The 114,334-nt window shown below is 69.6% G+C and carries 98 protein-coding genes, 3 pseudogenes and 2 riboswitches; of the genes and pseudogenes, 50 read left to right on the top strand and 51 right to left on the bottom strand.

All coding sequences use genetic code 11. From position 1 onward, the window contains the following. Nucleotides 1-50 precede the first annotated feature (50 nt). Both ABD808_RS25380 and ABD808_RS25375 read right to left on the bottom strand, forming a co-directional pair. Nucleotides 51-1,259, bottom strand: a complete 1,209-nt coding sequence (locus ABD808_RS25380) for an amidohydrolase (RefSeq protein ID WP_344900994.1) — start codon at nucleotides 1,257-1,259, stop codon at nucleotides 51-53. A 435-nt stretch (nucleotides 1,260-1,694) separates the two neighbouring features. Beyond that, nucleotides 1,695-2,429: a TetR/AcrR family transcriptional regulator gene (locus ABD808_RS25375; protein WP_344900991.1), complete on the bottom strand. Its 735-nt coding sequence runs from the start codon at nucleotides 2,427-2,429 to the stop codon at nucleotides 1,695-1,697. Between the two features lie 101 nt (nucleotides 2,430-2,530). On the opposite strand from ABD808_RS25375, the gene ABD808_RS25370 reads away from it, so the two are divergent. The 8 genes from ABD808_RS25370 to ABD808_RS38615 all read left to right on the top strand — a co-directional run bounded on the left by ABD808_RS25370 (nucleotide 2,531) and on the right by ABD808_RS38615 (nucleotide 11,350). Beyond that, nucleotides 2,531-3,982 (top strand): carboxylesterase/lipase family protein, encoded by a 1,452-nt coding sequence (locus tag ABD808_RS25370; protein ID WP_344900988.1) that lies wholly within the window; start codon nucleotides 2,531-2,533, stop codon nucleotides 3,980-3,982. Between the two features lie 88 nt (nucleotides 3,983-4,070). Continuing rightward, nucleotides 4,071-5,756 (top strand): amidohydrolase, encoded by a 1,686-nt coding sequence (locus ABD808_RS25365; RefSeq protein ID WP_344900985.1) that lies wholly within the window; start codon nucleotides 4,071-4,073, stop codon nucleotides 5,754-5,756. Between the two features lie 19 nt (nucleotides 5,757-5,775). Next, nucleotides 5,776-6,102, top strand: coding sequence for a GYD domain-containing protein (locus tag ABD808_RS25360; RefSeq protein WP_344900982.1), 327 nt, complete (start codon nucleotides 5,776-5,778; stop codon nucleotides 6,100-6,102). Nucleotides 6,103-6,142: 40 nt separating this feature from the next. Next, nucleotides 6,143-6,958 (top strand): alpha/beta fold hydrolase, encoded by an 816-nt coding sequence (locus ABD808_RS25355; RefSeq protein WP_344900979.1) that lies wholly within the window; start codon nucleotides 6,143-6,145, stop codon nucleotides 6,956-6,958. After that, on the top strand, nucleotides 6,955-8,349 hold the full coding sequence (locus ABD808_RS25350; RefSeq protein ID WP_344900976.1) for a hypothetical protein: 1,395 nt from the start codon (nucleotides 6,955-6,957) through the stop codon (nucleotides 8,347-8,349). The genes ABD808_RS25355 and ABD808_RS25350 overlap by 4 nt, the downstream gene beginning before the upstream one ends. A gap of 58 nt (nucleotides 8,350-8,407) precedes the next feature. Then, on the top strand, nucleotides 8,408-9,934 hold the full coding sequence (locus tag ABD808_RS25345; RefSeq protein WP_344900973.1) for an MFS transporter: 1,527 nt from the start codon (nucleotides 8,408-8,410) through the stop codon (nucleotides 9,932-9,934). Then, the gene (locus ABD808_RS25340) at nucleotides 9,922-10,581 is read left to right on the top strand and encodes a cysteine hydrolase family protein (protein WP_344900970.1); all 660 of its coding nucleotides are present in this window, start codon (nucleotides 9,922-9,924) and stop codon (nucleotides 10,579-10,581) included. Before ABD808_RS25345 ends, ABD808_RS25340 begins: the two co-directional genes overlap by 13 nt. Before the next feature lie 490 nt (nucleotides 10,582-11,071). Beyond that, nucleotides 11,072-11,350 (top strand): hypothetical protein, encoded by a 279-nt coding sequence (locus tag ABD808_RS38615; RefSeq protein WP_425548983.1) that lies wholly within the window; start codon nucleotides 11,072-11,074, stop codon nucleotides 11,348-11,350. Nucleotides 11,351-11,490: 140 nt separating this feature from the next. On the opposite strand, the pseudogene ABD808_RS25330 reads toward ABD808_RS38615, so the two are convergent. Beyond that, a pseudogene (locus ABD808_RS25330) lies at nucleotides 11,491-11,679 on the bottom strand (helix-turn-helix domain-containing protein); the annotation flags it as partial. A 7-nt stretch (nucleotides 11,680-11,686) separates the two neighbouring features. On the opposite strand from ABD808_RS25330, the pseudogene ABD808_RS25325 reads away from it, so the two are divergent. Then, nucleotides 11,687-11,893, top strand: a pseudogene (locus ABD808_RS25325) (ATP-binding protein); the annotation flags it as partial. 163 nt (nucleotides 11,894-12,056) lie between these two features. After that, nucleotides 12,057-12,145, top strand: a riboswitch (SAM riboswitch). 7 nt (nucleotides 12,146-12,152) lie between these two features. Beyond that, nucleotides 12,153-12,770, top strand: coding sequence for a GNAT family N-acetyltransferase (locus tag ABD808_RS25320; protein ID WP_344900967.1), 618 nt, complete (start codon nucleotides 12,153-12,155; stop codon nucleotides 12,768-12,770). A 277-nt stretch (nucleotides 12,771-13,047) separates the two neighbouring features. Here the strand turns inward: ABD808_RS25320 and ABD808_RS25315 are convergent. Further along, nucleotides 13,048-13,716: pseudogene (locus tag ABD808_RS25315) on the bottom strand (response regulator). Nucleotides 13,717-14,325: 609 nt separating this feature from the next. Further along, nucleotides 14,326-15,243, bottom strand: a complete 918-nt coding sequence (locus ABD808_RS25310; protein ID WP_344900964.1) for an NADP-dependent oxidoreductase — start codon at nucleotides 15,241-15,243, stop codon at nucleotides 14,326-14,328. A 265-nt stretch (nucleotides 15,244-15,508) separates the two neighbouring features. Here ABD808_RS25310 and ABD808_RS25305 point away from each other — a divergent pair, with 265 nt between their 5' ends. Further along, nucleotides 15,509-15,811 carry a hypothetical protein gene (locus ABD808_RS25305; protein ID WP_344900961.1) on the top strand — a complete coding sequence of 101 codons (303 nt, stop codon included), beginning with the start codon at nucleotides 15,509-15,511 and terminating at the stop codon, nucleotides 15,809-15,811. A 118-nt stretch (nucleotides 15,812-15,929) separates the two neighbouring features. On the opposite strand, the gene ABD808_RS25300 is transcribed toward ABD808_RS25305, so the two are convergent. Further along, a complete protein-coding gene (locus ABD808_RS25300) occupies nucleotides 15,930-16,850 on the bottom strand; it encodes a phosphotransferase (protein ID WP_344900958.1) in 921 nt (306 codons plus the stop codon). 207 nt (nucleotides 16,851-17,057) lie between these two features. Between ABD808_RS25300 and ABD808_RS25295 the strand changes: the two genes are divergently transcribed. Continuing rightward, nucleotides 17,058-17,597, top strand: a complete 540-nt coding sequence (locus ABD808_RS25295) for a hypothetical protein (protein ID WP_344900955.1) — start codon at nucleotides 17,058-17,060, stop codon at nucleotides 17,595-17,597. Between the two features lie 296 nt (nucleotides 17,598-17,893). After that, a complete protein-coding gene (locus ABD808_RS25290) occupies nucleotides 17,894-18,505 on the top strand; it encodes a helix-turn-helix transcriptional regulator (protein ID WP_344900952.1) in 612 nt (203 codons plus the stop codon). Here the strand turns inward: ABD808_RS25290 and ABD808_RS25285 are convergent. Continuing rightward, nucleotides 18,502-21,795: an ATP-binding protein gene (locus ABD808_RS25285; RefSeq protein ID WP_344900949.1), complete on the bottom strand. Its 3,294-nt coding sequence runs from the start codon at nucleotides 21,793-21,795 to the stop codon at nucleotides 18,502-18,504. The two genes, ABD808_RS25290 and ABD808_RS25285, sit on opposite strands and share 4 nt — an antisense overlap. A gap of 359 nt (nucleotides 21,796-22,154) precedes the next feature. Next, nucleotides 22,155-23,054, bottom strand: a complete 900-nt coding sequence (locus tag ABD808_RS25280) for an S-4TM family putative pore-forming effector (protein ID WP_344900946.1) — start codon at nucleotides 23,052-23,054, stop codon at nucleotides 22,155-22,157. 580 nt (nucleotides 23,055-23,634) lie between these two features. Between ABD808_RS25280 and ABD808_RS25275 the strand changes: the two genes are divergently transcribed. Beyond that, nucleotides 23,635-24,090: an endonuclease/exonuclease/phosphatase family protein gene (locus ABD808_RS25275; RefSeq protein WP_344900943.1), complete on the top strand. Its 456-nt coding sequence runs from the start codon at nucleotides 23,635-23,637 to the stop codon at nucleotides 24,088-24,090. Nucleotides 24,091-25,140: 1,050 nt separating this feature from the next. Here ABD808_RS25275 and ABD808_RS25270 read toward each other — a convergent pair. Further along, complete coding sequence (locus ABD808_RS25270) at nucleotides 25,141-26,037, bottom strand: class I SAM-dependent methyltransferase (protein WP_344900940.1); 897 nt, start codon at nucleotides 26,035-26,037, stop codon at nucleotides 25,141-25,143. A 419-nt stretch (nucleotides 26,038-26,456) separates the two neighbouring features. On the opposite strand from ABD808_RS25270, the gene ABD808_RS25265 reads away from it, so the two are divergent. Further along, nucleotides 26,457-27,164, top strand: coding sequence for a sulfite exporter TauE/SafE family protein (locus ABD808_RS25265; protein WP_344900937.1), 708 nt, complete (start codon nucleotides 26,457-26,459; stop codon nucleotides 27,162-27,164). A 944-nt stretch (nucleotides 27,165-28,108) separates the two neighbouring features. Here the strand turns inward: ABD808_RS25265 and ABD808_RS25260 are convergent. Beyond that, a complete protein-coding gene (locus tag ABD808_RS25260) occupies nucleotides 28,109-28,591 on the bottom strand; it encodes a hypothetical protein (protein WP_344900934.1) in 483 nt (160 codons plus the stop codon). 579 nt (nucleotides 28,592-29,170) lie between these two features. On the opposite strand from ABD808_RS25260, the gene ABD808_RS25255 reads away from it, so the two are divergent. Beyond that, nucleotides 29,171-29,824 carry a TetR/AcrR family transcriptional regulator gene (locus tag ABD808_RS25255; protein WP_344900931.1) on the top strand — a complete coding sequence of 218 codons (654 nt, stop codon included), beginning with the start codon at nucleotides 29,171-29,173 and terminating at the stop codon, nucleotides 29,822-29,824. Between the two features lie 77 nt (nucleotides 29,825-29,901). After that, the gene (locus ABD808_RS25250; RefSeq protein WP_344900928.1) at nucleotides 29,902-31,356 is read left to right on the top strand and encodes a DHA2 family efflux MFS transporter permease subunit; all 1,455 of its coding nucleotides are present in this window, start codon (nucleotides 29,902-29,904) and stop codon (nucleotides 31,354-31,356) included. Between the two features lie 65 nt (nucleotides 31,357-31,421). Here ABD808_RS25250 and ABD808_RS25245 read toward each other — a convergent pair whose 3' ends face one another. From ABD808_RS25245 to gntA, 3 genes are read right to left on the bottom strand one after another with little or no spacing between them, the layout of a single operon-like run. Beyond that, on the bottom strand, nucleotides 31,422-32,669 hold the full coding sequence (locus tag ABD808_RS25245) for an MFS transporter (RefSeq protein ID WP_344900925.1): 1,248 nt from the start codon (nucleotides 32,667-32,669) through the stop codon (nucleotides 31,422-31,424). A 40-nt stretch (nucleotides 32,670-32,709) separates the two neighbouring features. Next, a complete protein-coding gene (locus tag ABD808_RS25240) occupies nucleotides 32,710-33,951 on the bottom strand; it encodes an ATP-grasp domain-containing protein (RefSeq protein WP_344900922.1) in 1,242 nt (413 codons plus the stop codon). Then, entirely contained in the window at nucleotides 33,948-34,640 is a 693-nt protein-coding gene (gene gntA / locus ABD808_RS25235; RefSeq protein WP_344900919.1) for a guanitoxin biosynthesis heme-dependent pre-guanitoxin N-hydroxylase GntA, read from the bottom strand. Before gntA ends, ABD808_RS25240 begins: the two co-directional genes overlap by 4 nt. 648 nt (nucleotides 34,641-35,288) lie before the next feature. On the opposite strand from gntA, the gene ABD808_RS25230 reads away from it, so the two are divergent. The 10 genes from ABD808_RS25230 to hrpA all read left to right on the top strand — a co-directional run bounded on the left by ABD808_RS25230 (nucleotide 35,289) and on the right by hrpA (nucleotide 49,894). Beyond that, on the top strand, nucleotides 35,289-35,906 hold the full coding sequence (locus ABD808_RS25230; RefSeq protein WP_344900916.1) for a serine hydrolase: 618 nt from the start codon (nucleotides 35,289-35,291) through the stop codon (nucleotides 35,904-35,906). A 170-nt stretch (nucleotides 35,907-36,076) separates the two neighbouring features. Further along, nucleotides 36,077-37,975, top strand: coding sequence for a PP2C family protein-serine/threonine phosphatase (locus ABD808_RS25225; RefSeq protein WP_344900913.1), 1,899 nt, complete (start codon nucleotides 36,077-36,079; stop codon nucleotides 37,973-37,975). Between the two features lie 414 nt (nucleotides 37,976-38,389). Then, nucleotides 38,390-38,546, top strand: a riboswitch (cyclic di-AMP (ydaO/yuaA leader). A 12-nt stretch (nucleotides 38,547-38,558) separates the two neighbouring features. After that, the gene (locus tag ABD808_RS25220) at nucleotides 38,559-39,317 is read left to right on the top strand and encodes a CHAP domain-containing protein (protein WP_344900910.1); all 759 of its coding nucleotides are present in this window, start codon (nucleotides 38,559-38,561) and stop codon (nucleotides 39,315-39,317) included. Nucleotides 39,318-39,532: 215 nt separating this feature from the next. Further along, complete coding sequence (locus ABD808_RS25215; RefSeq protein ID WP_344900907.1) at nucleotides 39,533-42,439, top strand: bifunctional glycosyltransferase/CDP-glycerol:glycerophosphate glycerophosphotransferase; 2,907 nt, start codon at nucleotides 39,533-39,535, stop codon at nucleotides 42,437-42,439. Continuing rightward, nucleotides 42,423-43,676 carry a glycosyltransferase gene (locus tag ABD808_RS25210; protein ID WP_344900904.1) on the top strand — a complete coding sequence of 418 codons (1,254 nt, stop codon included), beginning with the start codon at nucleotides 42,423-42,425 and terminating at the stop codon, nucleotides 43,674-43,676. The genes ABD808_RS25215 and ABD808_RS25210 overlap by 17 nt, the downstream gene beginning before the upstream one ends. A gap of 38 nt (nucleotides 43,677-43,714) precedes the next feature. Then, nucleotides 43,715-44,335, top strand: coding sequence for a TetR/AcrR family transcriptional regulator (locus tag ABD808_RS25205; RefSeq protein ID WP_344900901.1), 621 nt, complete (start codon nucleotides 43,715-43,717; stop codon nucleotides 44,333-44,335). A 31-nt stretch (nucleotides 44,336-44,366) separates the two neighbouring features. Continuing rightward, nucleotides 44,367-45,161, top strand: a complete 795-nt coding sequence (locus tag ABD808_RS25200) for an enoyl-CoA hydratase/isomerase family protein (protein WP_344900898.1) — start codon at nucleotides 44,367-44,369, stop codon at nucleotides 45,159-45,161. A gap of 68 nt (nucleotides 45,162-45,229) precedes the next feature. Next, nucleotides 45,230-45,598 carry an aldo/keto reductase gene (locus ABD808_RS38610; RefSeq protein ID WP_425548979.1) on the top strand — a complete coding sequence of 123 codons (369 nt, stop codon included), beginning with the start codon at nucleotides 45,230-45,232 and terminating at the stop codon, nucleotides 45,596-45,598. 43 nt (nucleotides 45,599-45,641) lie between these two features. Continuing rightward, nucleotides 45,642-45,803 carry a hypothetical protein gene (locus ABD808_RS38605; protein WP_425548982.1) on the top strand — a complete coding sequence of 54 codons (162 nt, stop codon included), beginning with the start codon at nucleotides 45,642-45,644 and terminating at the stop codon, nucleotides 45,801-45,803. 152 nt (nucleotides 45,804-45,955) lie between these two features. Further along, nucleotides 45,956-49,894 carry an ATP-dependent RNA helicase HrpA gene (hrpA, locus tag ABD808_RS25190; protein WP_344900896.1) on the top strand — a complete coding sequence of 1,313 codons (3,939 nt, stop codon included), beginning with the start codon at nucleotides 45,956-45,958 and terminating at the stop codon, nucleotides 49,892-49,894. A gap of 14 nt (nucleotides 49,895-49,908) precedes the next feature. Here hrpA and ABD808_RS25185 read toward each other — a convergent pair whose 3' ends face one another. Further along, the gene (locus ABD808_RS25185; RefSeq protein ID WP_344900893.1) at nucleotides 49,909-50,133 is read right to left on the bottom strand and encodes a hypothetical protein; all 225 of its coding nucleotides are present in this window, start codon (nucleotides 50,131-50,133) and stop codon (nucleotides 49,909-49,911) included. A 56-nt stretch (nucleotides 50,134-50,189) separates the two neighbouring features. Here ABD808_RS25185 and pip point away from each other — a divergent pair, with 56 nt between their 5' ends. Next, on the top strand, nucleotides 50,190-51,146 hold the full coding sequence (pip, locus tag ABD808_RS25180) for a prolyl aminopeptidase (protein WP_344900891.1): 957 nt from the start codon (nucleotides 50,190-50,192) through the stop codon (nucleotides 51,144-51,146). 99 nt (nucleotides 51,147-51,245) lie between these two features. Beyond that, nucleotides 51,246-52,706, top strand: coding sequence for a coiled-coil domain-containing protein (locus tag ABD808_RS25175; protein ID WP_344900889.1), 1,461 nt, complete (start codon nucleotides 51,246-51,248; stop codon nucleotides 52,704-52,706). Between the two features lie 14 nt (nucleotides 52,707-52,720). On the opposite strand, the gene ABD808_RS25170 is transcribed toward ABD808_RS25175, so the two are convergent. Both ABD808_RS25170 and ABD808_RS25165 read right to left on the bottom strand, forming a co-directional pair. Further along, a complete protein-coding gene (locus tag ABD808_RS25170; protein WP_344900887.1) occupies nucleotides 52,721-53,335 on the bottom strand; it encodes a hypothetical protein in 615 nt (204 codons plus the stop codon). Between the two features lie 369 nt (nucleotides 53,336-53,704). Continuing rightward, the gene (locus ABD808_RS25165; RefSeq protein WP_344900885.1) at nucleotides 53,705-54,220 is read right to left on the bottom strand and encodes a hypothetical protein; all 516 of its coding nucleotides are present in this window, start codon (nucleotides 54,218-54,220) and stop codon (nucleotides 53,705-53,707) included. A gap of 111 nt (nucleotides 54,221-54,331) precedes the next feature. Here ABD808_RS25165 and ABD808_RS25160 point away from each other — a divergent pair, with 111 nt between their 5' ends. Continuing rightward, complete coding sequence (locus ABD808_RS25160; protein WP_344900883.1) at nucleotides 54,332-55,120, top strand: ABC transporter ATP-binding protein; 789 nt, start codon at nucleotides 54,332-54,334, stop codon at nucleotides 55,118-55,120. On the opposite strand, the gene ABD808_RS25155 is transcribed toward ABD808_RS25160, so the two are convergent. The 9 genes from ABD808_RS25155 to ABD808_RS25115 all read right to left on the bottom strand — a co-directional run bounded on the left by ABD808_RS25155 (nucleotide 55,117) and on the right by ABD808_RS25115 (nucleotide 63,440). After that, the gene (locus tag ABD808_RS25155; protein WP_344900881.1) at nucleotides 55,117-56,442 is read right to left on the bottom strand and encodes an AAA family ATPase; all 1,326 of its coding nucleotides are present in this window, start codon (nucleotides 56,440-56,442) and stop codon (nucleotides 55,117-55,119) included. The genes ABD808_RS25160 and ABD808_RS25155 overlap by 4 nt on opposite strands. Further along, the gene (locus ABD808_RS25150; protein ID WP_344900879.1) at nucleotides 56,439-57,911 is read right to left on the bottom strand and encodes a hypothetical protein; all 1,473 of its coding nucleotides are present in this window, start codon (nucleotides 57,909-57,911) and stop codon (nucleotides 56,439-56,441) included. Before ABD808_RS25150 ends, ABD808_RS25155 begins: the two co-directional genes overlap by 4 nt. Nucleotides 57,912-57,918: 7 nt before the next feature. Continuing rightward, on the bottom strand, nucleotides 57,919-59,013 hold the full coding sequence (locus tag ABD808_RS25145) for a hypothetical protein (RefSeq protein WP_344900877.1): 1,095 nt from the start codon (nucleotides 59,011-59,013) through the stop codon (nucleotides 57,919-57,921). Continuing rightward, nucleotides 59,010-59,792, bottom strand: coding sequence for a hypothetical protein (locus ABD808_RS25140; RefSeq protein ID WP_344900875.1), 783 nt, complete (start codon nucleotides 59,790-59,792; stop codon nucleotides 59,010-59,012). The genes ABD808_RS25145 and ABD808_RS25140 overlap by 4 nt, the downstream gene beginning before the upstream one ends. A 95-nt stretch (nucleotides 59,793-59,887) precedes the next feature. Beyond that, the gene (locus tag ABD808_RS25135; RefSeq protein WP_344900873.1) at nucleotides 59,888-60,502 is read right to left on the bottom strand and encodes a class I SAM-dependent methyltransferase; all 615 of its coding nucleotides are present in this window, start codon (nucleotides 60,500-60,502) and stop codon (nucleotides 59,888-59,890) included. A gap of 13 nt (nucleotides 60,503-60,515) precedes the next feature. Beyond that, complete coding sequence (locus ABD808_RS25130; RefSeq protein ID WP_344900871.1) at nucleotides 60,516-60,905, bottom strand: VOC family protein; 390 nt, start codon at nucleotides 60,903-60,905, stop codon at nucleotides 60,516-60,518. Between the two features lie 3 nt (nucleotides 60,906-60,908). Next, complete coding sequence (locus ABD808_RS25125) at nucleotides 60,909-61,775, bottom strand: NAD(P)-dependent oxidoreductase (RefSeq protein WP_344900869.1); 867 nt, start codon at nucleotides 61,773-61,775, stop codon at nucleotides 60,909-60,911. A 79-nt stretch (nucleotides 61,776-61,854) separates the two neighbouring features. Next, nucleotides 61,855-62,940: a phosphotransferase enzyme family protein gene (locus tag ABD808_RS25120; RefSeq protein ID WP_344900867.1), complete on the bottom strand. Its 1,086-nt coding sequence runs from the start codon at nucleotides 62,938-62,940 to the stop codon at nucleotides 61,855-61,857. Nucleotides 62,941-63,038: 98 nt separating this feature from the next. After that, on the bottom strand, nucleotides 63,039-63,440 hold the full coding sequence (locus ABD808_RS25115; RefSeq protein WP_344900865.1) for a nitroreductase family deazaflavin-dependent oxidoreductase: 402 nt from the start codon (nucleotides 63,438-63,440) through the stop codon (nucleotides 63,039-63,041). Between the two features lie 172 nt (nucleotides 63,441-63,612). Between ABD808_RS25115 and paaI the strand changes: the two genes are divergently transcribed. Next, entirely contained in the window at nucleotides 63,613-64,011 is a 399-nt protein-coding gene (paaI, locus tag ABD808_RS25110) for a hydroxyphenylacetyl-CoA thioesterase PaaI (protein ID WP_344901320.1), read from the top strand. 58 nt (nucleotides 64,012-64,069) lie between these two features. On the opposite strand, the gene ABD808_RS25105 is transcribed toward paaI, so the two are convergent. The 3 genes from ABD808_RS25105 to ABD808_RS25095 all read right to left on the bottom strand — a co-directional run bounded on the left by ABD808_RS25105 (nucleotide 64,070) and on the right by ABD808_RS25095 (nucleotide 67,341). Continuing rightward, entirely contained in the window at nucleotides 64,070-64,936 is an 867-nt protein-coding gene (locus tag ABD808_RS25105) for a helix-turn-helix domain-containing protein (RefSeq protein WP_344901317.1), read from the bottom strand. Nucleotides 64,937-65,650: 714 nt separating this feature from the next. Further along, a complete protein-coding gene (locus tag ABD808_RS25100) occupies nucleotides 65,651-66,430 on the bottom strand; it encodes an ABC transporter permease (protein WP_344900863.1) in 780 nt (259 codons plus the stop codon). Further along, complete coding sequence (locus ABD808_RS25095; protein WP_344900861.1) at nucleotides 66,427-67,341, bottom strand: ABC transporter ATP-binding protein; 915 nt, start codon at nucleotides 67,339-67,341, stop codon at nucleotides 66,427-66,429. Before ABD808_RS25095 ends, ABD808_RS25100 begins: the two co-directional genes overlap by 4 nt. A gap of 143 nt (nucleotides 67,342-67,484) precedes the next feature. On the opposite strand from ABD808_RS25095, the gene ABD808_RS25090 reads away from it, so the two are divergent. Then, the gene (locus ABD808_RS25090; protein WP_344900859.1) at nucleotides 67,485-68,591 is read left to right on the top strand and encodes a sensor histidine kinase; all 1,107 of its coding nucleotides are present in this window, start codon (nucleotides 67,485-67,487) and stop codon (nucleotides 68,589-68,591) included. A gap of 7 nt (nucleotides 68,592-68,598) precedes the next feature. Further along, nucleotides 68,599-69,249 (top strand): response regulator transcription factor, encoded by a 651-nt coding sequence (locus ABD808_RS25085; protein ID WP_344900857.1) that lies wholly within the window; start codon nucleotides 68,599-68,601, stop codon nucleotides 69,247-69,249. Between the two features lie 62 nt (nucleotides 69,250-69,311). Here the strand turns inward: ABD808_RS25085 and ABD808_RS25080 are convergent, their stop codons facing one another. Then, on the bottom strand, nucleotides 69,312-70,208 hold the full coding sequence (locus tag ABD808_RS25080; protein ID WP_344900855.1) for a TIGR03620 family F420-dependent LLM class oxidoreductase: 897 nt from the start codon (nucleotides 70,206-70,208) through the stop codon (nucleotides 69,312-69,314). An 89-nt stretch (nucleotides 70,209-70,297) separates the two neighbouring features. On the opposite strand from ABD808_RS25080, the gene ABD808_RS25075 reads away from it, so the two are divergent. Together ABD808_RS25075 and ABD808_RS25070 are read left to right on the top strand one after the other, a co-directional pair. After that, on the top strand, nucleotides 70,298-70,993 hold the full coding sequence (locus tag ABD808_RS25075; protein ID WP_344900853.1) for a TetR/AcrR family transcriptional regulator: 696 nt from the start codon (nucleotides 70,298-70,300) through the stop codon (nucleotides 70,991-70,993). A 591-nt stretch (nucleotides 70,994-71,584) separates the two neighbouring features. Next, nucleotides 71,585-72,448: a DUF4291 domain-containing protein gene (locus ABD808_RS25070; protein ID WP_344900851.1), complete on the top strand. Its 864-nt coding sequence runs from the start codon at nucleotides 71,585-71,587 to the stop codon at nucleotides 72,446-72,448. 63 nt (nucleotides 72,449-72,511) lie between these two features. On the opposite strand, the gene ABD808_RS25065 is transcribed toward ABD808_RS25070, so the two are convergent. From ABD808_RS25065 to ABD808_RS25050, 4 genes are all read right to left on the bottom strand, one after another. Continuing rightward, the gene (locus ABD808_RS25065) at nucleotides 72,512-73,165 is read right to left on the bottom strand and encodes a nucleoside triphosphate pyrophosphohydrolase (RefSeq protein ID WP_344900849.1); all 654 of its coding nucleotides are present in this window, start codon (nucleotides 73,163-73,165) and stop codon (nucleotides 72,512-72,514) included. Nucleotides 73,166-73,247: 82 nt separating this feature from the next. After that, on the bottom strand, nucleotides 73,248-74,141 hold the full coding sequence (locus ABD808_RS25060; RefSeq protein WP_344900847.1) for a hypothetical protein: 894 nt from the start codon (nucleotides 74,139-74,141) through the stop codon (nucleotides 73,248-73,250). 129 nt (nucleotides 74,142-74,270) lie between these two features. Continuing rightward, the gene (locus ABD808_RS25055) at nucleotides 74,271-75,491 is read right to left on the bottom strand and encodes a cytochrome P450 (RefSeq protein ID WP_344900845.1); all 1,221 of its coding nucleotides are present in this window, start codon (nucleotides 75,489-75,491) and stop codon (nucleotides 74,271-74,273) included. 178 nt (nucleotides 75,492-75,669) lie between these two features. Further along, nucleotides 75,670-76,953 carry a citrate synthase gene (locus ABD808_RS25050; RefSeq protein WP_344900842.1) on the bottom strand — a complete coding sequence of 428 codons (1,284 nt, stop codon included), beginning with the start codon at nucleotides 76,951-76,953 and terminating at the stop codon, nucleotides 75,670-75,672. Between the two features lie 128 nt (nucleotides 76,954-77,081). Between ABD808_RS25050 and ABD808_RS25045 the strand changes: the two genes are divergently transcribed. Further along, nucleotides 77,082-77,750: a thiaminase II/PqqC family protein gene (locus ABD808_RS25045; protein ID WP_344900840.1), complete on the top strand. Its 669-nt coding sequence runs from the start codon at nucleotides 77,082-77,084 to the stop codon at nucleotides 77,748-77,750. 11 nt (nucleotides 77,751-77,761) lie between these two features. Here the strand turns inward: ABD808_RS25045 and ABD808_RS25040 are convergent, their stop codons facing one another. Together ABD808_RS25040 and ABD808_RS25035 are read right to left on the bottom strand one after the other, a co-directional pair. Then, the gene (locus tag ABD808_RS25040; protein WP_344900838.1) at nucleotides 77,762-78,664 is read right to left on the bottom strand and encodes a serine/threonine-protein kinase; all 903 of its coding nucleotides are present in this window, start codon (nucleotides 78,662-78,664) and stop codon (nucleotides 77,762-77,764) included. A 69-nt stretch (nucleotides 78,665-78,733) separates the two neighbouring features. After that, nucleotides 78,734-79,564: an aldo/keto reductase gene (locus ABD808_RS25035; protein WP_486303657.1), complete on the bottom strand. Its 831-nt coding sequence runs from the start codon at nucleotides 79,562-79,564 to the stop codon at nucleotides 78,734-78,736. A gap of 286 nt (nucleotides 79,565-79,850) precedes the next feature. Here ABD808_RS25035 and ABD808_RS25030 point away from each other — a divergent pair, with 286 nt between their 5' ends. Further along, on the top strand, nucleotides 79,851-80,624 hold the full coding sequence (locus ABD808_RS25030; RefSeq protein ID WP_344900836.1) for a hypothetical protein: 774 nt from the start codon (nucleotides 79,851-79,853) through the stop codon (nucleotides 80,622-80,624). 128 nt (nucleotides 80,625-80,752) lie between these two features. Here the strand turns inward: ABD808_RS25030 and ABD808_RS25025 are convergent, their stop codons facing one another. From ABD808_RS25025 to ABD808_RS25015, 3 genes are all read right to left on the bottom strand, one after another. Beyond that, the gene (locus ABD808_RS25025) at nucleotides 80,753-81,451 is read right to left on the bottom strand and encodes a hypothetical protein (protein ID WP_344900834.1); all 699 of its coding nucleotides are present in this window, start codon (nucleotides 81,449-81,451) and stop codon (nucleotides 80,753-80,755) included. Nucleotides 81,452-83,122: 1,671 nt separating this feature from the next. Continuing rightward, complete coding sequence (locus tag ABD808_RS25020; protein WP_344900832.1) at nucleotides 83,123-83,317, bottom strand: hypothetical protein; 195 nt, start codon at nucleotides 83,315-83,317, stop codon at nucleotides 83,123-83,125. Nucleotides 83,318-84,115: 798 nt separating this feature from the next. After that, nucleotides 84,116-85,069, bottom strand: coding sequence for a hypothetical protein (locus ABD808_RS25015; RefSeq protein WP_344900830.1), 954 nt, complete (start codon nucleotides 85,067-85,069; stop codon nucleotides 84,116-84,118). Between the two features lie 308 nt (nucleotides 85,070-85,377). On the opposite strand from ABD808_RS25015, the gene ABD808_RS25010 reads away from it, so the two are divergent. Next, nucleotides 85,378-85,590, top strand: a complete 213-nt coding sequence (locus ABD808_RS25010) for a helix-turn-helix domain-containing protein (protein ID WP_117404772.1) — start codon at nucleotides 85,378-85,380, stop codon at nucleotides 85,588-85,590. Nucleotides 85,591-85,662: 72 nt separating this feature from the next. Here ABD808_RS25010 and ABD808_RS25005 read toward each other — a convergent pair whose 3' ends face one another. From ABD808_RS25005 to ABD808_RS24995, 3 genes are all read right to left on the bottom strand, one after another. After that, nucleotides 85,663-86,958, bottom strand: coding sequence for a DUF2786 domain-containing protein (locus ABD808_RS25005; RefSeq protein WP_344900825.1), 1,296 nt, complete (start codon nucleotides 86,956-86,958; stop codon nucleotides 85,663-85,665). 139 nt (nucleotides 86,959-87,097) lie between these two features. Then, entirely contained in the window at nucleotides 87,098-87,364 is a 267-nt protein-coding gene (locus tag ABD808_RS25000; RefSeq protein WP_344900823.1) for a hypothetical protein, read from the bottom strand. A 278-nt stretch (nucleotides 87,365-87,642) separates the two neighbouring features. After that, on the bottom strand, nucleotides 87,643-88,743 hold the full coding sequence (locus ABD808_RS24995) for a winged helix DNA-binding domain-containing protein (protein WP_344900821.1): 1,101 nt from the start codon (nucleotides 88,741-88,743) through the stop codon (nucleotides 87,643-87,645). A gap of 411 nt (nucleotides 88,744-89,154) precedes the next feature. Between ABD808_RS24995 and ABD808_RS24990 the strand changes: the two genes are divergently transcribed. After that, nucleotides 89,155-89,646 carry a hypothetical protein gene (locus ABD808_RS24990; RefSeq protein ID WP_344900819.1) on the top strand — a complete coding sequence of 164 codons (492 nt, stop codon included), beginning with the start codon at nucleotides 89,155-89,157 and terminating at the stop codon, nucleotides 89,644-89,646. A 1,021-nt stretch (nucleotides 89,647-90,667) separates the two neighbouring features. Further along, entirely contained in the window at nucleotides 90,668-91,351 is a 684-nt protein-coding gene (locus tag ABD808_RS24985) for a hypothetical protein (RefSeq protein ID WP_344900817.1), read from the top strand. 98 nt (nucleotides 91,352-91,449) lie between these two features. Here the strand turns inward: ABD808_RS24985 and ABD808_RS24980 are convergent, their stop codons facing one another. From ABD808_RS24980 to ABD808_RS24970, 3 genes are all read right to left on the bottom strand, one after another. After that, nucleotides 91,450-92,307, bottom strand: a complete 858-nt coding sequence (locus ABD808_RS24980; RefSeq protein WP_344900815.1) for an IclR family transcriptional regulator — start codon at nucleotides 92,305-92,307, stop codon at nucleotides 91,450-91,452. Then, nucleotides 92,304-92,987: an SDR family NAD(P)-dependent oxidoreductase gene (locus ABD808_RS24975; RefSeq protein WP_344900814.1), complete on the bottom strand. Its 684-nt coding sequence runs from the start codon at nucleotides 92,985-92,987 to the stop codon at nucleotides 92,304-92,306. Before ABD808_RS24975 ends, ABD808_RS24980 begins: the two co-directional genes overlap by 4 nt. Nucleotides 92,988-93,081: 94 nt before the next feature. Beyond that, entirely contained in the window at nucleotides 93,082-94,020 is a 939-nt protein-coding gene (locus ABD808_RS24970) for a TIGR03621 family F420-dependent LLM class oxidoreductase (RefSeq protein ID WP_344900813.1), read from the bottom strand. A gap of 291 nt (nucleotides 94,021-94,311) precedes the next feature. Here ABD808_RS24970 and ABD808_RS24965 point away from each other — a divergent pair, with 291 nt between their 5' ends. Together ABD808_RS24965 and ABD808_RS24960 are read left to right on the top strand one after the other, a co-directional pair. Further along, nucleotides 94,312-94,674: a VOC family protein gene (locus ABD808_RS24965; RefSeq protein ID WP_344900812.1), complete on the top strand. Its 363-nt coding sequence runs from the start codon at nucleotides 94,312-94,314 to the stop codon at nucleotides 94,672-94,674. Nucleotides 94,675-94,763: 89 nt separating this feature from the next. Further along, nucleotides 94,764-95,288 (top strand): GNAT family N-acetyltransferase, encoded by a 525-nt coding sequence (locus tag ABD808_RS24960; RefSeq protein WP_344901311.1) that lies wholly within the window; start codon nucleotides 94,764-94,766, stop codon nucleotides 95,286-95,288. Between the two features lie 38 nt (nucleotides 95,289-95,326). Here the strand turns inward: ABD808_RS24960 and ABD808_RS24955 are convergent, their stop codons facing one another. Further along, the gene (locus ABD808_RS24955; protein ID WP_344900810.1) at nucleotides 95,327-96,139 is read right to left on the bottom strand and encodes a PIG-L family deacetylase; all 813 of its coding nucleotides are present in this window, start codon (nucleotides 96,137-96,139) and stop codon (nucleotides 95,327-95,329) included. Between the two features lie 77 nt (nucleotides 96,140-96,216). Here ABD808_RS24955 and ABD808_RS24950 point away from each other — a divergent pair, with 77 nt between their 5' ends. Further along, the gene (locus ABD808_RS24950; RefSeq protein WP_344901308.1) at nucleotides 96,217-96,744 is read left to right on the top strand and encodes an HAD domain-containing protein; all 528 of its coding nucleotides are present in this window, start codon (nucleotides 96,217-96,219) and stop codon (nucleotides 96,742-96,744) included. A 67-nt stretch (nucleotides 96,745-96,811) separates the two neighbouring features. Here the strand turns inward: ABD808_RS24950 and ABD808_RS24945 are convergent, their stop codons facing one another. Then, entirely contained in the window at nucleotides 96,812-97,543 is a 732-nt protein-coding gene (locus tag ABD808_RS24945) for a GmrSD restriction endonuclease domain-containing protein (RefSeq protein ID WP_344900808.1), read from the bottom strand. 217 nt (nucleotides 97,544-97,760) lie between these two features. Between ABD808_RS24945 and ABD808_RS24940 the strand changes: the two genes are divergently transcribed. Next, entirely contained in the window at nucleotides 97,761-98,768 is a 1,008-nt protein-coding gene (locus ABD808_RS24940; protein WP_344900806.1) for a methyltransferase, read from the top strand. Between the two features lie 7 nt (nucleotides 98,769-98,775). On the opposite strand, the gene ABD808_RS24935 is transcribed toward ABD808_RS24940, so the two are convergent. Then, entirely contained in the window at nucleotides 98,776-99,414 is a 639-nt protein-coding gene (locus ABD808_RS24935; RefSeq protein ID WP_344900804.1) for an NUDIX hydrolase, read from the bottom strand. 68 nt (nucleotides 99,415-99,482) lie between these two features. Here ABD808_RS24935 and gltX point away from each other — a divergent pair, with 68 nt between their 5' ends. Further along, on the top strand, nucleotides 99,483-100,880 hold the full coding sequence (gltX, locus tag ABD808_RS24930) for a glutamate--tRNA ligase (protein WP_344900802.1): 1,398 nt from the start codon (nucleotides 99,483-99,485) through the stop codon (nucleotides 100,878-100,880). Nucleotides 100,881-101,068: 188 nt separating this feature from the next. Here the strand turns inward: gltX and ABD808_RS24925 are convergent, their stop codons facing one another. Continuing rightward, nucleotides 101,069-101,698, bottom strand: a complete 630-nt coding sequence (locus tag ABD808_RS24925; protein ID WP_344900800.1) for a response regulator — start codon at nucleotides 101,696-101,698, stop codon at nucleotides 101,069-101,071. Between the two features lie 78 nt (nucleotides 101,699-101,776). Continuing rightward, nucleotides 101,777-106,015, bottom strand: a complete 4,239-nt coding sequence (locus tag ABD808_RS24920; protein ID WP_344900798.1) for a hybrid sensor histidine kinase/response regulator — start codon at nucleotides 106,013-106,015, stop codon at nucleotides 101,777-101,779. A 422-nt stretch (nucleotides 106,016-106,437) separates the two neighbouring features. On the opposite strand from ABD808_RS24920, the gene ABD808_RS24915 reads away from it, so the two are divergent. The 3 genes from ABD808_RS24915 to ABD808_RS24905 are packed head-to-tail and all read left to right on the top strand — an operon-like array spanning nucleotide 106,438 to nucleotide 109,504. Continuing rightward, entirely contained in the window at nucleotides 106,438-108,723 is a 2,286-nt protein-coding gene (locus ABD808_RS24915; RefSeq protein WP_344900796.1) for a SpoIIE family protein phosphatase, read from the top strand. A 31-nt stretch (nucleotides 108,724-108,754) separates the two neighbouring features. Beyond that, a complete protein-coding gene (locus tag ABD808_RS24910; RefSeq protein WP_344900794.1) occupies nucleotides 108,755-109,093 on the top strand; it encodes an STAS domain-containing protein in 339 nt (112 codons plus the stop codon). A gap of 42 nt (nucleotides 109,094-109,135) precedes the next feature. Next, nucleotides 109,136-109,504, top strand: a complete 369-nt coding sequence (locus ABD808_RS24905) for an ATP-binding protein (protein WP_067638735.1) — start codon at nucleotides 109,136-109,138, stop codon at nucleotides 109,502-109,504. Between the two features lie 75 nt (nucleotides 109,505-109,579). On the opposite strand, the gene ABD808_RS24900 is transcribed toward ABD808_RS24905, so the two are convergent. Next, a complete protein-coding gene (locus tag ABD808_RS24900) occupies nucleotides 109,580-110,929 on the bottom strand; it encodes a class II 3-deoxy-7-phosphoheptulonate synthase (RefSeq protein WP_344900791.1) in 1,350 nt (449 codons plus the stop codon). A gap of 193 nt (nucleotides 110,930-111,122) precedes the next feature. Next, nucleotides 111,123-112,127 carry a sigma-70 family RNA polymerase sigma factor gene (locus ABD808_RS24895; protein WP_344900789.1) on the bottom strand — a complete coding sequence of 335 codons (1,005 nt, stop codon included), beginning with the start codon at nucleotides 112,125-112,127 and terminating at the stop codon, nucleotides 111,123-111,125. 130 nt (nucleotides 112,128-112,257) lie between these two features. Here ABD808_RS24895 and trxA point away from each other — a divergent pair, with 130 nt between their 5' ends. Next, on the top strand, nucleotides 112,258-112,611 hold the full coding sequence (trxA, locus tag ABD808_RS24890) for a thioredoxin (protein WP_344900787.1): 354 nt from the start codon (nucleotides 112,258-112,260) through the stop codon (nucleotides 112,609-112,611). 117 nt (nucleotides 112,612-112,728) lie between these two features. Continuing rightward, a complete protein-coding gene (locus ABD808_RS24885) occupies nucleotides 112,729-113,580 on the top strand; it encodes a putative RNA methyltransferase (protein ID WP_344900785.1) in 852 nt (283 codons plus the stop codon). The last annotated feature ends 754 nt before the right edge of the window (nucleotides 113,581-114,334 follow it).

Genomic DNA, 114,334 nt, shown 5'->3' with positions numbered 1-114,334 from the left:
GGCGCGCACCGGGATCAGCGGGCGTCCGCATGGCTGTTGGTATGAGTCGCCTACTCGGCGGCACCGGCGGCACCGGCGGCACCGGCTGGTCCGCCGAGATCGCCGGTGGCCGCGAGGTCGACGGCGGTCAACGCCATGGCGAGGGCTCCCGTGTGCATCGCCTCGAACGCTCTCGGTCTCCCTGAGTGCTCCTGGGCCGTCCGGGTGTGGAACGGGACGTCGCTCGGCCAGGTGGCGACGGAGAACAGAACTCCGGGGATCAGTCCGCTGACGTTGCCGAAATCGGTGAACGCGAGGGCAGGCCAGTCCACCACCACTTCGCCGAGTTCGCGGAGGCTCGCCTGGACCACGTCGCCCAGCGACCGGTCATAGCGGATCGGCTCGCTTCCTATCCCCGCTACGACCTCCAGCGTGGTGCCACTCGACTCGGCGGCGCGCTGCGCGCAGTCCATGACGGTGGCGGAAAGGCTTTCCAGATCGGCCATGGTGTTCGCACGTACCGCGACATGACACGTCGACCGCTCCGGGACGGCACCGAAGGCATCGCCTCCTTGCGTGTCCAAGCGGTGGACCCGGATGCCCGCACGGATCGACGCCGGCAAAGAATTGATCCGTTGGTACGTCATGGCCGCCCCGTCGAGGGAATTGCTCCCGGCCCAGGGATCGGCAGTTGTCGCGCGACTTCCCCGAAAGGCCAGTTCCAAGGTCCGGAGACCCATGCAGCTGGTCATCACGCTGGTCGAGTGGTACGCGTGGAAAGTGAGGGCGGCGTCGACACCATCGAACGCACCGGTGTCGATCATTCGCGGCTTTCCGGTCAGCGCCTCCTCGGCGGGACAACCGAACACCTTGACACGGCCGGGAAACGCTCCCCGGAGCTGCGCCAGTGCGAGGCCCGCTCCCACCGCGGATCCCGCGATCAGATGGTGGCCGCACCCATGGCCGATGCCCGGCAACGCGTCATATTCCGCGAACAGCCCGATCGTTGGGCCTTCCGCGTCCCCGGTGAATTCGGCGACGAACGCCGTCGGCAGGTCTTCGACTTCCTTGAGGACGAACCCGGCCTTGTCCAGCGTCTCTCGGCACCAGCCCGCGGCTCGATACTCCTGATCGCTGAGTTCCGGATTCTCATAGATCCTTCTCGCCAGGACGTCCGCGGCGGCCCGGGTGGCCGCATGCGCCGCGCGAACCGTGGCCTTCCCCGAACCCGCCTGCCCCGCGCCTGATTTCCGGCCATCGGATCGAACGCTTCGATTCATGAGTTGTCCCTTCTCCAGGACACGGGACCCGGGGCATCGCGGCCCTTCGCCTCGGCGGCTGGACCGAACCTCTCCGCGGTCTCGTGGGACGGTCGATCGTCGGACATGGCGCGGGAAGCGACCCTCGAACCCCGACGAGAGGGCGTTCCGTACCGCGCCGCTGGTCTGCTGAGACGGCGGCCGAATGAACTGAACTGAACCGTTTAGTTCAGTTGTCGTCAGTGTACTGAGGCGCAAAACGATGTCAAGGGTGAAATCCCGCCTGGTGAGCGCGGACCTGGGCCCCGGCCCGGTGGCCCGTCGCCACACCCTCGACTACTCCGTCACGCCCGGCCTGACCGGTGGCTACGCGGCGTAGCGACACTCGTCGACCAAACCGTGACGACGCGCTCTCGGCGATGCGGCGTAGCTCGACCGCGGCCGCCGGGCGTGGCGCTACTGGCGCTTCTGGCGCTTCTCGCGCCCGGTCGCGGGTCGTCGGGATCCGTGCGGCGTCCGGTCGCCGGTGCCGTACGCGGCGAGGAACACCTCGACGTCGGCGGTGGCGGTAGCCGTGACCTCCTCTTCGGAGGGGAGCAGGCTCGGGTCGAGGAGGGAGTACAGGCGCTTGGCCTGGACCATCCCGACCAGTTGCAGTGCGGCGTGGTCGACGTCGTCGATGGCGAGATCGCCTCGGTCGACGAGTTCCCGGAGCGCGGAGGTGAGGTGGGCGATCGCCGGTAGCGGTCCGGCTTCGAGATAGCGCCTGCCGATGTCGGGACGGTTGTGCGATTCGGCGACGACCAGGCGCAACAACCCGATCGTCTGGGCGTCGAACAGTACCTGGGCGTAGCGGCAGGCGAGCGCGGTCAACCTGGTGCGGGGATCTTCCTCCGGGCCGGTGTGCCGGTCGATCTCCTGACCGATGCGGCCGGCCGCCGAGGCGACGATCTCGGTGAGCAGCTCGTCCTTGCCGCTGAACTTGGCGTACACGGTGGCCTTCGAGACGTCGGCCGTGGTGGCGATGAGGTCCATCGTGGCGTTGGCGAACCCTCGTTCGAGGAACACCGCCTGCGCCGCCTCGATGATCGCCGCACGCTTCTTGTCGCGAGCTCCGGCCCCACCGGCCGGAACCCGCGGACCCCGGATCTGGTGGTGCGCGTTCCCGGATGTCTCTTGACGCCGCTCCATGGCGGGCTACTATACCAGCGACTGAACTAAACGGATTAGTTCAGTCATACATGCTGGTCACAGCGCCGGATTGGGGGGTCCGGGCTGAGAAACGAGGTGCGATGCCACCGGTCGTGGTGACATCCGGCGGTGCCGTTCGCGGGACGCTCGAGGACGGCCTGACCGTCTTTCGGGGTATCCCCTACGCGGCGCCACCGGTCGATGATCTTCGTTGGCGGCGGGCGCGGTCGCACCCGGGGTGGAGCGGGGTCCGCGACGCGACACGTCACGGACCGAGCGCACCCCAGCCCTATCTCCCCGGCGGCGGGAACACCGTCCTGGGCGAGCACGGTTCTCCGCCGTTCAGCGAGGACTGCCTGACGCTGAACGTCTGGACGCCGGGGCTCGACGGGGCGAGCCGGCCCGTGCTGGTGTGGATCCACGGCGGTGGCTTTACCACGGGCTCGGGAAGCATCCCCTACTACGCCGGGGAAACGTTCGCACGCGACGGAGACCTGGTCGTCGTGACGATCAACTACCGCCTCGGGCCGTTCGGATACCTGCACGGCATGGTGCCAGGCCACTCGAACCTCTGGCTCAGCGACCAGGCGGCCGCACTGAGCTGGGTCGCCGAGAACGCCGCCGCCTTCGGTGGTGACTCGGGCGCCATCACGCTCATGGGCCAGTCGGGAGGGGCGCTCTCGATCGGTGCGCTCGCGCAGCATCCCACGGCCGCACCGCTGTTCCACCGCGCGATCGCGCAGAGCGCGCCCCTGGGGCTCGACCTGCCGTCGCACGAGGACGCGGCCGAGCGAACCGACGCGATGGCGCGCCTGCTCGGCCATGCCGATCGTCGCGGCCTCCTCGGGGAGCCCACCGCTCGCCTTGTCGAGGGGACCATCGCGGTCCTCCGCCGGTTCGCCGAATTCGGTACGTGGGACCTCGCCTTCACACCGGTCCTCGACGACCTCATGCCCGCGCACCCGCGGGACGCGCTCGCCGATCCCCGGATCGAGCTGCTGATCGGCTGGACGGAAGACGAGGGCACGTTCCGGTTCGCCTCCGATCCGCAGTACGCCACGAGCACGGTCGACGACGTCGTGGCGGTCCTGCGGAAAAGGCACCAGGATCCCGAGCGCGTCTACCGGGATTACGCCGACGCGGTCGGGGACGACCCGCGTGCCGTCTTGAGCGCGGAATGCGGTGACCACCTTTTCAGGAATCCCGGGAACGACGTGCTCGCCCGCCGCGCGGACAGCGGGATTACCTATGCCTACGAGTTCGCCCTCGATTCGCCGGCGTTCGGAGGCACCCTCGGTGCCACACACTGCCTGGAGTTGCCCTTCACGTTCGCCAACGCGGAGAAGTGGACCGGCGCGCCCTTCCTCACCGGGATCGATCCCGAGGTGGTGCGGTCGCTCGGCACGCGGATGCACCGCTCGTGGATCTCGTTCGTGCGCGACGGAACGCCCGAACCGGGGTTTCCGCGCTGGCCGGCGTCCGATGGGAAGACCCTGATGGTCTTCGACGCGGTCAGCGGGGTGGCCGGGACCCGGGCGGGGGAACCGCGGTGATCCGGACACCGCGCCCGCGCCGCGCCGGTACCTGGCCGTCGATTTCTCTCACCACAAACGCCGTTCGGGAGACAGGAGACATCAGCCGATGATCGCACCCGATCTCATTCTGACAAATGGGAAGATCGTCACGGTCGACCGGGAATTCACCATCGCCGAGGCACTGGCCGTCACCCGCGGCGTCATCGTCGCCGTCGGTACGCGGACCGAGATCGAAGCCCTGGCGGGGCCCGGGACGAAGACGGTCGACCTGCGGGGAAAGTGCGTCGTGCCCGGCCAGATCGACAGCTACCAGCATTTCATCACCGCGGGCATCGACATGGTCGGTGATCGCGGCGCGGTCGACCTCATCACCAAGACCTCGATCGACGAGATCCTCTCCGCCATCAAACGTCGGGTCGAGGTGACCCCGGAGGGGCAGTGGGTCGAGGCCGGGTGCATGTACCGCGGGGCGCTCAAGGACGGCCGGTGGCCGAACCGCTGGGACCTGGACAAGATCGCGCCGGACCATCCCGTCTACATCAGGCAGGGCGGCAGGCCGATCATCGCGAACAGCTACGCGCTGCGGCTGGCGGGGATCGGCAGGGACACGCCCGACCCCACCGGGCCCGACGGCATCATCGCGCGCGACGCGGACGGCGAACCCACCGGCCAGCTCATCGGTGGTGCGGCCGACCTCGCGCGGGAACGGTGGTCCGAGCTGGTCGGAGGGCCGGCATGGGAGTGGGACTTCCTGCATGTCGAAAGCGAAGCGCTGGTGGACGCGGCTCTGGCGCAGCAGCGGGTCAACCTCGCCTGCGGCATCACGACCGTCCGCGACGATGCCACCTACCCCGTCGAGATCCGCGCCTGGGTGGAGGCGCGCAGGCGCGGCCTGCTGCGGAACCGGCTGGGCGTGCTGGTCGCGGTGCCCGAGCGGCACCTGTGGGCCAAGGAGGACCGGGATCGGTTCTTCGGCTCCTATTTCGAGCCGTGGGAAATGGGCGGCGATCTACTGTGGGTCGCGGGCGTGTCGATCGGCTACAACCTCGAGGGTTGGATGCAGATCGACGAACCGCGGCTCCGGGAGATGGTCCTGGAATCGGTCGCACGCGGCTGGACGGTCGCCATTCCCCCGAGCATCGGGGTGAGCGAGTCGGTCGATGAAGTGCTGTCGATCCTCGAGACGGCGGCGGAAGCCGACCTCGCCGGGTTCGTGAAACAAAGGCACACGTTGACGCATCCGCACGGGCTGCGCAGCCCGAAGGACATCGAACGCGCGAAGCGGTTGGGGCTCATGGTGAATCCCAACCCGCTGCTCAGCTACTACGCGGCCGAGCGGTCCCTGCGGATGCACAGCCAGATCGAGGCCACCGGGTTCCACCGGGGAATCGCTCCAGACGCCTGGGAACAGGCGGTCGGCATGTGGGCGCCCAGCACCAGGGACTGGTTGGACGCGGGCCTCGTGGTCAGCGGCGGCTCCAACATTCCGGCCGCGACCTACGATCCCGAGCGGCCCTTCCTCGGCCAGTACTCGGCGCTGACCAGCGACACGCTCGCCGGTGTGCTGCTTCCGGACCAGGCGATCACCCGGGAGCAGATGCTCAGGATGTACACGAGCAACGCCGCCTACGCGCTCATGCGGGAGGACCGTATCGGGTCGCTGGAACCCGGGAAATACGCGGATCTGGCCGTGCTGGACCGGGACGTCCTGACTTGTCCGGACGGAGAAGTGGCCGAGTTGAAGGTCCTGGAGACCTACTTCGAGGGCGAACTGGTCCACGAACGGGCGTGACGACGCGAGGTGCCGAACAATGCCGTTCTACCTGATCCGGTCCAAAGCCACCCCGCAGACCTGGGCCGATCTCATCGAGAGGCCGGAGGATCGACGGGAGCCGTCGGAAAAGGCGGCCTCGCTCTACGGCGGCAAGATCCATGGCTATTGGTACGCCTTCGGCGAGTACGACGTGTACGGGCTCTTCGAGGCCCCCGACAACACGGCGGCGGCGATGCTCCAAGCGGCGATCAGCGCCGGAGGGGCGTACTCGAAGGTCGAGATCGTGCCATTGCTGTCGGTCGAGGAGATGCTCACCGCCCTGAACCGGGCGAAGGGCTTTCCCTACCGGCGGCCCGGGGCGTGACCGGCCGGCCCATCGGGACCCGTAGGAAGGAGTGATGTGAATGCCCTATCTGGACGCTGACGAGGTCCGGCTGTTCTACACCGACGAGGGGCGGGGTCCGCGGACCCTGCTGCTGTTGCACGGGTGGGGAGTGGACTCGAACGACTGGGTCTGGCTCATCCCGCTGCTCAACGACAAGTACCGAATCGTCGCTTGCGATCTGAGGGGACACGGGCATTCGAGCGTGCCCGACGACTACGAATGGGAACTCTTCGTGCGGGACATGGTGCGTCTCGTCCGGCACATCGGCGGAGGACCCGTGGTCCCGGTCGGGCACTCGCTCGGTGGCGCGCTGGCCGCGTCGATGGCGGTCGAGCATCCCGACCTCGTAGAAGCGATGGTCGCCGTGGACCCGGCATACGGTCACACCACGGAATTCGTGGCGGTACTGGAGGCCGGGCGGGAGAGGTGGAAGAAGGCACCGGGCGAAGGGCGGCGGCTCCTGCTCGACCAGATGACCGCCGCCGGCACGACACTGGCGACACCGGAGTTCCTGCCGACCTTCAACAGCCGGCGCATCCAGAGCATGCCGGACGAGATGGCCTGGAAGCCCTACGAAGGTCTCGCCGACGCCGCCTCCGGTGTGTTCCACCGCGACACGGCCACCGAGTACCTCAAAGGCAGGCAGGTTCCGGTGCTGGCCGTCCATTCCCTGGCGGGGAAGGCAGCGTGGGAGAGAGAGACGTTCCGGCATCCATCCTCCAAAGCGGTCGAATGGGAAGGCTCCGGCCATTCCGTGCAGATCGAGCGTCACCGGGAGCTGGCACAGGTCATGATCGGCTGGCTCGAAGGCCTGCCGGCCGGTGATCGGCGATGAAGTTCGGCGAACGGCGCGGAACGCTGCCCGACGGTACCCCGTTCCTGATGCGCGTCCCCGAAGGCTGGAACGGGGTACTGATCCGCGACATGGACTTCGCCTCCGCCGGCGACGTGCCCGCTGACGAGGTCCTGCTCGCGTCGACGGGGGCGACCGGAGGCAGCGCGGACCGCTACGTGGACATGCTGGCGCGGGGGTACGCGATCGCAGGCACCGCACGGCACCCGCTGGACTTCTTCCAGTACGACCCGGTGCACGAGATAGCGATGCTCGACGAAGTGCTGGCCCGTTTCGAGGCCGAGTTCGAGAGGCCCGTCCGCGTGATCCAGTACGGCGGTTCCGGAGGGGGCCACCTGTCACTGGCCGTCGCGGAGGAATTCTCGGACCGCGTCGACGGCGCGATCGCGTTCGACGCGCATACGCCGGTGTGGATCATGAACACGCATCTCGACATGTGGTTCGCGCTCAGGGCGCTCATTGGCCCGGAGGCCGAAGCCGCAGGCGTGGCGCGGCTCGACGAACTGCTCGTCACGGGCTTGCCGAACGCGGGCATGCGCAGAGTCGGGGACACCATCGCCTACCTCCCGGACGCCGCGATCGAACAGTCCTGGCGGGCGGCGATCGACGCGGCGCAACGTACCCCACTGGGCCGGGCACGGATCGCCCTGGCGATCACTCTGGGACAGTGGCCCGCCTGGGGTAGCGGGCTGCACCCGGCGCCGCGACTGGACGATCCGGTCGGCCTACAGCACAGCATGTACCACCTCGTGCACCAGGACGCGTTGAACGCCGGTGGAGCGGGCCGCATCATCTTCGAGAACGCGGGGCGCGGCCAGCAATTGTCCTGGAACACCGGCGTCGACTACGCCGCCTTCTTCGCGAATGGAAACGAACACTATCGGCACGCGGTCGCGCAACTCTACGAGGAGGCCGGTCTCAACGTGGACGCCGACCTAGCCCGGGTGAACGCGGCACCACGCGTGGAGGCTTCCGAATTCGCGCTCGAATTCTGGAAAGCGCCCGGGCGCACTGTCTCCGGCAAACCTCGCGTTCCGGTACTGCGCGTGCATGGGCTGGGCGACACCGCGGTCCCGTTCAGCCTGGCCGAGGGATATCGCGAGCGAACGCACGCCATGGGACGAGAAGACCTGGTCCGCTTCGCCTTCGTCGACGCCGCCGGGCATCTAGCGGCCAACACCGCCGAAAGCGCCGCACTCCTGGAGGTCATGACCCGCCGGCTGGACACCGGGAGCTGGGACGATACGGCACCGACGTCACTCAACCACATGGCCTCGGTTCTGGACCCGAACACGCCGGCGCGGTTCGCCGACGTGGACGAGCGCGGCCTCGCCGTCCGCCGGTACAACCGCACCTGGATCCCGGACGCGTGAACCGCTCGTCCTAGCCCGCTCTCTGCAAGCCGCGGCGAATTCCGCGCCGCGGCGATGGATGGTGAATCCACCCCGCTGCCGGCGATGCCGGCTGCTTCGGACTCTGTGCTCCGCCCGCGGAGGTATTGCCATGTCCCCTTCACCACGACCGTCCTCAGTGCTCCCGGTAGTCACCAGCGGAATCGTCGTCTATTTCCTTCTCGAATCGATGCTGGCATCGGCGCTGCACGATATCCAGGTCGGGGTCGGCGGTACGCCCGCATCGGTGGCCTGGGTGTTCACCGGCCTGCTCCTGTCGTCGGCAGTGACGACCCCACTCCTGGGCAGGCTCGCGGACATCGCGGACAAGAAAAAGATACTGCTCTGCGTGCTGGTCGTCGTCGCGGCCGGGACGGGGCTCGCCGGGTCGGCCACCTCCGTGCTGCCCCTGGCGATCGGCCAGGTCCTGCAGGGCGCGGGACTGAGCCTGGCGCCGCTGGCGACCGGCATCGTCCGAGACACGCTGCCGGCGCGGCTGCTGCGCCGTGGCAACGGGATCATCATCGGCAGCGTCACGCTCACCGCCGGGCTGGGGCCCGCCCTCGCCGGTCCGGTCATCGAGGCGGTGGGCTATCGGTGGCTGTACTGGGGCGCGTTCGTGCTGCTGCTGCTGATCGCCCTGGTCACCGCCGTGGCACTCCCGCCGATGCGGCCACACCGCCGGGGCACCGTCGACTGGTCCGGCGCGGCGCTACTGGCGGGCGGGCTGCTGGTCCTGCTGATCGGCGTGACCAAAGTCCCCGACTGGGGATGGCTCTCCCCGGGTCTGCTCGGCTCGGTGGCGGGCTCGCTGGTACTCCTCACGACCTTCGTCGCTGTGGAATTGCGGGTCGAGCAACCACTTGTCGACCTCCGGCTGAGGCGACGCATGCTCGGCATCACGGCGCTGCTCTCGTTCGTCGTCGGCTTCGCGACGACTCTGGCCTACGTGGGCATCCCGAACCTCGTCGCCGCACCGGAATCCAGCGGCTACGGTCTCGGCGGCATCGCCACCACCGTCGGCCTGATCCTGGTGCCTTTCGGGGTGGCCGGAGGGGTCGCCGCGGCGGTGACCGGGCCGCTGGACCGGCTGCTCGGGCCACGGCTGGTCATCATCCTCGGCAACCTCCTGATTCTCGGCAGTTGCGCCACGCTGCTCGCTGCCGCGTCCAGCGCCGCGACCGTCGCGACGGCCGCGGGGTTGCTCGGCATCGGTATCGGGCTGGTGTTCACCGAACTGATCAACGTGGTCACCGGCTCCGTGCCGGCGGAACGGGCCAGCAGCGTGGCCGGACTCCCATTCGTGCTGCGGAGTGTGGGTGGCGCGCTCGGCAGTCAGATCAGCGGCAGCGTGCTGGCGAGCGACCTGATCCCCGGTCTCGCAGTGCCGTCCTGGGACGCGTTCACCACGGTGATCTGGCTGACCCTCGTCGTCGTGGCCGCCGCGGTGGTGCTCACTGCCGCCCTTCCTGCCCGTTCGCGAAATTCGCCTTCCACGGATGCGAAGTCCACCGAACTCGGTAATAGCTCAATCGATGGAGAAGGGAACCGGAAATGGGTCAGATGACTCTGGCGGAGCTGGACCCCGGGCGATCGGCGCTCGTGGTGATGCACTACACGAACCACGCGGTGCACCCGGACGGCTTCTTCATGCGGAACTCGCCACCGTGGCCGGCCATGATCTCGAAGGCGATCCCGCAGGTCCAGACGGCGCTCTCCGCCGCGAGGCGAGCCGGCCTGCTGGTGGTGTTCGCGCAAGGCGCGTGGTCGGAGGGCTACCCGGAGCTCAACAGCAAGAGCGGAGGTCTCGGGGAGATCCGGGAGGTCGGCAGGAATCTCGTGGGCAGCTGGGACGCGGAGTTCTACGAGGCCGTGGCGCCGCAGAAGGGCGAGACCACCATCCGGATGACCGGCCTGAGCGCCTTCAGCGGCACCCCCCTCGGGCGGATCCTCGTCATGAACGGCGTGATGAACCTCTTCGTCATCGGGATCAGCAGCCGTGGATGCCCGGAGTCGACAGCCCGGGAGGCACTCGACCTCGGATACCGAACTGTCGTCCTGCCCGACTGCTGCCCAGGCGAGCCGAGCATGGGCAAGTACGAGTACGAGGCCTTCGTCGAGTGGGCGAACCACGTGGCCACCGCGGTCGTGACCGCGGACGAGTTCTCCGGCTGGCTGCTCCCGGAGTCCTCGCACGCGCAGACGCGGCCTTGAACACCGGATCCCGAACGGTCCCGTGCGGACCGTTCGGGATCCGGCCGATGCAAACACCGGTAACAGCAAGCGTCCAACCGAATGAGACACGCCATACTGCGCTGGTCTGTCAGTCCCCCGTGGCTCGACGGTGGACGGTCGGGCAGCCCGGGCCGGGTGGCGACGTCGCGAAACCGCTCGGGTCGTGCCGCGGAGGCTGCGTCGAGCACGCACTCCCCTTGGGGAGGCGGAGACGGAATTTGTCGACCTCGATGGCGACCGGATAGCCCGGCCAAAAGGCCGTTGGAACCGGGCACGTGGATGAGAACATCCCGCCGATCCCGCGAAGGGTCCGAGGACACGAAATGTCGACGCCGCCGTCATCGCCTGGCCAAGTAGCCCTCCGGCCCGCGCGCTCGCGACGCCACAGGAGGAGGCACTCGCGATCAATGACCCCTTTTCATCCGCTTAGGCCGAGCTGACCCGGCTGACCGGATATCGCGAGAGCCTGATGGCCGACTGGGGCCGCCACGTCAACCGGCTCCGGGCCTTGCTCGGGTCGATCTTCCCCGGCCTGGAGGCCGCGTTCGACTACACCACCCGCTCCGCGCTGATCCTGCTGACCGGGTTCTGCACCCCGGACGAGGTCTGCGCCGCGAGCCACGACGGCCTGACCGGGCACGGCGCCTGGCGCAAGGGCATCAACGCCATGGCCGCCCCCCCGGTGACGGCGGCCGAGGACCAGACCGTAACCGCCCAGGTGGGCGGTCTCAGGTCGAACGCGTGTTGAAGCATTGCAGCGTGATAGGAGCGCACGATCGGTGCTGATGGTAAATGGTCAGCAGTGGCGATCCTTGCCCAGCGCGCCGACGCCGCAAGCCAGCAATCTCCCCCCGATGCCGCAGCTGGCCCCGCCTGCTTCGGAACCGCTTGTGGGTGCAGCGCCAGCAAAGGGCCCAGGTGGTCGATGACGCGGTTGGCCGCGGATTTCGAGATGCCAGACAGCGGGGCGAGCTCGCGCATCGTCAGTCCCGTCCGCCAGTCGGCCCCCACCAGAAACACCCGGTCCTCCAGCGGAAGGGAGCACGGGCGACCTCCTCGGGCCGGATCGGCGCCTTTATTGCTACTGGACCGCCGCGGCGCCGAGCTGCTGTTCCAGGCTTTGACCGAGCGGGAGGAGAAGAACAGTTTGGCCATCGCCTCCAACGACAGCTTCGGCGGCTGGACCAAGACCTTCGCCGATCCCCGTCTCTGCGCCGCCATCGTCGACCGGCTCACCTTCGGCGACAACATCATCGAAACCGGCACCGACTCGTACCGCCTCGCCCAGACCCGCGCCCGAGCAGAACATAACGCCGGCTGGCCCGAACGCCTGCCACGGTCACCGAATCTGACAGAGGCAGAACCGGGCCGATCGCGTGCTCCTGCAGGAGCCTCTCGGACGCAGCCAACCGTGTTTGACGTCGTCTTCGCACTAAGGCACGATCTCTCTACCGAGATCATCCAGAGGATCCGAGGGACCTGGCCCATTGACGGTCCGGCAACCTCCCCAAGGGAAAGGTGCCAACGCCAGGAACGATGAGGAGAGCCCAATGAGCGTGCCGCTCGATGTTCCCGTGCTCCATGGATCGTCCGTTCGACTGGAGCCACTGGCGATGAGGCACGCGTCGGATCTGGCACGGGCGGCAGAGGAGGATCGTTCCTCCTACGAGTTCACCGTGGTTCCCCGTGCCGCCGAGGTCGAGCAGTACCTAGCGGCCCAGCTCACTCGTGAGGGGCTGACTCCCTTCGCGCAGGTTCGGATACGGGACGGGAGGGCGGTGGGATGCACTGCGTTCTGGAATCCCCGAACGTGGCCGGAACGGCATGACCTTCGCGCCATCGAGATCGGTTGGACATGGCTCGGGGCATCGGCACAGGGCGCCGGGATCAACGTCGAGGCGAAATTCCTCCTGTTCACCTATGCGTTCGAGACGCTGGGCGTGGCCCGCGTCGACCTCAAGACCGACGCCCGCAACGAGAGGTCACGTCGGGCGATTGAGCGCCTCGGCGCACGCTTCGAGGGCGTGTTGCGCAACTGGTCGCCCTCGTGGGCGCCCGGCGAAGCGGGGATGCTGCGAGATTCGGCCATGTTCTCCGTGGTCGCTGCTGAATGGCCGACCGTGAAGTCGACGCTGCATGCTCGCCTCACCACCGTGAGCACGGGGTAGTTCGGGACCGGCGCCATGGGACGGGCCAGCGACCCGACTGGCATGTCTCATCGAACCTGACGCAGGTGAGCGAATGCGTCAGTTCGGTGAGCCACGTGTCGGTCCGGCCGGACGCAACAAGCTCCCAACCGCGCTCCTCTCGGACCCGAAGTGGTGCCCAAACTCAACGACATTCTCCGCCCGTCGATCACCAACTGGTGCCCGAATCCATCGACAAACGGTGCCCGTTCTCGACGGCATGGTTACGTCGCGGGCCGCGGCGCCGGACCCGCGTGGATCACGTACCGTCCCCGGTCAGGTAGGTGAGCACCGCCTTGACCCGGCGGTTGTCGGACTCGGTGGGGGACAGGTCGAACTTCATGAAGATGGCGGCCGCGTGCTTCTCCACCGCCCGCTCCGTGACGACGAGGTGCCGGGCGATGGACCGGTTCGAGTGGCCCTGCGCCATGAGGTCGAGCACCTCCCGCTCCCTCGGGGCGAGCGAGCCGATCCGGCTCCGCCGGGCGCCGCCCCGCAGCAGCCCGCGACGATCTCCGGATCGGGCACCGTCCCTCCCGTGGCCACCCGGTGCAGAGCGTCGACCAGCTCGGCGGTACGGGCCACCCGCTCCTTGAGCAGGTAGCCCACTCCGGCGGCGCCGGCCGACAGCAGCCGCTCTGCCAGGATCGCCTCCACGTGGTGGGAGAAGACGAGGATGCCGACATCCGGCCAACGTTCCCGCAGCTCAAGGGCGGCACGGATGCCCTCGTCGGTGTGCGAGGGCGGCATCCGGATGTCCACGACGGGCGACGTCCGGGCCGTGCTCCGCAGCCGCCGCCAGAAGGTCCTCCGCGCAGCTGACCGCCGCGACGACCACGCAGCCCCGCGCGGACAGCAACTCCACCATGCCGTCACGCAGGACGACCGAGTCTTCGGCCAGGACCACCCGAAGAGAACGTTCCACCATGCACTTCATCATGCCGTCGTCCAACGTCCCAACGTTGCTAGCGTCCCACACCTCGTCGACGGCGACAGTGGCAATCTCGGGCCGTGAGCTCGGCTCGGTACCGCCGTGAAGCAGTGACGTAGTCGTCAAGCTTTGTCTTCGCCCGCTCCGCCTTCATGCCTGGCCGGTACCACCGCTGCGAAACATGGTCGGCGGCCTGAGGGTGCCCGAGATCGCCCGTGCTGGTTCTAACGCGGTCCAAACGCGAAGTGCTCGTCGAGCTGAAGATCAGGCCGGGGCCGCTTTGGAGGACGTCGGTCAGGATGCGTTCTTTGTTTATGGGGGCGCGGAGCCATCCGGTCGTGTCGTCCCGGGTCACCTGGATGTCCTTGTAGCCGCCCAGCCGGTTCACCAGATGCGGAGCCTCACCGGGCCGACACCTTCAAGATCTCCACCGATCCGTTGTTCGTGGAGAAGGTAGTGGACCCAGGTTGTTCAGCACCTGGCCCTCGCCGCGCTGGTCGCCGGTGCGTGCGGCGGTGTCGCGGGCCAGGGTGGACAGGGTGATCGCGCCTTGCCTGCCTGAACTTTCCCTCGTCAGATCCTGTCGCTTCGTCCGTTTCAGGAGGCTCAGGGACGCACCCGAATGACGGTCTTGCCCTTGCGCCGCTCGGTCGGGTTGAGTACGGGGACGGCGTCGTCGAGGGTCGCGACGGTTCCAATGTGTGTGCGAAGGCGCCCGTCCCGCACCCGGTCGACGATCTCCACCAGCTGACTGGGAACGGACTCGACGACGAAGTCGACCGCGAGACCGTCGACAGGGCGAATCTCAGCGGGCCCGACCACCGACACCAGCGTCCCGCCAGGCCGGATGATGCTCGCCGAGCGCCTCTGGATGTCACCACCGATGACATCGAAGACCAGGTCGACCATTCCGACGTCTTCGAGATCCCCTTCGTCGAGGGCGAGGAACTCGTGCGCGCCGAAGTCGAGCGCCGCCTGGCGGTCCGCCGCCCGCCCGGTACCGATCACGTAAGCGCCGAACGCCCGGGCGAGCTGCGTCACCACCGATCCGACCGCGCCGCCGGCGCCGTGCGCGAGGACGCTCTGCCCCGCCTGAAGACGACCATGCTGGAACAGGCCCTGCCAAGCGGTCAGGCCGGAGATCGGCAAGCTCGCACCCACCGTGAAGTCGACGGCCCCAGGCAGCGGCGCGAGGTTGCGCGCCTCCACGGCCGCGTATTCGGCCAGGGTTCCATCACGGTGCCAGTCCGTGATCCCGAACACCCGCTGGCCCAGCGAGAGCCCCGTCGTGCCGTAGCCGAGGCAGGCGACCACTCCGGCGAACTCGTGGCCAATGATCGCCGGGGCTCGGTCGTGACCGGAGCGATCCACCCACGTCGAGGGCCACTCCCACTCCGCCGGGACGAAGCCCGACGCATGGACTTCGACAACGACGTCGTTGATCGCCGGCGTCGGCTCAGGCCGCTCCGCCAGCGTGATCCCGGCCGCTTCCGCAGCCTGATCAGTCGCGACGATTGCCTTCATTGCTACCTCCGTATACCTCGTGCTCGCTGGCTCTGCTCGCAGCTCTGTGACTGTGTTCCCCACTCCGGTGGGCCTCGACGCGCACGCGACCTGTACGCGAGGCCAGACCTACCGCAGCCACGCCTCCCGGCGTACCCGCTGACGAACGACCGCACGATTCACCAAGCCGGGATACACCTTGGCGGTGGAGTGGATCAAGGCCCAGAACGGGCGGGCAGCCGCACTCGGCGTCGCTCACCACGGGCGTGGTCGCCAGCTGAGGCCAATGCGCGGCGTACCGGTCCACCGCACCGGGTTCAACCTTCAACCCGGCGGCCATCGTGCACGCCGCGTACCGGGCGGCGGTCTCTACTCGATCGCGCTGGACATCACCGACGCCACGAACGTGCTGGCTGCCGAGGGTCACCCGGTCGACCACGACGACCTGGCCACCATCACCCCGTACATCACACACACCGTCCGCCGGCTCGGCGACCTGGTGCTCGACCTCGACCCGCCCGACGCGGTCCCGACTACCCGGCTGGACCTGGAGCCCCGCGCCCTGTTCCCCGGCGGCCCCGTCGCTTGACCAGGAGATCCGGACGGCCGTATGCCCGCCGGGCGTGACCTCCGACTCAGCAGCGACGACCCCCCGGAGCTGGTGAAGCTCGGGGCCGCAGCCATTCGTTGGTGCAGGGATCGCGAGACTATTTCGCGCCCCCTGCCAATTCCTCGTACAACCCTTCCATAGCGGTGTGGTCGTCGTCGGTGCCGGTGTGCGGGGCGGCGAACCAGCGCGCGTACTCGACGATCTCGGAAAGCCGCCAGTCCAGCGCGAACAACTCGACCATCATGGGGTCGGGGAGCAAGAGGTCTGCCGCGTCGAGCAGGTCGGCGTAGTCTCGTTCGGGCGGTGCGAGAGCCAGCGACTCCCAGTCGACGAGCCTCAACCCTCGGGCGGTAATGACCTGGTTGCCGTTGTGCGGCTCGCCGTGTGTCGGCACCCATGAGTCCCGGCGGGAGAATGCTTTTTCCGCCAGTTCCAGGTAGCGGTCCGTCCACCGCTTGATCGCGTCGTCGTGTGCGGCAAGAGCAACCCGTGCCTGCTCCGCCAACGGGCCGCTGGTCCAGGGCTCGGCGGTGCGAACTCGCAACTCATCCGCGAATTCAGGGCCGACCTGCGGAGTCCAAGACCGCAGACCATCAGGCGGGGGAGCGCGATGCAGCGCGGCCAGCGCGAGAACGACCTCACGGGCATGCCGGGGCTCGCGGGCCTCCGCCTCGGCCGGGCTCCGGCCTTCCAGCCACGGCGTCACGCTGAGCGCGCCGGCCCCGACGTCGACGGTGAACCGCCCGGACCGGGCGGGCAACGGCGCACACACCACATCCAGACCAGAGACGGCCAGCGCCGCGGCCCCAGCGTAGGCGGCCTCCAGGGACGTCGCGGTGTGCCGGGGCTCCAACTGGTCCAACGTCACGAACAACGTGGTGCCCCCGCCGATCGCACGCCAATGATGCGCGCCGAAACCCCACGGCAGGTAGCTGATATCGGCGATCTCGGGCAGCCAGTGCGTAGCGACCGCATGTGCGATCGCCTCGTCACTGATGGTGGAAGGACGGGACAACACAGGACCCGATCCTAGGAAGCACGCGGGCACACACGCACGGGGTTTATCACCGCACGGCCGACCTGACGCCACGCCGCGGCGGTGAACAGAGTCGCAAGCAAATCCAGCCGCGCCCGAGCCAGGGCTTGGCGTGCGGCACGCTCGACGCACTAACGCTGCGGCAGCCTGCCCAGGGGCTGGCCCGCGTGACTGCGGGCAATGGCGAGCTTGGCGATGTTCTTCCGGTTCGCCAAAGCCCGCAGGATCGTCTTGGTGGACCGCACCCAGGGCCTGCCGGCTAGGGCGCCCAAAGGCTTTACCGGCACGACCCTCACCCTCGAACAGCAACGTCGACTGTTCCGCCGCTGGTCTACTGATCCGGCCGTCCACCCTCACGAGGCGCTTCTGGGCGTCCTTGCGTTGCTCCACGGAGCCTCCAGCCGCGAGGTCCGCCACCTGCTCGTCACCGCCATCGACCCCGCCGACCAGACCATCCGGCTGGGACATCGGGCGCACCCGGTCCCGATGGACCCAGCAAGCTGGGTGGTCCTGCAACGCTGCCTGGCCCACCGCCAGCGCCAGCACACCGACAACCCCCACGTCATGGTCACCTGGGGCACCAAGGCGGGGAAGACTCCGGCCTCGATCGCCTATGTCAATCACGTCCTGGACCGTCCGGCATCTCGCCCCGGATGCTGCGCTCCACCTGCTTGGTCGACCTGGTCAACACCATGGACCCCAAACTCGTCGCGGCCACCTTCGGAATGAACCCCGAAGGCGTCATGATCTATCTGGCTGACCGCATCGATGCAGGTCGCCTGAGGATGTACTGGATCTTCGCCTCGCTGAGGTTGGGATCAGCTTCCGGGGTGCCGCGTTGGAGGGGGCGGCGGATGCGCTGCCCAGATTTGTCGAAGTAGACCATGCGGATCTCCAAGCGCCGGGATGAACTCGACGCTAGAAATGCGGGGTATCGCGGGTCCATGACGGATTGTGCGGAGCCATGACCGTCGAATGGCGGGTTCCTGCCCGGTCTTGAGCCGGCGGCCACAAGGGAGGTGCGGGTGACCGTTCACGTCGCGGTCGCGGACCCCGTGCCGATTTTCCGGCATGGCGTCGTCACGGCGTTGTCGAGCGTGGGCCACCGCGTCGAGGAGCCTGCCGACGCGGTCGCGCGGGCGCACGCGCGGCCGGGCGGGATGGTGCTGCTGACCTTGCGCTCTGCCGAGGATCTCGACCAGGTGATCTCGCTGTGCGGTATTCGGCCACGTCCACTGGTCGTCGCGTTGCCTTCGGGCGAAGTCTCGTCGCTCGGGGTGCGGGCATTGCGGGCCGGCGCTCAGTCGGTGGTGGCGCACACGGCGACGGTTCTGGTGTTGCAGCGGGCGGTGGCCGCGACGCTCGACGGCGAGGCGGTCATGCCGGCCGACGTGGCCGGCCTCCTGGTGGCGGGCCGGGGCGGACGGCCACCGCGTCGCTCGGCTCCCTCTCCTCAGCAGACCGCCTGGTTGCGGCGGCTGTCTGAGGGGTGGACGGTAACTGGCCTGGCAGCGGACGTCGGCTACTCCGAGCGGGCTATGTACCGGCTGCTCAAGGCGCTCTACCAGCAGATCGGCGCCCGCAGCCGCCTTGAGGCGATCATTCTGGCGCGCGAGGAGGGCTGGCTCCAGAGTTAGCCGTCGCGTCCTGGACGGATGCGTGCCAGCGCGCTGAGCACGGGCTCCAGGATGGTGTCGCCGTTTGCCAATGTCTCCACCATGAACCTCAGACGGTCGTCGAGCCCCGGCGTCGGCACGGCTGCCGACCTGGGTGCCGGTTCGACGGTCGGCCCGCCTGTCGGCTCGGCCGGTTTCGGCCGTGCGTGGCTAAACGCCTCCAGCGCCGTCGCCGGTTCCGCGTCGCCGAGGAGGACGGAGTAGCACCGGGCGATGCCGGTGAAGTCCCAGGCGGCGAGATCGTTCTCGTCCGCCCCGGTACGTCTGCTCGTCTCGTGGTGGAGCTGCTGGAACAGGTCCCTCGCGGTGGCCGGGAAGTTCAGGCGATGCGCGATGATGCCGCGCAGCGCCAGCTCGACGGTGTCCCTGCCGGCCACCCGGTACCGGGCCGACTCCTCGATCGCCGTACGGGCCGCCAGAAAGTCGTCCAGGTGCACGTGGGTCAAAGCCAGGGTGGTGAGCGCCCGCCGCAGGTTGATCGGATCCCGGTACTCGCGCGCGACGTCGACGGCCCCCCGCGCCGCTGTCCGCGCATCGCTGTACAGGTCCCGGTAGAGGTGGAGGTTGGCGGTCGAGTCGAGTAAGTCGGCTCGGGCCGAGGGATCGGGGCGCTCCTGGATGAGTTCCTTGCAGTCGGCCAGCATCCTCAGCGCGTCCGGGATCTGGTCCGGCTCGGCGTACCACCGCACAAGGCGCAGCGCGGCGCCCGACGCGAGCGCGCAGTCGGTTCCGCGCGCGGCGCCGAAGGCGGCGAGAGCGTCCTCGGCGGCGCGCTGGTAGTCGCCGTGCCGCTGGCGGCAGTCAGCCAACCCGAGCAGCGCGGCGGCGCGGTCGCCGCCGTCGTCGCCTTCCTCATCATCTTCGCCGGCCAGCCCGAGCGCCCACCTGTAGTGCTCCTCGGCATTAGCCAGGTCGTCGTGTTCCCAGTACATGGAGCCCATGCCTATGTGGACGCGGCGAATCGCCTCGCGAGCCTGGTGCTCTTTGGCGATGGTGAGCGCGGCATCGTAGGCGTCCTGCGCCGAGGGGAGTTCGCTGCTGAGCGAGTAAATGTCCCCGAGAGCCGCGAGGTTGATCATCTCGCCCTCCCAGTCGTCCTGGAGTCGGCCACGCACAGCCTCCCGCTGGGTGCGCAGCTCGGCGCCGCTGCCCCAGACCTGCACTAGCTTGTCCATCGAATCAATCAGGTCGTGCGCCACCCCATACATTCCGGCCCGGAGCCAGAGGTCGACACGTGCGAAGTGCATGTCCAGGTCGGCGATGCTCCGTACATCCTCGACGTCCTTCTGCATGGCCGCCAGTGCGTCGGCCGCTCGGACCCCCAACTCGGCCAGGGCTGACAGCTCGCCCTCGCCCTGGTTGTCCTGGGCTAGGCACCCCAGGACGGCCACGATCTCGTTCTTCCGAAGGTATACGCGACCGTCGCCGCGCTTCAGGACGAGCCGGGCCGCCACGAGCGCGCGCAGAGCCGGCCCGACCCGCGCGGCGGTCATGTCCGGCTCCAGGACGCTGATGACGGTTTCGGTGTCGACCGGGACACCAAGCGCCGCGACGGCCTCCGCGACCCGCTGCTGGTCGTAGGGCAGCCAGTCGACGAACATGCGCGCTAGGCGCTGATGCATCTCGCCCGGCTCCACGGTGGACAGCCACGACGCGACCTCGCCGGCCGGTAACGCGGGCCGCTCGCTGCTGAGGCACGCGTGCAGGAGTTCGGCGAGCCGGGGGTTTCCCTCCAGGCGGCCATGGACGCTCCGTAGCACGTCCTCTTCCATTCCTGTGAGGCCGTATCTGCCGTCCGGATCGAGTTTGGCGAAGTACTCGGCCAGGGACGGCGGCTCCAGCCCTTCGAGACTGATCCGGCACGCTGAATCCGTCCATGTCACACCCGTTGTCGCCACGGGCGGGTGCTGCGTCACGAAAACGACCTTGGCGAGCGAGGGCCGGCGGCCCTGCACGGCGTCCAACGCCAGGTCCAGCTGCGGGTCACGCAGATGCCCCTCCTTGAGGAGGTCCTCGGCCGTGTCTAGCACGATCACAGGTCGGACGCCGCCTTCCCGCTTGAGACGGTCCAGGGCCATCACCAGCCGCGCCAGTGCGGGCGGGCCGGCCACCTGGCTCGACCTCTGCGGCTCGATGTCCTTGAGTAGGGTCAGCACACCAATCTCCCCGTAGTGCGCGGCGTCGTGCCACCCCACCGCCGAGGACTCGATGTCCGGATCGCCCCGGCCCAGCTCGGCGAGGATCTTACGCACCAGCGCGGTCTTGCCGATTCCAGGCGGGCCGCTGACCACGATGACGGACGTGTTGGGATCCTTCAGCGCCACACGAAGACGACCGCCCAAGTCGATCCGGTCGACGAACTCCGACGCGCTCCCCACTGGCCGGGCCGCCGTACGAATGCGCTCAACGATGTCCCCAGCGTCGAAGGGCACGGCCTCGTCCGCCCGCAAATCCAGCGGGCCGAGCAGTCGGCGGGTGAGCCGGCCCGCCAGCCGTGAGCACCATCGGCGGGCATCCTCGCTGCCAGATGTGTAGGCACTGTGCAGCATCGCCTGCGCGAGGAGGGACACCTTCAGCTGCGGGTGCCAGACCGACTCCCAGTTGTGCCGGACGACGAACCGCAGCGTTGGCTCGCGAAGCGCGTCGATGATGCCCCGCACCTCACCCAGCATGCGGTCGTCAAGGCCGTCGTCGCGGCGGTCGCGCTCCAGATAGGTGAGAAACGCCTCCTGGCTGCGTTCGGTCGACTCCCCGATCCCGGGGGAGCCGAGCGAGAGTAGCAGGGTGGCGAGGTCCCGGCTGAGCGGTCCTCGCGGGTCGTAGGTGGCCAGGTCGATCAGCCGGAAATCGTCCGCATGGACGATCTTGTCGTATTCCGGTACGAGAACGTTGTCTCCATGCAGATCGCCATGCGTCCTTCCCACCAGATAGTCGATCTCCGCTCGGGCCCCGTGCAGGTCTTCGTCGAAGAGCCTCCACGGGTTCGGTAGCGGCGCCTCGCCCGGCAGTTGCAGGAAGGCGGGTGTGAGAAGGCGGTGCTCTTCTGCCCACTCGCGTAGCCAGCCGCCTGCTCTGAAGCTGTCACCGAGTTCGCAGTGCAGCAGGTCCGCCACTGTCGAGTGCTCGACATCGAATTCCTCACCTGCCCATTTCTCAAGAATCTCCGTCCACACCACTTCGCAGACGCGCGCGATCTGGTCGGGCGCTACCGCCGCCAGCGGAATTCCGTCGACCATCGACTGACCGACCACGATGGCGTCCTCAGAACATCGAACGGCAGGGAAGGCGATCTCGGCGAGGTGCCGGTCGCGGAATCCCGGGGGAGATTGCTTCAGAGCCCGCGTGTGCAGCCGGACTTCCGGTTCACGCGCCGCTGACACCCGCGGACAGAACTTGATCACGCACAGACGAGGGCGATGCTTAGGTTCGATATCGGCCAGTGTCGCTTTGGCCAACGAGGCGCCGGAACGGCCGCGGATGATGCCCGTGACGCTTCCGGAACGGACCTCGACACCTGCATTTCTCAACGATTCGATGAGTGCTGTAGCGACCTCCGAGTCGTTGAACAGGCGGGTCAGCTCCTGATGGGCGGTCAGCTCCTGATCGGCGGTCATGACCGGGGAAACCGTCCTTCCAGTAGCTGCATCCTGACCTGGAAATCGGCCTTGTCTCGATCGTGGTGGCGCTGGAAGAACCACGTCGGCAAGCGTGGCTGGAGCCGTCGCATGTGAAAGAGCGTGTCCTGCACCTGCCGGGCAAAGAGCGTTAACGATGCGGACGTGGCGAGCACCGGTGACGACGGCTCTTCAATGGCCACACGCACCAATCCCAGCACGCGCAGCCGTTCCCGGGTGCTGGCCATCTGCGTGCGGTACATTTCCAGGCACAAGACCAGCAGGGCGAGCGAGGGCACGAACCATCCGGTGATCAGCGTGCTGACTGTCGCGCCGATGGCGAGCGTGATCAGCACGCCCGTGATGGACCACAGCACCAGAGTTCCGAGCATTACCTGGGAGAAGCGGAGCCGGATACGCGAGCCCCAGGCTAGGTTCTGCTCCAGGCAGAAGAGCAGGTCGTAGGGCGGCGCCGCGGTCTCCGCCACAAGGTAGTATCCCCGCAGCCGGTTCTCATCGCCGCGGAAACGACGGCTGAGCCGGCTGACTTCGTCCTCGCTGATGCGATCACCGACCGCGACGCGATTCCACGGCAGGCCAAGCAGGTCGGCGTCGAACATTTCCTGGAGCGTCGCGGCCGACCGCAGATACCGCTCGGCCCAGGGCGCCATCACCCCTTTGTAGACCGCGACCCAGAGCGCGCCGATGAGGACGACCGCCGGACCATATTGTGAACCCGGCCCGGTCAACAGGCCCGCGACGGCCAAGACGATCGAGATGGTGAAACTCAAGGCCTGCGTGCGCTGGTTGTAGAGGTGAGTCACGGCGACGGCCTTGAGCAGGCGGATGGCCTCGACGCTGTCCTGCCGGTTGGTGATGGGGTGGATACTCGTCACTGCCCCTCCCGCGCATACCGGTCGACGCAGTGAGTGTCACACGCCCGATGGCTCCGCGGAAACGCTGTGGCGCTACGTGGCCGCGCGGAATTCAAGCACTCCTGATGGTGGTCAGGGCTGGGCGCCTAGTACTCGAGCCGCATTTAGAGATCGATGAGTTCTCGTTGTCGGTGGTAGTGGCATCTTCGAGCACGGACTTGGTGGCGGCGTCGCCAGCGTAACCAGCGCAGATGGTGTTCGGGTGGGCTTCGCGGCGAGTGCAGGAGGGTGCGGAGGCGGCGCATCTCGTTGACCGTCAGTGGAACTGACACCGCAGGACGGAACACCCATGTCGCGAGCCCCGACCGGCGCCCCGGCCTCGTGCGCGCTGCCACCGCAGCGCGAAGACGTCGATCACGCCGACCGACCGCTCGTCGTCGATGCGTCGTCCGGCCCCGCGAATATGCCACCCCAGGAACCGTGCACATACTCGCCGGCCAAGAATGGCTCCGCCAGCGCAACGGGGAGGTGGTCCCAAGTTCGAGGGCCGCCTGATCGTCACAGCGGCTTAAGACGACCGCCTGGGGGGTGGCGGGCGGGCATGCGCGTCTTGACTCTCAACCTGTGGGGACGGCGAGGGCAGTGGCCCAAGCGACGCGAGGTGATCACTGAGGCCGTTCGTCAGTTGAATCCCGATCTCGTCGCATTTCAGGAGTCGATCAAGACGGCGCACGATGACCAGGTCGCGGAGCTACTCGAGTCGGACTACCGCCTGGTGCACCAGGCGGAACGGGAGCCAGATGGTCAGGGCATCGCGATCGGCAGCCGATGGGAGGTCACGGCGGTCTACGAGGTCGATTTGAACGTGACTCCTCGGACGGCCGGGACCGCCTGCACGAGCCTTATCGCCGAGATCGCAGCGCCGATCGGCCCAGTGCTGCTCGTCAACCACTTCCCCAGCTGGCAGCTCTCCGGTATGAGCACGAGCGAGAGCTGCAAGCGGTGGCCGCTGCCCGGACGATCGAGAAGATCCTGGGCGACAGGCCCATGCATGTGATGGTGGTCGGAGACTTCGATGCCGCGCCGGACGCGTCCAGCATGCGGTTTTGGACAGGACGGCAGTCGTCGAACGGTATGAGCGTCTGGTATCGGAGACTGCTGGGAACGGATCAGGCCGAACGAGCCAGGTCACACGTACCCACCGAACAATCTCCTCATGGAGGACGGTGACTGGCCGTTCCGCCGGATCGACCACCTCCTGGTCCGCTGTGGTTCGCACGGCTGCCCCACCCTGGACATACGCGATTGTGCGCGTGTTCTCAAAGAACCAGTTAACGGCGTACAGGCCAGCGACCCTTACGGGCTCGTCGCCGATCTGGGCCCCATCACGTAACCCGCGTTTCCAGGACCCCAACCGGCCTCCAGCCCTCAACTAGGCCAGCGCCGCCGGGGTGGACGCGCCGCGCCGCCGCAACGCGGTGACGACCGGCGCGATGCGAACATCCCGCCCCCTTTTCGGCCCGGTGGCATCCGTCATAGACAAGTCGACTGCGGGTTGGTGATCAACAATCTCGCGACCATGGGGAAATCAATAGTGTTTCTGGAGCGCGTTTCAGACAGTGGCTGTTGCGATGCCGTCGGTGTCGCCCGGTGGCCTGGAAGAGACCCTGCCACCTTCCGATGGGGTGCCGTGTTTCGCAGTTGGGCTCGTTGCAGCAGCGTCCGCAGTCCCGGCAACGATTGCGGGCGCCGTGGGCGGGGGCGAGATTGGCGGGGTGGTTAGGGCTCGCCGCCTATTGCGATCCAGCGCCTGATCGGGATCGTGTGGTCGGCGTAGGTCGCGCAGCCGTGACCGCAGATCCGGCAGATACAGCCCCCTCGGTGAGGGCCTGGGCGCGCGGACGTGGCGCGTTGGCGGCCCTTGCACCTGGGCGGTGCGGGCTGGCGTCCGATGAGGCCGTCATCGTCGTTTCCGGGGCCGGGTAGGTGTGAGGACGCAGGTTACGCACAATGGCGAGTGACTTCAGCCGTCGATGACGAGGTTGTGGCGAGGGGTCGGCTGGGGTCGTGGCGTGGGTGCTGTGCCGGGTGACCGGGCGGTCTTCTGTTACGCCTCGGGCGAGGGGTTCGTGGACGCGTTGAGGCGCACCGGCGACGCCTGCGACCGCATGCTGTCGTGAGCCGTGCGCTCGGCTCGGCGGCCCCAGGCGGAGATCATGGGAGCGAGGGAGAGGTCGACGCGGCCGGTGGCGATGTTGGCCAGGTGGTCGTCGATGTCAGTGATCGTCGCCAGCCCGGCGGCGACGAGGTTGTCGCGGACGAGGCGGATCGTCTGCGCTTCCAGGAGGTTGCAGGCCGGTGAGGTGACCGGGAAATAGGCGTCGGCGCTGACCTCGACCAGCCCCGTCTCCCGCAGTAGCCGGGGCAGCTTTCTTCCATAGGCCAGGTCGACGCCGCGGGAGGCCAGCAGTGAGCGGACACTGGTGCGCAGCCTGTTGGCCAGCTCCTGCTCGGGACCGTATTGGTCCAGGCAGGCCAGGGGCTGCAACGCGGGGTCGGCGTCCTCCACCAGGAGCAGCCCGCCAGGCCTCAACGAATCGGCCATGGAGCGCAAGGCTCGCTGCCGGTCGGTCACGTGGACCAGCACGAGCCGGGCGTGCACCAGATCGAAGCCGCCGCCCTCGGGCGGTGCGTCACGGCCCACGTCATGGCGCAACACCTTCACCGCGTCCCCCTCGGTCGCCCGAACCCAGGAAGTGTCGATGTCGGTCGCCACCACCTGGCCGGTCGACCCGACTCTGTCGGCCAGCCAGGTCACCACCGACGGGCCACCCGCACCCACCTCCCAGCAGCGCCAGCCCGCAGCGATGCCGAGCTGCTCGATATGCCGGAACGTGGACGGGTCGAACAGCTCACTCAAGGCATCGAACCGGCTGTCCGCCTCCTGTAGGGCGTTGTCAAAAAGGTAACCCTCGCCAGAGGAATCTGGCACGGCGGACGTCATGCCAGCCATCATCGCATCGGACCACGGGTCGCACTGGCCGTCGTTGTCGGGGCTGCAAAGGGGAAGACGCGGCCCACGGCGGCGCCGATATGGGTGCCTCGAGTGGTGGCCGTTTGCACGTGGGGCGAGTGGCTCGGCGCGGGCGTTCCCCTGCATGCCCTCCCATCGGGACATGACGCCCGGGACGACGCGCCGCTGGGCGAGATCGCGGCGGTGCTGTTCCCGCTCTTTCACGAAAGTGGGCGCTCAGCTCAGGGGCGCTCCTAACCCTCTCGGCTCGTTCGGGCATGCGACACACGCCCTCGCCCGTCCACGGAGAACACAACCACCGACTCGGCGATGGTGGGTTCGCCCCGCCGCCATCGCCCGCCGCCGGCGGTCGTCACGAAGGCAGTGGGCCAGAAACTCCACTCGGCGGGGTGGGCATCACGGCCGTCGGTCCCGGTGGTGTGCTGCCCACGATCGGGTTGTTCGCCTTGACGGATCTGGCGCCGGCCGAGGTCGCCGGGACAGCCATCGTCACGCACGTCGCCACCGGTGTGCTGGCCACGGCGGCCTACACCCGGTCGGGGCAGTTGCGTGAGCCCGAGACGCGGCGGACGGCGTTGCTGCTGGCGGGCAGCGCTGTGATCGGCACGCCGCTGGGGGTCGTCATCAACGGATGGGTGTCCGACCGCGGCTTCGGGGTGGTACTGGCGGTGTTCGTGGCCGGTGCCGGGGCGTTGGTGTGGTATCGCGAGAGCCGCCGCCGACCGGACGCGGTACGGGTGCATCCGCCCGCGGCGCTGGTGGTCGGGCCGGGCTTCGCCGTGGCGGTCGCGGCGGGCGTCGTCGGGATCGGCGGGCCGATGCTCACCGTCCCGTTGCTGGTCGCCTTGGGGGTGCCCGTGCTGGAGTCCCTCGCCTCCGCCCAAGTCCAGTCGATCGTCATCGCCGGCGTGGGCACGGTCGGTTACATCAGCCAGGGCGCCGTCGACTGGCCGTTGGCCGCGCTGGTCGGCGTCCCCGAACTCGTCGGGGTGCTGCTGGGCTGGAAGATCGCCCACGCGTTGCCCACCCGGGGCCTGAAGTACACCCTGATCACCACCTTGTTCGTCCTCGCCCCCTATCTCGCGCTGCACGGCTGAAGTGAGAGCGGCCACGTCGCGAGGGAGTGCCCGCTGGGCGCGGGCCCGTGGTGCGCGTCCGTATGCCTCGGGGATCGTGTCCGGCGTCGGTCGGGGCGTAGACCAAGGCCGCCATTCCTCCGACGGCCAGGGCCTGGCCGCGCAAACGGAGCCCCGGGCTCGCGGATCGGCCGACTCTCGCGGGAGATCGCCTGCCACCCGAACACCTCCTTCGGCGGCTCGCCAATGACCGGCCTCGCGACGATGGCGGAACGGCTCGCCTCCGTGCACGGGCGCCTCCCGGTCGTCGGCCTGGCGGCGGCATGGCTTTCGAGTGTCTGGTTTGGGTCGGCAGCCGCTGTATTGGAGTCGGGTGGCCAACGAAGGTGGCCAGGGCCGACATGGCGCTGAGGCGATGCCCTCAGTGCACCGATCGGCGGCAAGGTGGCCAGGATCCCGGGGTCGGGGTGAAGGGCGGCTCGCTGGACGGCGATGCCGGTCTCGCCTTCGACATTCGGTCCGGTGTCGATCTGAAGAACACCTAGGACTACGCCGACGAGCGTAAGCGCGAGCAGCCCGTGCTGGTCGGGAGGGCTCGACGTCGTGGCCAGGACGGTCGCCGTACGTTCCGCCTCGTACCGTTTTGTCGATGTTACCTAGCACAGTGCGTTCGTGATTTATGTGTTCAGGACTTCATGTTGGAGACATCCTTGCCTGCGCCGCCAAAGATCGGAGAGCGGCTTCTGGAGAGCGATCTCGCCGACGGGGGTGAGCGTGCTCTGATCCGCTTTTGTCTGTCACCGCTTGAGTGACGCGTCCTGGAATGCCGTCTGGCGGCCTGGTCGAGCGAGCCGCGTTGTCCTGCCTGATGAGGGTCAACGCCGTCCCCACGACTCCGGCCCCTGTCTCGGTCGGTCGTTGCTGATGGCAGCGTGTATTGAGGTGCCGGGCGCGGTCCTGGGTGGTCAGGTGGAGTACTGGCCGTTCCAGGGGGCGCAGAATCCGAGGCGGTCGGGGTAGAGCTCTGCCCAGTCGTCCCCGTTCTCGCCGTGTTGCTCGATGACCAGTCCGAACAGCACGTTGTCGACCGTCAGTTGGAAGGGGCGGATCCCGATGCTTCCGAACTCTCGCTGGGACAGCGCGTCCAGCAGCCCCGTCATGCGGGCCTCGGCGTGGGCGAGGACCGAGTCTGGCCGGCCGTGGTGTTGCTGCTGTTCACGCCAGGTCCCCGCGCACCAGACGTCGGAGTCGATGTGGTGACCGTCGAAGTCGAACCGGTGCAGGACGGCGTAGAGGCGTTTGGCCTCTTCCCAGCCGTCGCCATGGCGGTGCCCTTCGGGGAAGGCGTAGGTGATCGAGGCGAGGAACTGGCCGTCGGTGCATCGGCCGATCCTGTCGGTCCGGTAGTCCGGCTCGTAGGCGATGGGGATGATCTCAGGGACTGCCACGGGCCGAACCTTAGCTGGAGGCGCCGACAGGCCAGCCGCCACCGCCCGTGCCCACATCGGGTGCGATCAGCCGAAACCTGGTAATGACGCGCTGATGGGGAGCAGCTTTTGATCGTTGGGCATCTCGGCCCGGCGACGGGTCGAGAAACAAAGGGTTGTTTCGGTGAGGGAGGTGCACTGCGAGGCGGGTGTTGTCGGCACGGGCGTCGGGTCTGGGGAGAGATGGCCTGGATGGGTTTGCTCCGATGATGCTCGGGTGGACGCACTTGACCGTGATTGCGTGTGGCGTCAAGTCGTTGGGCCGAGGTGTGAACGAGCATCGCGTTCAGGGCGTGGCGCGTTCGTGAGTGGCGAGGAAATGGACGCTCGGCAGCGGCCCTAGCTCGTGGTCGGTTGCGGCGAGGCGAGATCTGCCAGGCCGCCTTGGTGGTGTCGGGCTGTTCTGGTGCGGGGCGTGGAGAGGTGGCGTCGACGTCCTTGGGAGGAACGCCATGGTGGCCGGGGCGGGCGGCATGAGTGGTGTGAAGTTTCTGGATGCGAAAACTTTCCTAGTGCGAAAGTTTGGGTTAGGGTGGGGGCGTGAGTGAGGGACGCACGGTGGAAGGTGGTCCGCGGGGCGGGCTGCGGGAGCGGAAGAAGCGGGCTACTCGGGAGGCGTTGACGCTTGCGGCCTTGCGGCTGGCGCTTGAGCGCGGGTTGGAGAACGTGCGGGTCGAGGACATCGCCGCTGAGGCGGAGGTGACGACGCGGACCTTCAACAATTACTTCTCGAGCAAGTACGAGGCTGTGGTCGCGCGCCATGTCGATCGGATGCGGCAGGCGGCGGAGGAGCTTCGGACGCGGCCGGTCGGTGAGCCGTTGTGGGAGGCGGTTACGCATGCTTTGCTGGCGCCTTTGGCCGGGGCTGACCGGGCGCATGAGAGTCCGGCTCCGGAAGTGCTTGCCGGTATCCGGTTGATCGCGGGTGAGCCCGCGCTTCAGGCCGAGGCGTTGAAGGCCGGTCTGGCGGCTGATGGGGAGTTCGCTGCGGTGGTCGCCGAGCGGACTGGCACTGATGGCGATCGTGACCTGTATCCGCGGCTGGTGGCGGGGGCGGTGGCGGTTGCTGTTCATGTCGCCACTGATCAGTGGTTGCGGGCGGATTCGCCCGTTGCGCTGGTCCCGTTGCTGCGGGAGGCGGTGGGGCAGGTCGCTGCGGGGCTTCCGGTTCCGGCGGGTGGTCTGTCCCGGTAGCGCATTCGTTTTTGTTTGGTTCGCGGCCAGGTGGTCGCGTTATTCGGCATGCCTCGTACTAGGAGAGGGCTCCCGTTATGACGTTCCGGGGACGAACGCGTCCTGCGAATGAGCTGGTCTGGTTGATGGTCGCGGTGGTGCTTGGAGCGGTCATGATGCAGCTGGACGCGACCATGACCAACATCGCCTACAACACGCTGCTGCGGGAGTTCCATTCGTCGCTGCTGACGGTGCAGTGGGTGGGCACTGGCTACTTGCTGGCGATGACGGTGGTGATGGCGCTGTCGGGATGGGCGCTGGAACGTTACGGCGGGAGGACGATGTGGACGGCGTGCATCGTCGTCTTCCTGGCCGGTTCGGTTCTGTGTGGGGTGGCGTGGTCGGCTCAGAGCCTGATCGTGTTTCGGGTGGTTCAGGGGCTCGGTGGCGGCATGATCCTGCCGCTGGGTATGGCGGTGCTGGCGCAGGCGGCCGGGCCGAGTCGGCTGGGGCCGGTGATGAGTGCGATGGGGGTTCCGGCGGCGTTGGCGCCGGTGCTCGGTCCTGTCCTTGGTGGGGTCATAGTCAGTGACCTGGGCTGGCGATGGATCTTCTTCGTCAATGTTCCGGTATGTCTGATCGCGATCGTGGTGGCGTGGCGGGTCATGCCTACGGCCACGACCGCGCGTAGGGGGCGGCTGGACGTCATTGGGGTGCTGTTGTTGTCACCGGCGTGCGCTGTTGTCGTCTATGGCCTGACGGAGGCTGGTCGGTTCGCGACTTTCGCTGACCGTCATGCTTTCGTTCCGCTTGTTGTTGGTGTCTTCTTGCTTGTCGGCTTCGCTGTTCATGCGTTGCGTAGCCGTGTTGAGCCGATTCTTGATTTGCGGCTGTTGCGGATTCGTAGCTTCGCGGCTTCCTCGCTCGTGCTGTTCATGGGCAGCATCGCCTTGTTCGGCGCCACGGGGCTGCTGCCCCTCTACTTCCAGCAGGCGCGTGGTCACAGTGTGCTGCAGACTGGGCTGTTGCTCATTCCCCAGGGCGTGGGGATGGGGGGCTCGCTGTTCCTCGCCGGTCGGTTCACGGAAAGGGTTGGTCCTCGGTTGTTGGTGCTCACTGGGCTGAGCCTGGCCAGCGTGGGCAGCCTCGTCTTCACCAGGCTCGGTCCGGATACGAGTGAGGTGCTGCTCGGCATGGCGCTGGCGGTCACCGGCGCTGGGGTGGGGGCCGTCATGGCTCCGGCCATGGCCGCGGCCATCGGGGATGTTCCGCGGGCCGCGATTCCTCGCGCGAGTGCTGCCAACAGGGTCATCATGCAGCTCGGTGCGTCCTTCGGCAGCGCGGCGATTCTCATCGTCCTACAGCGGCGGCTCAATCGGCTGCCCGACCTACAACGGCCGGATCCGGCGGCGCTGGCCGACGCCTATGCGGCCACCTTTTGGTGGATTCTCGGGTTCGCTGCCACGGCGATTGTGGTCGCGCTCGCCATGCCGGGCCGGAAACGTGACGGCATTAATTCGGTGGGCATCGTGGATGCACCGCCACGCCGTTGAACTGTGTTATGGAGTGCTGAGCTCTTGCTTTGCGTTTCGGGTGGTGGGCACTCTCTGTTGGGTTCTTAAGAGACCAGTGTGCGTGGCCTTCTCTCCTTCTCCAGGGGGTGCAGGTCCGGGTCTGTGGCTGCCAGTGGTCGTAGGCGCAGCATCAGTAAGGCGAGGGATACGAGGGTCACCAGGCCGAGGGTGGGGATGACGATGCCGAGGGGCACCCGCCCGTCGGCTGCGGCTAGGACTAGGCCGATGAGGGGGACCGGGGCGAAGTTCAGCGTGTGGACCGCCGCTACCGTCCGGCCGAACTGGTTTGGTCGGACCACCGTGATGCGGACGATCCTGATCACGACGGTGAACATGGAGTCGCCGACCATGAAGATCGCCACGAGACCGGCGAACACCCAGAACAGCGAGGCCGAGGTCAGCAGGGTGAACACCACTGCCTGGGTGAGAGACGCGGCCGCGGCCACCCTCAAGAGGCCGAATCTGCGGATCAGGCGTTTCATTGCCGGCATCGTTGCCATCGCGGCGAAACCGGCCACCGTGTACATGGTGCCGAGGACGCCCTCGGAGTGCCCGTACGTCCCGACGACCAGCTCGGGCGCGGCCGTTTGGACGGCGCCCAGCAGGAGGTTGACCAGCATCGTCGCCGCCACGAACCCGAGCAGCACGGGGATCCGGACGATCGTCCGGATCCCCGTCGCCAGCTCGCTCGCCAAGCCGGGGAGGGAGCCGCCGACGGAGCGGCTTTCGGTCTCGGACGACCGGGGCAGGCTGAGTGCGATCGCCAGGCTCATGGTGAACAGGATCGTGATGATCAGGGCGGTCCAGACCGTGTCGAGAAGGACCAGACCGCCGCCGATCGCCGGAGCGAGGAGCAGTGCCCCCTGCTCCAGCGACCCCAGCAGGCTCTGGGCGCCGGGCATGATCTCGGCGGGGATCAGACGTCCCGCCAGCTTCTCGCCCGCCACCAGGGTCTGCTCGCAGCAGACCCCGGCGACGATGGAGAAGACGATGACGGTGGCGCCCGCCGCGTCCGGATACAAGACGATCGCGGCGACGCCGACGACCCCCGCGATGCATCTGATCAGATCGTTGACCACGTAGAAGGCGGCCACATCGAAACGGTCGGCGAGCAACCCGCCGATCGGGAGGGCGATCAGTCGGGGCGCCCACTGCGCCGTCAGCGCGATGCCCGACCACGCGAGGCTCCCCGTGAGTTTGAAGGCCAGCACGGGCACCAGGAACAGCAGCAACTGATCGGCCAGCCAGCCGATCGCCCTCAGCGCGTAGTAGCGGGAGCGCGGACCGCGCATGGACGGCTCCAGAGACGGTGATGAATTCATGGACGGTTGTTCAGATGACCCGGATTGCGTCTCCGAGGTCCAGCCAGGTCTGTTCCGCCTGCTGGACGGAGTCCGCGGTGAAGATGGCGTAACCGATTCGCCCCCGGAAGTCCTCCAACGAGGGAATGTCATCGCCGGGGTGAAAGTTCAGTCCCGTCTCGATGACATCGGGGCGTGCGGTCAGGTCTGTCCAGCCTTCGAGTTTGGTGAAGCTGCGTTTCTCGCTCGCGTCGAAGAACCTGATGCCTGCGCACTTCGCCTGGGCCGTCCCGAAGGCTTCGGCCGATTCCGGTGGGAGACCGAGGTAGGCGGCCACCATGACCCGCGACAGCGAAACACCCGTGGCCAACTCGATCAGATCCGTGATCCGGTCACCTGGCAGCCGCGCCCCGATCTCGATCAGTATCGGCCCGTCGGCGGAGATCCGCAGTTCGCAGTGGAATGGACCGAACGAGATTTGCAGCGCCGCCAGTACGTGGCGCACGTACTGCTCCACCTGGTCGATTATCTCAGGGGACGCGTTCTCCGGCGAGACGATGTGCCCCAGTTCAACGAAGTAGGGCTCGGGGCCGAGGAGTTTTCGGGTGAGTGAGCAGACGGAGACGCGGCCGTCCTGGACATAGCCGTCCGCGCTGTATTCCGGGCCTTGTACGTACTCTTCGACCAGGACATGGGAACCGGCCGTGCGTCCGAGGTCCAACCGCCGATCGTCCTCCATTCGCAGATAGGCCGACCGTAGTTCCGACAGGTCGTCGGCGCGGCTGACATGGACGCTTCCCGAGGAGTCGACCGGCTTGAGGACGCAGGGGAACCCGACCTCCGAAGCGGCCTTTTCCGCCTCGTCGACCGAACGGGCCTCAACGAAGCGGGGGACTCGCACCCCCATGGAAGCGGCCCGGGAGCGCATCAGCGCCTTGTTCCGCACCCATGCCGCCGTATCCGGAGAAAGAGAGGTCAAGCCCAGCAGATGGCCGACATGAGCCGCCGACGGAACGCTGAGCTCGACCCCGGGAAGGACCGCGTCCAGGGGCAACACCCGACCGATCGCGCGTGCGAGGGCTTCGCCGTCGTTGGTCTCCACCGTCAGTACCTGGTCGGCGAGGTCACGAAGCCTGTCGGAAAGCAGCCGGTCGCCGCTGTCGGCGGAGGCCACCACGACCTGTGCGCCGAGGGCACGGCAGTCCTCGACGAGCCTGGTGCCGGACGAGACGGGTTCGACGATCAGGATCCGTGGCGAACGTTTCCCCATCATCGGTCCTTCTCCAGGCTCTCGTGTGCGAACGGGCATTTCCAGTCCTTCTCGACCGCACGGCCCGAGTACTGCCGCGCTTCGGATTGCTCGCCGAACTCGGCGAGGTTCGGATTGACGGAGCCTTGCAGCCGCACCTCACGTTGACGGATGCGACGCTGTAGCCCCGCGTAGACACCGCTCTCCTTGAGGCGTCGGAATTGATGGTGTGAGTTGAACACCATGGCCGGTTGGGAGAACCGTCGCGAGACACGCGAGGAACCGGGATGCAGCCCCACGACGAAGAAGGGATGCTCGGCGACGCTGAACGCGAAGGTGGACGAATCCGGGTCAGGGTTGACCCCTCGCGCCCACGAATACCGACCCTGGTCAAATTCGTGGAGCGCGGACAGTTCAGCCCAGAGCGCCGCCTCGAACTGATCCTCCGTCAACCCGTCGGGGCCGTCGAAGACGGCGACGAACGTAGCGAAGTTCTCGCTCTCGGTCAGGGTTTCGGTGGTGAACTTCTCTAACTCGCGATGAAGCTCCGGAACGGTCCGGTCTTCTCCCAAGGGGCCGACCTGGACCTCGGTGACCAGCCCCCTGCGTTCCGCTGCTTTCGCTGCGAGGCAGGAGAACTCCGTGCCCCTGATCCACTCCGCGATAGCGGATTCGATGGCAGCATTAGACCTACTCGTTTTCGGCTGACGCATGAAAATCCCCCGAAGATGGCACGCCGTTGACACTGTTACGCGGAAGGGACCCGTCCCCTATGCGTTGCTCCTACAAGGCCGGGACGACGGCCCCGCCCGGCGGCCCCGTCCGCTGTTCCCGCCAAGGGACGCCGCGGAGTGCTTCCCCACTGGGTGATCACGTGGACCTACCTCTCTTCTGTGACGGGTGAGCCGCTTGATTCCGAGCGGGTATTCGTCCAGAGGCCGCTCCTGGATGACCGCCCGGTCGTAATCGGCTGGGGCAATCCCGCCAGGTGGCTCGACGTGGCCAAGCCGGTTCTGAAGCTCCGGGCGCCGAGCACGAACTGTGTCTTAACGAGATATGGGGCCATGGATCTCTGGTAGGCAGGCCTGATGTTGACTTTGCGGGCAGGGCTGATCGGGGCCGTGTGCTTGGGGTTGCTGTGCGCGTGTGGGGGCGGCGGGTCTGAGCCGGTGGCGCGGAGTCCTGAGCCCAGCAAGACGGTTCCGGCGTCCTCGCCGGAGCCTTCGAGGACGCCGGAACCGTCCCGACCTGTCGTACGGGTGCCGGACGGGGTGCGGGCGTCCTACGTGGTGTTCGACCGGACGACAGGACGGGTCGTCGCGGAACGGGGAGCGCGGCGTGTGTTCCGCTCGGCTTCGGTGGTGAAGATTTTGGTTGCGCTCGACTACCTGGAGCGGAACAAGCCCTCGGCGTCCGATCGGAAGCTGTTGACCGTCATGCTGCGGTCGAGCGACGACAAGGCGGCGACGGCGTTCTGGACGCGCGGCGGGCGCAAGCAGATCATCGAGCGGATGGTGGCGCGGCTGGGGCTGACGGAAACGGCGCCGCCGCCCGATGAGAAGCCCGGGTTCTGGGGCTACACGGCGCTCAGCGCGCGGGACGTCGTGAAGACGTACCGGTATCTGCTGGAGAAGGCGCCGAAGGCGCAGCGGGAGTTCGTGCTCGCCCAGCTCAGCAAGTCGACGCCCTGCGGGACGGACGGTTTCGACCAGACGTTCGGGATCCCGAGCGCGGCGAAGCGGCCGTGGGCCGTCAAGCAGGGGTGGTCGGGGTTCGGGGACGTGCCCGCCGAGCCCTGTCGCGGACGGAGCGCGCAGCAGGTGGCGTACCGGCCGGATCTCGGGATCGGGCGGCCCGTACTTCACACCACCGGGGTGGTCGGCGACAAGATCGTGGTGGTGCTGACGCTGCAACCGGCGGGATCGTCGTTCCGGGCGGCGTCGCGGCGGGTCACGGAGCTCGCCCGGCAGCTCGTGTGACCTGCCTCACGCACCGGTCAACGATTGTCTCTGCGGACGGTCACCCTAGGGGACATCAGCGGAAAGCTCGGGCAAAGATATGGGCTTTTTGCGAACTCTGGGGCGAATAGTCCGCTGGTGTCGTATGTAGCTTTTTCTCCCAGGCACCCAGCGCCGAACGGGGGACAGGGTTGGCAGATGCGGAGAGCACCTGGGCGCAGCCCGGGGTGCACGTCGCGGACCTTGAGGACCTGCGGGACGCCGCGCACGACCGCGCGGTGCTGTCCGAGGCCCGGGTCGTGCTGGCCCGACGGCTCGGGGTGCCGCCGGGGGAGGCCCTCCAGCATCTGATCTGGCTCGCGCGCGATCTCGACATGGAGCTGATCGAGGCGGCGTCGCTGCTGGTCAAGGACGAGAACGGCGGTCCGGTGGGGGCAGTCGCGGCGGGCAGGGGAGCGCCCACGGCCGAGGAGGCAACGGCGGAGCGCCAGGCCGTCCTGTCGGAGGCGGAGGACATCCTGCGCCGGGTGACGGCCGAGGACACCGCGGGCGACGCGGAGATCCTCGCCGCCCTGCCGGACGATCCGGTGGCGCGGGCCGTGCTGGACGGGGCGCTCGACTCGTGCGCCCATCTCGTGCCGGTCAGGCAGCCCGACGGGGCCCTGGTGGACCTGCTGTTCGCCGACCTCAACGACGTCGCGCGGGACATGTTCGGGCGCGGCCGGGAGGAGCTGACCGGGTGGCGGCTGCTCCAGACGGACCCCGGCGCCGTGCTGAGCGGCCTCTTCGACGACTACGTGCGGGTCCTGGCGGACGGGACGACGTTGGAACGTTCCTCATTCCCGTACACGACGGCCCAGCGCGGCCTCTCCCGGTCGTCCAGGATGAGCGTCCGGTGCGTGCCCGTGCCGACCGGGCTGTGCGTCACCTGGCGCTACCACTATCGCGAGGACCGGGCGGCGCGGCGGCTGGAGCGGGTCGAGCGGCTCGCGCTGATCGGGTTCGGCGAGTGGGACCTCGCCACCGGCGAGACGGACTGGACGCCGCAGATGCGCGCCAACTACGGGCTCGGGCCCGACGAGGTGCCGCCGATGCCGCACGACCTGCCGAAGGTGGTGGCCGACGACGACCTTCCGCTCGTGGAGGAGGCCGTCCAGACGATGTTCTCGCGCCGCGAACCGGTGGAGGCCGAGCACCGCGTGATCGGCGAGGACGGGCGGCCCCGGCATCTGTGGGTGTTCGCGGAGCCGGTGCTCGCCGACTCGGGGCTGCCGGTCTCGATCAACATCGTGTCCCAGGACATCACCCGGCGGCGCGGCGTGGAGCGGGCGCTGGCCGAGACCCGGCGGCAGATGCTGAAACAGCGGGAGCAGACGGCGCAGGAGCGGCGGGTGGCGGTGACGCTCCGCCGCGCGATCCTGCCCGACGAGGACGAGATCGAGCAGCTCCCGGGCCTCGGCACGGCGATCCGCAGCCTGGCCGCCGAGAGCACGGCCCGCATCGGCGGCGACTGGTTCGCGACCCGTGTGCTGGGAGACGGCGCCGCGATGTTCGCCATCGGCGACGCCGCCGGACACGGCCTGCCCGCCGCCGCGGCGATGGCGCGCACCCGCAACGGGCTACTCGGCCTGATGTGCACGGGAGAGCGGTCCGGACGGCTCGTCGGCTGGCTGAACGACCTGGTGAGCAGCATGGACCCACCCGCGACGGGCACCGCCGTCGTCGCCCGCTTCGACCCGCGCGGGCGCGTCCTGGACTGGACGTGCGCGGGCCACCCGCCGCCGATCCTGATCCGGGCCGGGGAGGCGGTGCCGCTTGAGCTCGTGCGTGACCCGATGCTCGGGGCGATGCCGGGCTGGGAGTACACGACGGTCACGACGCGGCTGAGCCGCGGCGACATGCTCTTCCTGTACACCGACGGCCTGGTGGAGCGCCGGGACGCGGACCTGGACGAGCGCATCGAGCGCCTCACCGGCATCCTGCGGGACTGCGCCACCCAGCCCGAGATGCTGCTGGACGACGTCCTGGCGCGCATGGAGCACGACCGAGCGGCCGACGACACCACGCTCTTCGCCCTCCACGTCGAGTGACCGCCCGGTCATGTGACGTGCGTCTCACCGGATGTGGCCCCCGAGCGGCGCGCCACCGCACCCGTGACCTGCTCGTTCGCGGGTTCTTTACCATTTGATCGGCTTCCGGTAAGCCCCCGGGGCAAAGGGCTGCGGGGCCCTCGAAGAAAGATCGGGAAGACACCGGGGCTTGAGGGTGTTGGTAGTCCCTTGGAAGGGCTTTGAGCAGGCAAGACGGACTTTTGTGCCTGATTTGCTTTTCTTGCGAAGGTTGATACCTTCTACCTGAATCCGCAGCGCGTCCCATGCGTTGCTCCCGGCCGGGTGAGTTGCGGCCGAAGATCGCGGAGCGGATCCCGCCCGCGATGCGCCCGACGAGGGGCGCCAGCACATCAAGATCAGTCACTGAGATACATCCGCACAGCACCGCGCCCCCGCGGTGCGAGGCCGAGTCCGAACCGGTCCACCCGACCGGAACGGAGCCGGGGACCCAAGGTTCCAGGGGTGAATCGGCGCGCCCGAGAGTCGCGCCGTAGGGCTGCTTCCATGCCCGAATCCGTCAGCTAACCCGGTAGGCGTCATGGGAGACAAGGAGATTCCCTGTATGACCGGTCGTTTCGATCGTCTTTCGCTCAAGCATGTCGCCGCCGAGGACAAGGCCGTCGGTGCCGCCGTCGGCGCGGTCCTCGCCGGAGCCGTCGGGCTCGCGCTGTTCAACCCCCTCGGCGGCGGCAGCGCCGCGGCCGAGACCGCGGCCCAGGCGGCGGCCGTCGACAAGGGCGCCGTGTCCAGCGGGTCCGCGCAGGCCGCCGGGGCCGGCATGACCGCCGCTCAGGCGCGCGAGGAGGGCTTCAAGGTTCCCCCGCACGCGGTCAAGCCGTCCGAGGTGATCGACCTCGCGGAGAAGCAGGTCGGCGTCAAGGAGGGCAGGGGCGGCATGACCAAGTACCACAAGTGGTATGTGTCGACCCCGCACGCCAAGCAGACCGCCGACCGTGACGGCGGCTTCCCGGTCGCCGACTACAAGGGCGCGCAGTGGTGCAACATGTTCGTCTCGTGGCTCGGCGCCCAGACCGGCGTGGAGAACATGGGCTGGGACGCCTACACCGTCAAGCACGCCACCTGGTTCAAGGACACCGACCGCTGGGGCAAGAAGGCCAAGCCCGGCGCGGTCGTCTTCTTCGACTGGAAGAACGGCTCGAGCGGTGACATCGGCGACATCGACCATGTCGGCCTCGTCGTGAAGGACAACGGCAACGGCACGATCCGCACCGTCGAGGGCAACACCGACAACGCGGTCAAGGAGAAGACCCGCGACAAGTCCGAGGTCGTCGGCTACGGCTACCCGGACTACGCGTCCTGACCCACACCTGTAACAACAGGACCCGCACCACCGCACGCGCTGAGGGCGCCCGGCGACTCGCCGGGCGCCTTCGGGCGTTCCAGGGTGATGCGACCCATGTCTCCGCTGAAGGCGGGTAATGCCAAGCATTGACAGCCTTTGATCGGCCTTGGACCTCAGCACGGCGTTCCTGGATAGGAATCCTGCACCTGTCCGGCCGAACCGGAGGGAGGGCCATGCGGGCACGCCCGGACGTCAGCGTCGTCGTGATCGCCTACAACGACGCGCGGCGGCTGCCACGGGCCGTCGACTCGGCGCTGGCGCAGTCGCTGGGCGGCGTCGAGACGGTGATCGTCGACGACGCGAGCACCGACGGGACGGGCGAGGTCGCCGACCGGCTGGCCGCCGCGCATCCGGGACGGGTCAGGGCCGTCCGCCTCCCGGAAAACTCGGGCGGCTGCGGGCGGCCCCGCAACGCCGGGATCGAGGCGTCGACCGGCCGGTACGTGATGTTCCTCGACAGCGACGACCTCCTGGACCGGCACGCCTGCCTCAACCTGCTCGCCGCCGCCGAGGACGCGGCGGCCGACCTGGTGTCCGGGTTGTGCGAACGGATCTTCCTGGACGTGCCCGCGGGCGGGAAGGGCCGCGTCCGCCCCTGGTTTCCGTGGCTCTACCGGCGGCGGGCCGTCTACGGGCCGCTGGAGCAGAACCCCGAACTCCTCTACGACACGCTGTCGACCAACAAGGCCTACCGGCGCGACTTCCTGGACGAGCACGGCCTCCGGTTCGTCGAGGACCTGCACTACGAGGACCTGCTTTTTACCGCCGAGGCGTACCTGGCGTCCCGCCGGACCGTCCTGATCCCGCACCGCGTCTACACCTGGCTCGTCCGGGAGCGGGCGCCCGCGCCGTCTATCTCGGGCAGGCGCGCCGACCCGGCCAACTTCGCCGACCGGCTGGAGATTCACCGCCGTGTCGACCGGCTGTTCGCGCGGCGTGGCGCGCACGACCTGGCCTTGGCCAACGACGCCAAGTTCGTCAACCATGATCTTGCGCTCCACCTGCGTGAGCTGCGCGGACGCGACCCGGACCGGCGGGCCCGCTTCCTCGACCTTGTGGGCGAGTACCTGGCCGGGTTCGATCCGGCGGTGTTCGACCAGGCCAACCCGCTGCCCGCGATCGCCGCGTACCTGGTCCGCGAGGGCGACCACGCGGGGGCCCTCGCCGCCGCCGAGTACGACGGCCTCGCCGACTGGCCCGAACTGCGCGCCCCGCTGGTGGAGCGGGACGGCCGCGTCTTCTGGGGCGCGGCCCCGCCGCCCGGGACGCTGGGGGCCCGCGTCCTGGACGTCACCGGCTTCGGCTTCCACCTGCGGCCGCTGAAGGAGCTGCGTCCAGCGAACACGGTGACGCGGCTGGAGGCGCGGGGCGGCCGCGTCCGCATGGCCGGGTATGTCCTGGACCCCCTCGCCAGGATCGGGCCGGACGCCGAACTATCCGGGACGCTGGAGTTCCGTGACCGGCGGCACCGCGCCCAGAAGGGGCGGGTTCGCGCCGATCTCCGGCATGAGAGTGATCGGATCGGCTGGTGGGCCGAGTTCGACCCGCTGGCGCGCGTCCGGCCCGTCGGGTTCGTCGACCCGGTCTGGGACGTGCGGCTCCGGCTCCGCGTGAACGGCGAGGAGATCGTCACCCGGCTCGGCGAGGGCCCCGGGTCTCCGCCGCTGGACGGCGTCGCGCTGCCCGTCCGGCCCCGGCTGACGCGGCTCGGCGGAGACCGGCTCCGCTCCTACGTCACCGGCGGCGGTCATCTGGCGTTCGCCCTGGAGACGAGCACTCCGTGGGCGCGGCTGGCGGGTGCCGCCGCGCGCCGGGCCGCCCGTTCCCCGGTGGGACGGCCGTCCCTGCGCTGGGTCCGGCGGGCCCAGCGGGCGGAGGCGGCCGTGCGGCGGACGGCGACGTCCCGCAAGACCAAGGTGGGCGTGTTCAACCGGGTGCTGACCCGGCTGCCCGTCCGGCCGCGCCTGGTCGTCTTCGAGAGCCACCTGGGCAGGCGGTACTCCGGCAATCCGAAGTACATCTACCGGGAGTTGCGCCGGTCGGGGCGGCCGGTGGAGGCGGTGTGGGCGTACCGGTCGTCCGCCAAGGGCTTCCCGAAGGACGCGCGGCTGGTGCGGCGCGGCTCCTGGGCCTACTTCCTGGCGCTCGCGCGGGCCCGGTTCTGGGTGGACGATCAGGGCTTCCCGGATGGTCTCCGCAAACGTCCCGAAACCACCTACCTCCAGACGTGGCACGGGTCGGCGTTCAAACTCATGGGGCTTGACCAGCCGCGATACAAGCGGGCCTCCGCCGCCGAGCAGGCGCGGCTGCTGACCAAGACGGAGCGTTTCGACTGTTTCCTCGTCCGGTCGGGGCATGACGCCGACACGCTGTGCGCCGGGCTCGGCGTCCGCGGCGAGCTGCTCACCGCCGGATATCCGCGCAACGACCCCCTGGTCAACGGCGTGGACGGCGACCCGGAGCTGGCCGCCGAGGTCGCCGAACTCCGCGACGCCCTCGGTCTGCACGACGGCCGCCGCGCCGTCCTGTACGCGCCGACGTTCGCGACCGGGCGGGCCGGACGCCTGGTCAGGACCCTGAGACCGCCCATCGCCCCCGACGTGTTCGCGCGGGAGCTGGGCGGGGAGCTGATGCTCCTGGTCCGGCCGCACTACCTGTGCCGCGCCGACGTCCCTGCGGGCGCCGGGACGGTCATGCGCGACGTCGGCGACGTGCCCGACGTCACCCCTCTGCTGCTGCTCGCCGACGCACTGGTCACCGACCACTCCTCGATCATGTTCGACTTCGCGCTGCTGGACCGACCGATCGTCCTGCACCTCCCGGACGGAAGGGACCGCACCACCGGCTACTTCGACCTCGACCGGCACACCCCCGGCCCGATCACCCGCACCGAGGACGAGCTCGTCGCCGCCCTCGCGAGCCTGGACGCCGCGGCCGCCGTCCACGCCTCCCGGCGCCGCGCGTTCGCGGCGCGCTTCGGCGAGCATGATCGCGGGACCGCCGCCCGCACCGTGGCCAACCGGTTGTTCGGCGCCGCACCGTCGAGCCAGGGGGAGGGACGCGATGGCCGCGCCGCGTGACGTCTTCATCGTGTGCAACAACGTCGACGTGATGGGCGGCCTGCAACGCTGGGCGCACCACCTGGCGCGGCTGCTGGCCGGACGCGGCGACCGGGTCTCGCTCGTCGGGATCACGCGCGAGGGGCAGCCGTACCACCACGGCCGGGACGGCTCCTACTCCGTCGAGGTGCTGCACCGGGACTGGCGTCCGCCCGCGATGGCCTGGCGCCCGACCACGCTCGGGCAGCGCCTGGACGTCGTGGCCCGTGCCCGTGAGCTGCGCCGGTCGGCGGCCCAGCGGCGCGGCGCCGCACGGCTGTCGGAGCTGTTCGCGGCGGCCCGTCCGGGCGCGGTCGTGATCGCGGCCCAGGTGTGGGCGATGGAGTGGGTCCGGCTGGCCGACACGTCGGGGCTGCGGGTCATCGGCATGAGCCACGAGTCGTACGCCGCCACCAGCGCGTCGTCGCGGTACCGGCGGGTCAGGGAGCACTACGCCGGGGTCGACCGGATGCTCGTCCTCACCGCCGAGGACGCCGACGCCTGGGCCCGGGACGGCATGACCAACGTCGACCACATCCCGAACGCGCTGCACGTCACGCCGGACGTACACCCGACGCTCGACCTGCCCGTCGTCGCGTGCGTCGGCCGCCTGTCCCACGAGAAGGGTGTTGATCTGCTGCTGGAGGCGTGGGAGCGGGTCGCCCCACGCCACCCCGGCTGGCGGCTGCACGTCTACGGCGCCGGGCCGGAGGGGGAGCGGCTGCGGGCACGGACCGACGCCGCCGGGCTGTCGCCCTCGGTGGAGTTCAGGGGCGTGGTCGGCGACGTGGAGGAGGCGCTGGTCGAGGCGTCGGTCTTCGCGCTGCCGTCGCGGGCCGAGGGCTTCCCCATGTCGGTGCTGGAGGCCATGGCGTACGGGCTGCCGACGGTCGCGTTCGACTGCGCGCCCGGCGTCCGCGCCCTGCTCGGGGACGACCGGGGCGGCGTGCTGGTCGAACCGGGCGACGTCGCCGCCTTCGCCGGGGAGCTGGAACGCCTCATCGACGACCCGGACCTGCGCCGCTCCGTGGGGGCACGGGCCCGCGCCTCGGTGCTGCGCTTCCACCCCGACGCGGTGCTGGCCCGCTGGGACCGCCTGTTCGACCTCCTCCACCGCGACCTACCGACCGACACGACCGACACGACCGACACGGCCGAAGCAGCCGAAACAGCCGAGGCGGCCGAATCGGATCCGGTCGTGCGGAGCGATTCTTTCTAACAACTGTTTTGTAGAGTCCGCCTCGTGAGGGTCCACGCATGAGTCCACGACGGCGCGACAGCGAGGGCACCGCCGCCGCCCGCGCGAAACGGCGTGCCGAACTGCTCGCCACGGCCGCCGAGGTGTTCGCCTCCCAGGGCTACGCGGCCACCACCGTCCGGAAGGTCGCCGACGCGGCCGGGATCCTCGGTGGCAGCCTCTACTACCACTTCGAGTCCAAGGAGGCGATGGCGGACGAGATCCTGTCAACCTTCCTGGACGAGTTGTGTGCCGCCTACGAAAGCGTCCTGCACAGGGGGCTCAACGCCCGCGACACCCTCGAAGGCATCATCCGGGAGTCGTTCCGGACGCTCGACCGGCACCGGCCCGCCGTCGTGCTCTACCAGAACGAGTCCAGGCACCTGGCGGCGAACGAGCGCTTCCACTACCTGGACGAGTCACGCCGCCGCTTCGAGGAGATGTGGCTGACTCTGCTGCGCCGGGGGATGGCGGAGGGTGCCTTCCGCGCCGACCTCGACCCGGACCTGATCCACCGGTTCATCCGTGACACCGTCTGGGTCGCGGCCACCTGGTACCGGCCGGGCGGGCGGCTGTCCGCCGACGACATCGCCGGGCAGTACCTCGCCCTGGTCCTCGACGGCCTCCAGACGAAACAGTAGCTATATTGTATAGAAAATTGCGGGAGGGTGGATGGGTGACTCCACGGGGCCGGGACGCGACGTCGTCGCGGTGACGGACCACGGCGCGGCACGGGTGATCACGTTGGACCGGCCCGAGGCGCGCAACGCGATCGACATCCCGACCAGGCACCGGCTCATGGAGGAGCTGCGGCGCGCCGCGGACGACCCGGACGTCCGGGCGATCGTCCTGACCGGCGCGGGCGGCACGTTCTCGGCGGGCGGCGACGTCCGGTCCATGGACGGCGCGGGCCCGGACGCCGTCAAGGCGCGCCTGGCGCCTCTGCACGAGGCCGTCCGGATCATCGTGACCTGCGGGACGCCCGTGATCGCCGCCGTCGAGGGCGCCGCCGCCGGGCTCGGCGTCTCCCTGGCCGCCGCCTGCGACCATGTGGTCGCCGCCGAGGACGCCCGTTTCGTCGCCGGGTTCGGCAAGGTCGGGCTCGTCCCGGACGGCGGCCTGCTCTGGACGCTCCCGAAGCGCGTCGGGATGGGCCGCGCCAAGGAGATGCTCGTGTTCGGACGGACCGTCCCCGCCCCCCGCGCCCTGGAGATCGGCCTTGCCGACACGCTCGTCCCGTCCGGCGAGGCCCTGGAGAAGGCCCTGGAACTCGCCGCCGAGGGCGCCGCGCTCGCACCCCTCTCGGTCACCGCCGCCAAACGGCTGCTGGCCCGTCCAAGCGACGACCTGGACCGGCTGCTGGAAGCCGAGGGCGAGGCGCAGGCCACGCTGTTCGGCACTGCCGACTTCGCCGAGGGCCGCGCCGCGTTCGCGGCCCGCCGCCCGCCCCGCTTCGAGGGCCGCTAGGAGGAACCGGCGGAGTCCGGCGGATATCGTGGCCGCATGATCGCCCGCGCCCAACGGAAGGGGCAGCTATGAGGACACGCGATGTCGCGGGCACGCCGGTCGGCGCGGTCGGTCTCGGCTGCATGGGGATGAGCTGGGCCTACGCCGAGTCGGAGTGCGACGATGACACGTCGATCGCGCTGATCCACGAGGCGCTCGACCTTGGCGTCACCTTCCTCGACACCGCGCAGCCCTACGGCGATGGTCACAACGAGTCGCTCCTCGGCCGCGCGCTCGCGGGCCGCAGGGACGAAGCGTTCATCGCCACCAAGACCGGCCTCGTCGTCGACGACGTGTCCACGCTGGGGGTCAGCAGGCGGGACACGCCGGAGCATGTGAAGGCGTCCGCCGAGGACAGCCTGCGCCGCCTCGGCACCGACGTGATCGACCTGTACTAAGACCGTCGCGGCCCGGCACGGCGCCACCCCGGCGCAGGTCGCCATCGCATGGACGCTCGCGCAGGGCGACCACGTCGTCCCCATCCCGGGCACCAAGAAGGCCCGCTACCTGCGCGACAACGCGGCCGCCGCCGACCTCGACCTCACCGTGACCGACCTCGCCGGACTCGACGCGGTTCCCGCCGCCGTTGGCGGACGCTACTGAGCTGGAATTCCCTTCCGGCGGGCGGCGTTGTCCAAGGGGCCCGGAAAACGGATCGCTTTCCGAGGGCGTTCCGGTTACGGTGCGGAGGTTTGCAGGGTGGGCGGAGCCCGGTGTGGCGGGCGGAACCCGAACCCCTATCTTCGTTGACGGTTATGAGGACACCTGTGAGATCGCCGCTCGCCGAGCAGCGCGCGCGGCTGTCGCGGCTCATGCTGCGCGACCAGCACCGGCTGCGCCGCCGGATCGACGGCGTGGGGAAGATGCGGGACGCCGCGCGGCAGGCGACGGCCGCCGAGGAGATCACCGCCGACATCGACGCCGCCGAACGGCGCGTCGAGCGGCGGCGCCTGGCCGTGCCCGCGATCGGCTACCCCGAGCAGCTTCCGGTCGCCCAGAAGAAGGACGACATCCTCGCCGCGATCCGCGACCACCAGGTCGTGATCGTCGCGGGGGAGACGGGCTCGGGCAAGACCACCCAGATCCCGAAGATCTGCCTGGAGTTGGGACGCGGCGTGCTCGGCTCGATCGGGCACACCCAGCCGCGCCGCCTCGCCGCCCGGACCGTCGCCGACCGCATCGCCGAGGAACTCGGCACCGAACTCGGCGACACCGTCGGCTACAAGGTGCGCTTCACCGACCGGTCCAGCGACGGCACGCTCGTCAAGCTGATGACGGACGGCATCCTGCTCGCCGAGATCCAGACCGACCGGCTGCTGCGCCAGTACGACACGCTGATCATCGACGAGGCGCACGAGCGCAGCCTGAACATCGACTTCCTGCTCGGCTACCTCAAGGAGATCCTGCCCCGCCGGCGCGACCTCAAGGTGGTCATCACCTCGGCGACGATCGACCCGGAGCGGTTCTCCGAGCACTTCGACGACGCGCCGATCGTGGAGGTGTCGGGGCGGACGTATCCGGTGGAGGTCCGGTACCGGCCCGTCACCGACCCGGACGACCCGTCCGCCGATCCCGACCGCGACCAGGTCCAGGCGATCCTGGACGCCGTCGACGAACTGGGCCGCGAGGCCCCCGGCGACGTGCTGGTCTTCCTCAGCGGCGAGCGGGAGATCCGTGACACCGCCGACGCGCTGACCAAGCACTTCACGCGGCGGCGGGAGGCGACCGACGTCCTGCCGCTGTACGCGCGGCTGTCGTCGGCCGAGCAGCACCGCGTGTTCCAGACACATCGCGGGCGGCGGATCGTGCTGGCGACGAACGTGGCGGAGACGTCGCTGACCGTCCCCGGCATCAAGTACGTCGTCGATCCCGGCACCGCCCGCATCTCCCGGTACAGCCACCGGTTGAAGGTGCAGCGGCTCCCGATCGAGCCGGTGTCACAGGCGTCGGCGAACCAGCGCAAGGGACGCTGCGGCCGTGTCTCCGAGGGCGTCTGTATCCGGCTGTATTCCGAGGACGACTTCGAGTCGCGTCCCGAGTTCACCGACCCGGAGATCCTGCGCACCAACCTGGCGTCCGTCATCTTGCAGATGACGTCGCTCGGCCTGGGTGACATCGCCGCGTTCCCGTTCGTCGAGCCGCCGGACCGCCGCAACGTCAAGGCGGGCGTCGACCTGCTCCACGAGCTGGGCGCGATCGACCCGTCCCAGCAGGACCCGCGCAAGCGACTCACCCCGCTCGGCCGTAGCCTCGCCCAGCTTCCCGTCGACCCTCGGCTCGGCCGCATGGTCCTGGAGGCCGACAAGAACGGCTGCGTCCGCGAGGTGCTGATCATCGCGGCGGCGCTGTCCATCCAGGATCCGCGCGAGCGTCCCGCCGAGAACCAGCAGGCCGCCGACGACCAGCATCGCCGGTTCGCCGATCCCGCGTCCGACTTCCTGGCGTATCTGAACCTGTGGAACTACCTCCGCGAACAGCAGAGGGAACTGTCGGGCAGCGCGTTCCGGCGCATGTGCAAGAACGAGTTCCTGCATTTCCTGCGCGTCCGCGAATGGCAGGATTTGCACGGCCAGCTGAAACAGGTCGCCAAGTCGCTCGGCGTCACGCTCAACACCGCCGACGCGGCGCCCGACCACGTCCACATGTCGCTGCTCGCGGGGCTGTTGTCGCACATCGGCCTCGCCGACGCCGACAAGAAGGACCGGCAGCGGCGCGGCCAGGAGTACCTGGGGGCGCGCGGCGCGCGGTTCGCCGTGTTCCCCGGGTCGTCGCTGTTCAAGAAGCCGCCGCGCTGGGTGATGTCGGCCGAGCTGGTCGAGACGTCCCGGCTCTGGGGTCGTGTGAACGCCAAGATCGAACCCGACTGGGTCGAGCCGCTGGCCGAACACCTGGTGAAACGCAACTACAGCGAGCCGCACTGGTCGAAGAAACAGGCCGCCGTCATGGCGCACGAGAAGGTCACCCTCTACGGGGTGCCGATCGTCGCCGACCGCCGCGTCAACTACGGCCGCATCGACCCGGGGCTGTCCCGCGAGTTGTTCATCCGGCACGCCCTCGTCGAGGGCGACTGGGAGACCCACCACCGCTTCTTCCACGACAACCGGGCCCTGCTCGACGAGGTGGAGGAGCTGGAGCACCGGGCACGCCGCCGCGACATCCTCGTCGACGACGAGACCCTCTTCGACTTCTACGACGAGCGCGTCCCCGAGGACGTCGTGTCCGGACGGCACTTCGACACCTGGTGGAAGACCGCCCGGCGCGCCGACCCCGACCTGCTCGGGTTCGAGAAGTCGATGCTCATCAACGAGACCGCCGACGGCGTCCGCGAGGCCGACTACCCGGACGTGTGGAAACAGGGCCCGCTGCGGCTGCGCCTCACCTACCAGTTCGAGCCGGGCACCGACGCCGACGGCGTCACCGTCCACGTCCCGGTGCAGATCCTCAACCAGGTGCGGCCGGACGGCTTCGAATGGCAGGTCCCCGGGCTGCGCGCCGAACTGGTCACCGAGCTGATCCGGTCGCTGCCCAAGCAGTTGCGCGTCAACTTCGTCCCGGCGCCCGACTACGCCCGCAAGGTCCTCGACCGCGTCGCGCCGCGCACCGAACCGCTGTTGGACGCCCTGGAACGCGAGCTGACCGAGATGACGGGCGTACCGGTCGCGCGGGAGGCGTGGGACCCGTCCCGGTTGCCCGCACACCTGCGCATCACGTTCCGCGTCGTCGACGGCGACACGTCCACCCGGGCCCTCGGCGAGGGCACCGACCTGGACGAGCTGAAACGCCGCCTCGCGGGCAAGGTGCGCGGAACGCTGTCGAAGGTCGCGTCCACCATCGAGGTCTCCGGCCTCACCGACTGGACGATCGGCGAACTGCCCCGCACCTACGAACGCAACCAGGCGGGATACGACGTCAAAGCGTATCCCGCGCTCACCGACGACGGCGAGAGCGTCTCCGTCCGCATGTACGAGACGGAGGCCGAGCAGGCGCGCTCCATGTGGCTCGGGACCCGGCGGCTGATCCTGCTGAACGCCCCGTCGCCGCTGAAGCTCGTCCAGGCGCGCCTCACCAACAAGGGCAAGCTCGCGCTCAGCCACAACCCGCACGGATCCGTCCCCGCGCTGTTCGACGACTGTCTCACCGCCGCCGCCGACCGGCTCATCGCCGAGGGCGGCGGGCCCGCCTGGGACGGGGACGGCTACCGCGCCCTGTTCGACAAGGTCCGGGCCGACCTGCACGACGCCACCGCCGACGTCGTCGCGCTGGTCGAGCGCGTCCTCGCCGAGGCGCACGAGGTGGAACGGCGGCTGCGCGGCACCACGAGCCTCACGCTCGTTCCGGCGCTGACCGACGTCCGCGCGCGGCTCGCCGCCCTCATCCACCCCGGCTTCGTCACCGCGACCGGCTGGGCGAGGCTGCCCGACCTGGCCCGCTACCTGCGCGCCCTCCAGATCAGGCTCGACAAGCTCCCGGACAACCCGGGACGCGACCGGATGCTCTCCCACCAGGTCGACGAACTGTCCCGCGAGTACGACCAGGCGCTGCGCCGCCTGCACCCGGCCCGCCGTGAGGAACGCTCCGCGCGGCAGATCCGGTGGATGCTGGAAGAACTGCGCGTCAGCCTCTTCGCCCAGCAGCTCGGGACGCGCTACCCCGTCTCCGACAAGCGCATCCGCAAGGCAATGTCAGAGCTATAGGGCCGAGCTGTAGGTCAGACCGGGACGCGGGCGAACAGCTCCAGGTGCGAGCAGTAACGGCACCGCAACGCGTCGATCTGCCAGCGGGGCTTGCCCATCCGCCGCGCACCCCCGAACACGCCCCGTTGCAGTGGTCCGGGGATCCACCGGGCGTACCCGCGGGAGTGGTCCCCGGCGTCCTCGACGAAGCCCGGTTCCAGATCCTCGCCCCCGCACTGCGTGCACCTCGCCGTCGTCATGCGGCGAGGCTAGCGGCGGGCGAAGCATGATCGTTAGTGGGGTATTCCTGGGAGGCATGGCGAACAGAGAGCTGTACCCGCCCGTCGAGCCGTACGAGTCCGGGCTGCTGGACGTCGGCGACGGCGACCGGATCCACTGGGAGATGTGCGGAAACCCCGACGGCAAGCCCGCGGTGTTCCTCCACGGCGGGCCCGGCGGCGGGATCCTGCCCGACTTCCGGCGGTTCTTCGACCCGTCCGCCTACCGGATCGTGCTGTTCGACCAGCGCGGTTGCGGCCAGAGTCTCCCGCACGCCGGCGACATGAACGTGTCGTTGGAACGCAACACGACGAAGCACCTGGTGGACGACATCGAACGGCTGCGCGAGCACCTGTCCATCGACCGCTGGCTCGCGTTCGGCGGAAGCTGGGGGAGCACCCTCGCCCTCGCCTACGCGCAGGCACATCCCGACCGTGTGACGGAGATGGTGCTGCGCGGCGTGTGGCTGGTCCGTCCGGCCGACGAGGCGTGGGGGTTCACCCCGACGGGCGCCGCGCACCTGTTCCCGGCCGAGTGGGCGGCGTTCCGGGACGCGATCCCGGCGTCCGAGCAGGATGACCTGCTGGCCGCGTACGGCCGTCGTCTCACCGACCCGGACCCTGCCGTCCGCGTCCCGGCGGCCAAGGCGTGGATCGGCTGGGAGTTGACCGCGAACACGCTGCTGCCCGTCCCGCCGCCCGACCTGGACGAGTCCGTCATCATGGCGTTCGCCCGCATCACCCACCACTACATCGCGGCCGGATGCTTCCTCCCGGACGAGGGCCTTCTCGCGGGCGTGGACCGTATCCGGCACATCCCCGCCGTCATCGTCCAGGGCCGCTACGACATGAAGACACCGCCCGACCAGGCATGGGACCTGCACCGGGCCTGGCCCGAGGCGGAGTTCCACATCGTGGAGGACGCGGGCCACGGCGGCTCCGAGCCCGGCACCCGCCACCTGCTGATCGAGGCCACCGACCGATTCGCCCCCTAGATGTTCGCGGGGCGTGGCCGCATCGGCACGGCGGGTGCGCCCCGCAGATGTACCCCCAAGTCACTGCACCGCTGAGGATCAGTGCGTAAGGTTCATTCCATGCCTAACAGCGAAGAGCGCGACAATAGCGGCCCCGAGGGGACGGCCGCGGCTCCCCAGAGCGCGATCTCCGAAGGCGCGGGGGACGGAAGCGCCGGTTCCGAGACGTCCGGCGAATCGGGAGAGACGGCGATCGCCCGGATGGGCGACCCCGTGACGGTGTGGCCGTGCGCCAACTGCGGACGTCCCGTCCCGCAGCCCGTGGGAGCGGTGCGCACCGTCCGGTACTGCCAGGACAACGACGGCGCCTGCGCCCGCGAGGCCCGTGACCGGCGCGAACGAGGCCGGGACGCGCCCGGCCTCACCGGCCAGGTCGCCTCCGCCTGGGAGATGGTCGAACGGCTGGAGCGGGCCGCCGACGTCCTCGCGGACTCGCTGACGTCCGAGCTGAGCGTCGCCGGGGTGGAACGGCGCGTCGCCGAGGTGCGGGCCGAGGCCGCCCGCGAGCTGGCCATCGCGCAGAGCGAACGCGACGCCTCCCAGCGCAAGGCGGAGGAGGCGTGGCAGGAGGCGACGTCCGCCCGCAAACGCGCCGACACGGCGGAGCGCGAGAACGCCCGCGCCGTCGAGGAGGCCAAGGTCGCCACCGCCAAGCGCGACGCCGCGCAGCAGGCGTGGGAGGAAGCCCACCAGGTCGCGCAGCAGTCGATGACCGCCAAGCTCGCCGCCGAGAGCGAACGGGACCGGGTCGCGGCCCGTGAGACCGAGCTGCTCGCCGCGCTGGAGAGCACCCGCGCCGAACTCGTCGGCCTGCACGCCAAGCTCGCCGAGGCGGAGGGCGCCGTCGAGGCGCAGCGCGTCGAGGCCGCGGTCGCCAAGCAGGGCGCCGAGGACCTGCGCAACGCGATGCGCGACACCGAGGCGCAGCGGCAGCGCGCCATGCAGGCCACCAGCAAGGCCGAGGCCGAACGCACCACCGCGCTGCGGTCCCAGTCCGAGGCGGAGGCGGAGGTCGTGCGCGCCCACGCCCGCGCCGAGGAGGCCGTCAAGGAACGCGACGCCGCCCATGCCCACGCGCAGGCCGCCACCGCCGACCGGGACGACCTCACCGCCAAGCTCAACGACCAGGCCGTGCAGCTGCGGCAGCTGTCGCAGTCGGTCGGCGAGCAGCAGGCCGCGCTGACCGCCCTCGCCGAGGAACGCGACGCCGCCCGCGCCGAGGCCGACCGCGCCCGCCGCCAGATCGACCAGTTCACCCACAACACGCTGTCGTCGAACATCCCCCCGGGCGGCCGGATGCCCGGCGGCGTCCCCGCGCCCCCACAGGGCACGGGCCCCCTCCCCGCTGGCATGCCCCCGGGCCCGCCACCGATCGGCGGCCCCGCGCCGCTGCCGCTCCCGCCCCCGTCCCAGCGGCCGCTCGCCCCGCCCGCCGCCGCCCCCGAGGCCCCTCCGCAGGACGGCCGGGGCCGCCCGATCAACGGCGTCGACCGGGAGGACCCCCTCTTCGCCGGTCCCTGACGGACGGCGGCCGCTCAGCGGCCGAACGCCGCCGGGTCGTCGATCTCGATCCAGATCTGCTCGGCACGGCCGAGCAGCCGTCCGTCCGCGCCGTAGAGCGCCGTCGCCGCGTGCATCTTGCGCCCTTCACGGCTGCGCGCGAACCCCATGACGACGCACCGCTCACCGGCGTCCGGCACGTCCATCACCTGCCCGGTCATCGTGCCGAGGACGGCGGGACGCCCCGCCACGTCGAACGCCCAGCCGCCCGGACAGTCCAGCGCAGCCCAGAGCAACTCCCGCGCGGGCACCAGGTCAGGCACCCACGGCGCCGCGACCGTGCCGTCGGCGACGGGCCCAGGTTCGAGCCGCAGCCCGTCGCCGGGCTCCCGCTCGGGCCCGCACACGAAACAGCGCGGAAACGGATGGTTCTCCGCCGCCCGGTACTTCTCCGCCGCCACCACGGCCTCGTCGAACGGCACGGGCGCGATGGGCGGCACCACGATCGCCCCCGCGAGCGCCTCCGCGACCAGCGACTCCCCGTCCCACAGCCGCACATGGTGCCCGCGCTCGTCCTCCACGCTGACGTCCAACTCGGTGTCGAGCGGCGGCGGCCACCGCAACGTCACCGTCACCGTGTCAACCGGCACCCGCCCCGCAAGACGCCCCGCGACATACCCCCCGTTCCCAGACCCATCAGGCCCACAAAACCGAGTCTCAATGATCACCTGAATCCCCCGTGCTCACCCGAACCCAAAACGGCACCGATCATAATCACTCCCAAGGACAATCCATTGGCGCAGTCCCCGCACTTGGACAAGACCTCAACCACAGTCACGGGTTGGGCGGCCGGAGGCGCCCCAGCGCCGGAGGTCGCGCGACCCGCCGACGCAGGCGACCGCAGCGACGCACAGAAACCGCGACAGGCCCCAAAAACCGCAACGCGTCGTGAGGATCGCCTGCGTCGCTGACGGGGGTTCCAGGGGGTCGCCCCCTTGGACAAACACAGCCCCCTGGGCTTACAGAGCTCTTGACGGCTGAGGGCGGCCTGGCCTGGTGGTGAAGAACACTGAGAGGGAGCCTTGGAGGCGGGCGCGGACGGTTTCCTCGTTGACCGGGCCGTCCTCGGGGACGGGGGTGAGGTCAAGGGCGCGGTCGATGAGGACGTCGACGTTGCGGTCGGCGACCAGGACCGAGCAGGTGTCGCACGCGTACCAGGGGTAGAGCATGTTCAGGACGGCGACGGCGGTGTCGTCGTCCGAGAGGTGCGTGGTATCGAGTTCGACCTCGAACATGTCGGTGTCCTCGGGGTCGAGCGTGGGGTAGTAGAGCCAGCTCGGCCCGGTGGCCCCGCAGAAGTCGCAGGACTGGTCGCCGGGGGCGGGTTCGCCCACGGCCAGCTCCAGTTCGTGGTCCCACGGCTCCACACGCCGGTTGTGCCGGTACCCGACCCCGTCGACCGATCCTTCGCGGTTGTGCGTGACGTCGTGGACCTCGCCGCCGCAACGGGCGCACATGAAGCCGATGTCCTCCATGCCCCTCCCCCTGATCGCTGAGGCACCGAATCTCACAGTATCCGGCCGGGCCCCCGCCTCGTACCGGGTGGCGCGATCTTCGATACCGTGTGTGTCTTCCCAGGAGGTTCCGTGTCCCACGTCGTTCTGAACGCCGACAAGATCGACCTGATCCGGGAGCGGCGGTCGCTGCTCGACCGGGTCACGCTGACCGTGCTGCGCGGCGAGCACTGGGCGCTCATCGGCCCGAACGGCGCGGGAAAGAGCACGCTGCTCGGCATCCTGGGCGCCTACACGCATCCGACGCGCGGGTCGGTGGAGATCCTGGGGCGGCGGCTCGGGCGCGTCGACGTCCAGCAGCTGCGCCCGCTGATCGGGCAGGTCAACCCACGGCATCCGCTGGAGTCGGCGCGGACCGTGCGGGAGATCGTCCTGACGGGTGTGACGGGGACGATCGAGCTGGTCCCGCGCTGGACGCCGTCGGACGACGAGCTGCGCCGTGCCGGGGAGCTGGTCGAGCTGATGGGCCTGACGCACCGGATCGACGCCCGCTGGCCGAACCTGTCGCAGGGGGAGCGCGGGCGGACGCTGATCGCGCGTGCGCTGATGCCCGACCCGCCGCTGCTGCTCCTGGACGAGCCCGCGACCGGCCTGGACGTCGCGGCCCGCGAACGCCTTCTGGCGAGCCTGGACCAGCTCCGTGCGGACCGTCCTGACCTGACGACCGTCCTCGTCACGCACCATCTGGAGGAGCTGCCGACCAGCACCAGTCACGCGCTGCTGTTGCGGGGCGGGCAGGTGCTGGCGTCCGGCGCCGCAGGGGAGGTCCTGACGACGGAGCAGGTCAGCGCCTGTTTCGACCACCCGATCACGATCACTCACCACAACGGCCGCTGGGCCGCGACCGCCGGACCGGTCTAGTCGCCCCGGACGCGGTGCCGGGCCAGGTGTGCCAGGACCGACTGGTTGGCCTCCCAGCCGTCCGGGAACTTCACCGGGACGCCGAGGTGCACGGGTTCGGCGGACGGGTGCGCGTCCAGCAGTTCGGGGATGCCCGCCCGCGCCACCACGACGCAGGCGTGCCGGTGCCGTGACGTCAGCACGCACAGCCGTCCCGACTCCAGGTGGAACGCGGTGGCGTCGCGGCGCCCCGACAGCGGATGCAGCACGACCGTCGCGTCGTACTCGCGGCCCTGGAGCCGGTTCGCGGTGTCGACGGTGATCCCGGCGCCGTGCGGGCCGAGCGCCGCGCGGATCGCGGTGACCTGGTCGCGGTGGGCGGCGCCGATCGCGACGCGCGAAGCGTCCACGGGGTTCGTTCCGCGTTCGGAGTGCGCGACGGGGCCGCGTTGCAGCAGCCGGACGGCCAGCGCCGCCGTCGCGCGGACGGCCTCGGCGTCGGTGCGCAGCGTGTGCCGCGCGGGCAGCTCGTACAGGGCCCAGCCGGTGGCGGCGGCCTCGTCGAGCGCCCGGTCGTAGGTGGTGCCCATGCCGTGCGCGCCGAACTCCAGCCGCCGGTCGCCCGGGCCCGTCCCGGCGCGGAACCCGGTGAACGGGTAGAACGCCTCCGACACGACCGGCGCGGCCGACGCGGGCAGCCGCCACGACACCGGCAGCCGGTGGACGGGCAGGTCGGGGTTGTGCGCCAGCAGCACGGACACGGCGCTGCGCATCGGGTCCCACGTCAGGCCCGCCCAGCGTTCGACCTCGACCGTGGAGAACGGGTCGAGCTGCCCGGGGTCGCCGACGAACAGGGCCCGCTCGAACCGGCCCGCGATGCGCAGCAGCATGTCGGACCGCATCTGGTACGCCTCGTCCACGATCGCCCACGGCCACGACCCGTCCGTGAGCGTCGCCCACTTCGCGGCGGTCGCGATCACGACGGTGTGCTCGGCCAGGTCGGCGGCCTTCTGCGCGACCAGCACGCCGGGACGCGCCAGCACCCGCTCGGACGGCGCGTACCCCGACGCCGACAGCCGTCCGAGCGTGATCGCGGGATGCTCCTCCGCGATGCGGTCGATGAGGTCGTCGACCTGCTCGTTGGTCTGCGCCACGATCATCAGTCGCTCGCCCGCCGCCGCGAGGTGCGCGGCGGCGCGGACCACCAGCGTCGACTTGCCCGCGCCCGGCGGCGAGTCGACCACCACGCCCCGGTGCCCCCCGTCGAGATCGGCGAGGACGCCCTCCACGGCGCGCGTCGCCGCGTCCGCCGGGGACGGGTGGCGGGTTGCCGGTTCGGTCACGACCAGTCCTCTTCCGCGTCCTCTTCGGTCGGTACGTACTCGCCGGGCGGGCCGCCGTGCGTCCAGGGCGTGTCCTCGCGGTCGGGGAACTTCGCGGCGCCGAACGAGCCGTCCGTCAGCGCGGTGAAGCACACGCGGTCGCCGACCCCGGGGACGGCGCCCGGCTCGGGGGTGAGTTTGCGGCCCATCCCGCCGGTCAGCTCGACGAGCACGCCGCCGTCGCCGACCTCCACGACCTTGCCCTTGAGCGCGGGACGTGCCGCGTGGCACACGGTCGTCCCGGCGTCGAGCCGCACCGGGTCCGGTGTGTCGACCCGCAGGTGCGGGCGGAGTTTGGGGCGTTTGCCTGACTCGTCCAAGCGGGCGGGGTCGCACTCGGTGACGACGCCGCCGAACGCCTGGCCCGAGAGCCGGTGCTCGGCCATGACGAGCGGGTCGTCGAACGCGCGCTGCGCGTCGTAGGCGTCCTGCGCGCGCTCCAGGTCGTGCAGCCGCCGCGCGGCCCGGACGGGAGGGTCGCGGCGCGGTTGCGGATACGCCTCGCCGAACGTCTGGTGGTAGTGGGTGAAGGCGTCCCGGTCGCGTTCCCAGCGTTTCGGCACGCTCGCGCCCTCCGGCAGCGCGCGCAGCAGGTCGACGGCCTGCCACATCAGGTCCCAGGTTGGGGTGAGCTGCCCGGTGAGGGCGGTGCGGAGCCGTTCCTCGGCGCGGGACCCGGGGCCCGACCGGTCGTAGGCGGCGATCGCCGGGGCGAGCACCTCGTTGTCGAACGTCGGGTCGGTCGCGGGCCCGGCCGGAGGGCAGGTCACCGGGTCCTCGGCGCGGACGGCGGCGGACGGGCCGTCCAACCCGTCCGGCGGGGCGATCCAGCCCGTCAGCGCGGCGAGGTTGCCGTCCTCCAGCGTGCTCTGGCCCGTCGCCCAGTGCAGCCGCAGCAGCTCCGTCATCGCGCCCAGCAGCGCCGACCCGGGATGGTCGTGCCGGTCGGCGTACCAGGTCAGCCACCGTCCGAGCACCGGGACCGCCGGGTCGACCGCGTACGGGCCCTCCGTGTCGCGGAACCGCGTCGACCGCCCCATCATCCGCAGGAACGCGACGCCGCCCCGGTTCGGGACGAGCAGCTGAGGCGCGTCGCTGTAGCGGATTCGCGCGTCGCCGTCCTTGTTCGGCGGCAGCTCCTCCACCTCGCCACGGCTCGCCTCGATGTGGTTCAGGACGCGCCTCGCCAGCCCGGCGGCGAACGCGAACCGCAGGTCACGGTTGCGGGGCTGCGGCACGATCAGCACCGCCGGATCGCCGGGCGCGGACCCGACCATCACCGCCAGCGGCGCCGCCGCCTCCCCGGCGAGCTTCAACGGGACGAGCACCAGCGGCGCGTCCGACACATGGCAGTGCCGCACCGTCGCGAGCGGCCTGGCGACACCGGCCGCCGCCGCCTCCAGCCGGGCCAGCGAACTCAACGTGCTCATTCGCGGATCACGCGACCCCGTGCAGCGCTTCGGCGCGCAGCCGGGACGCGGCGCGCAACTGCTCGGCCGTCTCCGCCAGATCGTCGGACGGGGCGTGCGACCCGTCGGCCAGCGCCAGCGCCGCCTCGATCGTGTCGACGCCGCCGAGATCGTCGCGCACGGACCGCCCGAGCGCGCCCGTCTCGCCGCACGCCCGCGCCTCGTCCCGGCAGAACAGCGCCATCTCGCAGTCCGACATGCACTCGGGGGCGTACCGGGCGCCGACCGCGCGGACGGACGACGCGAGCGCCTCCCCGGGCTCGAAGCTCAGGTCGTCCGGCAGCTCGGCCAGTAGTTCGTCGACGCGGGCGAGGCGCGCGAGCTGCCGTTCCAGGACGGCGAGCTGCGGCCGGACGTCCAGCGGCGTCGCGGTCGGCCGGTTGGAGAAGTTCTCCGGACACACGAGGAACACGTCGTGTGACACCCGCCCCGGATCGTGCCCCAGCTCCACGAGGAGGCGGCGCAACGCCAGCACGTACACGGCCGACTGGCGGGCCGCCGCGGCGACCTGCTCCGGCTCGGCCTGCCCGTCCACCACGGCGAACGACTTGATCTCGATGACGTGCAGCCGCCCCGCGAGCTGGAACGCGATGACGTCGGGCTCCAGGTACGCGGGCTGCCCGCCGATCTCCAGCCGGAGCAGCGGATGGTCGAACAGGGTGCCCGCGCCCGTCTCCAGCGCGCGGACGAGGAGCCGCCGGGTCCGGGCGTGCCGCTGCTCGCGGCCCTCGCTCCCGTCGACGACCTCCAGATCGTCGTAGGCGACCTCGGGGACGTCGAGGCCGAGCCGGTCGCGCAGCAGCGTCAGAAGTTCCGCGCACCCGTCCGCCTTCACCTGCGCCTCGAACACGTTCCCGCGCGTGATCGCGAACTGCGACTGGCCGAACGGGGCGGGGAAGCCCAGCTCCCGCGCCACCGCGTTCTTGTCGACCCCGGCGGCGTCCATGACCCCGCGCCGCGCGCACCCGGGATTGGACGTCAACGCGGCGATCGTGCGGGCGTCGTGGTTGCGCGGGGGAGCGCCGCCGCGCAGCCGGTCGAGGTCCGGCGCGGGGTCGGTCATCGGTCAGTCCCTCCAGTGATCGCGGGGTTGGCGGCGGCGCGCCGCCGGACGCCGAACAGCCGCTCGGCGTCGTCGAGCCGGGCGCGGGCGCGCCGCGCGGCGGACTCGCGGTGCCCCCGGTCGGCGCCGCGATGCACGTCCAGCTCCGCCCTCGCGGCCTCGGCGAGCGCGGCCGGATCGACTGTACCGGCCGGACCCGTCACGACACCGGGAATGGCGGCCGCGAAACGCCGCAGCACCCGCTGCGCCCCCGGCGGCGACGGATCGTGCTCCGCGACCCGGACGGCGCAGGTGAGGAAATCGACGCGAGGACTCAGCGGCCCCACGATCCGCCGCTCCAACGGCCACGTGCTGACGGCGAGCAGCCCACGCGCGGGCGTGAGCAGGTCGGCGGTGAGAGCGGCGCACAGGTAGTACGGCCGCGAGTACGGCCCAGCCCGAAACGACCGCTCCTCGTCACGCCGCAGACTCGTCAGCCGAGCCCCGGGGATCTCACCTTGGAAGAAGGTCGCATACACCGAACTGACCATCTTCGGCGCGGCCGGAGCGCCCAGCAAGGTCAACGCCTGATGCGCCCGTTCGCGAACGGACGCCCCCTGACGCGCCCCCTCATCAAGCAGGACATCGCCGAGGACGGCGTCGTCCCAGGCCCGCTCCGCCGCCCGCAACTCGGCTCGCCGCTCCCGTGCAGTCCCCCGATCACCGGCCGCCATGGCCCGACGCACGGCGGCGCGCAACTCACCAATGCGCGCCTCCAGCTCATCGGGGGTCGGAGACATGCGCCCGACCGTACCGGAGCGTCCGGACACTTCCAGCCTTTTCCAGCTTTACGCCCAGCGGAGAGGGCCCAGGCCCAGACTCGGACGTCGATCCCTCAGCGGGGGCGGCGCCAGACGATGGAGTAGCGCCACAGCAGATGTTTTGTGAACACGGCGCCCGGGAGCAGGTGGAGTGCTTCGTCGCGTACCTCGTCCCACGTCATCCGCGGGTCGGTGATGGGCGCCCCGGGGTTGCCCGCGCGTCGCCGGTTGCGGAGGCGGTGGACATGGTGCGCGGGAACTGCCGCCGCGGCGAGAGCCCAGTCGCGCAGGTTCCCGTTGTTGGCCAGGCTGATGACGACGAGGCTTCCGCCCGGACGGACGGCGTCGCGCATGGCCGTCATGCCTTTGACGAAGTCCATGTGGTGGATCGCGGCGACGCTGCACACGAGGTCGTAGCGGGCTTCGGGCAGGTCGTGCTCCAGCAGCCCCGTCTCGACGAAGTCGACGTTGTCGATCCCGGCGCTCAGCGACCGGGCTGTGCTGATCATCTCGGCTGACCGGTCGATCCCGGTGATGTGCAGGGCGCGCGGCGCCAGGCGCCGGGCGAGCAGGCCGTCGCCGCAGCCGACGTCCAGCGCCGCGCCGCAGCCGCGCGGCACGTTGCGCAGCACAACACGGTGGTAGTGCGTGTTGTGGTTCCAGTAGTCGGTCGTCGGGGGAGGGGTCATCGGTGGCGCCTCGTCAGGTGCGGTGGTCGCGGCGTAGGGGATGGTCGTCCGGGACCTCCACGATAACGATCTTGACGCCGTCGGGGTCCTCGATCCACATCTCGACCAGCCCCCACGGCTCGACGCGCGGCTCCCGGATGACGCGCGCCCCGGCCGCCGCGAGCCGCTCGTGCTCGGCGCGGACGTCCCTGACCTGGAGCCAGATCATGGGGGACGAGCCCGTCCCGCCCCGGCCGTGCCCCGACACCTCCAGGAACCCCGGACCGAGGAAGAACACGGTGCCGGGGGAGTCGGCCGGGCCGAACTCCCGGTACACCGCGAGGCCCAGCACGTCGCGGTAGAAGCTCCGGGTGCGCGCCGGGTCGGCGGGACGCAGCAGCACGCGGCTGCTCAGCACGTCCACGGCTCAGCCCGGGAAGCTGGCGCGGTAGGTCGCGGCCATGTCCTCGTCGCCGTGCCCCTGATCGAGGACGCGCCGGAGCCGTGCGCCCGCCGCGTCGTTCACGTCGACCCGGACGCCCGCGGACTCGGCCGCCGCGTGGATCATCCGGGTGTTCTTCTCCGCGTTGTCGACGGCGAAGCTCGCGGTGAAGTCGTCGTTGACCATGGCCTTCATCTTCACCTGGAGATAGACGTTGTCGAGCGGCCCGCCGGCGAGGACCTCGCCGAGCAGGGACGGGTCGAGCCCGAGGCCCTTCGTCAGCGCGACCGACTCGGCGATGACGGCCGTCAGCGAGATCGCGTAGCTCACGGCGGCGAGCTTCAGCCGGGTCGCGGTGCCGCTCGCGCCGTCCTCGTCCAGCCAGTGCGTGGTGGAGCCGACCGCGTCGAAGACCGGGTCGACGACGGGCCGCGCGTTCTGCGGACCGGCCGCCAGGACGACCAGTGTGCCCTGCTCGGCGGGCTGTTTCGTCCCCTGGACGGGCGCGTCGACGAACGTGAGCCCGTGCTTGGCGGCGAACCCCGCGAGGTCCGGGATGGACGCGATGCCCACCGTGCCCATCTGCGCCCAGACTTGCCCCTGCCGCAGCGACGGGACTGCGTGCCCCAGCGCCGACAGGGCCGTCTCACCGCCGTCCAGCATCGTGATGATCACATCGGCGCCGTCGACGGCCTCGGCGGCGGAGCCCGCCACGGTCGCGCCGTCGGCGGCCAGGGGCTCGGCGCGGGAGCGGGTGCGGTTCCACACCGCGACCGCGTGACCGTTCTTGAGCAGGTTGCGGGTCATCGCCGCCCCCATGATCCCCGTGCCGAGCACCGCGACTGAAGCCATCATCCACCCCTTTTGGACTGTGCGTTCCAGAATTTCTATCACATCCGACCCTGCCCCTACCCAGGGGAGGGGCCTCGCCTCAGCCGTAGGCGGGGCTGTCGCCCGGCGCGTCCGCGGACTCCGCGGGCCCGGCGGCGTACGGCGCGGCGAACGAGTCGAGGGTGCGGTCCAGCTGGGCCGACCACCAGGCCACCAGGGCGGCCGAGCCGCGCTCGGCGGGACCGTCCGCGCCGAGGTACCGGTGCCGCAACGACGCCACGTCGCAGAGCCGCTCCCACCACTCGCGGTGCACCGCCGCCTGGATCTGCCCGCCGTCCAGCGGGAACGCCGAACGGTGGCCCCGGACGAACGCCTGCACACGGTCGAGATCGAGGCCCCGCTCGTCGTCGCACGCGAACAGCCGCGCCGCCGCCCGCACGACCTCCCCGGCGACCGGGCCGGTCGTCAGCCCGCCCCAGCCGAGGACGGCGGTGACGTTGCCCGACCCGCCGTACCGCAGATGCCCGGCGTGGAACGAGCCATGCAGATGGCCGACCGTGCTGACCTCGATCTCCGGCGGCTGGTGGCCCGCGAACTCGGCGAGCAGCTCGCGGCGCTCCCGCAACCGCCGCCCGGTCAGCGCGTCGAAGTCGGTGCCGTCGCCGTCGCCGGGGACGTCGCGCAGCATCTCCTCGACGGCCGCCGCCGCGTCGGCGGCGCGCGGCGTCGGCACCAGCAGGCTCTGCTGCACCGGCGGCGTCAGCCGGTCGAGCGCGGCGTGCAGGCGGCCGAGCAACTCGCCGAGCGCCTCGCACTGGCCGAACGTCAGCTCTAACCCGCCGCGCCCGCGTCCACCGACCCACGGGTGCAGGACGTACCCGCGTCCGCCCGCGACGACCAGCGTCCGGCCGCCGCGCGCCGCGACCGGAGCGAGGACCGGCAGGCCTGCCTCGTCCAGCGCCGCAGTGATTGTGTGCCGGAACCGCACGCGCCGCCGGTCGGGCTCGGCGTACTCCCTCAGGTGGAACGACCCGACGGAAGTGTCGACGCGCCAGCCCCGGCGGCCGGGCCGCCCGTCGTCGAGCGGGACCGTGCCGCCGGGAACGCCGATCTCCCAGCGCCGCAGCAGCCGCGGCGGCGGCGCACCGTCCGCGACGGGAGTCGTGTCGGCGAGGGGCGTCGTCACCTCGTCACCTCGGCAGCGTCGGGACGGACCGTCGTCGAATACATGTTCTACCCGACGCTACACGTCCCACCCGCACCGCGAAAGGGAAACGGCGCGGCTCAGGCGCGTTCGAGAATGACGACCGGAATGTCCCTGTCGGTCTTCGTCTGGTACTGGTCGTAGTCGGGCCAGACGGCCGCCATCTTCGACCACAGCGGGGGCTTCTCCTCCGGCGTCGCCGTCCGCGCCCGCGCGGTGAACCTGTCGCCCTTCACCTGCACCTTCACCTCGGGGTTCGCCTGGAGGTTCTTGTACCAGAGCGGGTCGTCGTCATCGCCGCCCTTGGACGCCACGACGAGATAGGCGTCGCCCTCCGGCTGGTAGATGAGCGGCGTCGTGTGCTGCTTCCCGGTGCGGCGACCGGTCGTGGTGAGCAGGAGCGTGACGGTGCCCTGCCAGTCGTGCCCCTCCTCGCCGTCGGTCTCCTGGTAACGCGCGACGTGCTCCTTGCCGAACAGCATGGCTTCTCCTCAACGTCGAGTTTCGTCCGCTCGGTCCCGGCCGCGAACCGGCGCGGGCATCTGCATAACCGTGGACCCCCGGATGACCTTCCCCGCCGGACGCCGCTGATTCCGGTCCTCCTACCCTGGCGTGGTGGACGAGGCTGAAGTGGCGCGGCGATGCGCGGAGACGATGTACGCACGGGACACGGTGGCGCAGAACCTCGCCATGCGGGTCACCGAGATAGCGCCCGGACAGGCGGTGGTGGAGATGACCCTCACCGACGCAATGGTGAACGGTCACGGCATCGCGCACGGCGGCTACGTCTTCCTCCTGGCCGACACCGCGTTCGCCTACGCGTGCAACACCCATGACGCCGTGACGGTCGCGGCGTCCGCCGAGGTCGTCTTCGTCGCGCCCGCCCATGCCGGGGACGTCCTGCAAGCGACCGCCGTGGAACGAACCCGTTTCGGACGCAGCGGAATCTACGACGTCACGGTGCGCCGTGTCCCGAGTGGTGAAGTCGTCGCGGAGTTCCGTGGGGGAAGCCGCAGCCGTGCCGAACGCGTCCTCGACGACACGGCCCCCTGACCGGGGGCACGCGGCGTCGTCGTTGTCGTTTGGAGGTCTAGAGGTGTCGTCTAGAGGTCTAGATGTCGTTCAGGATGGCGGTGAGATAGTCCGCCGTCCTGTCGGGACGCGCGGCTGTGATGCACAGGTTGTTCATCGCGCGCATGTAGGTGTCGACGTCCGTCGGCTTGTCGAGGTAGAGCGCGCTGGTGAGCTGCTCCAGGTAGACGACGTCGGACAGGCCGGGCTCCGCGAACCGCAGAATCGTGAACGGTCCACCAGCGGCCGCGTGACCGCCCGCGCCGAACGGCACGATCTGCATCGTCACGTTCGGCAGTTCCGACGCCTCGATCAGATGCTTGATCTGTTGGCGCATCACCGTGCGGCCCCCGAGCGGACGGCGGACGACCGCCTCGTCCACGACGGCCCACAGCGTCGGCGCGCCCGCCGACGTGAAACGTTCCTGCCGGGTCGCGCGGAGCTGCACGCGCCGTTCGACCTCGTCCTCGGCGGCGTCGGAGAAGCCGAGCCGCACGACGGCGCGGGCGTAGTCCTCGGTCTGCAACAGGCCGGGGACGAACTGGAGCTCGTAGGTGCGCAGCAGCGACGCGGCCTCTTCAAGCCCGAGGTACACCTCGAACCAGCTTGGCAGGACGTCGCCGTACCGGTGCCACCAGCCGGGGGTGTTGGCCTCCCGGGCCAGGTCCAGCAGCGGCGTGCGTTCGGCCTGGTCGGAGACGCCGTACAGGGTGAGCAGGTCGGAGACGTCGCGCTCCTTGAAGCCGACGCGGCCGAGCTCCATCCGGCTGATCTTGGAGTGCGAGCCGCGGATCTCGTAGCCCGCCTGCTCGGTGGAGATCCCGCGCGCCTCCCGGAGCCGACGCAGCTGCGCGCCGAGCAGGATGCGCAGAACGGTGGGCCCGCCGCGGCGGGGGTAGTCGATCAGCCGTCCGGCCGGGTCACCTTCGGACGGAGGTGTAGGGGCAGCTGAATCCTGGGCCAAGGGGTCACCAGCCAGTAGACGGGTCTGCTCGGGGAGGGCATGGCACCGCACTATGTTAGAGGATGCGACGACCTTTTTGTGAAGTATCAAATACCCAACTGTCGCGTAAGGCTTCCGCCCCGACGCTCGGTGCCGCGCTTCCCGTGACGGGCCCGTGACCAGTGCCGTCGGTGGCCAGATGGCTGCGGACCGTGGCCCGGCCGAGCATGCCGGGCCGCCGCCGACCGGCCCCGCGATCCTTTCCGGCGACCGGGTCGCTGGTGGCGCGCGAATTGGCGCTGTTCTCCGTGCCGCCGACGGCCAATCCGGGACGCGCCATTCCGCGGGTAACGAGATGTCGTTCGAATGACATCCGTCACTCTTTCCCGTGAATAGTCGGCGCTCGGAAGGCGCCGCGACCGGGCTCGTGCCTGGATCGGTCCAGCGGCTGGGTGACGAGACTCTCGTCCGATCGGGGAGTGGCCCGGGCCGCGCCCGTCGTTCCTCGCTGTGAGGGGCGGTCGCCTCTCACATGATCGCGTTACTGGGGGGGAACATGAACGCGACCCGTGAGCGGCCGGAGATCCGGCTCCTGACCTCGGGCGATGTCACGGCCCACCCACGCCGCTCCCTGCTCCGTGTCGCCGCGCCGCGCCGTGCCGGGTCGCGCCCGGGGTGTCAGGCGTCGCGGCGCTTGAGCACGAACGCCGCGAGCCCCAGCGGGACGAGCACGTACGCGAGCGTCAGCGCCGCCGCCACCCCCGGCGACAGCAGGTCGCCGAAGACGGAGTCGTCCGCGCTGATCCCCGCTATCTGGCGGGGGAGCGCGCCGGGCAGCACCGACCCGATCCGCTCGTTCCACGGCCCCGGCAGGTGGAACACCAGCAGCGGCACGACGTGCCACAGAAGGACCACCGAGACGATCGCCCCCGCCGTCGAACGCAGCAGCAGGCCGAGCGCGAGGCCGAGCAGCGCGAACAGCGCCACGGACGCCCCCGAGATGAGGAAGCCGGGCAGTTCGTGGGCGATGGACTCCCGCTGGTCCGGAAACGGCCGGCCGCCGATGATGAGCCGCGTCCCGAGGAAAGCGCCGAGCGTCACCACCTCGCCCGCGACCAGGGCGACCGTCCCGACGACCACCGCCTTGGCGGCGACGAGCGTGCCCCGGCGCGGCAGCACCGCGAGCGTGGTGCGGATCATGCCGGTGCGGTACTCCGACGTGATCGACAGCACGCCGAGCACGCCCAGGCAGAGCGCCGCCGCCCACGTCGCGAGCTCCTGAAGCGGACGCAGCTCGTACTCCGAGCGGCGCCGCGCGTCCAGGCCGTTCCAGACCTGCGCCATCTCGACGGCCAGCAGCGTGACCAGCACGAGGAACAGCGCCGCCGCCGCCAACGTGCAGTACGTCGAACGGACCGTGCGCAGCTTCGCCCACTCCGCCGCCATCGCGTCGATCATCGCGTCCCACCGTTCTCCGCGGCGAACTCGGTGTCGCCGGACGTCAGCTCCATGTACGCCTCCTCCAGCGACGCGCTGCGCGGCGTCACCTCGTAGAGCGGGATCCCGTGCGCGGCGGCCATGTCCCCGATCGCGTCGACCTCCAGCCCCGTGACCGTCAGCCCGCCGCCGGCCGGGACGTCCACCCCGCCACCGGCCCCGGCGATCACCGCGGTCAGGTCGGCGGGACGCGGCGTGCGGACGAGCACTCCGCGTCGGAACCGGTCCGCCAGCTCGCGCACCGACGTGTCGGCGATCAGCCTTCCCCGCCCGATGATGATCAGCCGGTCGGCGGTCAGCTCCATCTCGCCCATCAGATGGCTGGACACGAGGACCGTGCGTCCCTCGGCGGCCAGGGCCCGCACCAGCTCCCGGATCCAGCGGACGCCGTCCGGGTCCAGGCCGTTCACCGGCTCGTCGAACACCAGCACCTCCGGATCGCCGAGCAGCGCCGCCGCGATCCCGAGCCGCTGCCGCATGCCCAGCGAGAACCCGCCGACCCGTTTGCGCGCCACCCCCGCCAGACCGACCCGCTCCAGGACCTCCGCGACCCGCCGGACCGGGATGCCGCTGCCGCGCGCCATCCACCCGAGATGGTCGAACGCGCGCCGCCCGCCGTGCACGGCGCCCGCGTCCAGTAGCGCGCCGACCGTCTTCATTGGACGCCTTAGCTCCGTGTACCGGCCGCCGTTCACCAGTGCCTCGCCGGACGTGGCCGCGTCCAGTCCCAGCAACACGCGCATCATCGTGGACTTGCCCGCGCCGTTCGGGCCGAGGAAACCGGTCACCGTCCCTGGCCGCACCGTGAACGACAGCCCGTCCACGGCCGTCGTCGCGCCGTAGCGCTTGGTCAGCTCCCGTACTTCGATCATGCCCCTGACCGTCCTACGGGACGACCTGCCCGCACATCGGAACAGGGGCGGGACTCCGGCGTCCGACCGTGCTCCGATGATTGCCCCGGGCCGTCCGACCCTGGGATGACGCGCTGTTTCGGTCGTCCAGATACCGTCGTGACGTGGACTCCGAGCTGCGCACCCCGCTGCCCAAGCGCGGCCTGGACGTGGCAGTAGCCGTCCTGTACACGCTCGTGCTTCTGGTTGCGGGCGGCCCGGGGGTGTCGGCGCTCCTCGCGGTCCCGCTCGCCGCCGCGACGGGCCTTCCGCTCGCCGTTCGCGGTAGATGGCCGATCCCCGTGTTCGCGGCCGTGCTGTCGGCGTCCACCGCGATGCTGCTACTCGGCCTACCCTGGGACTTCTTCGCCGCCGCCGCGTTCGCCCTCTACCCGGTCGCGCTCGCCGCCCGCCGCCGACGCTGGATCCCGACCCCGCTCATCGGTGGGGCCAGCGCCCTCGTCATCCTCGGCGGCGCCACCGTCGGGTCCACGGACTGGCAGGCCGCGATGATCGGCCGGGTGCTGCTCGGCCTCGCCCTCCTCGGCGCGTCCTGGACCCTCGGCCGCGTCGTCCGCGAACGCCGCGCCCACACCGCCCGCTCCGCCCGTCAGCTCGCCGACCAGGCCGTGTCGGACGAACGGCTGCGCATCGCCCGGGAACTCCACGACGTCGTCGCCCACAGCATGAGCCTCATCGCCGTCAAGGCCGGGGTCGCCGTCCACGTCGCCGAGACCCGTCCCGAGGAGGCCGTCGACGCGCTCCGCGTCATCGAGACCGCCAGCCGGGGTTCCCTCGCCGAAATGCGGCACCTTCTCGGCGTCCTGCGCACCGGCGACACCGGGACCGACCTGACACCGTCCCCGGGCCTCACCGACCTGACCGCCCTCGCCGACCGCGCCGCGATGGCGGGCGTCCACGTCGACCTGCACGTGGACGCCGGGGACCTCCCCGAAGGGGTCGCCTTGTCCGCCTACCGCATCGTGCAGGAGGCGATCACCAACGTGGTCAAGCACGCCGCCCCGGCCCGCTGCCGCGTCCGCGTCGAGGCCGACGGCCGCCATCTGCGCATCGACGTCACCGACGACGGCCCCGGCGTCCGCGTCCTGCCCGGCGGGGACGGCCACGGACTCATCGGCATGCGCGAGCGCGTCACGATGTACGGCGGCCGTTTCACCGCCGGACCCCGTCCCGAGGGCGGTTTCGCCGTCTCGGCCGCCTTCCCCTACTAGGAGCTCGATGGAACTGCGCGTCCTCGTCGCCGACGACCGGGCCCTGGTGCGGGGCAGCTTCCGCGTCCTCGTCGACACCGCCCCCGGCCTGCGCACCGTCGGTGAGGCGGGCACCGGCGCCGAGGCCGTCGCGCTCGCCGAACGCGAACGTCCCGACATCGTGCTCATGGACGTCCGGATGCCCGAGATGGACGGCATCGAGGCGACCCGCCGGATCTGCTCGGACCTGTCCGACGTCCGGGTCCTGATCCTCACGACCTTCGACCTGGACTCCTACGTGTACTCGGCCCTGCGCGCCGGGGCCAGCGGCTTCCTCCTCAAGGACACCCCGCCCGCCGACCTCCTCACCGCCATCCGCGTCGTCGCCACCGGCGACTCCCTCCTCGCCCCCTCGGTGACGCGGCGCCTCATCGCCGAGTTCGTACGCCGTCCCGTCCAGCCCCCGCCCCCCGTGCTGGATGGCGTCACCGACCGCGAGCGCGAGGTCTTGACCCTCATCGCCCGCGGCCTGTCCAACACGGAACTCGCCGAACACCTCCACCTGAGCCCCGCCACCGTGAAGACCCACATCGGACGCCTCCTGGCCAAACTCCAGGCCCGAGACCGCGCCCAACTGGTGATAGCCGCCTACGAATCAGGCTTGGTCCACCCCCACTAGCGCACCATGTCGCGGCGAAACGGAGAACCAACCAGGAAGACGCATCGCCGCACCCATCTGACCTAAAGCAGACTCGGGGCGAGCCTCTCGTACACATCAGCGGACGAGGCCAGATCAGGAGCGAACGCCACAGCGCACACATGGTCGGCCCCGGCATCCAAGTGCTCCTGCAACCTCCCACCGATGGCCGCCTCGTCACCCCAAGCGAAACAGGCGTCGACAACGTCGTCCGACCCACCATCGACCAGCGCCGTGTCCTCGTAGCCCAAGACTCTCAGCGAACGCGCGTAGGGAGACTCGGGCGCGCTCAGCCCGAGCGTCGTCCGTGCGAGACCACGCGCCTTCTCCGGATCCGTCTCAAGGATCGCGCCCTGTAGGACGACGAGCAGCTTGTCCGGGCCGAGCCGCTCCCTGGCGCGCCGGGTGTGCTCGACGGGCATGGACGCGGGCAGAGCCCCATCCGCCTTCTCCTTCGCCACATCCTGCATCTTCGGCCCCAACGCGGCCAACAGCCGAGGAAACGGCACCTCGGGCGTCACCACCGCGTCGCGCCCGGCATCCATCCCGTCGAGGTACTCCCGCATCCGCTTCAGCGGACTCGTCCACTCCTGCCCGCTCCGCTCGACTATCGACCCCGCGCTAACACCGACGCCCAGGACGAACCGTCCCGGATAGGCGTCGGCAAGCACGGACGCCGCCCCCTGCATGGCCGCGGGATGGCGCGCCCACAGATTCGCGATCGACGACCCGAACACGATCCTCCGGGTCGCGGCGAGCATCACGCCGAGCTGCGTGAAGACCTCCCGCCCTCCGATCGCCTCGTTGATCCAGACAGACCCGTAGCCCGCGTCCTCGATTCGCCGCGCCGCCCGCCGCCACTCGTCGGCGGGCGCGATGGGCGTCATGAGGCCCACGCCGATCCGTCCGAGCCGCTTCCTCGCCTCGTCCACCGCTGTCATCGAACCTCCTATAATCGGAACGTCCAGCCCGCTTCAGTGGACATTACCGGAACGAGCGCCCCGCTTGTCAATCGTGGATCGGAGGCACCGTGAGCGGCCAGCCGCAGCGCGCCGACGCCCGCCGCAACCGCGACCGCATCCTCCAGGCGGCGTTCGAGGCCTTCGCCGTGGACGGCCACCTCGTCCCCCTCGACGAGATCGCCCGCCGCGCGGGCGTCGGCGCCGGGACGGTCTACCGCAACTTCGCTACTAAGGAAGCCCTCTTCAAGGCCGTCGTGGCGGACCGCATCGACCGCATCGTCGACGAGGCCCAGTCCCTCCTCCACGCCGCCGACCCGGCCGAAGCCTTCTACGGCTACCTCACCTGGGTGGTGGAGCGCGCGATGATCAACCACGCGATCTGCGACGCCCTCTCGACGGACCTCGACGACGACAAGACCCGCAAGGACACAGAGTTCACCACGGCCCTAGACGCCCTCCTCCGCAAGGCCCAAGCCGCAGGCGCCGTCCGCCAGGACGTGACCGTCCAGGAAGTCCGCACTCTCCTGGTCGGCTGCATGCTCATGGAACGCCTCCGCCCTCAACCCCCCCGAGGCCGCATGACCACCCTGGCCTGCGACGCCCTCCGCTCCGCAACGAAACGCAACGAAACAAAACCCCGTAACGAAACCCGCTGCGAAATCTGCGCAACTCCCCTCACCCCCGCCCCCACCGGCCGCCCGGCCCGCTACTGCAGCCCCTCCTGCCGCCAAAAAGCCCACCGCCGCCGCCCCAAACCCACCTAACACCTCCCACGGACCCCGCCCAGGCCCCAAACCCGCCCCCCAACACCGCGCGCCCCCACCCCCTGCGCGACATTCGACCGCTGCGGCCCGGTGCTGACGATCGAGCAACCACGACTCGGACCTGCGGTTCGGCTCCTACAGCCGCCCTTCACGACTCGGCAGCACCTTTAACCGCTGCAGCCCGATTCCCACGCCCCGGCCACTGCGGGCCTGGCCACCACGTCTGAACCTCATGCCTGCACGCCGCAGCCCGCGCGCCGCAGGCCGGCGACCTTGTCCCAAGGATGGGCTGATCAGGGCCGCCGCATCGCGATGGCCCGCCGACGATGGCCCGGCCACTGCGGTCCGGCGCCCATGCTCGACCACTGCAGCCTGGTTCCCGCGTCCCGTGCAGCACGTCCGGGCCTCGTGCCAGCGCGCCGCAGTCCGGTGACCGTGTCTCGAGGACGGCCCGACGACGAGGGCCCGACGACGGGGCTCGGCCATTGAGATCCGGCCACTGCGACCCGTGCCGATACTCGACCGCCGCAGCCTGGCGACCACGATCGGCTGACCCCCAGCCATCTCGCCCAGAGGTTTGTCTCTTGCAGGATGTCTGCGCCTCCAGCGAACCAACGCACCTCCATCCATGTGCGTCGGCGGTTGGACGTGGTCGGCTTGCGTTGTGACGAGTGGTCTTTGCTCTGGGGAGTTGAGGGTTCCGGCGTTGTCGGGACTCGGCGGCCTTGCGGCACGGCACTCGGGTTAGGGGTATGTGGCTCGGCGTGGGTTGCAGGGGTGTCGCCGCCATGCGCCCTCCGGCTTTGTTGGGGTGGCAAGAAATCCGTTGAGATCGTCTTCGGCGTGGGGGAGTGTTGCGGTGTTATGCGCACACGGGAAATACGGGCCAGCTTTAACCGGGACGCGATTACGGTTTACCAGGCGTACGCCCCCGCGATCGGACGTCCGGCCGCTGAGCGCGGTGTGTTCGTGTCTCCGTTCTCTCGACATCGCATGACCTGGATCAAGCCTTCGTTCCTCTGGATGATGGCTCGGAGTGACTGGGCTCGGAAGTCCGGTCAGGAGACCGTTCTCGCCATCCGGATCACTCGAACTGGTTGGGAGGAGGCGCTGTCGCAGGCCGTCCCGACGGACCCTGATCGCCGGGTCTTCCGCAGTTCTGATGAGTGGCGACGCCAGTTCGCCAAAGCGGTCGTTCACGTTCAATGGGATCCCGAACGCTCCCTGCGCGGCCAAAAGCTTGAAGCCCGTAGCATTCAGGTGGGCCTGACGCGGCACATCATCGACCGCTACGTCGACGACTGGATTCTCGGCATCGACGACTGCACTCCCATGGTTCGCAAGGTCCACGGTCTGCTCCGAGAAGGTCGGACATCCCAGGCACGTGAACATCTGCCGAAGGAGCGTCTGTACCCGCCTTCTTCCGGGCTGGCCCGCCGGCTTGGCGCGGACTGACTCCATTGTCTGAGGCGGTGGGGAGGCCGCTGGGGTGGACGTTGCCGCTCCCAGGGTGGGAGGTCAGGACGGTAGGCGGAGGACGATGCGTTGGGAGAATCCGCCGCGGATCGTGGCCTTGGTCGAACGTTGTTCCTCCAGTTCGGCGGGGGTGAGTTCATGCAGTGCCGCGAGGGTGTGGATCACCTCCAGAAGGTCGGCCAGCTCGGCGGGGTCTCCGGTCGCGACGTACTCTCCGGCCTCCTCGTAGAGCTTGGCGCGCAGCAGTTCGGCATGTTCGTCGGGGTGCGCGACGCGGGTCTCCGGCGCTCGGCCGTCCTCGCGGATGATCTCCGGTATGCGGTCCCGGACCAGTTTTTCGGTGTGCTCGGTGCCCTCCTTGGTGCGATGCGTCGTCGCGCCATGGCGACGATCCAGTGATTGGACCCATTTCACTGCGACAGCCGCCGTCTGGACGAGTTCGAGTCGGAGCGCTCCAGGGTCGGATTCGGCGAGCGCCTCGAAGAACTCCTCGGTCAGGATGTGGCGCCATGTCAGCTCTCCGCGCGCCCAGGCCGTCGCGCATTCTTGTTTGGCCTGCTCCGCGCTTCCAGTGAACTCCGGACCGCTGCCATCGGGGAACTCCTGGGTGCCCCACCTTCGGTCCTGGGCCTCACGTTCGGCGGCGACGTCTGTGAGCACTCTTGTCAGCGAGCCTGGTGTTCCCTCGGTCTCCATGCTGGTTGACGCTAGCGAGTTGGATGGTGGGTGGTGCGCTCTCTGACGTCATCTCGTGGGTACGACCAGATCGCCTCCAGGTTCAGGTCGGGTCGGCGTAGTCGGGATCGCAGCTGAGGAGTTCGTGCAGATCGGGCGGGAGCTCGTCCCAGAGCCACTCGTTCAACGTGCCAGGGAAGTCTGCCGGTGGGCGGATGCTCAGGCGGTTCGGGGACACCTCCGTGATCCGAATCGTGATGGGGCCGCCCTCCCACATCGAGTCGCTGAGCCCCCAGAACATCGCGAAGTCGAGGCTCGTGAGCATCAGCTCGTTGGGCAGGGTGTGTTCGCCAGGATGCCTGCCGAGGGGCAGTAACCGCTGCGCCGTGGTCCGGAGGACGTTGAGCGCGGCCAGGTCGTGCGGGCAGGCGACGCCGGTGATCTCCAGCTCGGGCAGCCCGAACCGGTGGAGGCCGCGGGTGGTGAGGTCGACGCAGGTGCAGCCGTTGATGTCGCCGTCCTCGGTCGTGCAGGCGCCGGAGTCTCGGAAGGGCGGCAGGGAAGTGCCGAGCCAGCCGTCGGCGAGGGTGAACTCGGCGATCCGTCCGAACGGGGCGACCGGCAGAACCTCGTTGGACGTGAGGTCGACGGGGACGCCGTGGAGCGACTCGGCGATCACCATCGCGGCGGCGCGGGCGAGGTGAGGTCCCGACGGGAGGTCGCCGACCGGCAGGGTGGACGTCACGCCGATGTGGTGCGTGGCGTTCTGGGCGTGCTCGTCGTCGAGGTCCGTCACACCGCTGAGGTCCCACGGGGTACTCGTGGCGCGGTGACGGGTGATCGTGAGACCGGGGCCGCCGAGACGTTCCGTCACGGCGACGGCGAGCGCGGTGGGGAGCCGCTGCTGGATCGTCGTCGAAACGTCGGCGGGAACTGTGTCGGCGGCGATGACGAAGCCTGCGGTCGCCTCTTCGGGAACCGTGATCGTGACGGGCATGACGGCCTCCTCGTGGCCTGGTACCGGCGTATGCGGTCCAGCTTCGAGGAGGCGTCTCGGCCAGAGCGGAAAAACAGCGCCCTGTGGATAACTTCGCAGGCAACAATCGGGGATGTCGGAATTAGGGGATCAGAATTCGCAGGGCAGGTAGGTGATCCCATTGATGAGGCTTGTGCGCTGCTGCACTGGCGCTTCGGTGGCGTGGAGCTTCGGAAACCGCGTGAACAACTCGCGGAGCAGAACCGTGATCTCGCGGCGGGCCAGGTGGGCGCCGAGGCAGAAATGCGGTCCCGGTGACCCGAAACCCACATGTGAGTTGGGGGAGCGCGTGATGTCGAAGGTGTTGGGATCCTTGAAAACGTTCTCGTCCCGGTTGGCCGAGTTGTAGTAGAGGATCACACGCTCACCGAGACGGTAGACATGCCCTTGCAGTTCGTAGTCCCGGGACACGGTTCGGCGCATCCAGGTCACCGGTGAGGCGTAGCGGACGATCTCTTCGACCGCGCCCGGCAGTCGCCCGTCCAGGTTCGTGATGAGGAGATCCCTCTGGGCGGGGTGCTCGGTGAGCAGCAAGAGTGCGTGTGACAGTGCGTTCCGGGTGGTTTCGTTGCCAGCGATGACGAGGAGTGAGAAGAGGCGTGCGAGGTCCAGGTCGTCGAGGGCCTCTCCGTCCACGTTCGCGTTCGTCAGCGCGGTGACCAGGTCGTCGGCGGGCTTCTCGCGGCGCAGACGGCCCAGGTCGGCCATGAGCGCGTGCAGGTAGGCGAACTTCTCGGCCGTGAGCGTCGCGCGGTCCTCATCGTGCGCGGTGTGGTCCGGGGCTCCGACGGTCAGAACGACGTTCGTGGCGGTGATGACATCGTCGTACTCCGAGTCCGGAATGCCCATCATGGAGCAGATGATCTGAAGGGGCATTGGCGTGGCGACATGTTCCACGAAGTCGCACGGGCCCCGTCCGGCCAGATCGTCCACGATGCGGCGCGCGAGGGCCGCGATGTCTCCGGTGACCCGCTCGACCAGCCGCGGAGTGAACGAGCGCGCGACGATCCTGCGAAGCCTCGCGTGCCGTGGATCGTCCATGCTGATCATGGATCCGCGGTAGGCGGCGGTCTGGGGTGGCGGGTCGACGAGGCTGACCGCGCTTGGTCGCGAACTGAAGATCTCGGGTTTGCGGCTCACCTCGGCCACCTGCTCGTACCGGGTCAGTGCGTAGAACCCGGGCGCGTCAGGGAGCGGACAGAAGACCGGACCGTCCACGGCTCGGAGCGCGGCGAACAATTCGTCCCGCTCGCGTTGAGGTTTCGCCCAGAAATCCAGGCTCGACAGCCTCGTCTCGACATGGGAGGGCACGGTGGGAGCCGCCTTCCGTGGGAAGTCGCGGTCCTCAGGCTAACCCGGCGGCACAACGAAATGAAGCTAAGAGCGGGCGGGTAAGTAAACCCGCCCGCTCTAGTCGGCCGAAGGCCGCACTACACGGCTCCAATAGCCTTACGCGCGTTGCGCGTACGGCGATGTGAAGCGGTACGCCTCAGCGGGCGGACGACTCCACAAAGTGCCGCTCGCCCGGCCCCACGTAGACCTGGCGCGGACGACCGATCTTGGTGGATGAATCGTTCATCATCTCGCGCCACTGCGCGATCCATCCGGGCAGACGTCCCAGCGCGAACATGACGGTGAACATGTTCGTTGGGAAACCCATCGCCTTGTAGATGACGCCGGTGTAGAAGTCCACGTTCGGGTAGAGCTTGCGCTCGATGAAGTAGTCGTCGCTCAGCGCGACCTCCTCCAGGCGCATGGCCAGATCCAGCAGCGGATCGGTCTTGCCCAGCGCCCCCAGGACCTTGCTCGTCGCCTTCTTCACGACCGCCGCGCGCGGGTCGTAGTTGCGGTACACGCGGTGTCCGAACCCCATCAGCTTGACGCCGGGCTCCCGCTTCTTCACCCGCTCGACGAACGAGTCGACGTCGTCGCCGTTCTGGTGAATGCGCTCCAACATTTCCAGCACGGCCTGGTTCGCGCCACCGTGCAGGGGGCCGAACAGGGCGTCCACGCCAGCGGAGACAGAGGAGAACAGGTTCGCCTGGCTGGACCCGACGAGACGCACGGTGGACGTCGAACAGTTCTGCTCATGGTCGGCGTGCAGAACGAACAGCATGTCCAGGACGCGCACGATCTCGGGATCGATCTCGTACGGCTGCGTCGGCAGGCCGAACGTCATGCGCAGGAAGTTCTCCACGTACCCGAGCGAGTTGTCCGGGTAGAGCAGCGGCTGACCGTTCGAGGTCTTGTACGCGTACGCCGCGATGGTGGGGAGCTTGGCGATGAGCCGGATGCTGGACCGGTCGACCTGCTCGGGATCGAACGGGTCGAGGCTGTCCTGGTAGAACGTCGACAGCGCGCTGACCGCGGACGACAACACCGCCATCGGATGCGCCCTACGCGGGAACGCGGAGAAGAACGCGCGGAACTTCTCGTCCAGCAACGTGTGGTTGCGGATGCTGTCGGTGAAGTCGCTCAACTCATCGGGTTTGGGGAGCTCGCCATAGATCAGCAAGTAGGCGACTTCCAGGAATGACGCTTTCTCCGCCAGTTCCTCGATCGGATAACCCCGGTAGCGCAGGATGCCCGCCTCACCATCGATGTAGGTGATGGCCGACGTCGTGGACGCGGTATTGGTGAAGCCGGGGTCAAGGGTGACATGACCGGTTTCTTTCAGGAGGCTCCCCACGACCAGACCCGAGGGGCCCTCGGTCGACTCGGTCACCTCCAGAGGCATCCGTCCGCCTGCGTGGCCGAGTTCGAAATCCGACATGCACGCTCACTCCCAACTGCGTCCGCACCTGCGTGGACGTTCTGCTCTTCATCGTATCCACGTGATCACACACGCCGATCAGCGGTACCTCGTTGACGGAGAGTGCGCGTCGGTGCTCCTGTGGACTCATGACCCGACACAGTGCAGCCGAGCTCGTCGGACGGGCCCGCAGGGAGCTCGCGGACGCGACGGTCCCGAACCGCTTCGTCGAGACGCTGGAGACAGGTGGGATGCCCAGAGAACGCCTGTTCTGGCTGGCCGGGGAGGAGTACCGGATCGTCCGGAGCGACCGGCGCAGTTTCGCGCTCCTGGCCGCACGGTTCCCCGAAGCGCCGACCGGCGAGATGTTCCTCGGTCTCGCGCAGGCCGAGGGACACGCACTGACCCTCCTCACCCAGTTCGCAACCGCGCTCGGGGAGAGTGAGAAGAATCTCAGTGCCTACGAGCCGAAACCGTTCGCGCAGGCCTACCCCGCCTACCTCGCGCAAAGGGCGGCGTTCGGAACCGCGAGCGAGGTCGCTCTCGCCATGCTGGCCAACCTGGAGGAGTGGGGCGCGTACTGCTCCCGCACCGCGCGTGCTCTCCACGCCCAGTACGGGTTCGACGAACAGGACGTCGCCTTCTTCATGTTCTTCGCCGAAACACCGCCGGGCTTCGAGAAACAAGCCCTCGACGTCATCGCGGCCGGACTGGACGCCGGCGACGATCCCGAGGACACCGTGCGAGCCGCCCGACTGTTGCACGCATACGAGACCTCCTTCTGGGAGGCGCTGTCGGAGGGCCTGCCCTTGCCCTGAGCGACAACGGCCTACTGGGGCGGCTCCCGAAGCGTCGGTAGTTCCGCCGTGATTTCGACCAGTGTTCGTTCCTGCACGCCGATCAGCTGCTCGACGTCAACGGGCGGCCACTCCTCGCCGTAGTGGGCGTCCAGCAGCGTGGACAGGGCGACGAGTACCTGTTGGGGGGAGGGACGTTCGTCGGGATCCCTGACCAGGCAGCGCGTCACCAATCCGCGCATCGGATCGGGTAGGCGGGTGAGGTCCGGCTCGTCGTGGACGATGCGGGCGCGGACCTTGTGGCCCGTCCCGAACGGCGCCGAGCCGGTCGCCGCGAACACGAGGGTCGAGCCGAGGGAGAACACGTCGCTGCCCTGCTGGACAGGGTCGCCAAGAGCCTGCTCAGGGGACATGTATGCCGGTGTCCCCAGGATTTCCGTCTGCGACAGAGGCAACGCGTCCAGCGGCCGCGCGATACCGAAATCGATGACCCTCGGCCCGTCCGAGGCGAGCAGGACGTTCGACGGTTTCAGATCCCTGTGGACGATCCCCGCCCGGTGGATCGCGATCAGAGCCTCGGCCAGCCCGGCGCCCAGCCGACACGCGGCCTGCTCACGCAATGGCCCTTTCTCCGAGACGACCTTGGAAAGACTCACGCCACGGATGTACTGCGTCGCCAACCACGGATGGTCGGCGTCCGGATCGGCGTCAACGACCGGCGCCGTGTAGAAGCCGCTCACCGATTTGGCGGATGTGACCTCTCGCCGGAACCTCGCCCTCCACTTGGGGTCGTCCAGAAGCTCCGGTCGGATGACTTTCACCGCGACGAGCCTTCTACTCGGCGACGCCCCGAGGAACACCTCGCCCATCCCACCGGAACCGAGCCGCGCGGCGATGCGATACGGGCCGATCACCTGTGGGAGGTCTGTCTGCATTGGGATCCGATCATGCCGGGGCGGGCTCAATCGTGTCATGCCCTGGCCGTTCGTCAGACCGTGCATCCGTCACGTCCAGGGAAGGGCACTCCGTTCGACCCAGTAGGTCTCCGTTGGGACGCTAAGACCCGCCAGAGCCTCCCTCTCTTCCTCCCCGAGGGACACGTCCGCCGCGGCCAGATTGGTCCACAACTGCGCGGGACTGACCGCGCCGATGAGAACGGTGTCCGCCCACGAGCGGTGCAGCACCGCCGCAAGGGCCAGCGCGTCCGGCCCGACTCCGTGTTCTGCGGCCATGGCCCGCAGTGCCATGGGTGGCTCCACGGCGAGCCGTCCATTGGCGAGCCCTTCCTTGACGAGCACGTGCAACCCCGCGTCGTGCGCTTCGCGTAGAGCGTCCCCTGCGGAGGTCTCAAGGATGTTCCACGTCGACTGGACGGTGCTGAAGAGCCGGTGCCCGGACACCTCCAACGCCATCGCCCTTCGGATCGTGTCGGCCTGCCCTGGACCGGACGTGGAGAAGCCAACACGAACACCCTCGGCCGCCGCTTCCGCAAGGGCCGCTTGGAGCCGAACGTCCCGGAACAACGGACTCGACTCCGTGAGTGAGTGCACCTGATACACCGACAAGTGCCCGTTGAGTAGCTCGCGGGTCTCTCGATACTGAGTTCGGTAACGGTCGAACCCGTGCTCCTTGACCTCGTGCACGGGCGCGTCAGTCCTCCATTCGCCGACGTAGGTGTAGCCCCACTTACTGGAGACCGTCACGTCTTCGCGATGCCGTGCGGCAAGCCACCCACTGAGGAACTCCTCAGCCCTGCCGTAGGACCGCGCCACGTCCACCCATCGGATGCCCGCACCGTAGGCCGCATCGAGCACGCTCCAGGTGGCCGCGCGCATCTGTTCCACGCTTCGGCCAGATGGGAGTTCGGTTGTCCGGCCCACATTGATGTATGCGGGCCGCCCCAGCGCCGCCAGCCCGATGCCCAACCGTTGTATCGCCCTCATCCTCACAGCCTGACACGCCACCCGAGTTCCCCAAGTCACGAAATATCCGACAATGTGTGAAGTTGGTCGCCGGAGTTATCCACAGAAGCGCTTTCCGCTGTTCTCGATGGGACCCGCCGGTGAGACTGGGCGCATCGAAAGTCCATCGCTGAGAAGGGCGGGGTCAATGCCCGCACAGATGACTCGTGACCATTACGGCGCGCGCCAGTTCGCCGTCCATCTCGGGCTCGCCCGATGGCAGATGCGCGTCGGCCGGGAGCACGGAATGCTCCCCGAACCTGATCTCGAGGGTGAACGATGGTCCGTGGCCCTCGCCGCGGAGTGCCGGGGCCAAGGCGAGCACGTCATCGCCAGGTTCGGCGACGACCCGCCCATCGGGTCCGCCAGGGCCGCCACCAGGCTGGCCGCGCGAATGGGCCTCGACGTCGACAGGCGGGACGTCGAGGTCCTGGCCGCCCGCGGAGACCTCAACGTCGTCAGCAGCTTCCGCGGATATCCCGTGTACCTCCTCCACGACCTGGACCGGCTCGACCTCGCCGCTGTGCGAGAGGTCGTCGCCGCCCGGAAAGGCCCGTTGACCGACACCGTCGACGCCGGCGGGGCCGCGATGATCCTCGCCTGCCCCCGCAAGACCTTCAGTCGGATCGCCGCCGAACGGAGCCTCGCGACCGACCGGCTCGGCCGCTACTCCCTCGCCGACGTCCACACCCTGGCCGCGGACAAGGACCTGACGAGCCAGATCACCGAGGAGAAGCGTGAGATAGGCCTGAACAGGACCCGACGCTCGGAGACCAGGACGGAGGACATCATGCGCGGCTGGATGCTCCGCTGCTCGGCGTACCTCGACCGAGAAACCGACCAGCCGCCGGACCTCGCACCCCTCAGCCGCGCGATTCGGCGCCTGCAATTCATCAGATCGGAGATCGCGAAACAGCATCGGACACCGTCCTAGAGGTCCAACGATCGAAAGGCCGTTCCACCTCCAAACTCCGTTCGATCCGACGACAGATCCAAGTTTCACCCCAATTCCAGACGGCCTCGCCGTAGAAGCCGCAGCAGCCGCGCCGAACACCCACTCATCTAAAGCTCCGAGTGACGCGGTGCGGGACGGCGCCTGGGCGCAGGTTTCTGATCTTGAATTTGTCGGGCCAGCGCTGAGAGGAGGCGGTCACGAGCCTCGATTCGGGACATCGTGGGAAGCCGGTCGGGGAGCGCGGACGCGAGCGCCGGAGGGGCGTCGACGAGACCTTCGTCATCGGTCGCGGCCTGCTCCCCCGTCCAGGGGCCGAGGAGGATCGCGCAAGCGCCGCCGGGGTGACGGTCGAAGAGGGACTGGATCCGCTGACTCTCGCTCTCACAGTCGGCGACCAGCAGGAGGCGTCGTCCATCTGTGGCACCGGTGTTCTGGCGGATGGCGAGCTCGGTCTCCAGGTAGGCCAGGGCTGCGTCGAGGTTGCCGGGAATGAAGAGGGCCGCGGTGTCATCGTCCAGGAGTTCGTCCTCGCCAAGGCCGAACAGCGCGGTGGCGTCGGGCCGGGGGATCACCACGAGAGAGCTGTCGCTGTGCTCTTCGAGAGCCGTCAACGCCAGTATGCGTGCGGTGGCCACGGCACCGGGCCCCGTCAGCCCCGTGGCAGGAGCGGCGAAGGGGTTGAGTCCAGTCTTGCAGGTGAACGGAACAGGGGGTCGTGGTTCGACGGTCGTGGTCGTGGAGTACCTGGGCAGGCCCGTCGCGGCGTAGATACGGCGCCGGAACGGGTAGCAGAGCGCCGCGAGCACGGGCAACAGGAGGCCGAGGAGAAGGACGGGTTGTAGCGAGGGAGGCTGTGATTCGAGGGAGCGTGGCTGTCCCGCGGGCTGGCTCGGCTGTGGGCATGAGATGTCCGGGGGCGGGGTCTGCGAGCGCTTCTTCGGAGTCGGGGAGGGAGCACTTGGATCTTGTGCCGCGGTAGACCGGGGAATGGGGCGTTCGGGCTCTCTCGGCGATGAAAACTCACGCTCGACCTTGAGTTTCCAGTCGAATCGGTCGCCGCGACGGGAGAATTCCCGACCACGCCCCGTTCTTCTGCGGGACTTCTCGTTCATCTCCAGCCAGGGGTTCTGGTTCTTGCATCTGTGCTCGGAGTGCCTGTCGCCGAAGGCGTGGGTGTGGCGGCAGATCAGCGGTCTGGACTTGTGCGGTTCGGGGGCGGCGGGAGCGACCGCCTCGACCGGTGCGGCGGCGCTGATTGAGATTACGCCGGCAAGGGCGGTACAACCCAGTACTCCTGTCGTGCAGCGAAGCAAGTCGCTGATCACTACGGCGGACATGGGTTGCGCCAGAAAACGGTTCATCTTCGCCCCGGGGGTCGTGTGGTCACCGTGAGAATGCCGATCGTAGTCACTTTCGCCACCGAGCGTTCAACAATACTGACAGTCAGTGGAGATCGTTTGGGTCCGCACTGGAACGCTCCGTTGATATGACTGGCATCTCCCGAATCGCCCGAATGTTTTGAAGTCTCAAACCCTTGCAAGAGCCGCCCCATTAAGGGGCAATCCCTGCAATCGGGACCGATACGCAGTTGTGTCATCTGTGGTACTTGGCCTGGTATGAAGATCCTGCCACCACGCCCAAGCTGGATGTGGCACTGAAAGTTTCACTCTAAGTTTCGACGCCGCCAATTCGTATTAATTCATTGGCCTGCCCAGAGCCGTACCGACTATGTGCCGATTGGAGAAAATTGCCGGACCGCAGCGGCCAGCGCCCCCGCCCCCCGGATCACCCAACCGAGCCTCCACCCCCGCCATGATCATCGGGGCCCAGACCTCGAGCACCCGGACGGCACGCCCGACCCGCCGACCTACCCGGACCGCGCGTACACCGCCCTACACCCCACTCCACCGGACCCTCCTAACGGCCAGGCACTCTCGGCGCCCGCCCTGCCCACTCACGCCTCCACCCACCCGCCGCTGTCCGCTCACGCAAACACTGACTCGCCCACCCGTCCTCGCCTCACCCGCCGACGGTGAGCGACACCGAGAACCTTCGCCCCCCGTCCGCCGCGAGACCTCCCGTCCATCCAAAGCCACGTGATTCACGAGCGCGACGGCCTCAGGAGCACCGCAACCGAGCACCGCCCAACGGTCGATCCCGAACCACTTCGCAGACGCCTTGATTACCTTCGCGAACGCCGCCAGCCTCAAACGAAGCAGCTGCACGCTCCTCAGCACCGGCCAGGGCCGCCCCAAGTGCTTTACAGCCCGAAGAGCGAGGCTTGCCCAGGCGCCGGCGCCCTCACGCCTTCGCGCCGTGCCACTCGCTGCGAAGCGGCTGCACGCTCGACCACGCCGACCTACTGGACCGCGCGTTCACAGCCCTGCGCCCCATCTGACCTTCCTGACGGCGAGGCGCGCTCGGCGCCCGCCCCGGCCGTGCGTCGGGCGGGCGGTGTGGTGGTGGCCAGGAGGTGGTCAGTAGTTGCGGTGCGCAAGGCGTCCGGGCCGCCGTGCCGGGTCAGCGGCTCGAGTGCGGCGGGGTTTGCGGACGGTCGCCCGATCCAGGACCGAGTGAATGGTGACGAGTTGGCCGCGGACCCGGGTGGTCAGCCGGGGCGACTTCGCTGCCAGGTCGTCGGCGAAGCCGATCAGGACCTCCGGCTTGGCCAACGCGTTGTTACTGACGTTGAGGTGCCGCGGCTTGCGGAGGAGGGGCGAGCGGCGTCAGCGATGACGTCGGCGTCGAAGGCACCGGCCGTGCGTGGGCGGCGGTGTGGTGGTGGCCAGGAGGTGGACAGTGGTTGTGGTGCGCGAGGCGTCTGGGCTGCTCGTGCTGGGTCAGTAGCTCGAGTGCGGCGGGGGATGGTGGCGAGCAGGTTTGTGGCTGGCAGCGGTCCGAGCGGGGTGGGCTGGTCAAGGATCAATCGGGTCGGCCTGGGCTTGTTCGGCTTGGCGAACTGGGCGCGTAGCCGTTGGTCGTTCGGTAGGGCCTTGTTGTGGGGCTGCTTGCCAGCAGCGTTCAACGTGCACGTGTGGTGCTCGGCGCGGCGAGGACTTGTCGAAGATCTTGCGGGGCGTGTTCAGGTCGTGTCCTCGTCCAAGTTGAGGAACGCCGTGTGTTCGGCGTTTGGGTGTCCCTCGGTTCGGGCCTCGCCTCCGGGTTGGCGGGCTGGTGGTGGTGTCTGGCATCCGCGTTGTGCCGAGATGGTGCCCTTGTCACAGATGGTGCCTTGTCCCTCTGAGCGGTTGGCGGATGGAGGTCCTTGGGGGTGGTGGCGGCGAGCGTGCGTTGTTGGCGGGCTGGTGGTGGTGTGTGGCGTTCGTGTACAGATGGTGGCTTGTCTTTGTGGGGGTCCATTGGTGCTGCTTGGGCCGGTGACCGCAACGTGGGGTTTGGCTGCGGTCGGGGGTTGGGGTGTGGAGTTGGGTGGTCTCGGTTTCAGATGGGCTGGTGGGGGCGTGGGTGAGCTAGGCGGCGGGGTGGAGGAGGGTTGGGTGGGCTTTTATGACGTCGTAGATGCCTAGGGGGAGGGTGTCGCCCCATAGCCAGTCGTTGGTTGTGCCGTTGAAGGTTGTGGGTGGGCTTACTGTCAGGAGGCGTGGTTTGGGGTGGGCGAGGGTTATCTCGAATGGGGCTGTGGGGGTTAGGTGGGTGTGGCGGGCGGAGCCCCAGAAGGCGTCGAAGTCTGTTTGGGTCAGGTGGAGTGTTGAGGGGATCGTGCGGGTGTTGGCGGTGGGGCCGGTGGCCAGCCAGGACCAGTGGTCGGTCAGGAGGCGGCGGGCTGTGGTGCGTAGGACGTTGAGTGCGGCTAAGTCGTGGGGGCAGGCGACCTCCGTCATCTGGAGTTCGGGGAGGCCGAAGCGGGAGAGGCCGCGGGTGCGGAGTCGGACGCAGGTGCAGCCGTTCACGCCCTCGGGGTCCAGTTCTGGTTCGGGGGCGGTGCAGCGGCCGTTGGCGCGGAATGGGGGCAGGGCGTCGCCGATCCAGTGGTCGGCCAGTACGAAGTGTTCTCGTTCGGGGGTGGGCGTGAGGATCTGGCCTGTTACGAGGTCTGCGGTGATCCCGTCGGTGGCCTTCGCGATGGCGTAGGCGGCGGAGCGGGCGACCTGGACGCCGCGGGGCTGGTCGGTGATCGGCGCGAAGGCGGTGATGACGGCGAACTCGGTCGCGTTGTTGAAGAAGCGGGCGGCCAGTCGGTCTTCTGGGCGGTGGGCGCGGATGCGTGTCGGGTCCCAGTGGAGGGATGTGAGGTCGTCGCGGGTGGCCTGGAGTTGGGGGGAGCCGAGCCTTCCGGCGATGTGGGGTTGGTAGGAGGTGGGACTTCTGCGGAGCAGGGCGTTCAGGTCGTGCGGGACGCTCCTGGCGGCTACGGCGAACCGGGAGGTGGTCGTGGATGGGATCGGGAACGTGATCGTGGCCATGGCGGTCAGCATGGATCGGTGTCTCGGTCCAAAGCAGTAGAACCGCGTTCTGTGGATAACTCTCTGGAGTCGGGTGTGTGCGGGGTGGCTAACCCGATTCTGGTTCGGTCGGGTTCGGGGCGTCGGAGGCCGTACGTCCTGGGGCGACACGCCGTTCACCACGAAAAAGACCAGCTTCGGCCGAATTCGCGGGTATTAGCGCGGCATCGACGATGTAATCAGGGGAATGTGTACGTTGGGGAGATCAACACTGCTGTGAGCTGCGGGGACGGCCCCGCAGTCCAGCCTTGCGAAACAGGGAGGACCCCGTGGCCCGAACACTGTCGAGAGGCACCCGCGTTACCGGTGCCGAACGCACGCGGCTCGCCGCGGAGCTCGCTCCGCGGTACGCGGCCGGTGAGAGCATCCGCGACCTGGCGGCCGAGACCGGCCGGTCGTACGGGTTCATCTACAACGTGCTGAAGGAGGCGGGCGTGCCGCTGCGGGGCCGGGGCGGCAACACCCGGCGCAGGAAGGCCTGATCCGCTCCCGAGCAGAGGAAGAACGAGCACATGACCGGAAGTCCCCCTCGCCCCCCGGGGGGACGCCGTTCGCTAGGAACGGCGGAACGCCCCGGTGACCTCGAGGCGTCCGTTCAGGCTGGCCAGATCGGCGGCCGCCCGCCCTGCCAGCCAGCCTTCGTAGTTGGACACCGAACCCGCGCGTCCTTTGGCGAGGTTCGGGAACATCGTGTCGACGGCCTCGTCGACGGCTCGGTCGCGCGCGGCCAGCACGGGAAGCAGATCCTTCCCGCCGGCGCCCGCGGCCGCCCGGTCCGCAGCCTCCCGCAGCCGCTCCCCGATACGGGCGGCGTAGGCGTTCAGGAAGGCGTGGCGGAACGACCGTGTCCGTGACCGTCCCCGCGCGTCGCGCCTGGGGCCCGCGTGGACCATGGCGGACGTCGACTGGACGAGCAGGGACGTGAACAGCATTTCCACCGCCGCCAGATCGGCGGGGAAGCCCAGCACCGTGGAGAAACCCAGTTCTCGATGCCATATCGCCCGGCAGCGGTTGGCGTCGGCGACCACTGTCAGTAGGACCGCCTTGGGCGCGTCGTAGGGATTGTCCACCGGGACGCGCCGTCCGGCGGGTCCGCCTGTGCGGCGCGTCCCGGCGGCAAGCAGCGCGTTGTCGATGCTGTGCCGCGCCATCAGTTCTTGGGCGCGCGCGCTGAGCGCCTCGGCTTCCTCCGGGAATTCGGTCGACTCGGCCTTGGCCAGGAGTGCTCGGACGCGCCCGAGCATGCGTTGGTCGACGTCTTCCGTCAGTATTCGTGGCTTCGTGCCGGTGGACGTTCCTGGGCGCGGGCCGATGCTCGGCAGCACCGGCAGGTCTTCCAGAAGGTGGACGAGTTCGATCGCGCAAGCGATGTAGTCCACGCGTCCGACATTCTCGCGTTCGCACCAGGCGTCAGGGTGTTCGTCGTCGTGTTCCCACCACACGTCGGCACCGAGAACGGCGAGTTGTTCGTGCCATCGGTCGTCCACCGTCGCGTTGGAGTAGGCCCGCATTTCGCCTGCGATCGTGTCCGTGGCGAGTCGTCCGTGCCTGGACGTACGGCGGCGGGACGTGAACCGCACCACGTCGGCCGGTTGCCATCCCCGCTCCCACGCGACCGTGACGGCCCGGCGCAGCCGCGCGGCGAGGCACCGGTCGATCGCGAGGCCCCAACCGGGCGCGTCGGCAGGGTCCGCCGTGGCGGGTCCGGCCAGCAGGGTCACGAGGTGGTCGAACGCCGCGGTGTCGCCGTGTGAGAGCGACCGCACCGCCCGCGCCGTCAGGTCGCCCGCGGCATCGGTGAACGAGGTTCGGGGCTTCGGTTCTCGCGGACGCCGCCACGCCTTCCGCACAGCCTCTCCCGTCGTCCGAGGTCACATGGGTTGGACGCATCCTGCCATCTCGGCGGTGCGGTACTCGCCAAGAGCACCGAAAGGGTTTCCCGGACGCGAACGCCCCCGACCGTTTCGGCCAGGGGCGGTGCGGGGCGGTCTACTCGTCCTCGTTGCCGCGCATCTCCTCGACAACGACGCTCTGGTAGGCGCGGGAGGTGTCGGGGACGTAGCTGAGCCGCGCGAGGGCCTTGCCCTCGCGGTTCCTGATCTCGAAGTGGTAGCCCTCTTCGGTCTCGCCGACGTGCGCCACGGCCTGGTCGTGCCGGAGGCGGCACATGGTGTCGACCTTCTCCAACGCCACCTTCAGGCTGCCCGCGTCGCTGATGAGCCGTGCCGGCTCGCTCGTCTCCCAGATCTCGAACATTCGTCGTGTCCTGTCGGCGGTCGGAAGGAACGGGCGGGGCATTCCAGACGTCGAAGACAGCTTGAACCCATCTGGTGGATCTTTCAATCAGTCCAGGTATCAGATTGGGCACTATTCGACGTTGTCCACGCTCGCAGCGTCATGTCCGCGCGTGGTGGGTAGCGGATGCTTTCGTGGGATACCCCTGGGCGGATGGGATTCGCCGCGCATGGCCGGATGCCCTCCGGAACGGCGCCGTGCCCCCGGGGTGGGGACGGACGACCGTCATGAGGCCTGCGTCAGCCTTCTTCGCTGAGGGACACTACCGTCTCCTTCGCCTCCGGTTCGAGGAAACGCAGAAGCGACTCTCCCTCGGCGGTCAGTTCCCGGACGGCCTCTTGGGGGAGGGGCTCGAAGGGACGCAACCGCAGCGTCGCGACCTTCCGCTTGTACTCCGTCTCCCACGTGCCGCACGCGAAGCCGTCCCAGAGGAAGACGGCCCGGACGCGGAGGTTCTTCGTGGTCAGGGACGGCCGGTGCGCGTCGGCGATGACGCGCCTGCGGTCGGCGTGCGCAAGGACGAGACTGTCGAACTCGGGCAGGAACCGCGCGGGTGCTGGCGCGTCCTCCCCGGGACGTGGCGCGTCGGGCAGGTCGAACAGCTCACGTCCCTTGTCGTCGGTGAAGACACGGAGGTCGGGGCGGAGGCGGTCCAGGGACTCGCCCAGCGCCGAGAGGCCGGACCACGTCTGTGCATCGGCCGCGGGCGCGGGCCCGTACGCCGCCAGGTAGCGGAGCATCAGTTCGTCAGTCGCCGGTGTCGTCGCTGGGGCCTTTCCAAGCCAAGCGTCAGCGAGGGTGAACTGTGAGTTACGCGGAAAACCCCACCGGTCTTGGGTGGGGACCATGACCAACGGCACGCAGAGCCGGACGGTGTATCCGAGAGCCCTGTCGTTGACGTCCGGGAACTCCTCCTGGAGCAACGCGCGCACCTCGTTGAAGGTGCGGGGCTGTTCCGCGATGAGCGAGCGGGCCGCCGGGATGACCTTCTCCACCTCTAGCCCTTTGCCGCGGTCGCCCAGGACGCGGAGGCCGCCGTCCAGCATGGGCTGCATCGCCGTGCGGAACGCCGTGTAGTCGTCGCCCGCCATCAGGTGCAGGGTGGCGCGCATCATCGTGGCGCGGACCACTGATCGGTCGTGCAGCGCCGTATGAAGGTCGGACGCCTGGAACCCGTCCAGCCGCGTCCAGAGCCCCAGGAACGGTGGTTTGGGCTCCTGCGCCTGCATCCCGCACAGGCGCCCCACCGCGTCCGCGACCGTGATCGGCTCACGCGCGAGCAGGAGTTGCCTTGCCAGCGTGGCCCGGTTGAGAGCCCGGACGCTGAGAATGTCTGTCACCTGACCAGGATGCCCTTCTGTCCGAGTCGACGCGGAGCGACCGCGTGGGCGGCCTCCCCGGCTGGGGTGAGCGATCGGTCGGCGAGCGCGCCGACGTGGTGGTGAACATCACAATTCAAGATCCAGATCGCCTGAGATCATCGGAGGGACGGTCGGCCGTCACCGCCGTGAGGCACGGAGCCGACCTGGCACGACTGGGGTGGCGTCGTCGCCGGAGGGCCGCGTCTCCGCTGGTCACCTCGCTCCTGACGGCGGGCCGACCGGGCCATCGGATGATCGCGAACGAGCGAGCGCCGCCGGGGTTACGGGAAGAATCCCTTTCAAATGCACGTGCATCAGCTCTTGCACATGCACGCCATCCCTAGCAGGATGAGCGCGGACCTCCCGCACGTGAACTCCACGGAGATCGCGATGAACGCACACTTGAGCGACAGTGACCGACAGGCGCTGCGACTTGCCCAGGACCTCCGCGAGGAGATCAGGGCGGCACTACCGCAGCTGCCGAGCGCACCATCGGTCTCCCCCTTCGTCGACCAGGCGGGGACGCCCAGCGTCCTGCTCCGGTTGGACGCCGACACCGCCCGCGCGCTGATGGCCCTTCTGGCCGGCAGCCGCGCGGAGCCGGACGTCGCGCCGTCCGTGGAGCCACGCCGGGCCGACGGCACCCATGTGCCACCCCCCGTCCCGCCACCGACGGCCCAGGCCGTCCCGGCGGCGCAGGGACCCGTGGTCACCGCGGTGTCACCCTTCGGGGAGCCCGGTTACGAACCCGGCTATGAGCCTGGCTACGAACGCGGTTACGGGGCCGGCTACGCCGAGTCGCCGTTCATCCCGCCGCAGACGTACGTCGGCGAGACGGGCCCGACGCCGCTCATCCCGTCGCCGGTCTACCCGACGCGCTGACGCGACGCCTGCCGTCATTCCGGCGGACGGGCTCACGCCGCTTGGACGCCTGCACAGGCGTCCTGCGTGGGCCCGATCATTGCCGATAGCAGGGTCGGACGGCAGGGTTTCGCGGCTCCCAGCTCTTCGCGCTCCCAGTTCAGCACCTGTGCGTTCCCGTCTGTTCCGTTCGGCGCCGCCGGACCGTGACTTCACCCACACGGCTGGTACTGGCGCACCTCCCGCAGTCCCACGCTTCACGGCCCGTGACCTTCCGGCCCGTGAAGCTTTTTTGTGTCACGGCCCACGCCCGCCTCGGCGTGCTGAGGCGGGCCCCTGGCATCCCGGCCATGGCCGTGGCGCCCGCCCCACACGCCTTGTGAGCCGCCGCCCCTCTCCTCCCCGTGACGCCCGCCCAGAGGGCGCGGCGTCCCGCTGACGCGCCCTTTCCGGGCCACTGAGGCCGTGCCGCGCCGTCCTGAGGAGCCTTGGACCGGACGGCGATCGACCATCGCATAAAGATCTTTTTCCTCTCGTCAGGATGGGTCGACTGGTCCGGAACGCCGTGGGGAAAGGGGTTTTCGCTTACTTCCCCAGAAAAAGATCTACCTGGCCAAAGGTAAAGAAAACCCCCGTTTGGCGAAAGCACGGTAATGCCGTATATAGTCAACCCCAGGTCAGGGTCAATGAACCGTTGACCTGACCAAACACATAGCTGTCGCATCCCGCCCGCCAGGCGGGGTCCAAGTTGCCGAACAGCGGCCGAACCATGCACCGGCCGCGCACCGTGTGGGGCCCGTGAGCCCCCGGTCGGCATTTCTCTCGCTTCTTCGAAGCCCGTGCCACACGCATGTCCAAAGAGGGCCGTGCGCTGTTGGGCGCGAGCGCGGTCCACCATGCCCATGGGCCGTTTCACGCGGGAGTTCTTCGCGGCGGCTATCTCCCGAGTCCTGAGTCTCGGAGCCGTTTCCCCCTGTCCGGATCCCGGCGCACGCCGGGTCGGCGCGGAACGGCAGCCCTGTACCCCGAACGAAGGAATTACATGCAGCAGCGAGCGATCAATGCCATCCTGACCGGCGTCACCGGCACCGCCCTCGCGGGCATGCTCGTGGCCGGTGTAGCAGCCGCCAGTGATGACTCCGCTCCCAGCGAGAAGCAGTTCCTGACCAACGAGGCCGTGGCCTCGCAGCAGCACCGCGTCCCTGAGAAGAACCCCGCCGACGGCCCGGACAAGAGCTCCGACAAGGGCTCGGCCAAGGGCTCGGAGAAGAGCGAGTCGAAGGGCGGCTCCGACTCCGGCTCGTCGGACAGCGGCCGTGAGGAGAAGGACTCCGACGCCCTTCTCAGCGGCAAGACGACCGCGTCCTACTTCTGGGACGACGGCTCCGGCGTGAACGGCGACACCGGTGACCCGGCGAGCGGCAAGCCCATGCAGAAGGGCATGTTCGCCAGCCCGAGCTGGCCCATGATGACCAAGGTCAAGGTCAGCTACAAGGGCCGCAGCATCACCGGGTTCGTCGGCGACCGCGGGCCGGGCAAGCCGTCGCACCGCGGCGTCATGCTCGACCTCGACACCTACACCTTCCGCTACCTGCTGGACGGCGAGAAGCCGAACAGCAAGTACAACGCCGGCGGCGGCGAGGGACACCTGAAGATCAAGTGGGAAGTCCTCGACTGGGGCTCCGGCGCCGGTAAGAAGGGCGCGCCCAAGCCCTTCGGCTCATGAGCTGAGGCCGCGCCCCGGGGATCCGGCGCGCGGCCTCCCCAAACCCGGCACAGGGCTGCCGGTGCATGGAGGATCGGGGATCCCCCGGGATCGAGAGGTCACCGGGGGATCCCCATCTTCAGTTCGGCCTCGCGGGCCAGCTCCCGCGACAGCGCCCGCGCGGCCGTCCGGACGGCGGGCGCCAGCCGGTCGAGGTCGAGCCGGCACACGTTCCCGGTGATGGAGATCGCGGCGATGGCGCGGCGCCGCCGGTCCAGCACCGGCGCGGCGATCGCCGACACCCCGGCCTCCGACTCCTCCCGGTTGACGGCGTAGCCGCGGGCGGCGGTGCGGGCCAGCTCCCGTTGCAGCAGCCCCGGCATGATGATCGTGTGCGGGGTGTACCGGACGAGGCCCTTCGCCAGGACGTTCTCCAGCCGCTCGGGCGGGCCGAACGCGAGGAACAGCTTCCCGGTCGCCGTGCAGTACGCGGGCAGCCGTCCGCCCACCCGGGACACGATGGGCATGGAACGGCGTCCGCTGACCTTCTCCAGGAACAGCGTGTCCATCCCGTCCATCACGGCGAGGTGGATGTTCTCGTGCGTCGCCTCGTACAGGTCTTCCATGTAGGGGAGCGCGGCCTCGCGGAGCCCGCGCGGACGGGGCGCCCGCTGCCCGAGGACGAACAGCCGCACCCCCAGCCGGTAACCCGACTCGGTGCGCTCGACCCCGCCCCACCTAACCAGCTCGCCCAGTAGCCGGTGCGCGGTCGGCTTCGGTAAACCGGTGCGGGCGGCCAGCTCCGTCAGGTTCAGCTCGTTGTCGGCGGAGCCGAAGGCGTCCAGCAGGCTGAGACCCCGTGCCAGGACCGACCTCGGCGGTTCGGCCCCCGTCGCCTCGATGCCCATGTCGATGTATTGTCCGTGCTTCGCCGGGGCGCCGCCACTGGATTGGCGGCGCCCGAGCGCGTTCGTCACCGTCCGGTCCCGGCGCGGCCGCCGTCGACGTTGATCGTCTGGCCGGTGAGGGAGCCGCTGCCCTCGTCGCACACGTACAGCAGCGTGGACACCAGGTCCCCGGGCTCGTCGGTGCGGGTGAGGCTGGGCGCGATCGCGTTCACCGTGATCCCGTACCCGCCGACCGCGCTCGACAGCGCCCTGGTGAATCCGACGAGACCGGCCTTGGACGTGGTGTACGCGACGAGGTCGGGCGGCCCGACGAACGCCGCGGACGAGGCGATGTTCACGACCCGTCCCCACCCGGCGGCCTTGAGGTGGGGGAGTGCGGCGCGGGAGACCAGGAACGGTCCATCCAGGTTCACCCGCATGATGCGGCGCCAGTCCTCCAACGTCGTGCGTTCGAAGTCCAGCGGCGGGTGGACGCCGGCGTTGTTGACCACGACGTGCAGGCCGCCGAACCGGGTGGCGGCCTCCTCCACCGCGAAGTCGACCTCCTCCGCGTCCGCCACGTCCGCGCGCACCGGGTGGAAGCCGTCGCCGATCAGCTCGGCGGTCCCGGACATGTCGGCGAGGTCGAGCCCCGCGACCCGGTAGCCGCGGCGGGCGAGGGCGGTGGCGAACTCGCGCCCCAGCCCGTCCGCCGCGCCGGTGACGAGCGCGACCCGTCGCGGCGCGTTCCTGGAGGACGTCTCGCTCATGGCAGGCAGCGTGCCCAAGCGTCCCGGAACCGACAAGACGGCTTTCTCACTCACTGAAATGCGGGCGCGGCCGCCATGACCAGCCCGGCCGCGCTCAGCCGGTGAGGAGCGGGATGACGGGGGCGAACTGCTCCACCATCGCGTCCGGCACCTGGTAGTAGGTGAAGCCGTAGCGGTCCCGGCGGGCGAGCATCTGCTCCGCGATGTGCTCCGGTGGGCCGACGAACTGGGTCGGCATGTCGAGCACGAGGTCGCCTGCCGACGCCCCCCAGCCGCGCCGCCGGGCGACCGCGTCGGCGGTGCGGCGCGGATCGGGGCCGAACGTGGGCGTCACCATCAGGCTCAGCTCGACGTCGCGTCCGTCCGCGGCCTCCCGCACCCGGTCGACCTTGCGGGCGATCGTCTCGGGAAGCCGCTCGGTGATCTCGTCGGAGATCGTCCCGTCGGGCAGGGCGCGGGGGAGGACGCCGACCGTGTCGGCGAGCCGCCCGCCGATGCCGAGCATGCGGTCGCTCCCGGCGCCGACGACGAGCGGCGGGCGCCGTCCGGGCGGCGGGAAGACCGTCAGGCCGTCGACGCGGTAGTGCTCGCCCGCGAACGTGGTCTTCTGCCCGTCGAGGAGACTCCGCAGGATCCGCAGCGACTCCTCCAGCCGCCCGACCCTGGTCCCGGCCCGGTCGAACGGCATCCCCGCGGCCTCGTACTCCTCGCGGAGCCAGCCCGCGCCGATGCCCAGCTCGAACCGTCCGCCCGACAGGTGGTCGAGCGTCGCGGCCTCCTTGGCGAGGACCACCGGATGCCGGTAGTCGTTGGCGAGGACCATCGTGCCCAGCCGCAGCGTGCTCGTCCCGGCCGCCGCCCACGCGAGCGCCGCCATCGGCGCGAGCTGGTCACCGAACGGCTCGCCGACGAAATGGTCGCGCAGGACCAGCACGTCGTAGCCCAGGTCTTCGGCGCGCCGCGCCGTGTCGGCGAGTTCGGCGCCGGAGCGGATCGACTCGCCGACGGCACCGAACCTGAATCTCCTGTCCATGCGGACGAGCATGCCCGGCTTCGCCGCCGAATCGCTGGCGGGAATCCGACACGGGGTTTCCCTGGCCGCGTGTCGACCGGCGGAACGGGGCGAGTGGCTCGATTCGCCGCCTTTGCGGCGCAAGGGCGTCACCGACTGCCCCGTTCTCACCGGTCACCTTCCAGGCTGCGTCCCGCCGCCCCGTTTTTCAACCCGGGCCCCGGACGCCCGCGGGTGCGGTCACATTCGTCCAAGACGGGCGGATCCGTTGCCCGCAGACTGGGCATGGAGACAACGACCAGGGAGGACACCATGACTCTGGAGATCCGCAGGACCTTCTACCCGATGATCAACTGCGCCGACCCGGCCGCGTCGATGGAGTGGCTGAGCAAGGCGTTCGGCTTCGAACCCATGAACGTCTACCGGGACGACGGCGGCGCGGTCGTGCACGCCGAGATGCGGTACGACACCGGCCTGTTCATGTTCGGCAGGGGCGAGCCGGGCACGTCAGCGGTCTACGTCGCCGTCGACGACCCGGACGCCCACCACGACCGCGCCAAGGCCGCCGGAGCCGAGATCTTCCGCGAACTCGCCGACCAGGACTACGGGTCCCGCGACTACGCGGCCCGCGACCTCGACGGCAACGAGTGGTACTTCGGCACCTACCGTCCCTGAGCAGCGGCCGTCCCTGAGCAGCGGCCGTCCCTGAGACATTTCGTTCTTGGGCGTGCTGCGGGCCCGGATTTGAGAGAATCTCAGCCGTGATGGCGGCCCTGCACCTGCGTGATGTCGAGTTCGGCGACGTGGACGCCTATGTCAGGATGCGCTGCGACCCCGTCATGATGGCCGAACTCGGCGGCCCGCTGCCCCGGGAGGGCATCGAGGAGAAGGTGCGCCGCGACACCCGCGAGGCGGCGGCGGACGCGGCCTGGATCAAGATGATCGTCCCCGATCCGAGCCGTCCCGACGTCGTGGCCGGGATGGTGACGCTGTGGCCCCACGACGTGGACGGCACGGTGTTCTCCGAGATCGGCTGGATGGTGCTGCCGGAGTTCCAGGGCCGGGGCGTCGGGAAACGCGCCGTCCGGATGCTCCTCCAACGGGCGCGCGACGAGAACCGCTGGGGCATCGTGCACGCGTTCCCGGCCACGACGAACGCTCCGTCCAACGGCATCTGCCGCACCCTCGGGTTCACCTTCATCGAGGAGAAGGACATCGTCTTCGCCGGACGGGTCGTCCAGGCCAACCACTGGTTCATCGACCCGAGCACGGACATCATCCCGGCCTGACCCAGACGGGGAGCCCGGTCAGGCGCGCGCGGGACGGGTCACCTGAGACCGGCGAACAGGTCGTCCTCGGTGTCGGGGGCCTGGACGCGGCACTGCTTCCGCACGAACGCCTCGAACGAGAACACCGACCGCTGCATCTCGTCCGGCAGCCGTAGCAGGAAGATGTTCTCCTCCTGGCTCGCGTGCGCGCGCAGCGCCTCGCGCTTGGCCTCCCAGTGCGGCGACACGTCCAGCGTGCTCGTGACGAGCTCGTCGGGGGTGCCGAAGTCCTCGGGCGGGTCGAAGTCGATCTCTATGCCCGCCTCCCGGATGCCATCGAACATGCGGCGGATGCCCGAGCGGGGAATGGCCGTGTAGTACAGCTTGTCGGGAACGCCGGTCTTCTCCGCGGCGGCGAGCGCGATGCGGTGCGCCTGGATGTGGTCGGGATGCCCGTAGCCGCCGTTCTCGTCGTAGGTGACGACGACCTGTGGCCGGTAGTGCTCCATGAGTTCGGCGAGCCGCCCGGCCGACTCCTCCAGAGGGACGTTCGCGAACGCCGCCGGGTCGTCGTTGGTCGACCATCCGGCCATCCCGGAGTCGCGGTAGCCGAGCAGCTCCAGGTGGCGGATCTTCAACAGGTCGGCCGACTCGCGGAGCTCGGCGAGCCGCCGCGCCGCCACCTCGGTCGCGTCGTGCCCCTCCTCGCCGGGCTTCACGCCCCCGGCGTCGTCGCCCTGCTCCCCGTTGGTGCAGGTGACCAGGACCGTGCGGACGCCCTCGGCGGCGCACCGCGCGAGCAGCCCCCCGGTCCCCAACACCTCGTCGTCGGGGTGGGCGTGGACGGCCATCAGCGTCAGTTCGTGCTTCATCCGGACTCCTCGCTCCTCGGCCGTCCACTCTAGTCGCGTGAGCCCGGTAGTTGATCACGGTGGTGACCTTCGACGGAATGGCCCCGATGACGTACGGTCCCGGTATGGGGTCGCCGGTGGTTCTCCTTGACGTGGACGGGGTTCTCAATCCATTTGAAAGGCCGCACCGCGGATACAAACGCAGGCGGTGTTCGCCGAACGGCATGACGTTCAAGCTGTGGCTCAATCCCGAGCACGGCCCGGCCCTGCTCGAACTGGCGGAGTCCACCGGCGCGGAACTGGTCTGGGCGAGTTACTGGTGCGACAACGCCAACGACTGGATCGCGCCCGTCATCGGCCTGCCGCGCCTGCCGTTCGTGCCGATCCCGCGATTCCCCGGCATCGATGAGGGCCGCACGCTCGGCGCGTGGAAGGCCCGCCATGTGGCCGCGTGGACGGACGGCAGGCCGTTCGCCTGGTTCGAGGACGAGCCGGACGCCACCGCGTGCATCGCCGACCAGCCGGACGTCGCCGAACACCTGCTCGTGGAGATCGACCCGATGGTCGGCCTCACCGACGAGCACATCGCGGCGGCCGAGACCTGGCTGCGCGCCCACACCCCGTGACAGAACCGGCGGGGCCCCGGCCGCGTAGGTCGCCGGGTGCCCCGCCGGTGCCGGACGAGGAACGGGCTCAGCAGGTGTTGAGCAGGCGGCCGAGCGCCGACTTCTCCGCCGAGTCCAGCGTCAGGTCGTAGCGGTACTTCACGTCGACCCACGACCTGGCGTACATGCAGTTGAACGAGGCGCTCGGCGGAGTCCACTTCGCCGGGTCCTTGTCGCCCTTGGACTGGTTGACGTTGTCGGTGACCGCCCACAGCTGCGAGCTGGTCAGGTCGTTGGCGAACGACTGGCGGCGGGCCCTCGTCCAGGCGGACGCGCCCGAGCGCCACGCCTCGGCGAGCGGCACCATGTGGTCGATGTCGAGGTCTTCTGGATCGGTCCAAGTCGCGCCGTCGTAGGGGCTGGTCCACGAACCGGCGGTCGCGCGGCACTCGGAGTCGGTCGTGACGCCGGTCCCGTCGCGCTTGAGGACGACTTCACGGGTGTTGCAGTTGTCGCCCTGGTTGATCCAGTGCGGGAACTTCTCGCGGCTGTAGCCGTCCAGGCTGCCCTCGGCGCGGACGGTGAGGGCGGCGAGGTGCTGCTCCGCCGTGTCCGCGCCGGGCGGTGGCGGCGGCGCGCTGGCGGTGTCGGCACTGGTGGTGTGGGCGCTGGCGGTGTCGGCACTGGTGGTGTGGGCGCTGGCGGTGTCGGCACTGGTGGTGTGGGCGCTGGCGGTGTCGGCACTGGCGGTGGTCATGGGCGCCAGCAGGGCGAGGGTCGTGATGGTGATGGCGGTCGCGATGGTCCCCGTCTTTCGCACGGGAGGCTCCATTCCGTAAGGGAGCAGGAGCCGTCAGTATCGAATGGTTCGATAAACGAGATATGTACGTTCGGTTAGCGGACGACACGATTAGGTAACGGCCTCTGTCAAGAAGTCGCCATCAGCTGGGAGATCAACTGTGTGAGCTCCCATTCGTCCAAGACCCGCGCCCGGACGCGCGCCTAGCGTCGGAATCGACGAGAAAGGGAGCCGAATCGTGTCGAGATCACCGCTACTGGACCTGGCCTTCGGATTCATGCCGGCGCAGGTCCTCCATGTCGCCGCCGAGATCGGGCTGGCCGACGCCCTGGCCGCCGGGCCGCGCACGAGCGCCGAACTGGCGGAGGAGACCGGCGCCCACGCGCCGTCCCTGTACCGGCTGCTGCGCGGGCTGACCGTCCTCGGCGCCGTCGAGCAGAAGGACCGCGACCTGTTCGCGCTGACCGCCGAGGGGCGCCGGCTCCGCAGCGACGTGCCCGACTCCATCAGCGCACTGATCAAGCTGTTCTGTGGCCCGGACGTGTGGCGCACCTGGGGCGAGCTTGCCGAGACGGTCCGCACCGGCGAGTACGCCTGGGGCCACGTGACCGGGATGACCCCGTTCGAGTACTTCCAGGCGGAGCCGGAGCTGTCGGCGACGTTCCACGCGGCGATGGCCGAGCACACCCGGGCCGTCGCCCCCGGCATCATCGCCGCCCACGACTTCGCCCAATACGGAACCGTCGCCGACATCGGGGGCGGCGACGGCACCCTCCTCGCCGAGATCCTGCGCGCCACCCCGGGCCTGCGCGGGCTGGTGTTCGACCAGCCCGCCGGGCTCGGCGGAGCGTCCCGCACCCTGGCGGACGTCGCCGACCGGGCCGAGGCCGTCGCGGGCGACTTCTTCGAGTCCGTGCCCGGGGGAGCGGACGCCTACGTCCTCAAGAGCGTCATCCACGACTGGGACGACGAGCGCGCCACCGTGATCCTGAGCCGCTGCCGGGCCGCGATGCGCCCGGACGCCCGGATTCTCCTCCTGGAACAGACCATGCCGGACATCGTCACCCCGGAGACGCGGGGCGTCGTCAACAACGACCTCAACATGCTCGTCGCGACGGGCGGACGCGAACGCACCGAGACGGAGTTCCGCACCCTGCTGGAGGGCGCGGGATTCACCGGCGTCACGCTGTCCGACCCGATCCCGCCCGGCGCCTACCGGATCATCGAGGCCGGACCGGCGGTGTAGCGGCCGCTCAGTGCCGCGTCCAGTCGGGCTGGACGAAGTCGGCGACCCTGGCGTCGCGGCCGAGCAGCACCACCTCGCGGAACTGCCACAGCATCGCGCCCGTCGGGGCGTGGACGCGCCAGTCCGGGCCGAGCCGCATCTGGAGCATGTGTCCGCCGCCCGGCTGCGGCACCCACGCGGGCGTGTCGTCGTCGGCGAGCGTCCGCAGGCTCGTGTAGTGGACGGAGTGCACCTCGTCCGGGCTCGGCACGAGCGGCCCCGGATCGTCCAGGACCACCACGACCGGGGTGATCGCGAACCCGGACATGGCGGGGAAGTCGTCGAGCCGTCCGAGGACGTCGCCCGGCGCCGCGACCAGGCCGATCTCCTCGCCCAGCTCCCGAAGCGCGGCCTGCTCGGGCGTCTCGCCGTCCTCCTGCCGCCCGCCTGGCAGGCCCCACTGACCGGCGTTCCGCCCCTGGTAAGCGCGCCTGATCAGGATCACCGACGGGACGCCGCCGTGCTCCACGGCGCACAGCACGACCCCGGCGCGGCGTGGAGCGGCGGCGTCCGGGACGGTCGTGTGCGCGAAGGAGGCGAGCCGGTCGGCGGCCACCGCGCGGAACGCCGCGAGGTCGCCGAACGGGTCGGGGGAGGCGTCCGTCATGCGTTCGATACTGCCAGGGTGCGCGGGTCCGGGCGCGAGGCGGGCCCCGCGCGCCCTACCCTTGAGGCATGTCTTCGACCTCTCCGATCCGCGTCCGTTTCGCCCCGTCCCCGACCGGCATGTTCCATGTCGGCGGCGCCCGCTCGGCGCTGTTCAACTGGGTGATGGCCGCGCAGTCGGGCGGGATGCTCGTCCTGCGGATCGAGGACACCGACGCCTCCCGCAACAGCCCCGAATGGACCGAGGGCATCATCCAGGCCCTCGCCTGGCTCGGGATGGACGGCGAACAGTACGAGGGCCCCTACTTCCAGTCGGCGAACGCGGGCCGCCACGCCGAGGCCGTCCAGACCCTGAAGGACCAAGGCCGCGCCTACTACTGCGACTGCACCCGCGAGGCCGTGATCGCCCGCACCGGCGACCAGCACAGGGGCTACGACGGCTTCTGCCGCGACCGCGGCCTGGAACCCGGCCCCGGACGCGCCCTCCGCTTCCGCACCCCCGACGACGGCCAGACCACCGTCGTCGACCTGCTGCGCGGCAAGCCGGTCTTCGAGAACGCCGTCCTGGAGGACTTCGTCATCGCCCGCGCCGACGGATCCGTGACGTTCCTGCTCGCCAACGTCGTCGACGACATGAGCCAGCGCATCACCCACGTTGTGCGCGCCGAAGAGCACTTGTCCAACGCACCCAAACAGCAGCTGCTCTGGGAGGCGCTCGGCGCCGAACCGCCCGTCTGGGCGCACGTGCCCGTCGTCGTGAACGAGAAGCGGCAGAAGCTGTCCAAGCGCCGCGACAAGGTCGCGCTGGAGGACTACCGCGCCGAGGGCTACCTCGCCGAAGCCATGCGCAACTACCTGATGCTGCTCGGCTGGGCCCCGTCCGGCGACCGGGAGATCGTCCCCTGGGACGTGATCGTCGACGAGTTCCGCATCGAGGACGTCAACACCTCGCCCGCGTTCTTCGACGAGAAGAAGCTCCGCGCGTTCAACGGCGAGTACATCCGCGCGCTGCCCGTCGAGAAGTTCATCGCCGAATGCCTCCCATTCCTCCAGGACGCGCCGTTCGACGTCGACGTCGCCGTGTTCGCCGAACTGGCGCCGCTCGCGCAGACCCGGGTGGCGCTGCTGTCGGAGATCGTCCCCATGGTCGACTTCGCCTTCCTGGACGAGCCGCCGTCCGACGAGCAGTCCTGGAACAAGGCCATGAAGGAACCCGCCGCCGCGATCCTCGCCGCCGCCGAGACCGCCTACGCCGACGCCCCCTGGAACGCCGCCGAACTGAAGGACCGTCTGGAGCGGATCGGCGCCGAGCACGGCCTCAAACTCGGCAAGACCCAGGCCCCCGTCCGCGTCGCCGTCACCGGCCGCACCGTCGGCCTCCCCCTCTTCGAGTCCCTCGAAATCCTCGGCCGCGACCGCACTCTCACCCGCATCGCTGCCGCAAGAGCTGTACTTATTGGCGGTTGATTGGTGGTGAGGCGCCTGGGGGCGCCTCACCACCAATCAACCGCGTGCGATCGCTGCATCGCTTCGGCTCGCCTTGCGGCTCGCTGCGCGATCAGGTTTCTCGCAGGCTCGAAACCTGCCTTCGGACGCGATCGCGACGGTTGGGCCCTGCGTGGTTGAGGAGATGGTCGGGATTTGTGCGGCCGTGTCTAGGACGCGGGGTGGTCGGTGTCGAGGGCCTGGCGGAGGGCTGTCAGGCGGCGGTCCAGCTCGTCGAAGTCGTCCTGGAGGGGTGGGGGGACGTGTTTGCCGACGAGTTCGGCCTGTTCCTCCACCGAGGCCAGGTGGTCGTTGACGTGGCGTTCCGGGGGGCGGGCGCGTAGCAGGGTCGCCTGTTCGCGGAGGAGGGCCGCCTGCTCGCGCAGCAGGGCCGTCTGGTCGCGGAGCTGGCGGTTCTTGGTGTGCAGCTCCACGAACACCGACACCTTCGCGCGCAGCACCCACGGGTCGAACGGCTTGGAGATGAAGTCGACCGCGCCCGCCGCGTAGCCGCGGAAGGCGTAGTCGGGGTCGCTGTTCACCGCGGTGAGGAAGATGATCGGCAGGTCGCGGGTCTTCTTGCGGCGCTTGATGTCGCGGGCCGTCTCGAAACCGTCCATGCCCGGCATGACGACGTCCAGCAGGATGACCGCGTACTCGTCGGTGAGCAGCGCCTTCAGCGCCTCCTCACCGGAGCGCGCCCGGACGAGATCCTGGTCGAGCGAGCTGAGGATGGCCTCCAGCGCGATCAGGTTCTCCTCGCGGTCGTCCACGAGCAGGATCTTCGCCTTGTCGTCCACGCGCGTCTCTCCGATCCGGTCCCGCCATTCCGGCCGCGGCGGCGCCCACGGCGACCCGTCCGCGGAGCTGTGCCCTCCTCAGCGGACGATGGAGGGCTGCAGCCAGTTCCTCATCACGTCAAGGAGATGGTCCACGTCGACGGGCTTCGGCACGTAGTCCGACGCGCCCGACTCCAGGCTCTTCTCCCGGTCGCCCTTCATCACCTTCGCCGTGATCACGATAATGGGCAGCTCGGCGAACTGCGGCATGTCCCGGATCGCCGCCGTGGTCGCGTAGCCGTCCAGGCCCGGCATCATCACGTCCATCAGCACGACCGCCACGTCCGGATGGCGGTGCAGGACGTCGATGCCCGCCTGCCCGTCCTCGGCGTACAGGACCTCCATCCCGTAGCCCTCAAGGACGCTGGTCAGCGCGAACACGTTCCGGACGTCGTCGTCCACGATCAGGACCTTGCGGCCCGACAGGACGGTGTCGAGGAAGTCGGCGGGCGGCTCCTCCAGCAGCCCGTTCAACGCGGTCTCCGCCTCACCGGGACGCTCCCCGCTCGGCGGATGCCGCTCCGCCGCCAGCCCGTTCTCGCCGGGCGCGGCGGCCACGGCACCGGCCAGGGCCCCGTTCTGCGCGGTGCCGGGCGGCAGCGCGTCCTCCGGCACGGCCTCCTCCTCCAGCGCGGCGGCGCGGCGGCGGCCGTCGCGCTCGCTGTAGCGGGCGGGGAGGTACAGCGTGAACACGCTGCCGCTGCCCGGACGGCTCTCCGCGTGGATCTCCCCGCCGAGCAGCCGCGCGATGTTCCGGCTGATCGACAGCCCGAGGCCGGTGCCGCCGTAGCGGCGGCTGGTGGTCCCGTCGGCCTGCTGGAACGGCTCGAAGATCTCCTGCAACTTGTCGGCGGACACCCCGATCCCCGTGTCGATCACACGGAACGCCATCACGTCGGGGGTGTTCCACAGCGCGGGCAGCGTGAAGTCGATGTCGCCCGCCCGCTCGATCCGCAGCCGAACCTCGCCCTCGGCGGTGAACTTCACCGCGTTCGACAGCAGGTTCCGCAGCACCTGCTGGAGGCGCTGCTCGTCGGTGTACAGCGTGCCCGGGACGTCCGCCGTGACCTCAACCCCGAACTGGAGGCCCTTGTCGACCGACAGCGGACGGAACGTCGCCTCCACGTAGTCGACCAGCGCCGACACCGCGATCCGCTGCGGGTGCGCCTCCATCTTCCCGGCCTCGACCTTCGCCAGGTCCAGAATGTCGTTGATCAGCTCCAGCAGGTCGGTGCCGGAGTCGTGGATCGTCTGCGAGAACTCCACCTGCTTGCCGGTGAGGTTGCCGTCCTGGTTCTCCGACAGGAGCTTGGCCAGCACCAGCAGGCTGTTCAGCGGCGTGCGCAGCTCGTGCGACATGTTCGCCAGGAACTCCGACTTGTACCGCGAGGAGATCGCCAGTTGCTCGGCGCGCTCCTCCAGCGTCCGCCGCGCCTGCTCGATCTGGAAGTTCTGGATCTCGATCGCGCGGTTCTGCTGGGCCAGCAGCGCCGCCTTCTCCTCCAGCTCGGTGTTGGAGTGCCGCAGCTCGCCCTGCTGGCGTTGCAGCTCGTCCGACCGCTCCTGGAGCTCCTGCGCGAGCCGCTGCGACTCGCCGAGCAGCGCCTCGGTGCGGGTGTTGGCGCGGATCGCGTTCAGCGTCACCCCGATCGTCTCGATCAGCTGGCTGAAGAACGCCAGGTGGACGTCGGTGAACCGGCTGAACGAGGCCAGCTCGATCGCGCCGAGCACCTCGTCCTCGAACACGATCGGCAGCACGATGATGTTGACCGGGGAGGACTCGCCGAGCCCCGAACCGATCTTGACGTAGTCGGCGGGCGCGTCGGCGATCAGCAGCGGCCTGCGCTCCTGCGCGGCCTGCCCGACCAGGCCCTCGCCCAACCCGAACCGGATGTCGCCGACACGGCCACGGCGCGTCCCGTATCCGGCGATCAGCAGCAGCTCGGTGTCCTCGCCGCCGTTATCGGCCAGGTAGAACGCCCCGTAGCGGGCGCTCGCCGTCGGCGTCAGCTCCCGCATGATCAGGTCGGCGACCTGCTGGAGGTCGCGGTGGCCCTGCATCAGGCCGCCGATCCGCGCCAGGTTGGTCTTCAGCCAGTCCTGCTCCTCGTTGGCGCGGGTCGTCTCCCGCAGCGTCGCGACCATCAGGTTGACGTTGTCGCTCAGCTCGGCGACCTCGCCGCGCGCCTCCACGGTGATCGTGCGGGTCAGGTCGCCGGTGGCGACCGCGCTCGCGACCTCGCCGATCGCGCGGACCTGCGTCGTCAGGTTGCCCGCCAGCTCGTTGACGCTCTCGGTCAGCCGCTTCCAGGTGCCGGACACGCCCTCGACCTCGGCCTGCCCGCCGAGCCGCCCCTCGATGCCGACCTCGCGGGCCACCCGGGTCACCTCGGACGCGAACGACGACAGCGTGTCGACCATCGTGTTCAGCGTCGTCTTCAGCTCCAGGATCTCGCCCTGCGCGTTGACGTCGATCCGGCGGGTCAGGTCGCCGTGCGCGACCGCCGTCGCGACCTGCGCGATGTTGCGGACCTGGTACGTCAGGTTGGACGCCATGCCGTTGACGTTGTCGGTCAGGTCCTTCCACATGCCGCCCGCGCCCGGCACGATCGCCTGGCCGCCGAGCCGTCCCTCCGTGCCGACCTCGCGGGCCACGCGGCTGACCTCGTCGGCGAACGCCGACAGGGTGTCGACCATCGTGTTCAGCGTCGTCTTCAGCTGGAGGATCTCGCCCTCCGCGTCCACCTCGATCTTGCGCGTCAGGTCGCCCTGCGCGACGGCCGTCGTCACCTGCGCGATGCCGCGGACCTGGTTGGTGAGGTTGTTGGCCATCGAGTTGACGTTGTCGGTCAGGTCGAGCCAGACCCCGCCCGCGCCGGGCACGATCGCCTGCCCGCCCAGCCGTCCTTCCGTGCCGACCTCGCGGGCGACACGGGTGACCTCGGACGCGAACGCCGACAGCGTGTCGACCATCGCGTTCACGGTGTCCTTCAACTGGAGGATCTCGCCCTGCGCGTCGACCGTGATCTTCTTGCCCAGGTCGCCCTGCGCGACCGCCGTCGTCACCTGCGCGATGCCGCGGACCTGGTAGGTCAGGTTGGACGCCATGCCGTTGACGTTGTCGGTCAGGTCCTTCCAGACGCCGCTGACGCCGGGCACGTTGGCCTGGCCGCCGAGCCGTCCTTCCGTGCCGACCTCGCGGGCGACACGGGTCACCTCGTCGGCGAAGGCCAGCAGCGTGTCGACCATCGCGTTCACGGTGTCCTTCAACTGGGCGATCTCGCCCTGCGCGTCGACCGTGATCTTCTTGCCCAGGTCGCCCTCGGCGACGGCCGTGGTGACCTGCGCGATGCCGCGGACCTGGTAGGTCAGGTTGGACGCCATCGCGTTGACGTTGTCGGTCAGGTCCTTCCAGACGCCGCTGACGCCGGGCACGTTCGCCTGGCCGCCCAGCTGCCCCTCGGTGCCGACCTCGCGGGCCACGCGGGTGACCTCGTCGGCGAACGCCGACAACTGGTCGACCATCGTGTTCACGGTCAGCTTCAGCTCCTGGAGCTCACCGGTCGCCTCCACCGTGACCTTGCGGGTCAGGTCGCCCTCCGCCACCGCCGTGGTGACCTCCGCGATGTCGCGGACCTGCGACGTCAACCGCGACGCCATCACGTTCACCGAGGCCGTCACGTCCCGCCACCGGCCCGTCATGCCGCGCGCCGGGGCCTGCCCGCCGAGCCGCCCCTCCGTGCCGACCTCCCGGGCGAACTGGGTGACCTCCCACGTGAACTGGTCGAGCAGCTCCACCATCACGTTGACGGACTTCGCCATGCGCAGCAACTCGCCGCGCATCGGACGGCCCCGCACCCGCAGCTCCACCCGCTGGCTCAGGTCGCCCGCCGCGACCGCCTCCACGACCTGGCTCATCCCGGTCGCCAGGTCGGTCAGCTTGTCGATGATCGCGTTGGCGTCCTCCACGGCGGCGGCCCAGGTGCCGCGCAGCGTCCCCGGGGTCAGCCGTCCCCGCAACTGCCCCTCGCGGCCGATCTCCCGCCGGACGCGGGCCAGCCCCGACGCCACCTCCTGGCCGTTCTGCCGGATCTCCTCCAGGATCGAGGCGGCCTCCGCCACGGCGCCCTCGCCCGGCACGTTCAGCTCGGACCTCGCCCGCCCGTCCCGGACGGCGATGAGTGCCCTGAGCAACGGTTCCAGATCGGCGTCGCTGTAGCGGGGGGCGGTGTCGCGGTACCCGCCGCCTGGGCGGGCGCGAGACGCGGTGCGCGGCATGCTCTCCATCCTCCTGGCCCGCGATCGATCAGACTCCGGACGCTCTCGGTTTCGGGCGGTGTCGGTTTCTCTGCGGTGTCAGTTTTCTGGTGGTGTCGGTTCGGGCGCTGTCAGTTGCGGACGTCGGCCGCGTCGGTCGACACGGACTCCTTCCAGGGCCTTCTCCAGGCCGCACCCTGTACTCTACGTCGCCGTGCGGTGCCGGGCCGGTCGGCCCGTCGGCCGTCAACGGACGGTGACGACCATGCATCCGTCCTTGTAGTCTCCGTGTTACGGTCTGTCGTGTTGTGACGGGGGGACGCACATCGAGGCCGGGCACGGCGCTCCGCCCCTCGGTTCACGGCTCTCGTGGTCGCGTGGTCGGCCCGTCTGACACGATAGCCAGACCCGGGTACTGAACGCTTCGAGCGAGGGACGACCTTTTGGATCGGCAGACGGCGTCGGCGACGTTCCCGTCCGCCGCCGCGGCGGTGGCGGACGCGCGCCGTTTCGTCCGCAAAGTCCTCGCCGACTGGGGCATGGACGAGGTCGCGGACGACGCCGTCCTCGCCACCAGCGAACTGGCCACCAACGCCATCGCCTACGCGGGCACGTCCTTCGAGGTCTCCTGCCACCTGGAGGAGGGCGACGTCCGGATCGAGGTCCGCGACCGCCATCCCACCCGCGGCATCGAGATGCCCGGCGTCACCGCGTCCAGCGGGCGCGGGCTCCCGTCGATCGCCCGGCTCGCCGCCGCGTGGGGCGTCTCCTACGACCGGCGCACCAAGGGAGTCTGGTTCCGGCTGCCCCGGCCCGGCTCCGCGGCCGCATCCGGATCCCTCGCCGCGGAGGACATCGCGGCCGAGCCCGCCCCCGAGATCATCCGGCCGTCCGGCGTCACCGGGCGCGAGGCGGCCCGCGAGTGGGCCCGCGAGCGCGTCCGGCACGACGGCTCCGGCGAGACGGTCCGCGAGGGCGCCGGTCCCGGCGGCCAGCCGGGCGGCGGCCGGTACGGCGAGGGCGGCATGGGCGGTGTCGGCGAGGCGCCCGTCGCCGGTGACCGGCTGCTACGTTCCCCCGCCGCCGTCGAGGCCATGGAGGACGGCGTCGCCACCGTCCGGGAGGTCCTCGGCGCCGAGGGCGCGGCCGTGCTGCTCACCGAGCGCGACGGCCGCCTGATCATCGGCGCGTCCGTCGGAACCGCCACCGAACTGCACCTCGGCGAGCTGTCGGTGGCCGGTCTCGGCCCCGCCGCCCGCGCCGGATCCGCCTGGGTGGCCGCGGACGCCTCCGATCCGGCCGCCGCGGCCCTGCGGGCCCGGTCCCTGGCCGCGGCGCCACTGGAGTCCCAGGGACGTCTCACCGGGCTCGTCGTGGCCGTCTCGTCCGCTTCCGGCCGTTTCGTCGAGGCCGACGGGGCCCGGATCGGCCGGCTCGCCGACGAGATGTCGCTGTCCCTGGAAAAGGCCAGGGTCGGCGAACTGGAACGGTCCTGGCGCGGCTGGCTCAGCTTCGTCGCCGAGGCCAGCGACCTGCTCGCCGGGACCCTCGACCAGGAGCGCACGATGGCGCTCGTCGCCCAGCTCGTCGTGCCCCGCCTCGCCACCTGGTGCGCCGTCTACACCGTCACCGAGTCCGAGCCCGACCGGCTCGCCTACGTGTGGCACGCCGACGAGAACCGCTCCGACGGGCTCCGCGAACTCCTCGAACACGCGGGCGCCGCCCCGCCGACCGACGCCCCCGGCCCCTGGAACGGCCTGGCCACCGCGCCCGACGACGTCCGCGCCGCCGCCGGTGACACCGCGTCCGACCAGGTCTACGCCTTCCCGCTGATCGCCCGCGGACGGCGGATCGGCACCATCGTGATCGGCCGCCCGGCGGGCGACCGGTTCCCCCGCAGCGCCGTCGAGCTGGCCGAGGAGCTCAGCCGCCGCGCCGCCCTCGCCGTCGACAACGCCCGCCTGTTCTCCGCGCAGACCGCCATGAGCAGCGCCCTGCAACGCAGCCTCCTGCCGCCCGGCATCCCCGAGATCCCGGGCCTGGAGGTCGCGGTCGTGTACGAACCGGCGGGGGAGGGCAGCGAGGTCGGCGGCGACTTCTACGACGTCTTCGAGAGCGGTCTGCCCCCGGGCAGCCCCGCGCCCGCGTCCCGCTGGCGGTTCGCGATCGGCGACGTGTGCGGCACCGGCCCCGAGGCCGCCGCCGTCACCGGGCTCGCCCGGCACGCGCTGCGCATCCTCGCCGCCGAGGACATGTCCGTCCCGGCCGTCCTCGGCCGCCTCAACCGGCTGATCCTCGGCGAGGGCGAACGCGGGCGGCTGCTCACCCTGCTGCACGGCGAGATCGCCGCCCGGCACCGCCGCGACGGCGTCACGATCAGGCTGACCAGCGCGGGGCACCCGCCCCCGCTGCTGCTCGGCCCGGACGGCGGCGTCCGCGAGGCCGCCTCCCCGCAGCCGCTGCTCGGCGTGTTCGACGGCGTAGAGTTCCACACCGACACCGTCGACCTGCGTCGCGGCGAGGTCCTGCTGTGCGTGACCGACGGCGTCACCGAACGCCGCTCAGGCAACCGGCTGCTCGGCGACGGACACGGCCTGGAACGCCTTCTCGCGGGCTGCACCGGCCTCAGCGCGGGCGCCGTCGCGGCCCGCATCCAGCGCGCCGTACGCGACTTCGGCCCGGAGCCGTCGAACGACGACATTGCCCTCATCGTTCTGCGGGCGTCATGATGGAGACCAACAATCGGTAAGGTGGGGTGGCGTGGGGCTTGCCTTGCACACGACACGACAGGACGGCCGCGCGACGATCGCCGCGCGCGGCTCGATCGACCTGCACTCCTCCGACGAGCTGCGCTCCCGGCTGACCGAACTGGTGGACGCCGGCGAGCGTGCGGTCGTCGTCGACCTCACCGCCGTCGACTTCTGTGACTCCTCCGGCCTGAACGTCCTCGTCCGCGCGTACAAGCACGCGCGGGCGCAGAACGCCACGCTGACCGTCACCGGCGCCTACGGCCGGGTCGAGAACGTACTGCGGACCACCGGCCTCGACCGCTTTCTGATCGACGGCCCCGCCGAGGAGGCTTCCGCCGATGGACGGTGAACGAACGATGCGGAACGGCGAGCGGGCGGGGTGACCGACCCGATGACAGAGACGACGCTGCGGGCCGCGCCCCAGACCGAGGCGGTCGAGTACGCTCGGCGCCTCGCCGCCCGCACCATGCGCACCTGGGCCCTGATGGACCGCGAGGAACTCGTCACCGCGATCGTGGCGGAACTGGTCGCGAACGCCGTCCGGCACGCCGGAACCGCGCTGGAACTGCGGCTGCTGCGGGGCAGCGGCCGGGTCCGCGTCGAGGTCCGCGACCGCGCCGCGCAGCTGCCGCGGCTGACCGTCCCCGGCCCGCTGGACGAGTCGCACCGCGGCCTGTTCATCGTCGACCGCTTCGCCAACTCGTGGGGCGCCGACCCCGTCACCGGCGGCAAGGTCGTCTGGGCCGAGGTCGACATCTGACCGCACGTTTCCGTTACTGGAACGCGCCGTCCCGCAAGGTCTCCCGCTTCGGCCCGCCGCGCGGCGGCGCCGGGGTCAGGCGGACTTGCGGTACAGCTCCGCCACCAGGAACGCCAGATCCAGCGACTGGCCCCGGTTGAGCCGTGGGTCGCACGCCGTCTCGTACCGCTGGTGCAGATCCGTCTCGGCGAGCCCCTGCGCGCCGCCGACGCACTCGGTGACGTCGTCGCCGGTGAACTCGATGTGGATGCCGCCCGGGTGCGTGCCGAGCGCCCGGTGCACCTCGAAGAAACCGGCCACCTCGTCCAGGACGTCGTCCAGCCGCCGCGTCTTGTGACCGCTGGGCGCCTCGAACGTGTTGCCGTGCATCGGGTCGCACAGCCACGCCACCGGCGCGCCGCTCTGGTGCACCTTCTCGATCAGCGGTGGCAGCGAATCCCTGATCTTGCCCGCGCCCATCCGGGTGATGAACGTCAGCCGCCCCGGCTCGCGCTCGGGGTTCAGCCGCTCCATCAGCGCCAGGGCGTCGTCGGCGGACGTCGTCGGCCCCAGCTTCACCCCGATCGGGTTGCGGATGTGGCGCAGGAACTCGACGTGCGCGCCGTCCAACTGCCGGGTGCGCTCGCCGATCCACAGGAAATGCGCCGACACGTCGTACGGCAAGCCGCTGAGACTGTCGATGCGGGTCAGCGCCCGCTCGTACTCCAGCAGCAGCGCCTCATGGCTGGAGTAGAACTCCACACCATGGAACTCGTCGGGATTCACCCCGCACGCCTTCATGAACGTCAGCGCCCGGTCGATCTCACCCGCGAGCTGGTCGTAGCGTTGCCCCGCAGGGCTCCTCGCCACGAAGTCCTGGTTCCAGGCGTGCACCTGGCGCAGATCGGCGTACCCGCCCTTGGTGAACGCCCTGCACAGGTTCAGCGTCACCGCTGAGCAGTGGTAGGCCTTCAGCAGCCGTCCCGGATCGTTGCGGCGGGACGCGGCGTCGAAGTCGAACCCGTTCACCGCGTCGCCCCGGTACGCGGGCAACTCCACGCCCCCGCGCGCCTCCAACGGCTTCGACCGCGGCTTGGCGAACTGCCCCGCCATCCGGCCGATCTTCACGACCGGCACGCTCGCCGCGTAGGTGAGCACGACCGCCATCTGGAGCAGCGTCTTCAGCTTGTTCTTCACCGCGTCGGCGTTCGACCCCTCGAACGTCTCGGCGCAGTCACCGCCCTGCAACACGAACGCCTCACCGCGCGCGACGTCCGCGAGCTGCGCCTTCAGCTGGTCGCATTCGCCCGCGAAGACCAGCGGGGGCTGCGCGGCGAGCTCGGCCGTGACGGCCCGGACCTCGTCCGGATCGTCCCAGTCTGGCTGCTGGAGAGCCGGGAGGGCGCGCCAGGCGTCCAGATCCCCGGTGGCGGGTGTTGTACTCACGACGCAAAGGCTATGACACGCCCGACCCTGCCGGACGACCCGATCCCCAGAGCCGACACGGCCGGAACCGGAAACCCGACCCGATCACCGGCCCGATCAGCCCGGACCCGCCGCCCGGCGGCCTGAGCCGGATACACGAACGGGCGGCCCCGTCTCGTCAGGGACCGCCCGTTTCGCCGATATCGGCCCGCGCTCACGCCGCCCGGCTCCCCGCCGCGGCGCGCACGCGGTCCGCGGACGGCCCGGACGCCAACGCCCGCCGACCGCTCAGATCGGCCTCGTTCGCCAGCTGCCGCAACCGCCGCAGCGAACGATCGGTGATCTGCCGCACACGGTTGTGGCTCAGGCCGTAGCGGGCGCCGATCTGCGCGTACGACAGCGGCTGCCCGCTGTCCATCCCGAAACGGGCCCGCAGGATCGCGGACTCCCGTTCTGGAAGGCGGTCGAGAAGCCGCGCCAGGCCCTCGATGTCGTCCAGCGCCAGGATCTCGGCCTCCGGGGTCACGGCCTCCGGATCTTCCAACAGGTCGCCCATGGGGGTCTCGCCCGCGTCGTCGACGGTCGCGTCCAGGCTCGCCGGGTCGCGCCGCCACCGCAGCAGCTCGTCCACATGGTCCGGGTCGGCGCCGAGCACCCCGGCCAGCTCGTCCCGGGACGGCTCACGGCCGAGCTCCCGGCCCAGCTGGCGCTCCGCGCGCCGCAAACGTGACAGTTCCTCCTCGACGTGGACGGGCAGCCGGATCGTGCGGGCCGTGTGACTCAGCCCGCGGCCGATCGCCTGTCTGATCCACCATGTCGCGTACGTGGAGAACTTGAAGCCGCGGCGGTAGTCGAACTTCTCCACCGCGCGCATCAGCCCCAGGTTCCCCTCCTGAATGAGGTCGATGAGGGGCAACGAGTCGGTCGGATATTTACGGGCGATCGAGACCACGAGGCGCAGATTCGCCTCGACGAAACGCTGCTTCGCGCGCAGCCCCGCCTCGGCCAGCTTCTCCAGCTCCACGACGGAAACGCCCGCGGGGACGTTCCCCTCCTCAAGGAGCTGTTCGGCGTACAGGCCCCCCTCGATCGCCTTCGCCAGATCGACCTCCTCCTGCGCGTCGAGCAGAGGGGTGCGGCCGATCCGGTCCAGGTACGCTCCCACAAGGTCCTTGTCGGGAACGTCGACCCTGTCGCCCTTGGTACGGGTTGCAGCCATCCTGACCCTTCTCCGGTGCGATCTCCCTAAGAGGAGAACGCTAATTACCGCTCTGTGATTCCCGGGTGGGGAATACTGCGAACCTGTTAGCCGCTCTAGGTCCTGATACCCCGACTGAGGAGAAACCGACATGGCGACGGTCACACTCACCGCGGACAACTTCGATGAGGTCGCCCAGGCCGACGGCATCGTCCTGGTCGACTTCTGGGCGGAGTGGTGCGGGCCGTGCAAGAGGTTCGCGCCCGTCTTCGAGCGGTCCGCCGGCAAGCACGACGACATCGTCTTCGCGAAGGTCGACACCGACGCCGAACCCGAGCTGTCGCAGCGCTTCGGCATCAGGTCGATCCCGACCCTGATGGCGATCCGCGACGGCATGATCGTCTTCGCCGAGCCCGGGGCGCTGCCCGAACCGGTCCTGGAGAACGTGATCGAGCAGGTGAAGGGCCTCGACATGGAGGACGTCCGCAAGCGCGCGGAGTCCTGAACCGGCCAACCCGCCGAGGCAAGGGTTGCCTTCCCGGGAAGGAACGCTGACCACCGGGCGGCAGCCGGACGGCGCGTCGGCAAAGAACCGGACGGTACCGCCCGTAACACGGTCACCATGCACGATGATGGACCCGTGCTCGCCGATGTCGTCCGATACCTGGTGTGCCCCGTGTGCGAAGCGGGCCTGGAACAGGCCGACCGCACACTGCACTGCCCCACAGGACATGCCTTCGACGTCGCACGGCAGGGTTACGCGAACCTTCTGCCTGGCAACGCCCGCCCGGGAACAGCGGACACACCGGAGATGGTCCGCGCGCGAGACGAGTTCCTCCGCGCGGGCCATTTCACCGTCCCGACCGAGCGACTCGCCCGAAGCGTGTCACGCGCCGGACCGTCCCTCGTCGTCGACGCGGGCGCCGGAACCGGCCACTACCTGAGCCGCGTCCTCGACCGCACCCCGGACACGGCTGGCCTGGCCCTCGACATCTCGAAGCACGCCGCACGCCGCGCCGCGAAAGCACACCCACGCGCGGGCTCCGTGGTCGCCGACCTGTGGCGCCCCCTCCCGATGCGCAGCGGCGCCGCCGACGTCGTGATCAACGTCTTCGCACCCCGCAACGCTGCAGAGTTCCACCGCGTCCTGCACGACGACGGCCTCTTGTTCACGGTCACCCCGTCTCCCAGACACCTCGCCACGCTGGTGAAGCCGCTCGGACTGCTGTCGATCGACAAACGCAAGACCGAACGCACCGACGCCGCACTGGCCGGATACTTCAAGCTGGACTCGCGCCAGGAACTCGAAACGGAAGCCGTCCTGACCCACGACGAGGTCGTCACCCTCGTGGGCATGGGCCCGAGCGCTCACCACGTCCCACCAGAACCACTCCGGGAAAGACTGAAGCAGCTGCCGGACCCCGTCCCGGTGCCGCTGTCCTTCGTCCTGTCCACCTACCGCCGCCTGGAGTAAACGGGCCCGGTCGGCCACGGCAAAGAACACCGAACCGAAAACGTCAGCGCGACCCAGCCTCCGCGCCCGCGAACCACGTGGCCAGATGACTGGTCCCGGACGACCGGCCGCAACGATTTGACGGTCGCGTTCGAGCACCTTAATGTCACTGCTGCCCCAAGAGACGCGGGACGCCACCAGGCGGCCGGTCTCCGGGGGAGATGCGGGTCTCAGAAGGTGGTCCGAGTTCGTCTCGGACTGCTGTAAGATAGTCCGCACAGCCTGAAACGGGATGCAGGACGCCGCAAGGCGGCCGGCCCGTAGGGCGCCCCCCACGAACTGATCTTTGGTAGGTCTTCGCGGCCTGCTGGGTGTTGGTGTGGGGACCTGGTTCGCTTCCGTCCGTCAAAAAGATCTTCTCAGATCCTCTTGACAGCAGCGGCGAATCGGGTAAGTTAGAAGGGTTGCCCCGAAGCCAGGGACGCGGAAGCGGGTCTGGTCCGGTGGGTGTCCGTTTCTTGAGAACTCAACAGCGTGTTAAAAGCCAGTGCCTTTATACGGCCCGGTTCCTCTTGCGAGGGTCCGGAGCCGTCCCCGTGGCCATCCTGTTCAGGGTGGTCAGGGATTTCTTTGAGGCATAGCAGCCCGGTTCCTTTTTGGGGGTGGGTTGTGTTGCTGGGATGATTTTCCAAGGTTTGGCTGGCTGGGAGCTTTCGGGTTTCTGGTTGGTCGTGTGGCCTTAATGGAGAGTTTGATCCTGGCTCAGGACGAACGC

The organism is Actinomadura meridiana, from assembly GCF_039537545.1.
GTDB classification, from domain to species: domain Bacteria; phylum Actinomycetota; class Actinomycetes; order Streptosporangiales; family Streptosporangiaceae; genus Spirillospora; species Spirillospora meridiana.
The sequence above is the reverse complement of the archived record's forward strand: the minus strand, read 5'-3'. Positions and strand labels throughout refer to the sequence as shown.

Excerpts from the sequence above, each read along its gene's own strand:
- ABD808_RS25380 (WP_344900994.1), bottom strand. The coding sequence starts at position 1,259 with ATGAATCGAAGCGTTCGATCCGATGGCCGGAAATCAGGCGCGGGGCAG.
- ABD808_RS25375 (WP_344900991.1), bottom strand. The coding sequence starts at position 2,429 with ATGGAGCGGCGTCAAGAGACATCCGGGAACGCGCACCACCAGATCCGG.
- ABD808_RS25370 (WP_344900988.1), top strand. The coding sequence starts at position 2,531 with ATGCCACCGGTCGTGGTGACATCCGGCGGTGCCGTTCGCGGGACGCTC.
- ABD808_RS25365 (WP_344900985.1), top strand. The coding sequence starts at position 4,071 with ATGATCGCACCCGATCTCATTCTGACAAATGGGAAGATCGTCACGGTC.
- ABD808_RS25360 (WP_344900982.1), top strand. The coding sequence starts at position 5,776 with ATGCCGTTCTACCTGATCCGGTCCAAAGCCACCCCGCAGACCTGGGCC.
- ABD808_RS25355 (WP_344900979.1), top strand. The coding sequence starts at position 6,143 with ATGCCCTATCTGGACGCTGACGAGGTCCGGCTGTTCTACACCGACGAG.
- ABD808_RS25350 (WP_344900976.1), top strand. The coding sequence starts at position 6,955 with ATGAAGTTCGGCGAACGGCGCGGAACGCTGCCCGACGGTACCCCGTTC.
- ABD808_RS25345 (WP_344900973.1), top strand. The coding sequence starts at position 8,408 with ATGGTGAATCCACCCCGCTGCCGGCGATGCCGGCTGCTTCGGACTCTG.
- ABD808_RS25340 (WP_344900970.1), top strand. The coding sequence starts at position 9,922 with ATGGGTCAGATGACTCTGGCGGAGCTGGACCCCGGGCGATCGGCGCTC.
- ABD808_RS38615 (WP_425548983.1), top strand. The coding sequence starts at position 11,072 with ATGGCCGACTGGGGCCGCCACGTCAACCGGCTCCGGGCCTTGCTCGGG.
- ABD808_RS25320 (WP_344900967.1), top strand. The coding sequence starts at position 12,153 with ATGAGCGTGCCGCTCGATGTTCCCGTGCTCCATGGATCGTCCGTTCGA.
- ABD808_RS25310 (WP_344900964.1), bottom strand. The coding sequence starts at position 15,243 with ATGAAGGCAATCGTCGCGACTGATCAGGCTGCGGAAGCGGCCGGGATC.
- ABD808_RS25305 (WP_344900961.1), top strand. The coding sequence starts at position 15,509 with ATGCGCGGCGTACCGGTCCACCGCACCGGGTTCAACCTTCAACCCGGC.
- ABD808_RS25275 (WP_344900943.1), top strand. The coding sequence starts at position 23,635 with ATGCGCGTCTTGACTCTCAACCTGTGGGGACGGCGAGGGCAGTGGCCC.
- ABD808_RS25270 (WP_344900940.1), bottom strand. The coding sequence starts at position 26,037 with ATGACGTCCGCCGTGCCAGATTCCTCTGGCGAGGGTTACCTTTTTGAC.
- ABD808_RS25250 (WP_344900928.1), top strand. The coding sequence starts at position 29,902 with ATGACGTTCCGGGGACGAACGCGTCCTGCGAATGAGCTGGTCTGGTTG.
- ABD808_RS25245 (WP_344900925.1), bottom strand. The coding sequence starts at position 32,669 with ATGCGCGGTCCGCGCTCCCGCTACTACGCGCTGAGGGCGATCGGCTGG.
- ABD808_RS25240 (WP_344900922.1), bottom strand. The coding sequence starts at position 33,951 with ATGATGGGGAAACGTTCGCCACGGATCCTGATCGTCGAACCCGTCTCG.
- gntA (WP_344900919.1), bottom strand. The coding sequence starts at position 34,640 with ATGCGTCAGCCGAAAACGAGTAGGTCTAATGCTGCCATCGAATCCGCT.
- ABD808_RS25220 (WP_344900910.1), top strand. The coding sequence starts at position 38,559 with ATGACCGGTCGTTTCGATCGTCTTTCGCTCAAGCATGTCGCCGCCGAG.
- ABD808_RS25215 (WP_344900907.1), top strand. The coding sequence starts at position 39,533 with ATGCGGGCACGCCCGGACGTCAGCGTCGTCGTGATCGCCTACAACGAC.
- ABD808_RS25210 (WP_344900904.1), top strand. The coding sequence starts at position 42,423 with ATGGCCGCGCCGCGTGACGTCTTCATCGTGTGCAACAACGTCGACGTG.
- ABD808_RS25205 (WP_344900901.1), top strand. The coding sequence starts at position 43,715 with ATGAGTCCACGACGGCGCGACAGCGAGGGCACCGCCGCCGCCCGCGCG.
- ABD808_RS25200 (WP_344900898.1), top strand. The coding sequence starts at position 44,367 with ATGGGTGACTCCACGGGGCCGGGACGCGACGTCGTCGCGGTGACGGAC.
- ABD808_RS38610 (WP_425548979.1), top strand. The coding sequence starts at position 45,230 with ATGAGGACACGCGATGTCGCGGGCACGCCGGTCGGCGCGGTCGGTCTC.
- hrpA (WP_344900896.1), top strand. The coding sequence starts at position 45,956 with ATGAGGACACCTGTGAGATCGCCGCTCGCCGAGCAGCGCGCGCGGCTG.
- ABD808_RS25185 (WP_344900893.1), bottom strand. The coding sequence starts at position 50,133 with ATGACGACGGCGAGGTGCACGCAGTGCGGGGGCGAGGATCTGGAACCG.
- pip (WP_344900891.1), top strand. The coding sequence starts at position 50,190 with ATGGCGAACAGAGAGCTGTACCCGCCCGTCGAGCCGTACGAGTCCGGG.
- ABD808_RS25175 (WP_344900889.1), top strand. The coding sequence starts at position 51,246 with ATGCCTAACAGCGAAGAGCGCGACAATAGCGGCCCCGAGGGGACGGCC.
- ABD808_RS25165 (WP_344900885.1), bottom strand. The coding sequence starts at position 54,220 with ATGGAGGACATCGGCTTCATGTGCGCCCGTTGCGGCGGCGAGGTCCAC.
- ABD808_RS25150 (WP_344900879.1), bottom strand. The coding sequence starts at position 57,911 with ATGAGCACGTTGAGTTCGCTGGCCCGGCTGGAGGCGGCGGCGGCCGGT.
- ABD808_RS25145 (WP_344900877.1), bottom strand. The coding sequence starts at position 59,013 with ATGACCGACCCCGCGCCGGACCTCGACCGGCTGCGCGGCGGCGCTCCC.
- ABD808_RS25140 (WP_344900875.1), bottom strand. The coding sequence starts at position 59,792 with ATGTCTCCGACCCCCGATGAGCTGGAGGCGCGCATTGGTGAGTTGCGC.
- ABD808_RS25135 (WP_344900873.1), bottom strand. The coding sequence starts at position 60,502 with ATGACCCCTCCCCCGACGACCGACTACTGGAACCACAACACGCACTAC.
- ABD808_RS25125 (WP_344900869.1), bottom strand. The coding sequence starts at position 61,775 with ATGGCTTCAGTCGCGGTGCTCGGCACGGGGATCATGGGGGCGGCGATG.
- ABD808_RS25115 (WP_344900865.1), bottom strand. The coding sequence starts at position 63,440 with ATGCTGTTCGGCAAGGAGCACGTCGCGCGTTACCAGGAGACCGACGGC.
- paaI (WP_344901320.1), top strand. The coding sequence starts at position 63,613 with ATGTACGCACGGGACACGGTGGCGCAGAACCTCGCCATGCGGGTCACC.
- ABD808_RS25100 (WP_344900863.1), bottom strand. The coding sequence starts at position 66,430 with ATGATCGACGCGATGGCGGCGGAGTGGGCGAAGCTGCGCACGGTCCGT.
- ABD808_RS25095 (WP_344900861.1), bottom strand. The coding sequence starts at position 67,341 with ATGATCGAAGTACGGGAGCTGACCAAGCGCTACGGCGCGACGACGGCC.
- ABD808_RS25085 (WP_344900857.1), top strand. The coding sequence starts at position 68,599 with ATGGAACTGCGCGTCCTCGTCGCCGACGACCGGGCCCTGGTGCGGGGC.
- ABD808_RS25080 (WP_344900855.1), bottom strand. The coding sequence starts at position 70,208 with ATGACAGCGGTGGACGAGGCGAGGAAGCGGCTCGGACGGATCGGCGTG.
- ABD808_RS25070 (WP_344900851.1), top strand. The coding sequence starts at position 71,585 with ATGTCTGCGCCTCCAGCGAACCAACGCACCTCCATCCATGTGCGTCGG.
- ABD808_RS25065 (WP_344900849.1), bottom strand. The coding sequence starts at position 73,165 with ATGGAGACCGAGGGAACACCAGGCTCGCTGACAAGAGTGCTCACAGAC.
- ABD808_RS25060 (WP_344900847.1), bottom strand. The coding sequence starts at position 74,141 with ATGCCCGTCACGATCACGGTTCCCGAAGAGGCGACCGCAGGCTTCGTC.
- ABD808_RS25050 (WP_344900842.1), bottom strand. The coding sequence starts at position 76,953 with ATGTCGGATTTCGAACTCGGCCACGCAGGCGGACGGATGCCTCTGGAG.
- ABD808_RS25045 (WP_344900840.1), top strand. The coding sequence starts at position 77,082 with ATGACCCGACACAGTGCAGCCGAGCTCGTCGGACGGGCCCGCAGGGAG.
- ABD808_RS25040 (WP_344900838.1), bottom strand. The coding sequence starts at position 78,664 with ATGCAGACAGACCTCCCACAGGTGATCGGCCCGTATCGCATCGCCGCG.
- ABD808_RS25035 (WP_486303657.1), bottom strand. The coding sequence starts at position 79,564 with ATGCGCGCGGCCACCTGGAGCGTGCTCGATGCGGCCTACGGTGCGGGC.
- ABD808_RS25030 (WP_344900836.1), top strand. The coding sequence starts at position 79,851 with ATGACTCGTGACCATTACGGCGCGCGCCAGTTCGCCGTCCATCTCGGG.
- ABD808_RS25015 (WP_344900830.1), bottom strand. The coding sequence starts at position 85,069 with ATGGCCACGATCACGTTCCCGATCCCATCCACGACCACCTCCCGGTTC.
- ABD808_RS25000 (WP_344900823.1), bottom strand. The coding sequence starts at position 87,364 with ATGTTCGAGATCTGGGAGACGAGCGAGCCGGCACGGCTCATCAGCGAC.
- ABD808_RS24990 (WP_344900819.1), top strand. The coding sequence starts at position 89,155 with ATGAACGCACACTTGAGCGACAGTGACCGACAGGCGCTGCGACTTGCC.
- ABD808_RS24985 (WP_344900817.1), top strand. The coding sequence starts at position 90,668 with ATGCAGCAGCGAGCGATCAATGCCATCCTGACCGGCGTCACCGGCACC.
- ABD808_RS24975 (WP_344900814.1), bottom strand. The coding sequence starts at position 92,987 with ATGAGCGAGACGTCCTCCAGGAACGCGCCGCGACGGGTCGCGCTCGTC.
- ABD808_RS24970 (WP_344900813.1), bottom strand. The coding sequence starts at position 94,020 with ATGGACAGGAGATTCAGGTTCGGTGCCGTCGGCGAGTCGATCCGCTCC.
- ABD808_RS24965 (WP_344900812.1), top strand. The coding sequence starts at position 94,312 with ATGACTCTGGAGATCCGCAGGACCTTCTACCCGATGATCAACTGCGCC.
- ABD808_RS24960 (WP_344901311.1), top strand. The coding sequence starts at position 94,764 with ATGGCGGCCCTGCACCTGCGTGATGTCGAGTTCGGCGACGTGGACGCC.
- ABD808_RS24955 (WP_344900810.1), bottom strand. The coding sequence starts at position 96,139 with ATGAAGCACGAACTGACGCTGATGGCCGTCCACGCCCACCCCGACGAC.
- ABD808_RS24950 (WP_344901308.1), top strand. The coding sequence starts at position 96,217 with ATGGCCCCGATGACGTACGGTCCCGGTATGGGGTCGCCGGTGGTTCTC.
- ABD808_RS24935 (WP_344900804.1), bottom strand. The coding sequence starts at position 99,414 with ATGACGGACGCCTCCCCCGACCCGTTCGGCGACCTCGCGGCGTTCCGC.
- gltX (WP_344900802.1), top strand. The coding sequence starts at position 99,483 with ATGTCTTCGACCTCTCCGATCCGCGTCCGTTTCGCCCCGTCCCCGACC.
- ABD808_RS24920 (WP_344900798.1), bottom strand. The coding sequence starts at position 106,015 with ATGCCGCGCACCGCGTCTCGCGCCCGCCCAGGCGGCGGGTACCGCGAC.
- ABD808_RS24905 (WP_067638735.1), top strand. The coding sequence starts at position 109,136 with ATGACAGAGACGACGCTGCGGGCCGCGCCCCAGACCGAGGCGGTCGAG.
- ABD808_RS24895 (WP_344900789.1), bottom strand. The coding sequence starts at position 112,127 with ATGGCTGCAACCCGTACCAAGGGCGACAGGGTCGACGTTCCCGACAAG.
- trxA (WP_344900787.1), top strand. The coding sequence starts at position 112,258 with ATGGCGACGGTCACACTCACCGCGGACAACTTCGATGAGGTCGCCCAG.
- ABD808_RS24885 (WP_344900785.1), top strand. The coding sequence starts at position 112,729 with ATGCACGATGATGGACCCGTGCTCGCCGATGTCGTCCGATACCTGGTG.